The organism is Bellilinea sp. (assembly GCF_053501535.1).
Map to the genome: position 1 here is coordinate 1 of NZ_JBRCOK010000037.1, position 111,265 is coordinate 111,265.

The 111,265-nt window shown below is 50.4% G+C and carries 127 protein-coding genes, 1 tRNA gene and 1 other RNA gene (1 of these 129 cut by a window edge); 94 read left to right on the top strand and 35 right to left on the bottom strand.

The genetic code is table 11. The annotated features are described in order from the left end of the window. From ACWIZX_RS03760 to yabN, 35 genes are all read left to right on the top strand, one after another. The coding region (locus ACWIZX_RS03760) for an EF-Tu C-terminal domain-related protein (protein WP_448334863.1) at positions 1-198 on the top strand (198 nt) is incomplete at its 5' end. A 10-nt stretch (positions 199-208) separates the two neighbouring features. Further along, positions 209-517 (top strand): 30S ribosomal protein S10, encoded by a 309-nt coding sequence (gene rpsJ / locus ACWIZX_RS03765; RefSeq protein ID WP_061915262.1) that lies wholly within the window; start codon positions 209-211, stop codon positions 515-517. A gap of 290 nt (positions 518-807) precedes the next feature. Beyond that, positions 808-1,443 carry a 50S ribosomal protein L3 gene (rplC, locus tag ACWIZX_RS03770; RefSeq protein WP_322793833.1) on the top strand — a complete coding sequence of 212 codons (636 nt, stop codon included), beginning with the start codon at positions 808-810 and terminating at the stop codon, positions 1,441-1,443. Positions 1,444-1,485: 42 nt separating this feature from the next. Next, on the top strand, positions 1,486-2,112 hold the full coding sequence (rplD, locus tag ACWIZX_RS03775) for a 50S ribosomal protein L4 (RefSeq protein WP_448334864.1): 627 nt from the start codon (positions 1,486-1,488) through the stop codon (positions 2,110-2,112). Between the two features lie 13 nt (positions 2,113-2,125). Further along, positions 2,126-2,428 carry a 50S ribosomal protein L23 gene (gene rplW, locus ACWIZX_RS03780; protein WP_322794300.1) on the top strand — a complete coding sequence of 101 codons (303 nt, stop codon included), beginning with the start codon at positions 2,126-2,128 and terminating at the stop codon, positions 2,426-2,428. After that, complete coding sequence (gene rplB / locus ACWIZX_RS03785) at positions 2,428-3,264, top strand: 50S ribosomal protein L2 (RefSeq protein ID WP_322794301.1); 837 nt, start codon at positions 2,428-2,430, stop codon at positions 3,262-3,264. Before rplW ends, rplB begins: the two co-directional genes overlap by 1 nt. Positions 3,265-3,311: 47 nt before the next feature. Next, the gene (gene rpsS, locus ACWIZX_RS03790) at positions 3,312-3,587 is read left to right on the top strand and encodes a 30S ribosomal protein S19 (protein WP_322794302.1); all 276 of its coding nucleotides are present in this window, start codon (positions 3,312-3,314) and stop codon (positions 3,585-3,587) included. A gap of 6 nt (positions 3,588-3,593) precedes the next feature. Continuing rightward, positions 3,594-3,935: a 50S ribosomal protein L22 gene (rplV, locus tag ACWIZX_RS03795; protein WP_322794303.1), complete on the top strand. Its 342-nt coding sequence runs from the start codon at positions 3,594-3,596 to the stop codon at positions 3,933-3,935. Positions 3,936-3,999: 64 nt separating this feature from the next. Beyond that, on the top strand, positions 4,000-4,677 hold the full coding sequence (gene rpsC / locus ACWIZX_RS03800; protein WP_322794304.1) for a 30S ribosomal protein S3: 678 nt from the start codon (positions 4,000-4,002) through the stop codon (positions 4,675-4,677). A gap of 47 nt (positions 4,678-4,724) precedes the next feature. Next, positions 4,725-5,156 carry a 50S ribosomal protein L16 gene (rplP, locus tag ACWIZX_RS03805; protein WP_322794305.1) on the top strand — a complete coding sequence of 144 codons (432 nt, stop codon included), beginning with the start codon at positions 4,725-4,727 and terminating at the stop codon, positions 5,154-5,156. Further along, complete coding sequence (rpmC, locus tag ACWIZX_RS03810; protein WP_322794306.1) at positions 5,153-5,365, top strand: 50S ribosomal protein L29; 213 nt, start codon at positions 5,153-5,155, stop codon at positions 5,363-5,365. The genes rplP and rpmC overlap by 4 nt, the downstream gene beginning before the upstream one ends. Next, positions 5,362-5,643: a 30S ribosomal protein S17 gene (gene rpsQ / locus ACWIZX_RS03815; protein WP_322794307.1), complete on the top strand. Its 282-nt coding sequence runs from the start codon at positions 5,362-5,364 to the stop codon at positions 5,641-5,643. The genes rpmC and rpsQ overlap by 4 nt, the downstream gene beginning before the upstream one ends. A 3-nt stretch (positions 5,644-5,646) precedes the next feature. Continuing rightward, positions 5,647-6,018 carry a 50S ribosomal protein L14 gene (gene rplN / locus ACWIZX_RS03820; RefSeq protein ID WP_061915299.1) on the top strand — a complete coding sequence of 124 codons (372 nt, stop codon included), beginning with the start codon at positions 5,647-5,649 and terminating at the stop codon, positions 6,016-6,018. A gap of 23 nt (positions 6,019-6,041) precedes the next feature. Then, a complete protein-coding gene (rplX, locus tag ACWIZX_RS03825) occupies positions 6,042-6,377 on the top strand; it encodes a 50S ribosomal protein L24 (RefSeq protein WP_416181065.1) in 336 nt (111 codons plus the stop codon). Positions 6,378-6,396: 19 nt separating this feature from the next. Continuing rightward, positions 6,397-6,939 (top strand): 50S ribosomal protein L5, encoded by a 543-nt coding sequence (rplE, locus tag ACWIZX_RS03830; protein WP_448334865.1) that lies wholly within the window; start codon positions 6,397-6,399, stop codon positions 6,937-6,939. 1 nt (position 6,940) lies between these two features. After that, positions 6,941-7,123 carry a type Z 30S ribosomal protein S14 gene (locus tag ACWIZX_RS03835; protein WP_082149015.1) on the top strand — a complete coding sequence of 61 codons (183 nt, stop codon included), beginning with the start codon at positions 6,941-6,943 and terminating at the stop codon, positions 7,121-7,123. 19 nt (positions 7,124-7,142) lie between these two features. Next, positions 7,143-7,556, top strand: coding sequence for a 30S ribosomal protein S8 (gene rpsH / locus ACWIZX_RS03840; protein ID WP_061915305.1), 414 nt, complete (start codon positions 7,143-7,145; stop codon positions 7,554-7,556). 29 nt (positions 7,557-7,585) lie between these two features. Further along, positions 7,586-8,134, top strand: coding sequence for a 50S ribosomal protein L6 (gene rplF, locus ACWIZX_RS03845; protein ID WP_322793879.1), 549 nt, complete (start codon positions 7,586-7,588; stop codon positions 8,132-8,134). Between the two features lie 10 nt (positions 8,135-8,144). Next, positions 8,145-8,510, top strand: a complete 366-nt coding sequence (gene rplR / locus ACWIZX_RS03850; protein ID WP_322793880.1) for a 50S ribosomal protein L18 — start codon at positions 8,145-8,147, stop codon at positions 8,508-8,510. Between the two features lie 38 nt (positions 8,511-8,548). Continuing rightward, complete coding sequence (gene rpsE, locus ACWIZX_RS03855) at positions 8,549-9,073, top strand: 30S ribosomal protein S5 (RefSeq protein WP_322793881.1); 525 nt, start codon at positions 8,549-8,551, stop codon at positions 9,071-9,073. A gap of 19 nt (positions 9,074-9,092) precedes the next feature. After that, positions 9,093-9,275 carry a 50S ribosomal protein L30 gene (gene rpmD / locus ACWIZX_RS03860; protein WP_211261486.1) on the top strand — a complete coding sequence of 61 codons (183 nt, stop codon included), beginning with the start codon at positions 9,093-9,095 and terminating at the stop codon, positions 9,273-9,275. After that, positions 9,272-9,727 carry a 50S ribosomal protein L15 gene (gene rplO / locus ACWIZX_RS03865; protein ID WP_322793882.1) on the top strand — a complete coding sequence of 152 codons (456 nt, stop codon included), beginning with the start codon at positions 9,272-9,274 and terminating at the stop codon, positions 9,725-9,727. The genes rpmD and rplO overlap by 4 nt, the downstream gene beginning before the upstream one ends. 26 nt (positions 9,728-9,753) lie before the next feature. After that, entirely contained in the window at positions 9,754-11,106 is a 1,353-nt protein-coding gene (gene secY, locus ACWIZX_RS03870; RefSeq protein ID WP_322793883.1) for a preprotein translocase subunit SecY, read from the top strand. A gap of 4 nt (positions 11,107-11,110) precedes the next feature. Then, positions 11,111-11,758 carry an adenylate kinase gene (locus tag ACWIZX_RS03875; protein WP_322793884.1) on the top strand — a complete coding sequence of 216 codons (648 nt, stop codon included), beginning with the start codon at positions 11,111-11,113 and terminating at the stop codon, positions 11,756-11,758. A 14-nt stretch (positions 11,759-11,772) separates the two neighbouring features. Next, positions 11,773-12,588, top strand: coding sequence for a type I methionyl aminopeptidase (gene map / locus ACWIZX_RS03880; protein ID WP_448334866.1), 816 nt, complete (start codon positions 11,773-11,775; stop codon positions 12,586-12,588). A 47-nt stretch (positions 12,589-12,635) separates the two neighbouring features. Beyond that, on the top strand, positions 12,636-12,749 hold the full coding sequence (rpmJ, locus tag ACWIZX_RS03885) for a 50S ribosomal protein L36 (protein ID WP_322793886.1): 114 nt from the start codon (positions 12,636-12,638) through the stop codon (positions 12,747-12,749). Positions 12,750-12,755: 6 nt separating this feature from the next. Beyond that, positions 12,756-13,145: a 30S ribosomal protein S13 gene (gene rpsM, locus ACWIZX_RS03890; RefSeq protein ID WP_322793887.1), complete on the top strand. Its 390-nt coding sequence runs from the start codon at positions 12,756-12,758 to the stop codon at positions 13,143-13,145. A 122-nt stretch (positions 13,146-13,267) separates the two neighbouring features. After that, complete coding sequence (gene rpsK, locus ACWIZX_RS03895; protein ID WP_448334867.1) at positions 13,268-13,672, top strand: 30S ribosomal protein S11; 405 nt, start codon at positions 13,268-13,270, stop codon at positions 13,670-13,672. Positions 13,673-13,693: 21 nt separating this feature from the next. Further along, entirely contained in the window at positions 13,694-14,338 is a 645-nt protein-coding gene (gene rpsD, locus ACWIZX_RS03900; RefSeq protein ID WP_448334868.1) for a 30S ribosomal protein S4, read from the top strand. A 55-nt stretch (positions 14,339-14,393) separates the two neighbouring features. Further along, positions 14,394-15,359, top strand: coding sequence for a DNA-directed RNA polymerase subunit alpha (locus tag ACWIZX_RS03905; RefSeq protein ID WP_416181018.1), 966 nt, complete (start codon positions 14,394-14,396; stop codon positions 15,357-15,359). Between the two features lie 6 nt (positions 15,360-15,365). Next, positions 15,366-15,743 (top strand): 50S ribosomal protein L17, encoded by a 378-nt coding sequence (gene rplQ, locus ACWIZX_RS03910; RefSeq protein ID WP_322791927.1) that lies wholly within the window; start codon positions 15,366-15,368, stop codon positions 15,741-15,743. Between the two features lie 29 nt (positions 15,744-15,772). Beyond that, the gene (truA, locus tag ACWIZX_RS03915) at positions 15,773-16,576 is read left to right on the top strand and encodes a tRNA pseudouridine(38-40) synthase TruA (protein WP_448334869.1); all 804 of its coding nucleotides are present in this window, start codon (positions 15,773-15,775) and stop codon (positions 16,574-16,576) included. After that, positions 16,569-16,994, top strand: coding sequence for a 50S ribosomal protein L13 (gene rplM, locus ACWIZX_RS03920; protein ID WP_322791929.1), 426 nt, complete (start codon positions 16,569-16,571; stop codon positions 16,992-16,994). Before truA ends, rplM begins: the two co-directional genes overlap by 8 nt. Positions 16,995-17,009: 15 nt before the next feature. After that, entirely contained in the window at positions 17,010-17,405 is a 396-nt protein-coding gene (rpsI, locus tag ACWIZX_RS03925) for a 30S ribosomal protein S9 (RefSeq protein ID WP_322793057.1), read from the top strand. A 147-nt stretch (positions 17,406-17,552) separates the two neighbouring features. Continuing rightward, complete coding sequence (gene yabN / locus ACWIZX_RS03930) at positions 17,553-19,025, top strand: bifunctional methyltransferase/pyrophosphohydrolase YabN (RefSeq protein WP_448334870.1); 1,473 nt, start codon at positions 17,553-17,555, stop codon at positions 19,023-19,025. Here yabN and ACWIZX_RS03935 read toward each other — a convergent pair whose 3' ends face one another. Then, entirely contained in the window at positions 19,026-19,436 is a 411-nt protein-coding gene (locus ACWIZX_RS03935) for a DUF3887 domain-containing protein (RefSeq protein ID WP_322793058.1), read from the bottom strand. It lies immediately after the preceding gene. A gap of 66 nt (positions 19,437-19,502) precedes the next feature. Next, a complete protein-coding gene (locus ACWIZX_RS03940; RefSeq protein ID WP_448334871.1) occupies positions 19,503-20,879 on the bottom strand; it encodes a tryptophanase in 1,377 nt (458 codons plus the stop codon). Positions 20,880-21,139: 260 nt separating this feature from the next. Between ACWIZX_RS03940 and ACWIZX_RS03945 the strand changes: the two genes are divergently transcribed. From ACWIZX_RS03945 to ACWIZX_RS04020, 16 genes are all read left to right on the top strand, one after another. Continuing rightward, positions 21,140-22,222 carry an SHOCT-like domain-containing protein gene (locus tag ACWIZX_RS03945; RefSeq protein ID WP_448334872.1) on the top strand — a complete coding sequence of 361 codons (1,083 nt, stop codon included), beginning with the start codon at positions 21,140-21,142 and terminating at the stop codon, positions 22,220-22,222. 59 nt (positions 22,223-22,281) lie between these two features. Beyond that, positions 22,282-22,926 carry an SHOCT-like domain-containing protein gene (locus ACWIZX_RS03950; RefSeq protein WP_448334873.1) on the top strand — a complete coding sequence of 215 codons (645 nt, stop codon included), beginning with the start codon at positions 22,282-22,284 and terminating at the stop codon, positions 22,924-22,926. Then, positions 22,923-23,495, top strand: a complete 573-nt coding sequence (locus ACWIZX_RS03955; protein WP_322794051.1) for a hypothetical protein — start codon at positions 22,923-22,925, stop codon at positions 23,493-23,495. The genes ACWIZX_RS03950 and ACWIZX_RS03955 overlap by 4 nt, the downstream gene beginning before the upstream one ends. A gap of 170 nt (positions 23,496-23,665) precedes the next feature. Then, the gene (locus ACWIZX_RS03960; protein ID WP_322794052.1) at positions 23,666-24,022 is read left to right on the top strand and encodes an NADH-quinone oxidoreductase subunit A; all 357 of its coding nucleotides are present in this window, start codon (positions 23,666-23,668) and stop codon (positions 24,020-24,022) included. A gap of 24 nt (positions 24,023-24,046) precedes the next feature. Then, entirely contained in the window at positions 24,047-25,267 is a 1,221-nt protein-coding gene (gene nuoH / locus ACWIZX_RS03965) for an NADH-quinone oxidoreductase subunit NuoH (protein ID WP_448334874.1), read from the top strand. Further along, positions 25,264-25,788, top strand: a complete 525-nt coding sequence (locus ACWIZX_RS03970; protein WP_322794054.1) for an NADH-quinone oxidoreductase subunit J family protein — start codon at positions 25,264-25,266, stop codon at positions 25,786-25,788. Before nuoH ends, ACWIZX_RS03970 begins: the two co-directional genes overlap by 4 nt. Continuing rightward, entirely contained in the window at positions 25,785-26,105 is a 321-nt protein-coding gene (gene nuoK, locus ACWIZX_RS03975; protein ID WP_322794055.1) for an NADH-quinone oxidoreductase subunit NuoK, read from the top strand. The genes ACWIZX_RS03970 and nuoK overlap by 4 nt, the downstream gene beginning before the upstream one ends. 20 nt (positions 26,106-26,125) lie before the next feature. Beyond that, positions 26,126-28,300, top strand: coding sequence for an NADH-quinone oxidoreductase subunit L (gene nuoL, locus ACWIZX_RS03980; RefSeq protein WP_448334875.1), 2,175 nt, complete (start codon positions 26,126-26,128; stop codon positions 28,298-28,300). 17 nt (positions 28,301-28,317) lie between these two features. Continuing rightward, entirely contained in the window at positions 28,318-29,859 is a 1,542-nt protein-coding gene (locus ACWIZX_RS03985; protein WP_448334876.1) for a complex I subunit 4 family protein, read from the top strand. A 10-nt stretch (positions 29,860-29,869) separates the two neighbouring features. Beyond that, on the top strand, positions 29,870-31,345 hold the full coding sequence (locus ACWIZX_RS03990) for a complex I subunit 4 family protein (RefSeq protein WP_448334877.1): 1,476 nt from the start codon (positions 29,870-29,872) through the stop codon (positions 31,343-31,345). After that, complete coding sequence (locus ACWIZX_RS03995; protein ID WP_322794059.1) at positions 31,342-32,808, top strand: NADH-quinone oxidoreductase subunit N; 1,467 nt, start codon at positions 31,342-31,344, stop codon at positions 32,806-32,808. The genes ACWIZX_RS03990 and ACWIZX_RS03995 overlap by 4 nt, the downstream gene beginning before the upstream one ends. Before the next feature lie 34 nt (positions 32,809-32,842). Continuing rightward, positions 32,843-33,157: an AtpZ/AtpI family protein gene (locus tag ACWIZX_RS04000; protein ID WP_322794060.1), complete on the top strand. Its 315-nt coding sequence runs from the start codon at positions 32,843-32,845 to the stop codon at positions 33,155-33,157. Next, positions 33,141-34,112: a F0F1 ATP synthase subunit A gene (locus ACWIZX_RS04005; protein ID WP_322794061.1), complete on the top strand. Its 972-nt coding sequence runs from the start codon at positions 33,141-33,143 to the stop codon at positions 34,110-34,112. The genes ACWIZX_RS04000 and ACWIZX_RS04005 overlap by 17 nt, the downstream gene beginning before the upstream one ends. Positions 34,113-34,152: 40 nt before the next feature. Beyond that, a complete protein-coding gene (gene atpE, locus ACWIZX_RS04010; RefSeq protein WP_322794062.1) occupies positions 34,153-34,389 on the top strand; it encodes an ATP synthase F0 subunit C in 237 nt (78 codons plus the stop codon). Positions 34,390-34,402: 13 nt separating this feature from the next. After that, positions 34,403-35,140, top strand: coding sequence for a F0F1 ATP synthase subunit B (gene atpF / locus ACWIZX_RS04015; protein WP_448334878.1), 738 nt, complete (start codon positions 34,403-34,405; stop codon positions 35,138-35,140). A 67-nt stretch (positions 35,141-35,207) separates the two neighbouring features. Continuing rightward, complete coding sequence (locus ACWIZX_RS04020; RefSeq protein ID WP_448334879.1) at positions 35,208-36,770, top strand: UDP-N-acetylmuramoyl-L-alanyl-D-glutamate--2,6-diaminopimelate ligase; 1,563 nt, start codon at positions 35,208-35,210, stop codon at positions 36,768-36,770. Positions 36,771-36,826: 56 nt separating this feature from the next. On the opposite strand, the gene ACWIZX_RS04025 is transcribed toward ACWIZX_RS04020, so the two are convergent. The 9 genes from ACWIZX_RS04025 to fusA all read right to left on the bottom strand — a co-directional run bounded on the left by ACWIZX_RS04025 (position 36,827) and on the right by fusA (position 46,467). Beyond that, positions 36,827-39,088, bottom strand: coding sequence for a polyribonucleotide nucleotidyltransferase (locus ACWIZX_RS04025; protein ID WP_448334880.1), 2,262 nt, complete (start codon positions 39,086-39,088; stop codon positions 36,827-36,829). A 190-nt stretch (positions 39,089-39,278) separates the two neighbouring features. Continuing rightward, positions 39,279-39,551, bottom strand: a complete 273-nt coding sequence (gene rpsO / locus ACWIZX_RS04030; protein WP_322794091.1) for a 30S ribosomal protein S15 — start codon at positions 39,549-39,551, stop codon at positions 39,279-39,281. A gap of 155 nt (positions 39,552-39,706) precedes the next feature. Then, the gene (locus ACWIZX_RS04035) at positions 39,707-40,519 is read right to left on the bottom strand and encodes a DNA alkylation repair protein (RefSeq protein WP_322794090.1); all 813 of its coding nucleotides are present in this window, start codon (positions 40,517-40,519) and stop codon (positions 39,707-39,709) included. Between the two features lie 7 nt (positions 40,520-40,526). Beyond that, complete coding sequence (gene proS / locus ACWIZX_RS04040) at positions 40,527-41,960, bottom strand: proline--tRNA ligase (RefSeq protein ID WP_448334881.1); 1,434 nt, start codon at positions 41,958-41,960, stop codon at positions 40,527-40,529. Positions 41,961-41,966: 6 nt separating this feature from the next. Then, positions 41,967-42,518, bottom strand: coding sequence for an LOG family protein (locus ACWIZX_RS04045; RefSeq protein WP_448334882.1), 552 nt, complete (start codon positions 42,516-42,518; stop codon positions 41,967-41,969). 15 nt (positions 42,519-42,533) lie between these two features. Then, positions 42,534-42,848 carry a MazG-like family protein gene (locus ACWIZX_RS04050; RefSeq protein ID WP_322794087.1) on the bottom strand — a complete coding sequence of 105 codons (315 nt, stop codon included), beginning with the start codon at positions 42,846-42,848 and terminating at the stop codon, positions 42,534-42,536. Beyond that, positions 42,835-44,058, bottom strand: coding sequence for a hypothetical protein (locus ACWIZX_RS04055; RefSeq protein WP_448334883.1), 1,224 nt, complete (start codon positions 44,056-44,058; stop codon positions 42,835-42,837). The genes ACWIZX_RS04050 and ACWIZX_RS04055 overlap by 14 nt, the downstream gene beginning before the upstream one ends. A gap of 24 nt (positions 44,059-44,082) precedes the next feature. Further along, positions 44,083-44,385 (bottom strand): hypothetical protein, encoded by a 303-nt coding sequence (locus ACWIZX_RS04060; RefSeq protein WP_322794085.1) that lies wholly within the window; start codon positions 44,383-44,385, stop codon positions 44,083-44,085. A 6-nt stretch (positions 44,386-44,391) separates the two neighbouring features. Then, on the bottom strand, positions 44,392-46,467 hold the full coding sequence (gene fusA / locus ACWIZX_RS04065) for an elongation factor G (protein ID WP_448334884.1): 2,076 nt from the start codon (positions 46,465-46,467) through the stop codon (positions 44,392-44,394). Between the two features lie 175 nt (positions 46,468-46,642). Between fusA and ACWIZX_RS04070 the strand changes: the two genes are divergently transcribed. Beyond that, complete coding sequence (locus ACWIZX_RS04070; RefSeq protein WP_322794083.1) at positions 46,643-47,224, top strand: class I SAM-dependent methyltransferase; 582 nt, start codon at positions 46,643-46,645, stop codon at positions 47,222-47,224. Beyond that, positions 47,221-47,823 (top strand): hypothetical protein, encoded by a 603-nt coding sequence (locus tag ACWIZX_RS04075; protein WP_448334885.1) that lies wholly within the window; start codon positions 47,221-47,223, stop codon positions 47,821-47,823. Before ACWIZX_RS04070 ends, ACWIZX_RS04075 begins: the two co-directional genes overlap by 4 nt. A 6-nt stretch (positions 47,824-47,829) precedes the next feature. On the opposite strand, the gene ACWIZX_RS04080 is transcribed toward ACWIZX_RS04075, so the two are convergent. The 5 genes from ACWIZX_RS04080 to recA all read right to left on the bottom strand — a co-directional run bounded on the left by ACWIZX_RS04080 (position 47,830) and on the right by recA (position 53,633). After that, the gene (locus ACWIZX_RS04080) at positions 47,830-48,360 is read right to left on the bottom strand and encodes a GNAT family N-acetyltransferase (protein WP_448334886.1); all 531 of its coding nucleotides are present in this window, start codon (positions 48,358-48,360) and stop codon (positions 47,830-47,832) included. A gap of 1 nt (position 48,361) precedes the next feature. Next, positions 48,362-51,022: a CBS domain-containing protein gene (locus ACWIZX_RS04085; RefSeq protein WP_448334887.1), complete on the bottom strand. Its 2,661-nt coding sequence runs from the start codon at positions 51,020-51,022 to the stop codon at positions 48,362-48,364. A gap of 108 nt (positions 51,023-51,130) precedes the next feature. Next, positions 51,131-52,006, bottom strand: coding sequence for a C39 family peptidase (locus ACWIZX_RS04090; RefSeq protein WP_448334888.1), 876 nt, complete (start codon positions 52,004-52,006; stop codon positions 51,131-51,133). A gap of 12 nt (positions 52,007-52,018) precedes the next feature. After that, entirely contained in the window at positions 52,019-52,507 is a 489-nt protein-coding gene (locus ACWIZX_RS04095; RefSeq protein WP_448334889.1) for an NBR1-Ig-like domain-containing protein, read from the bottom strand. 100 nt (positions 52,508-52,607) lie between these two features. Continuing rightward, positions 52,608-53,633, bottom strand: coding sequence for a recombinase RecA (recA, locus tag ACWIZX_RS04100; protein ID WP_448334931.1), 1,026 nt, complete (start codon positions 53,631-53,633; stop codon positions 52,608-52,610). Positions 53,634-54,247: 614 nt separating this feature from the next. Here recA and glnA point away from each other — a divergent pair. After that, positions 54,248-55,588: a type I glutamate--ammonia ligase gene (gene glnA, locus ACWIZX_RS04105; RefSeq protein WP_448334890.1), complete on the top strand. Its 1,341-nt coding sequence runs from the start codon at positions 54,248-54,250 to the stop codon at positions 55,586-55,588. Positions 55,589-55,590: 2 nt separating this feature from the next. On the opposite strand, the gene ACWIZX_RS04110 is transcribed toward glnA, so the two are convergent. Genes ACWIZX_RS04110 through tgt form a run of 5 tightly spaced genes read right to left on the bottom strand, consistent with a single transcriptional unit; the run spans position 55,591 to position 59,440 of the window. After that, positions 55,591-56,529, bottom strand: coding sequence for an ATP-binding protein (locus ACWIZX_RS04110; protein ID WP_322791273.1), 939 nt, complete (start codon positions 56,527-56,529; stop codon positions 55,591-55,593). Next, positions 56,526-56,726, bottom strand: coding sequence for a MoaD/ThiS family protein (locus ACWIZX_RS04115; RefSeq protein WP_322791274.1), 201 nt, complete (start codon positions 56,724-56,726; stop codon positions 56,526-56,528). Before ACWIZX_RS04115 ends, ACWIZX_RS04110 begins: the two co-directional genes overlap by 4 nt. Positions 56,727-56,779: 53 nt before the next feature. Then, positions 56,780-57,466, bottom strand: coding sequence for a substrate-binding domain-containing protein (locus ACWIZX_RS04120; protein ID WP_448334891.1), 687 nt, complete (start codon positions 57,464-57,466; stop codon positions 56,780-56,782). 31 nt (positions 57,467-57,497) lie between these two features. Next, the gene (gene uppP, locus ACWIZX_RS04125) at positions 57,498-58,322 is read right to left on the bottom strand and encodes an undecaprenyl-diphosphatase UppP (RefSeq protein ID WP_448334892.1); all 825 of its coding nucleotides are present in this window, start codon (positions 58,320-58,322) and stop codon (positions 57,498-57,500) included. After that, positions 58,319-59,440: a tRNA guanosine(34) transglycosylase Tgt gene (tgt, locus tag ACWIZX_RS04130; RefSeq protein ID WP_448334893.1), complete on the bottom strand. Its 1,122-nt coding sequence runs from the start codon at positions 59,438-59,440 to the stop codon at positions 58,319-58,321. Before tgt ends, uppP begins: the two co-directional genes overlap by 4 nt. Before the next feature lie 60 nt (positions 59,441-59,500). Between tgt and alr the strand changes: the two genes are divergently transcribed. Together alr and recJ are read left to right on the top strand one after the other, a co-directional pair. Continuing rightward, on the top strand, positions 59,501-60,688 hold the full coding sequence (gene alr / locus ACWIZX_RS04135; protein WP_322791278.1) for an alanine racemase: 1,188 nt from the start codon (positions 59,501-59,503) through the stop codon (positions 60,686-60,688). Positions 60,689-60,690: 2 nt separating this feature from the next. Continuing rightward, entirely contained in the window at positions 60,691-62,391 is a 1,701-nt protein-coding gene (recJ, locus tag ACWIZX_RS04140; RefSeq protein WP_448334894.1) for a single-stranded-DNA-specific exonuclease RecJ, read from the top strand. A 19-nt stretch (positions 62,392-62,410) separates the two neighbouring features. Here recJ and ACWIZX_RS04145 read toward each other — a convergent pair whose 3' ends face one another. Beyond that, positions 62,411-63,094 (bottom strand): glycosyltransferase family 2 protein, encoded by a 684-nt coding sequence (locus ACWIZX_RS04145; protein WP_322791280.1) that lies wholly within the window; start codon positions 63,092-63,094, stop codon positions 62,411-62,413. A gap of 134 nt (positions 63,095-63,228) precedes the next feature. Here ACWIZX_RS04145 and ACWIZX_RS04150 point away from each other — a divergent pair, with 134 nt between their 5' ends. From ACWIZX_RS04150 to ACWIZX_RS04160, 3 genes are all read left to right on the top strand, one after another. Then, complete coding sequence (locus tag ACWIZX_RS04150) at positions 63,229-64,569, top strand: AAA family ATPase (RefSeq protein WP_448334895.1); 1,341 nt, start codon at positions 63,229-63,231, stop codon at positions 64,567-64,569. Then, a complete protein-coding gene (locus ACWIZX_RS04155; RefSeq protein ID WP_322791282.1) occupies positions 64,566-65,321 on the top strand; it encodes a glycerophosphodiester phosphodiesterase in 756 nt (251 codons plus the stop codon). The genes ACWIZX_RS04150 and ACWIZX_RS04155 overlap by 4 nt, the downstream gene beginning before the upstream one ends. 65 nt (positions 65,322-65,386) lie before the next feature. Beyond that, positions 65,387-68,152: a glycoside hydrolase family 3 protein gene (locus ACWIZX_RS04160; protein WP_448334896.1), complete on the top strand. Its 2,766-nt coding sequence runs from the start codon at positions 65,387-65,389 to the stop codon at positions 68,150-68,152. Here ACWIZX_RS04160 and ACWIZX_RS04165 read toward each other — a convergent pair. Continuing rightward, the gene (locus ACWIZX_RS04165) at positions 68,149-69,102 is read right to left on the bottom strand and encodes a serine/threonine protein kinase (RefSeq protein ID WP_448334897.1); all 954 of its coding nucleotides are present in this window, start codon (positions 69,100-69,102) and stop codon (positions 68,149-68,151) included. The genes ACWIZX_RS04160 and ACWIZX_RS04165 overlap by 4 nt on opposite strands. Positions 69,103-69,293: 191 nt before the next feature. On the opposite strand from ACWIZX_RS04165, the gene ACWIZX_RS04170 reads away from it, so the two are divergent. After that, the gene (locus tag ACWIZX_RS04170) at positions 69,294-69,980 is read left to right on the top strand and encodes an FHA domain-containing protein (RefSeq protein WP_322791285.1); all 687 of its coding nucleotides are present in this window, start codon (positions 69,294-69,296) and stop codon (positions 69,978-69,980) included. A 143-nt stretch (positions 69,981-70,123) separates the two neighbouring features. After that, positions 70,124-70,939: a hypothetical protein gene (locus tag ACWIZX_RS04175; RefSeq protein ID WP_322791286.1), complete on the top strand. Its 816-nt coding sequence runs from the start codon at positions 70,124-70,126 to the stop codon at positions 70,937-70,939. An 11-nt stretch (positions 70,940-70,950) separates the two neighbouring features. Here ACWIZX_RS04175 and ACWIZX_RS04180 read toward each other — a convergent pair whose 3' ends face one another. Continuing rightward, positions 70,951-72,237 (bottom strand): glycosyltransferase, encoded by a 1,287-nt coding sequence (locus ACWIZX_RS04180; RefSeq protein ID WP_448334898.1) that lies wholly within the window; start codon positions 72,235-72,237, stop codon positions 70,951-70,953. Between the two features lie 50 nt (positions 72,238-72,287). Between ACWIZX_RS04180 and ACWIZX_RS04185 the strand changes: the two genes are divergently transcribed. Beyond that, positions 72,288-72,360 (top strand) — tRNA-Thr (locus ACWIZX_RS04185). 209 nt (positions 72,361-72,569) lie between these two features. Here ACWIZX_RS04185 and ACWIZX_RS04190 read toward each other — a convergent pair. After that, positions 72,570-72,770 carry a hypothetical protein gene (locus ACWIZX_RS04190; protein ID WP_448334899.1) on the bottom strand — a complete coding sequence of 67 codons (201 nt, stop codon included), beginning with the start codon at positions 72,768-72,770 and terminating at the stop codon, positions 72,570-72,572. A 334-nt stretch (positions 72,771-73,104) separates the two neighbouring features. On the opposite strand from ACWIZX_RS04190, the gene hisG reads away from it, so the two are divergent. The 10 genes from hisG (at position 73,105) to ACWIZX_RS04240 (ending at position 80,509) form a co-directional block, all read left to right on the top strand. Then, the gene (gene hisG / locus ACWIZX_RS04195; RefSeq protein ID WP_448334900.1) at positions 73,105-74,142 is read left to right on the top strand and encodes an ATP phosphoribosyltransferase; all 1,038 of its coding nucleotides are present in this window, start codon (positions 73,105-73,107) and stop codon (positions 74,140-74,142) included. Further along, positions 74,139-75,275, top strand: a complete 1,137-nt coding sequence (gene hisC, locus ACWIZX_RS04200) for a histidinol-phosphate transaminase (RefSeq protein WP_322791290.1) — start codon at positions 74,139-74,141, stop codon at positions 75,273-75,275. The genes hisG and hisC overlap by 4 nt, the downstream gene beginning before the upstream one ends. After that, positions 75,272-75,886, top strand: a complete 615-nt coding sequence (gene hisB / locus ACWIZX_RS04205; protein WP_322791291.1) for an imidazoleglycerol-phosphate dehydratase HisB — start codon at positions 75,272-75,274, stop codon at positions 75,884-75,886. Before hisC ends, hisB begins: the two co-directional genes overlap by 4 nt. Next, positions 75,879-76,493, top strand: coding sequence for an imidazole glycerol phosphate synthase subunit HisH (gene hisH, locus ACWIZX_RS04210; protein ID WP_322791292.1), 615 nt, complete (start codon positions 75,879-75,881; stop codon positions 76,491-76,493). Before hisB ends, hisH begins: the two co-directional genes overlap by 8 nt. A 17-nt stretch (positions 76,494-76,510) precedes the next feature. Next, a complete protein-coding gene (locus ACWIZX_RS04215) occupies positions 76,511-77,263 on the top strand; it encodes a 1-(5-phosphoribosyl)-5-[(5-phosphoribosylamino)methylideneamino]imidazole-4-carboxamide isomerase (RefSeq protein WP_322791293.1) in 753 nt (250 codons plus the stop codon). After that, on the top strand, positions 77,253-78,044 hold the full coding sequence (gene hisF / locus ACWIZX_RS04220; RefSeq protein WP_322791294.1) for an imidazole glycerol phosphate synthase subunit HisF: 792 nt from the start codon (positions 77,253-77,255) through the stop codon (positions 78,042-78,044). The genes ACWIZX_RS04215 and hisF overlap by 11 nt, the downstream gene beginning before the upstream one ends. Beyond that, positions 78,041-78,379, top strand: a complete 339-nt coding sequence (gene hisI, locus ACWIZX_RS04225; protein ID WP_322791295.1) for a phosphoribosyl-AMP cyclohydrolase — start codon at positions 78,041-78,043, stop codon at positions 78,377-78,379. The genes hisF and hisI overlap by 4 nt, the downstream gene beginning before the upstream one ends. After that, on the top strand, positions 78,379-78,660 hold the full coding sequence (hisE, locus tag ACWIZX_RS04230) for a phosphoribosyl-ATP diphosphatase (protein WP_322791296.1): 282 nt from the start codon (positions 78,379-78,381) through the stop codon (positions 78,658-78,660). Before hisI ends, hisE begins: the two co-directional genes overlap by 1 nt. A 462-nt stretch (positions 78,661-79,122) precedes the next feature. Further along, entirely contained in the window at positions 79,123-79,692 is a 570-nt protein-coding gene (locus ACWIZX_RS04235; protein ID WP_322791297.1) for an SET domain-containing protein, read from the top strand. Between the two features lie 22 nt (positions 79,693-79,714). Then, a complete protein-coding gene (locus tag ACWIZX_RS04240) occupies positions 79,715-80,509 on the top strand; it encodes an SAM hydrolase/SAM-dependent halogenase family protein (protein ID WP_322791298.1) in 795 nt (264 codons plus the stop codon). A gap of 18 nt (positions 80,510-80,527) precedes the next feature. On the opposite strand, the gene ACWIZX_RS04245 is transcribed toward ACWIZX_RS04240, so the two are convergent. The 5 genes from ACWIZX_RS04245 to ACWIZX_RS04265 are packed head-to-tail and all read right to left on the bottom strand — an operon-like array spanning position 80,528 to position 85,504. Then, positions 80,528-81,901: a M20/M25/M40 family metallo-hydrolase gene (locus tag ACWIZX_RS04245; RefSeq protein ID WP_322791299.1), complete on the bottom strand. Its 1,374-nt coding sequence runs from the start codon at positions 81,899-81,901 to the stop codon at positions 80,528-80,530. 26 nt (positions 81,902-81,927) lie between these two features. Beyond that, positions 81,928-82,467 (bottom strand): TVP38/TMEM64 family protein, encoded by a 540-nt coding sequence (locus ACWIZX_RS04250; protein WP_322791300.1) that lies wholly within the window; start codon positions 82,465-82,467, stop codon positions 81,928-81,930. Beyond that, positions 82,464-83,111: a uridine kinase gene (udk, locus tag ACWIZX_RS04255; protein ID WP_448334901.1), complete on the bottom strand. Its 648-nt coding sequence runs from the start codon at positions 83,109-83,111 to the stop codon at positions 82,464-82,466. The genes ACWIZX_RS04250 and udk overlap by 4 nt, the downstream gene beginning before the upstream one ends. A 36-nt stretch (positions 83,112-83,147) precedes the next feature. Next, positions 83,148-83,642, bottom strand: coding sequence for a metallophosphoesterase family protein (locus ACWIZX_RS04260; protein WP_448334902.1), 495 nt, complete (start codon positions 83,640-83,642; stop codon positions 83,148-83,150). A gap of 5 nt (positions 83,643-83,647) precedes the next feature. Next, positions 83,648-85,504, bottom strand: a complete 1,857-nt coding sequence (locus ACWIZX_RS04265) for an HD domain-containing protein (protein ID WP_322791303.1) — start codon at positions 85,502-85,504, stop codon at positions 83,648-83,650. 131 nt (positions 85,505-85,635) lie between these two features. On the opposite strand from ACWIZX_RS04265, the gene ACWIZX_RS04270 reads away from it, so the two are divergent. Continuing rightward, positions 85,636-86,211 carry a hypothetical protein gene (locus ACWIZX_RS04270; protein ID WP_448334903.1) on the top strand — a complete coding sequence of 192 codons (576 nt, stop codon included), beginning with the start codon at positions 85,636-85,638 and terminating at the stop codon, positions 86,209-86,211. Positions 86,212-86,268: 57 nt separating this feature from the next. Here ACWIZX_RS04270 and ACWIZX_RS04275 read toward each other — a convergent pair whose 3' ends face one another. Beyond that, positions 86,269-87,261 carry an aldo/keto reductase gene (locus ACWIZX_RS04275; RefSeq protein ID WP_448334904.1) on the bottom strand — a complete coding sequence of 331 codons (993 nt, stop codon included), beginning with the start codon at positions 87,259-87,261 and terminating at the stop codon, positions 86,269-86,271. A 267-nt stretch (positions 87,262-87,528) separates the two neighbouring features. On the opposite strand from ACWIZX_RS04275, the gene ACWIZX_RS04280 reads away from it, so the two are divergent. The 5 genes from ACWIZX_RS04280 (at position 87,529) to ACWIZX_RS04300 (ending at position 93,221) form a co-directional block, all read left to right on the top strand. Further along, entirely contained in the window at positions 87,529-90,798 is a 3,270-nt protein-coding gene (locus tag ACWIZX_RS04280) for a tetratricopeptide repeat protein (RefSeq protein WP_448334905.1), read from the top strand. Positions 90,799-90,941: 143 nt separating this feature from the next. Then, entirely contained in the window at positions 90,942-91,067 is a 126-nt protein-coding gene (locus ACWIZX_RS04285) for a hypothetical protein (RefSeq protein WP_448334906.1), read from the top strand. A gap of 23 nt (positions 91,068-91,090) precedes the next feature. Continuing rightward, entirely contained in the window at positions 91,091-91,678 is a 588-nt protein-coding gene (locus ACWIZX_RS04290; protein WP_448334907.1) for a DUF5317 domain-containing protein, read from the top strand. Positions 91,679-91,680: 2 nt separating this feature from the next. Continuing rightward, on the top strand, positions 91,681-91,968 hold the full coding sequence (locus ACWIZX_RS04295; protein ID WP_322791309.1) for a hypothetical protein: 288 nt from the start codon (positions 91,681-91,683) through the stop codon (positions 91,966-91,968). Between the two features lie 95 nt (positions 91,969-92,063). Then, a complete protein-coding gene (locus tag ACWIZX_RS04300) occupies positions 92,064-93,221 on the top strand; it encodes an HD-GYP domain-containing protein (protein WP_448334908.1) in 1,158 nt (385 codons plus the stop codon). An 86-nt stretch (positions 93,222-93,307) separates the two neighbouring features. Here the strand turns inward: ACWIZX_RS04300 and ACWIZX_RS04305 are convergent, their stop codons facing one another. Further along, positions 93,308-93,607 carry a hypothetical protein gene (locus tag ACWIZX_RS04305; protein ID WP_448334909.1) on the bottom strand — a complete coding sequence of 100 codons (300 nt, stop codon included), beginning with the start codon at positions 93,605-93,607 and terminating at the stop codon, positions 93,308-93,310. 477 nt (positions 93,608-94,084) lie between these two features. On the opposite strand from ACWIZX_RS04305, the gene ACWIZX_RS04310 reads away from it, so the two are divergent. From ACWIZX_RS04310 to ACWIZX_RS04330, 5 genes are all read left to right on the top strand, one after another. Then, positions 94,085-95,251 (top strand): ABC transporter substrate-binding protein, encoded by a 1,167-nt coding sequence (locus ACWIZX_RS04310; RefSeq protein WP_448334910.1) that lies wholly within the window; start codon positions 94,085-94,087, stop codon positions 95,249-95,251. A 124-nt stretch (positions 95,252-95,375) separates the two neighbouring features. Further along, positions 95,376-96,509, top strand: coding sequence for a branched-chain amino acid ABC transporter permease (locus tag ACWIZX_RS04315; RefSeq protein WP_448334911.1), 1,134 nt, complete (start codon positions 95,376-95,378; stop codon positions 96,507-96,509). A gap of 13 nt (positions 96,510-96,522) precedes the next feature. After that, positions 96,523-97,887: a branched-chain amino acid ABC transporter permease gene (locus tag ACWIZX_RS04320; RefSeq protein ID WP_322791488.1), complete on the top strand. Its 1,365-nt coding sequence runs from the start codon at positions 96,523-96,525 to the stop codon at positions 97,885-97,887. 22 nt (positions 97,888-97,909) lie between these two features. After that, positions 97,910-98,689: an ABC transporter ATP-binding protein gene (locus ACWIZX_RS04325; protein WP_416181005.1), complete on the top strand. Its 780-nt coding sequence runs from the start codon at positions 97,910-97,912 to the stop codon at positions 98,687-98,689. After that, the gene (locus ACWIZX_RS04330) at positions 98,679-99,386 is read left to right on the top strand and encodes an ABC transporter ATP-binding protein (RefSeq protein WP_448334912.1); all 708 of its coding nucleotides are present in this window, start codon (positions 98,679-98,681) and stop codon (positions 99,384-99,386) included. Before ACWIZX_RS04325 ends, ACWIZX_RS04330 begins: the two co-directional genes overlap by 11 nt. A gap of 5 nt (positions 99,387-99,391) precedes the next feature. Here the strand turns inward: ACWIZX_RS04330 and rnpB are convergent. Next, positions 99,392-99,778, bottom strand: an RNA gene (gene rnpB, locus ACWIZX_RS04335) — RNase P RNA component class A. Positions 99,779-99,856: 78 nt separating this feature from the next. Between rnpB and tpiA the strand changes: the two genes are divergently transcribed. The 4 genes from tpiA (at position 99,857) to ACWIZX_RS04355 (ending at position 104,070) form a co-directional block, all read left to right on the top strand. Beyond that, positions 99,857-100,615: a triose-phosphate isomerase gene (tpiA, locus tag ACWIZX_RS04340; RefSeq protein WP_448334913.1), complete on the top strand. Its 759-nt coding sequence runs from the start codon at positions 99,857-99,859 to the stop codon at positions 100,613-100,615. Then, positions 100,612-101,373 (top strand): hypothetical protein, encoded by a 762-nt coding sequence (locus ACWIZX_RS04345; protein ID WP_448334914.1) that lies wholly within the window; start codon positions 100,612-100,614, stop codon positions 101,371-101,373. Before tpiA ends, ACWIZX_RS04345 begins: the two co-directional genes overlap by 4 nt. 89 nt (positions 101,374-101,462) lie before the next feature. Then, entirely contained in the window at positions 101,463-102,452 is a 990-nt protein-coding gene (gene moaA / locus ACWIZX_RS04350; protein ID WP_448334915.1) for a GTP 3',8-cyclase MoaA, read from the top strand. Positions 102,453-102,486: 34 nt separating this feature from the next. Beyond that, positions 102,487-104,070, top strand: coding sequence for a hypothetical protein (locus tag ACWIZX_RS04355; protein WP_448334916.1), 1,584 nt, complete (start codon positions 102,487-102,489; stop codon positions 104,068-104,070). Between the two features lie 132 nt (positions 104,071-104,202). Here ACWIZX_RS04355 and upp read toward each other — a convergent pair whose 3' ends face one another. Next, complete coding sequence (upp, locus tag ACWIZX_RS04360) at positions 104,203-104,829, bottom strand: uracil phosphoribosyltransferase (protein ID WP_322791483.1); 627 nt, start codon at positions 104,827-104,829, stop codon at positions 104,203-104,205. 72 nt (positions 104,830-104,901) lie between these two features. On the opposite strand from upp, the gene ruvB reads away from it, so the two are divergent. The 4 genes from ruvB to ACWIZX_RS04380 are packed head-to-tail and all read left to right on the top strand — an operon-like array spanning position 104,902 to position 108,221. Further along, positions 104,902-105,948, top strand: coding sequence for a Holliday junction branch migration DNA helicase RuvB (ruvB, locus tag ACWIZX_RS04365; RefSeq protein WP_448334917.1), 1,047 nt, complete (start codon positions 104,902-104,904; stop codon positions 105,946-105,948). A gap of 25 nt (positions 105,949-105,973) precedes the next feature. After that, positions 105,974-106,993: a tRNA preQ1(34) S-adenosylmethionine ribosyltransferase-isomerase QueA gene (queA, locus tag ACWIZX_RS04370; RefSeq protein ID WP_322791481.1), complete on the top strand. Its 1,020-nt coding sequence runs from the start codon at positions 105,974-105,976 to the stop codon at positions 106,991-106,993. Positions 106,994-107,011: 18 nt separating this feature from the next. After that, a complete protein-coding gene (locus ACWIZX_RS04375) occupies positions 107,012-107,533 on the top strand; it encodes a peptidylprolyl isomerase (RefSeq protein ID WP_322791480.1) in 522 nt (173 codons plus the stop codon). 7 nt (positions 107,534-107,540) lie between these two features. Continuing rightward, on the top strand, positions 107,541-108,221 hold the full coding sequence (locus ACWIZX_RS04380; protein WP_322791479.1) for a uracil-DNA glycosylase: 681 nt from the start codon (positions 107,541-107,543) through the stop codon (positions 108,219-108,221). On the opposite strand, the gene ACWIZX_RS04385 is transcribed toward ACWIZX_RS04380, so the two are convergent. Beyond that, positions 108,218-108,985, bottom strand: coding sequence for a class I SAM-dependent DNA methyltransferase (locus tag ACWIZX_RS04385; RefSeq protein ID WP_322791478.1), 768 nt, complete (start codon positions 108,983-108,985; stop codon positions 108,218-108,220). The genes ACWIZX_RS04380 and ACWIZX_RS04385 overlap by 4 nt on opposite strands. A gap of 84 nt (positions 108,986-109,069) precedes the next feature. Here ACWIZX_RS04385 and ACWIZX_RS04390 point away from each other — a divergent pair, with 84 nt between their 5' ends. The 3 genes in view from ACWIZX_RS04390 to ACWIZX_RS04400 are tightly spaced (at most 19 nt apart) and all read left to right on the top strand, a layout consistent with a single transcriptional unit that may run on beyond the window. Further along, on the top strand, positions 109,070-109,828 hold the full coding sequence (locus ACWIZX_RS04390) for an alpha/beta hydrolase (RefSeq protein ID WP_448334918.1): 759 nt from the start codon (positions 109,070-109,072) through the stop codon (positions 109,826-109,828). Continuing rightward, on the top strand, positions 109,825-110,793 hold the full coding sequence (locus ACWIZX_RS04395) for an alpha/beta fold hydrolase (RefSeq protein ID WP_448334919.1): 969 nt from the start codon (positions 109,825-109,827) through the stop codon (positions 110,791-110,793). The genes ACWIZX_RS04390 and ACWIZX_RS04395 overlap by 4 nt, the downstream gene beginning before the upstream one ends. A gap of 19 nt (positions 110,794-110,812) precedes the next feature. Continuing rightward, positions 110,813-111,265, top strand: partial view of a peroxiredoxin family protein gene (locus tag ACWIZX_RS04400; RefSeq protein WP_322791475.1) — the 5' portion only. Its footprint extends 30 nt past the window's final position; only the first 453 of its 483 coding nucleotides appear in the window; its start codon is at positions 110,813-110,815; the stop codon falls past the right edge of the window.

Here is a 111,265-nt window from a genome sequence, read left to right on the forward strand (position 1 = left end):
CAGTTCTACATTCGGACGATGGACGTGACCGGCTCGATCAAGCTGCCGGAAGGGGTGGAGATGGTGATGCCGGGCGACAACGTGAACATGGAAGTGGAGCTGATCGTGCCGGTGGCGCTGGAGCAGGGTTCGAAATTCGCCATTCGCGAAGGCGGTTTGACCGTCGGCGCGGGTGTGATTACCAAGATTCTGGACTAGGTGTAGCAAGATGGCAAAGCAACGAATTCGCATTCGTCTGAAGGCATACGACCACCGTGTTTTAGATCAATCCGCCAAGCGGATTGTTGAAACGGCTGAACGGAGCGGTGCGCAGGTAGTTGGACCGGTACCGCTGCCGACCCGCATTGAGCGCTTCACTGTTCGGCGTTCGACCTTCATAGATAAGGACTCCCACGAGCATTTTGAGGTGCGTACACACAACCGTTTGATTGATGTCCTTGACCCGGACTCAAAAACGATTGATATGCTGATGCGACTCAATTTGCCTGCTGGCGTGGATATCGAGATTAAGATTTAGTTATTCGGGGCGGAATTCGGGCAGGTTCTGCCTGCCCGAAAAATACCCCAAAAATGGCAGGATCAACTCTGGTCATTTTGAAAAAGTTCGATTATAATAGAGCGGTTTGGGCGTACAGGCTGAAAACAGCCAACGCTCACAAGGCCGGGTAAGAGTGTCTTTGTAGGCGCAGAACAAAAAACGAGCTGACGCAGCAAGGCACTGACTGCCAGGCGGACCGGGATGATGCAGCCAAGCCCAGGCTGACAGTCCTGAAAAAAACCTTTGAAAGATCAAGGAGAACAAAAGAGATGTTTAAAGGGCTGATCGGGAAGAAAATCGGCATGACCCAGATTTTCGATGATACAGGTGTGGCGGTACCCGTCACCATTATCGAAGCTGGGCCATGCTACGTTACCCAGATAAGACGGCCTGAAAATGACGGCTATTCTGCTGTCCAATTGGGTTATGGGGAAGTTAAGCCGAAGCGTTTAACCGGCGGAGAGCTGGGTCACTTGAAGCGCTCCGGTCTTAATTTGCCTCCATTGCGTTTTCTGCGCGAGTTTCGCGCCAAAAACCCTGACGTCAAGGAAGGGGAAACGGTAACCGTCGAGGCGTTCGCGGTAGGTGAGCGCGTGGACGTGGTTGGTACCAGCAAGGGAAAAGGTTTCCAGGGCGGTGTCAAGCGCTACGGATTCCGCGGTGGTCCGAAGACTCATGGTCAATCGGATCGTCACCGCGCGCCAGGTTCCCGCAGTTCCGGAACGACCCCCGGGCGTGTCTTCAAGGGTTCGCGTGGACCGGGTCATATGGGCAATGAACGTGTGACCGCGCAGCACTTGAAGGTTGTTCTGGTGGATGCCGAGCGTAACTTGATCGGCGTGTGTGGAGCGGTTCCGGGCCCGCGCGGCGGTTTGGTCATCATCAAAGAGGCGCGCAAGCAGTAAGATGCATCGCGACTTTACCTGGACTGACGGAGCGAAGGAACTATGTTAGTAGATGTTTTCAACATGGAGGGCCAAAAGGTCAAGCAGGTGGAATTGCCTGAGGCGATCTTTGCTGCCCCAATCAATGTGGATTTGATGCATCAGGCGTATGTACGCCAGATGGCGAATGCGCGGCTGGGAACTCATGATACCAAAACCCGCAATGAGGTGGCCGGTGGTGGTCGAAAACCATGGCGCCAAAAAGGTACTGGACGGGCGCGGCAGGGTTCCATTCGGGCAGCGCAATGGAAAGGCGGCGGACGTATTCACACTCCGCATCCGCATGCCTACACCCTTTCAATGCCCCGGAAGATGCGTCGGGCAGCCTTGCGTTCAGCGCTTTCGGTTAAAGCTGCTGAATCCTCGATTGTCCTGGTGGATGAACTGGCAGTGTCGGAACCGAAAACCCGCCTGATGGCAAAGGTTTTGAACACGCTGGTGGGAGATGCCAGCGCGCTGGTGGTGATCCCGCAAAAGGATTCCTACGAGAATGTGATCCTTTCGACGGTGAATCTTCCGGAAACTAAAATTTTAATGGCTTCTTATCTTAACATCCGTGACCTATTCAAGTTCGACAAGGTCGTTATGCCGCTGGCGGCGCTGGATGTGATCAAGAGCTATTTGGGATAGGTAGGAGGTTCAAATGACGACGATTTATGAAGTACTCCGCCGCCCGTTGGTGACCGAAAAGACCAATTATCAGGTCAATCGCTTGCACCAGTATGTGTTTGAAGTGGCTGAAAATGCCACCAAATCCATGGTGAAGGATGCGGTCGAGCAGATTTTTGACGTGAAGGTGTTGCGGGTCAATATCATCAATGTACCCGCCAAGCGCACCCGCCGGGCGCGCAGCCGACGCGTTGTGGTGCGTAACCCGGCTTACAAAAAAGCCGTTGTGACCCTGGCGCCCGAAGACAGAATTCCGATCTTTGAAGGGGTTGAATAATGGCGATTAAGATTTATAAACCGGTAACTCCCGGTCTGCGTGGCATGACCGGCTATAGTTTTGAGGAGATCACCCGGACTGTGCCGGAGCGTTCGCTGCTGGTGGTTCGCAAAAAACACTCCGGTCGCAACAATCAGGGACGGGTGACGGTTCGCCACCAGGGTGGCGGTAACCGCCGCTATATCCGTCTGGTGGACTTCAAACGGAACAAGTTGAATGTGCCTGCCAAAGTGGCAGCCATTGAGTATGATCCCAATCGTACCGCGCGCCTTGCGCTGCTGGTCTATGCGGATGGCGAAAAACGCTACATCATTTCCCCGGTGGGGTTGAAGGTTGGCGATACGGTTGTGGCGGGTCCGGGTGTGGATATCCGCCCAGGCAACAGCCTGCCCATCTCTAATATTCCGGTGGGTACGATGATTCACAATATCGAACTCTATCCGGGGCGAGGCGGACAGTTGGTGCGTTCGGCGGGCACTGCAGCACAGCTGCTTGCAAAGGAAGGTGATTTTGCCCAGATCCGCCTGCCTTCCGGTGAGGTGAGGCTGGTGCGTCAGGTGTGTTACGCAACCATTGGACAGGTTGGCAACCTTGACCACGGCAATATCAAACTGGGTAAAGCCGGGCGCAAGCGTCATATGGGGATCCGCCCTGCGGTGCGTGGAACCGCGATGTCGCCGCGCGATCATCCGCATGGTGGTGGTGAAGGTCGTCAGCCAGTGGGTATGCCCGGCCCGAAGAGTCCGTGGGGTAAACCCACTCGTGGTTACAAAACCCGCCGCAACAAGACGACGGATAAATACATTGTTCGCCGCCGCAGTGTGGCCAAACGCTAAGCGGTGTGGTTTGATGGATAGGTAACACCGAGAAAGAGGGACGAGATATGTCACGTTCATTGAAAAAGGGCCCGTTTGTAGCCCCAAAACTACTGAAAAAAATTGAAATGATGAATGCCCGCGGCGAAAAGAAAGTCATTCGTACCTGGAGCAGGGCAAGCGTCATCTTTCCCCAAATGGTGGGGCACACCGTTGCCGTCCATGATGGCCGCCGGCATGTACCGATTTACATCACCGAGAACATGGTGGGGCACCGGCTGGGTGAGTTTGCCCCTACCCGCCATTTTCGCGGGCATGTGGCGGAAAAATCCTCCAAGAGGTAAGTTGCAATGGCAAACGATATTCGAGCCAAGTTAAGTTATTGTCCGGTTTCCGCCCAGAAAGTGCGGCTGGTGATTGACCTGGTGCGCGGGCGCCCGGCAGTAGAAGCGCTGGATACGCTCAAGTTCGTCAACAAAGGCGCAGCGGCACCTGTCCGCAAACTGCTGGCTTCAGCGGTTGCCAACGCGGAAGAAAATTTTGGGATTGATCGCAACAACCTGTTTGTGTATCAAATTGTTGCGGATGAGGCCCCAACGCGCAAATGGCGTCGGTTTGGTGCGCGCGGTCGGTTCAAACCGATCCTCAAACGCGCTTCGCACGTAACCGTTGTTTTACGGGAGCGTGAATAAGATGATTTTCGTCCGGTTTGCCTGAACAGAAAGGGCATCCGGCAAGCAGAAACCAGGAGAAGTTATGGGTCGAAAAGTTCATCCAATTGGATTTCGTCTGGGCGTCCACCAACCGTGGGAAGGTCGCTGGTACGCTGATGGCAGTGAATACACTGAGCAGTTGCATCAGGACTTTGAAATTCGCAAAATGATCTTTGCGGATGCCGATCGGGCAGCGATTTCGAAGGTCGAAATTGAGCGTTTCCCCGGCAAGGTCAAGGTGATTGTTCATACGGCAAAACCCGGCATCCTGATTGGACGCAAAGGTGAAACCGTCAAGAAAATCCGCCAGGATCTGGAAGCCCTGACCAAGAAAAAGATTGATCTGGAAATCAAAGAGATCAAACTGCCTGATTGTGACGCCTATCTGGTTGCGCAGAACATTGCCAGTCAAATTGAACGGCGTGTGGCTTACCGCCGTGCGATGAAGCGTGCCTTGCAGCAAGCAATGCGCCAGGGCGCACAGGGAATCAAAATCGAGGTGGCTGGTCGTTTGAGTGGTGCTGAAATGGCGCGCAGCGTCTGGCTGCGTGAAGGACGAGTGCCTCTGCAAACCATTCGCGCGGATATTGACTTTGCCCGTGCGGAAGCGCTGACAACCTACGGACAGATTGGTGTCAAGGTTTGGATTTACAAGGGTGAAGTCCTGCCCAGTGAAGAGGAAAAAGCGGAAGTCACCGAGGGTGTCTATATCAGCGAGTAATCCTGCGCTGGGTTGAACCCAGACGGAATGAAGAGAGGTAAGCAATTATGTTGATGCCAAAACGTGTCAAATGGCGCAAGCAGCAACGTGGACGCATGAGGGGGAAAGCCCTGCGCGGAGCGGAACTGATCTACGGTGAGTTCGGCCTGCAGGCACTTGAACCCGGTTGGGTCACCGCCCGGCAAATTGAGGCTGCCCGTCGTGCTCTCGTGCGCTCGATGCGCCGCCGAGGAAAAGTGTGGATTCGGATTTTCCCCGATAAACCCTATACCCAGAAACCGCCGGAAACGCGTATGGGTAAAGGTAAAGGTGGGGTTGAGTACTGGGTGGCGGTTGTCCGCCCGGGAAGAATCATGTTCGAGCTGGGCGGTCTTCCCGCTGATGTAGCGGTGCAGGCTTTGCGTCAGGCTTCTTACAAGTTTGCGATCAAGACGAAGGTGGTTGCTCGTCATGAATCGGTGACAGGAGAAGTAGGATGAAAACCGAACAGATTCGCCTGATGTCCACTGAAGAATTGAAAGCCAAACTGGCGGATGCGCGTCAGGAACTGATGAATTTGCGCTTTCAAATTGTTACCGGTCAGCTTACGGATACCAGCCGGCTTAAGCAAACCCGCCGCTTGATTGCGCGCTATATGACCATTCTGCGCGAGCGGGAACTTTCTCAACAGCGGGAAGGTGGAAAATGAACACACGGCGACGTTTAACCGGTGTTGTTACCAGTAATAAAATGCAGAAAACTGTGGTCGTAAAAGTGACCCGCACCTACCAGCATCCGCTTTACAAAAAAGTGGTTCATGCTTCCATGAAGCTGAAAGCACACGACGAATTGGGATGTGAAATTGGAGATGAAGTGCTGGTAGTGGAAAGCAGACCGCTTTCGCGTGATAAACGCTGGGTGGTTCAGTCCATCCTCAAACGCCAGGGGCAGCCGATGCAGGAACTGCCCGCGGAGGAAGGAGCGTAAAGGATGATTCAGCACGAAACCCGATTAAAAGTTGCCGATAACACGGGCGCACGCGAGCTACTGGTCATCCATGTGATGGGTGGCTCAACCCGGCGCTATGGGCGTGTGGGTGATATTGTGGTTGCCACGGTGAAATCCGCTTCACCGCAGGGCTCGGTCAAGAAGAGCGATATTGTCAAAGCAGTGATTGTACGTTGTGCCAAAGAATGGCGCCGCGAAGATGGTTCAACCATCCGCTTTGATGATAATGCGGCGGTCATTCTGGATAACGATGGCCAGAACCCCAAAGGCACCCGTATTTTTGGCCCTGTGGCTCGCGAATTGCGTGAAAAAGGCTTTATGAAGATCGTTTCGCTTGCGCCGGAAGTGATCTAATGCAAGGAAACAGGAGCGAAGCCATGAAGATGAAGATACGTAAAGGGGATACGGTCGAAGTGATTAACGGCCGCTTTGAAGATAAAGGAAAACGCGGCGAAATCATTCGGGTGTTACCCAAGGAAAACCGGGTGGTGGTGCAGGGAGTCAACCTGCGCACCAAACATCAGCGTCAGGTGCAAACTCAGGGGCGCAACATTTCGCCCGGTAAAATCCGCTTTGAGGCACCGATTGATCTTTCCAACGTTATGCTGGTTTGCCCAAAGTGTGGCAAAGCCACGCGGGTAGGAATTTCCCGCGGCGAAGATGGCAAATCATTGCGGGTTTGCAAAAAATGCAATGCCGCCATAGACGAATAAGCCATCGGGGAGCGAGTCAATGAACATATTGAAGGAAAAATATCAAAACGAAGTGGTGCCGGCATTGATGAAGGAACTTGATCTTCACAATGTCATGCAGGTACCGCGTATTACCAAAGTGGTCGTCAACATTGGCCTGGGTGAAGCGCTGGATAATCCGAAAGCGCTGGAAGCCGCCAGCAGCGACCTGGCAAAAATTACCGGCCAGAAACCGGTGATCACCAAGGCGCGCAAGAGCATTGCGGCTTTCAAACTACGCGAAGGGCGCGCCATCGGCACAATGGTTACTTTGCGCGGGGAGCGGATGTGGTCATTCCTCGACCGTTTGATGAACATTGTGCTTCCTCGGGTGCGTGATTTTCGCGGTGTTTCGGCAGAGGCGTTTGATGGACGCGGAAATTACACGCTGGGTTTGCGGGAACAGATCATCTTCCCGGAAATCGAGTACGACAAGGTGGATAAGGTACGCGGAATGGAAATTACCATTGTAACTACAGCACCAACCGATGATCAGGCTGTCAAATTGCTGCAATTGCTTGGGATGCCTTTCAGGAAGGATTAGTATGGCAAAGAAATGTATGATGTATCGTGAACAACGCCGCAAGTACGCCGTTCAGGTGCGTAATCGTTGCAAACGTTGTGGACGCCCGCGAGGTTACCTGCGTCGTTTTGGGCTGTGCCGAATTTGCTTCCGGGAGCTCGCTCTTGAAGGGAAGATCCCCGGCGTAACCAAGTCATCCTGGTAGTTCCAGGCCGGAGGTAGGCATGAGTGTGAATGATCCAATTGCTGATATGTTAACCCGCATGCGCAACGCCATCATGAATGGTCAGGTGGTGGTCGCTATGCCAAGCACCAAACTCAAGGCAGAAATTGCCCGGGTATTGAAGGAAGAGGGTTTCATCGAATCGTATGAAGTTGTGAGCGGTGAAAAACCTCACGAGCAGACTCTGCGCATTCGTTTGAAGTACGTGGGCGAACGCCGCCAACGCCGTCCGGTCATTACCGGATTGGAGCGGGTGAGCCGTCCGGGCCGACGCATTTACACCCGTAAACAGGATATTCCCTGGGTGCTTTCTGGTTTGGGTGTTGCTATTCTCTCCACACCCAAGGGTGTGATGACCGGACAGCGCGCGCGCCAACTCAATGTTGGCGGTGAAATCCTGTGCAAGGTCTGGTAGGCCGGAAAGCGTAAAGGAGGTATATAGACGTGTCTCGTATTGGTCGCTTACCGGTGGTTGTTCCTGCAAATGTTCAGGTGACAGTGGATGGCTCTTCGGTGCACATCAAAGGCCCGAAGGGTGAATTGCAACGCGAATTTTCGCCGGTGATTTCCATTAAATTCGAGAATGGACAAATCGCCGTCAGCCGCTCATCTGAAGAGCCGCAAGTGCGGGCGCTGCATGGAATGACCCGAGCATTAATCCAGAATATGGTAACCGGAGTCAGCGAAGGGTTTACCAAGGTGCTGGAAATTGATGGTGTGGGTTACCGCGCCGAAATGGATGGCCAAAACCTGAAGCTGTTTGTGGGATATTCCCATCCGGTCATTGTTGAACCCCCGGCGGGTATCTCCTTTGATGTGGATACCAAAACACGCCAGATCAAAGTAATGGGATACAACCGGGAGTTGGTGGGGCAGGTTGCTGCCGATATCCGTAAAATTCGACCACCCGAACCCTATCATGGGAAAGGGATTCACTATCTTGGTGAAAAAATCCGCCGAAAAGCCGGCAAAGCCGGTAAAGGCAAGAAATAGGTGAGTGCTCATGGCTAAATTAAGTCGTTCTGAAGCGAGAATTCGCCGCCATCGCCGCGTGCGCAAGCACCTGAGCGGCACGCCGGATCGTCCGCGTCTGGCAGTTTTCCGCAGCCTGGCCGAAACCTATGCACAGGTGATTGATGATGAAGCCGGGCAAACGCTGGCAGCAGCATCCACCATTGATCACGAGTTACGGGGCAAGGTGGAAGGTAAAACCAAAACCGAACAGGCCCGGCTGGTGGGTGAACTGGTTGCCAAGCGCGCCAAAGAAAAGGGCATCACCCGTGTGGTGTTCGACCGGGGCGGTTTTCGTTACATCGGCCGGGTTAAGGCACTGGCCGAAGCTGCCCGTGAGTCTGGCCTGGAGTTCTAGGCTGAACCGAAAGCAATGAAAGAGGCCTGACTATGGAGATGATGGAATACTCAACTTACGAACAACAATACGACGAGCGGGTCATTGAAATTGCCCGCGTGGCAAAAGTTGTCAAAGGCGGCCGCCGCTTCCAGTTTCGGGTGACGGTGGTGGCTGGTGATAATCATGGGAATGTCGGTTTGGGCGTTGGTAAAGCCAATGCCGTGCCGGATGCCATGCGTAAAGCCACCGAACGGGCTCATAAAAACATGCGGCCTGTGCCCATGATCGGGACAACCATCCCGCATGAGGTCATCGGCAAAACATCCGGGGCAAAAGTGCTGCTCAAACCGGCTTCGGCAGGTACGGGCGTTATTGCTGCGGGTGGGGTGCGCGCAGTATTGGAAGCTGCCGGTATTCGGGATATTTTAACCAAATCAATGGGCAGCGCCAATGTGCTGAATGTGGTGAAAGCCACCTTTGATGCACTGAGCCAGCTGAAATCGCCCGAAGAGGAAGCGGCAAAACGCGGTAAACCCGCCAAGGATTTGCTGCCCTTCTGGGAACGGAGGAAGAATGGCTGAGAAAAAGCAATCTCCCAAGATGCTGCGCATCACCTGGGTGAAAAGCGCAATCGGTTATTCGGAGCAACATAAAGCGACCATTCGTGCGCTGGGTCTGCGCCGTCTTAACCAGACGGTGATTCATGAGGATACGCCGACCCTGCGAGGAATGCTGCGGAAAGTCAATCATCTTGTAAAAATCGAAGAGCAGGTAGAGCAATGAAATTGAATGATCTGAAGCCAAACGAAGGCGCCAGAAAAGACCGCAAACGCGTTGGGCGGGGTATTTCCGCCGGTAAAGGTAAAACCAGCGGCCGCGGTACCAAAGGCCAGGGCTCCCGCTCCGGTGAAGGCGGGCATCTGTACCGCCAGGGCGGTAACCTGCCGTTCTACCGCCGTCTGCCGTTCATGCGCGGTGAGGGCTTTACCCCTCCCGTGCAGGTTGAATACAACGAAGTCAACCTCAGTCAACTGGCAGCGAAGTTTGAAGCCAACATGGAAGTTACTCCACAAACGCTGGCGGAGAAGAATTTACTTCACAAGCCCAATAACCCGGTTGTCATTCTTGGCAATGGGGAATTGAATATTCCCCTGAAGGTGCGGGTGCAACGGGTGAGCAAAGGTGCACAGGCCAAAATCGAAGCCGCTGGCGGTTCTGTGGAAATCATCGCCTGAGAGGCTGGAGTTAAGGAGACCAACGCATGAAGCGGTCAGCATGGCGTTATTTATGGAAATCGGAAGATATTCGTAAGAAGCTTTTAATCACTTTGCTGCTGCTGGTGCTTTATCGGCTGGCAGCCAATATTCCCGTGCCGGGAATTGACCGCGAAGTGATTCGAGGCATCGTTCAGGCACCCGGAGCAGCGGGTACGCTGTTTGGCCTGCTGGATCTGCTTTCTGGTGGTACGATTTCACGGTTCTCCATTCTGGCAATGGGGGTTTATCCTTACATCACGGCGCAGATTATTTTGCAACTGCTGGTGCCAATCATTCCGGCGCTGGAGCGGAAGATGAAGGAAAACCCCCGCGAAGGTCAGAAATGGATGGAAAAATGGACGATTATTCTGACCGTGCCGATGGCATTGCTTTCGGCTATTGGTCAAATTAACATCTTCAACTCGCTTGCCGGACAAACGGGTCAAACGGTGTTGAGCTACACCTACGGTTTCACGGGAGCCTCTTTGCTGCCAACCCTGACGACCCTGATCAGCATGATGGCCGGCACGATGCTGGGTATCTGGCTGGGGCAGTTAATCTCCGAATATGGCATTCCCAAGCAGGGTCTTTCGCTCATCATCTTTTCCGGCATCGTGGCAGGCATTCCATCCAACCTGATCAGTCTATGGAGTGACCGTCAAAATGCATGGTGGCTGACTCTGCTGATTCTGGTTGTGCTGGTGCTGGTCATCTTTGCGATTGTCTTCGTGCAACAAGGACGCCGCAATGTGCCGGTGCTGTTCCCCGGACGGCGAGTGGGTAACCGCATGTCCATGCCGGTACGCAGCAATCTGCCGTTGATGATCAACATGGCCGGTATGATCCCGTTGATTTTTGCACAGTCTATCTTGCTCTTTCCGGCAATTGTGGCCAGTTACTTCATCAATTCCCAAACACCGTGGGTAGCCAGCCTTGCCAGCGGTATTTACAATACCTTCAGCGGGCAGGGAGCGTGGTATGCGGTGATGTACTTCTTGATGGTGGTGGCGTTCACCTTTTTCTATACGGATGTTCTCTTTGCTCAACAGAATTACGGTGAAACCCTCAAGCGGCAGGGCGCTCAAATTCCGGGTGTCCTGCGCGGGCCTGCCACCCAAAAGTACCTGACCAAGGTTCAACGGCGAATCACCCTGCCGGGAGCGTTTTTCCTCGGCTTTGTGGCAGTACTTCCCTACATCATGCATGCTTTCTTGCCGGCTTCGGCGCGCAATGCCGGTTTGTTCCTCATTTCGGCGGCCGGCTTGCTGATCGTGGTCGGTGTGGTGCGGGATACCTTCACCATCATCGAAACCGAGCTCAAGTTACACGGTTACGATGAAAATCTAATCAAGGGATAATCGGATGGGACGCTTTATCGTACTCCTCGGCCCTCCCGGCGCGGGAAAAGGCACACAGGCACAGGTTTTGGCAGAAAAAACCGGATTGGCGCACATCTCTTCCGGGGATATCTTCCGTGAAAACCTGAAGAATCAAACCGATTTAGGAAAACTGGCTCAGGTTTACATGAACCGCGGTGAGCTGGTGCCGGATGATGTCACCATTGCAATGATTCGCGAGCGGCTCAGCCGCCCCGACTGCGCCAATGGTGCCATTCTGGATGGTTTTCCGCGAACCCCAGCCCAAGCCGAGGCCTTGAGCGCCATGTTGGACGATCTGGACGGGAAAGTGGTGAGCGTCCCATACATTTCGGTGCCAGCCGAGGTGTTGATTGAACGCTTGAGCGGCCGCTGGACCTGCCGGACGTGCGGCAAGGTATATCACAGCGTGTACAACCCACCAAAAAAAGCCGGAATCTGTGATGATGACGGTGGGGAGTTGTACCAGCGCGAAGATGACCAGCCGGCAACGGTGGAGAAGCGGATCAAAGTTTACTTGGAACAAACCAGCCCGTTGATTGAACATTACCGGCGGGCTGGATTGCTGGTGGAAATTGATGGGACTTTACCGATTGAAGAGGTAACCCGTCAATTGATGGAAGCGATTGCCTAACAGGTGGTAGTACAATGACGTGGGAACGCCAGATCACGATTAAATCTCCTCAGGAATTGGAGATCATGCGCATAGCCGGGCAGATCAATGCCGAAGCCCTGCAAGCAGCGCGTGATGTCGCTCGCCCTGGTGTTTCTACGGCCGATCTGAATGCGGCTGCCGAAGAGGTTTTGAAGAAATACGGAGTTTATTCTCCATTTTTGAACTATCCTGGGCCGTATCCTTATCCTGCCAGCACGACCATCAGTGTCAACGAAGAACTGGTTCACGGCATTCCCAGTCCGCGTCGCAAATTGCGCGAAGGGGATATCGTTTCGGTGGACTGCGGCACGGTATATGAAGGTTTCGTAGCCGATTCGGCGATTACCTTTGCAATTGGTGAGGTTTCACCAGAGGTTCAAAAATTGCTGGAAGTCACCGAGGCGGTACTGTATGTCGGCATTGAAAAACTGGTAGCCGGAAACCGGGTTGGTGATGTTTCTGCGGCAATTCAGCAATATGTGGAAAGTCATGGTTTCCATGTTACCCGTGAATATACCGGTCATGGTGTTGGACGGCAAATGCACGAAGGACCCCAGGTGCCAAATTACGGCACGCCGGGGCGTGGCATGTTGTTGCGGGTGGGCATGACCATTGCTTTGGAACCGATGGTTCTGATTGGCTCACCGGCGACGCGGGTCCTGGATGATCAATGGACGGTAGTTTCGCGCAATGGATTGCCCACTGCTCATTTTGAGCACACGGTAGCGATCACAGAAAATGGTCCACGAATCCTGACTCTTTTGAAAGATGGCAGCAAACCTGGACGAAATGGTAGAAATCAGGTATAATTGAAACTTTGGCTGTTGAAGTAAGGAATGATGAGGAGTAATCAATCATGAGAGTTTCACCATCCATTCGCAAGCGATGCGCAAAGTGCAAGATTGTGCGGCGCAGCGGTAAGTTGTACGTCATTTGTGAAAACCCAAAGCATAAGCAGCGACAGGGGTAATGAGGCATGGCGAGAATTGAAGGTGTTGATCTACCACGCAACAAGCGCGTTGAAGTTGCACTGACCTATATTTATGGGATCGGCCCGACTCGGGCACGCAAGATCCTGGCGGATACAAAAGTCAATCCGGATACGCGGGTCAAAGACCTGAGTGAAACGGATGTAAACCTTTTGCGTGATTACATTGCCCAAAACTATAAAGTAGAAGGCGACCTGCGGCGCGAAGTGCAGATGAATATCAAGCGCCTGATCGAAATCGGGTGCTACCGCGGTCTGCGCCATCGCCGTAACCTGCCAGTTCGTGGGCAGCGAACGCGCACGAACGCCCGTACACGCAAAGGCCCCAAGAAGACTGTGGCGGGACGCGGCCGCCGCCGTGGAGCAACCAAGAAATAATCCGGTTATGGGAAGGGCTGATCTGGGGTACCTTCCCGCCCCCGCGGCTGGTCAGCCTGACCCTAACCGGTTATATCAAAACGCTGTACTCTGAAAGAAATCGAGGTTGATAGCGAGGAAATATGGCACAAAATGTACGATCAGCGCGCCGGTCAAGCGCTCCCCGAAAGGTGAAGCGCACGCTGTCCTCAGCGCAGGTTCATATTTATGCGTCGTTCAATAATACAATTGTGACGGTAACGGATCAGCAGGGCAATGCTGTCTGCTGGGCAAGCGCCGGTTCAGCCGGGTTCAAGGGCTCCCGCAAGAGCACCCCGTTTGCCGCTCGTTTGGCTGCCGAACAGGCTCTCAAAGCGGCTCAGGCAATGGGTGTGCAGGAAGTGGATATCGTAGTCAAAGGACCCGGACCGGGCCGCGAATCGGCGATTCGGGCTGTGCAAGGGATGGGCATCAAGGTGCGCTCCATTGCGGACGTTACACCGGTGCCGCATAACGGCTGCCGGCCTCCCAAGAAACGCCGCGTCTAATTTATACGAGAGAGGGAAGTTATGGCGAGATACATTGGTCCGGTTTGTAAACTATGCCGGCGAGAAGGATTTAAAATGTTTTTGAAGGGTGAGCGCTGCTTTACCCCCAAGTGCGCGTTTGAACGGCGCGGCTTTGCCCCCGGTGAACACGGACGGGCAAATGCCGGTCGGGGCGGCAGTGAGCGGATGTCGGATTATGCCCGGCAGCTGCGCGCCAAGCAGCAAGCCCGCCGCACCTATGGAATTCTGGAACGGCAGTTCCGCCGCTATTTCAATGTTGCCTTGAAAAAACGTGGTCTGACCGGTTTGAACCTGCTGCAAACCCTTGAATTGCGTTTGGACAATGTGGTCTTTCGCATGGGGTTTGCTGAAAACCGCGCGCAGGCTCGCCAGATGGTGACGCATGGCCATTTTCTGGTCAATGGTCGCCGCACGGATGTACCTTCCATGCTGCTCAAACCCGGTGACAAAATTGAAGTGCGTGAAGGTTCCCGAACAAAACCGTTCTTCAAGGAATTACCGGATTATGCGGAAAAGCGCAATTGCGCAATGTGGCTGGAACGGGATGTGCGTAACTTGAGTGGGCGGGTTTTGCGCCTGCCCGAACGGGCTGAAATTGATGGCAATCTCAACGAACAGTTGATCGTTGAGTACTACTCGAGGTAATGCCATTGTCCTGTTTGGCTGATTTTTGTAGCTGTGCATCGGAAAGGGGTGAACCTTGTCTGTAATAACCAATATGGTCAAACCGAAAATCGAGCGTGAACATGAGGCTCGAAATTATGGGAAGTTCGTTATCAGCCCGCTGGAACGCGGCTACGGCGTCACCCTTGGCAATGCACTTCGGCGGGTACTGCTGTCGTCGTTGGAAGGGGCAGCGGTAACTTCAATCCGGATTTCGGATGTGTTGCATGAGTTCAGCGACATCCCCGGCGTTCGCGAAGATGTGATTCAGGTCATGCTGCAGATCAAGCAGCTGCGGTTGGTGCTGCACGACGTGGAAAGTTCCCATCTTCATCTGGATGTGCGTGGGGCAGGTACGGTAACTGCTGCGGATATTCAGGTGCCGGCGGAGGTTGAGATTGTCAATCCAGACCTGTATCTTTTTACAGTGGATGACAGCCGAACCCGTCTGGAAATTGACATGACTGTGGAACGCGGGCGAGGCTACTCGCCGGCGGGTGACCGCAGTGGACGGCTGCCGATTGGGGAACTGCCGGTGGATGCCATTTTCAGCCCAGTACGGCGCGTGAACTTCAATGTGGCTGCTGCCCGGGTAGGACAGAATACCAACTACGAGCGGTTGATTCTGGAAATCTGGACGGACGGTACGATATCTCCGGAGAGCGCGCTGGGAACAGCATCCAAGATTTTGATTGACCATCTGCGGCTGATTTCTGGCATCAGTGAAGAAGTGTTTGCGGCAGTTCCGGAACGCGAAATAAGCGGCAGCCGTTTGACGAGTGAAGCCGCTGAAACCCCCATCGAAAATCTGGACCTCTCGGTGCGGGTGTTCAACTCGCTCAAACGAACCGGCATCACCACCGTGGGTGATGTGCTGGAACTGCTCGAAAAAGGCAGCGAAGCGGTCATGTCCATCCGAAACTTTGGAGAAAAAAGTCTGGATGAATTACGCCAGAAGATGCGGGAAAAAGGGTTCCTGCCAAACGATAACGAGACGGAGTAAGGAATTATGCGCCATAAAGTTGCTGGTTTTAAACTGGGACGGTCAAAGGATCAGCGCAAGGGATTGCGCCGAACTTTGATCAAACAGTTCTTTACTCACGAACGGATGAAAACCACCCGTGCCAAAGCGCTGGCAGTTCGCGGCGAAGCCGAGCGAATGATTACGATTGCGAGGCGAAGCGCCAACGGCAGTGACCTCGAAAAGGTCAATGCCCGCCGACTGGTTGCGGCACGCCTGGGTGACCCGATTGTGGTGAAGAAATTATTTGATGAAATTGCGCCGCGGTACGCCAATCGCAATGGCGGTTATACGCGGATGTTCAAGCTGGGACCGCGGCAGGGTGATGCTGCCGAGATGGTTCTGCTTGAGCTGGTTGAGGATTAAGAACCCGCCGGTCTCATTTCCGGTTCGGGATGGCACGTTACCAGATTATCATCGCCTACGACGGCACACACTTCCAGGGCTTTCAACGGCAGGGAAGCAGCCGGACGGTACAGGCAGAAGTTGAGGCAGCGCTGCGTTCGCTGGGATGGCAGGATGAAAGTATCCTGTACGCCGGGCGCACCGATAGTGGAGTGCATGCCATGGGTCAGGTGATTGCATTTGATCTGAACTGGCACCATACTCCACAGCAATTGTTGAAAGCGCTGAATGCCTCGCTTCCTGAGGATGTGGCAGCACGCAGCGTGCAGGTTGTGCGTAATGATTTTCATCCGCGCTACCATGCGCTCGCCCGCCAGTATCTTTACCGCCTGTACTGCGAGGAGGAACGTGATCCGTTGCGGGAACGCTACATGTGGCGGGTTTGGCCCGAAGTGCAGGCAGAATTGCTGCATCAGGCCGCCAACCGGCTGCTCGGTGAACATGATTTTGCGGCGTTTGGATCACCTCTACGACCAGGAGGCAGCACCATCCGCCGGGTTTACCGGGCAGAATGGCAGCAAACCGCAAAGAAAGAATGGACTTTTCGGATCACGGCGAATGCTTTTCTCTATCGAATGGTGCGCAGGCTGGTGTTTTTGCAAGTCCGGGTTGGGCAGCAACAATTATCCTTAGAACAGTTTGAGGCTGCTCTCCAAATCCCACAGCCCCTTTTACCCGGGTTGGCAAAACCAAATGGTCTGTATCTGGAATGGGTGCAGTACGAGGAGAATGATTTGAAATCTGAAGGGTTAATCAAAACCTTATCTGTCAGTGGAGAAGAGGACTGTGGATAAGACTTACGTCATAAAAGGAACACCTGAATCAAAGTGGGTATTGGTGGATGCCAGAGGTCAAAATTTGGGGCGGCTGGCAACCCAAATTGCCCGCTACCTGCTCGGTAAGCATAAACCCACCTTCACCCCGGGCGTAGCCATGGGTGATTATGTGGTGGTGATCAATGCGCAGCAACTGGATATTGCCGACAAGCGGTTGGATACCAAGTTCTACTACAAGCATTCCAACTACCCTGGTGGATTGAAAGTTGTGGGTATGCGGGATCAATTGAACCGCCATCCTGACCGGGTTATCCGAGCTGCGGTGTGGGGCATGCTGCCACATAACAAACTGGGTCGCAAGTTGATCAAGCGTTTGAAAATTTATGCTGGCAGCGAACATCCGCACGAAGCGCAAAAGCCAGAGCCTGTTGCATAAAGGAGTGGGCAAGATATGTCTGTTCAGTATTACGAAGGTGTTGGGCGTCGCAAAGAAGCTACGGCGCGCGTGCGCATCATGAGCGGGACGGGAAAATTTACCGTCAATCAGAAATCCATCGAGGAATATTTCACCCGCATTGGCGACGTGGAAGCCATCCTCAAGCCTTTTGAGGCAACCCAACAGGAACGTTCGACGTTTGATGTGACGGTTGTGGTCAATGGTGGTGGTGTAACCGGTCAAACCGATGCGGTTCAATTGGGACTGGCGCGTGCGCTGGCAAAGATGAACGCGGACTTTATTCATGAATTGCGCAAGTACGGTTTGCTTACCCGTGATCCGCGTATCAAAGAACGCAAGAAACCGGGTCTCAAACGCGCTCGCAAGGCACCGACCTACACCAAACGCTAAAAATCCAGCTCGTTTTCACTCACCGACCCGACCGGGAAGGTGGGATCCATGCGCAGGGCAGATTTCCTCTACCGGTTTTCCTGAAGCCGGTAGAGGGCTGCTCTGCAATGTTTTCCAATCCATTGCTTCTGGCAAGGAGCCGCCTGTATGCATACACCACAAAGTCAAACCGGCATTGTGATTTTGGGTTTAGGTCCCGGTGAAGATTACCACCTGACCCGTGAAGCCTGGCAGTGGTTGAGCCAGATTGATCGGGTTTATCTGCGCACCAGCCATCATCCCCTTGTTCAAAACTTACCCGAAGGTCTGGAGATTCTCTCCTTCGATCATTTGTACGAAACCAAAGACACTTTTGAGGCAGTGTACGAGGCAATTGTGGAGGAAATTATCGCTCTGGGCAGACAGCCTCAGGGAGTGACCTATGCTGTGCCGGGACACCCGTTCGTCGCGGAAGCTACTGTGCCGGAGATCACCCGCCGCGCTGCTCAACAGGGTATTCCCGTACGGATTATCGAAGGAATGTCATTTCTGGAACCGGTCTTCAGTGCGCTGCAGATGGATCCCTTCCCGAGATTGGCGTTGCTGGATGCTTTAGAAATCGGACGGCTGCATACCCCCGGCTATGCGCCTGATATGCCGGCGTTGATTACCCAAATTTATAATCAGATGACGGCCTCATCGGTGAAACTGGCATTGAATGCGGTCTATCCGGATGAATTCCGGGTCAGGCTGGTTCATGCGGCGGGCACCCGCCATCAAATTGTGGAAGATTTGATGTTGTACGAAATTGATCGCAGCCCTCATTTAGGACTGATGACCGTCTTGTTCGTGCCTGCGCTGGGGGCGGATACATCGCTTGAGGCATTTCAGGAGGTGGTTGCCCGCCTGCGTGCGCCGGATGGTTGCCCGTGGGATCGTGAGCAAACCCACCTGACCCTGCGAAAATATTTGTTGGAAGAATCCTATGAAGCCATAGAAGCGCTGGATAACGAGGACAGCGAGGCGTTGCGAGAGGAATTGGGGGATCTCTTGCTGCAAATTGTTCTTCATGCCCAAATTGCTGCTGAGGATGGTGAATTTACCCTTGCAGAGGTGATTCAGGGTATCCACCGAAAAATTGTCCGCCGTCATCCGCACGTTTTCGGAAAGGTTTTGGTCAGCGGTGTGGAAGGTGTGCTGCGAAACTGGCAGAAATTGAAAGATGAAGAGCGGGCTTTGAACGGGCAGGATCATCCAAAGAGTATATTGGAAGGCGTGCCGTTGAATTTGCCGGCCCTTTCACAGGCTCAGGAAATTCAAAGCCGGGCTGCAAGGGTTGGATTTGATTGGAGTGAAATCCAGCCCGTGTTACAAAAGGTGTTTGAAGAGATCAACGAGGTGCAAACGGCAGACGATGCAACGGAAAGGGAAAAGGAAATCGGCGATTTGCTGTTTGCGGTGGTTAATCTGGCGCGCTGGTATAAGGTGGATGCCGAGAGCGCATTACGGACAGCCAACCGTCGTTTTCGCCAGCGATTTGCTCATATTGAAGAACGTGCCCGTCAGGCTGGCCGGGAACTTACATCCATGAGTCTTGAAGAAATGGACCGTTGGTGGGATGAGGCGAAACGAAAGGGTTGATTATTTTTTGCGCAACTCCGGTGAATCAAACCATAAACCACTGATCAGGTGGGGTTCTTCACGATTGAACACAATGCGCATCGTGACCAGATTGTCCTTTTCGTACTTCAGACGGTAAATGACAATGGTGTATTTTTCATCTTGCAGCACCTGACTGATTTCGTGGGACTGATATTCACCGAGTTTGTCTGTGAGTGTGGTAAGCAGTTTTTCAAAGGCGGCCTCATCCATGCCCTTTTTCATGGTGGTGTCAAAATCCTTTGAAAAGGTCGGATAATCGCGGGTGATCAGTCCGTTGATCAGGTTTTCGCCCATCGGAGCGGCATATTCAAGCACGGCTTCACGTTCCGCGCCTTCCAGGGTAATGGTCTGATTTTGCGGGGCGAGAAGACTGCATGCCGCGAGGATCACAGACAATAGTGATACCCAAATGAGAGAGCTAATTAAAGTTTGACGGGGTTTCATCCTTACTTCCTCCTATATAGGTTCAAAGCGGGCGGTGAAGTGTCGCAGCAACGGAGGGGCGTACACAATTCGGTAGCCGCGCAATTGCTCACTTTTTTCGGACAGCGATTTCAAGGTGTCAACAATGTAATCGAAATGGCTGCGGGTATAGGTACGGCGGGGAATGGCGAGACGAACCAACTCTAATTTTGGATAAATCATTTCTCCGCTGTCGGGGTCGGGGTAAGCAAACATGACCGAACCGATTTCGACACCGCGAATGCCCCCTTCCAGATAGAGCGCGGCAGCCAACGCCTGACCGGGGTATTCAGCATGGGGGATGTGAGGAAGAAACCTTCCCGCATCCAGATAGATGGCATGTCCCCCGGCTGGTTCAATGATGGGGATACCGGCGGTTTTTAACTGGTCGGCAAAGTAGGCGGTTTGCCCAATGCGATATGCCAGATAAGTTTCATCCAAACCTTCCATGAGTCCAACTGCCATAGCATCCAAGTCGCGCCCGGCAAGACCGCCGTAAGTTACAAAACCCTCGCGTAAGATCAACTCATTGCAGATTCGCTGAAAGAGATCATCATCCCGTACAGCCAGAAAGCCGCCAATGTTGACCAGAGCATCCTTTTTGGCGGACATCCATGCGCCATCGGCGAGCGAAAAAATCTCCCGGGCAATTTCCAGTGTCGAGAGGTGGGCGCAGCCGGGTTCGCGCTGCTGGATGAAATAGGCATTCTCGGCGAATCGACAGGCATCTATGAAGAAGGGAATGCCGTATTGATGATAGACCTGAGCAACCTGACGAATGTTTTCCAGTGATACCGGCTGCCCGCCGCCGGCGTTGTTGGTAATGGTAATGCTGCCAAAGGGGATATTTTGTGCGCCGACCCGCTCGATAAACGCGCTCAATTTATGAACATCCATGTTGCCTTTGAAGGGATGGGGGTTGGTGGGGTCAAAGGCTTCGTCAATGACCAGATTGGTTGGCCGGCCACCACGAGCGCGGATATTGCCGTCGGTGGTATCAAAGTGCATGTTGGAGGGCACATACATGCCAGGCCTGACCAGTAACTGGGTGAGAATATTTTCGGCAGCCCGCCCCTGATGGGTAGGAACAAAGTGTTCAAAGCCAAAGATTTTTTGCATGACTTCAGCAAGGCGATAATAAGAACGTGCGCCAGCGTAGGATTCATCTCCGGTCATCATAGCGGCCCATTGCGCCTGACTCATCGTACCCGTGCCGGAATCGGTTAACAGGTCAATAAAAACATCCTCGGCGCGAAGATTGAAGAGGTTGTAGCCGGCAGTCTGCATTGCGTTTTGACGTTCCTGAGGTGAGATGAGCTGGATGGGCTCAACCATTTTGATGCGAAATGGTTCGACCGGATAAGGTTTCATCAAAGAGGTACCTCCACGGATAAAATGGGAATCGGAAATTGGGAAATGGTAATGGTGAGTTTATCACAAAAAACGGCAGTGGATGAGGAATAGGCAGATGATTGCTTTGATAAGTTATAACCATTAACCAAAATAATGTTTGGAATTATTGTGTTTTAGTTCAATAAATAAAAATATTTGTAAATATTATTGATTTTTCTATTGACAAATAATTAAAGTTTGTTATGATTACATCAGACCAGTTCAACGGAGCGTCTGTCATGGCAATACGTACAATTCCTTGTGATACTACCCCAACCCTTCGCCTTCAGGCGGAAGATCATTTGTCGGTGAGCGGCTGGGATCAGCCCCAAATTCAGATTCGCGTTCAGGACGAAGCCAGTTTACATGTTCGGAATGAGAATGGAGGTTGGTGGATTCGCTGTGAAGAGGATACGGTCATTCAGGTACCGCTGGATTCGGTCATCCAGGTGGATTATGTTCACGGCTCGATGTCTGCTGTTAACTTGAAAGGCGCACTTAAGATCGAAAATGTGGGTGGTCATCTCACATTGCGGGATGTTGGGAATGTGCGTTGTGGAAATGTGGGCGGCCATTTGAAAGTATTCAAGATTAACGGCGATTTAGTGGTTACCAACATTGGCGGAAACCTGAAGGGTGGCGAAATAAACGGAACTTTAAAGGCGGAAAATACAGGGGGTTCAATCAAACTTTTGGATATTCGCCGCGCAGAAACTTTACGAGCGGGGGGAAACATCAAGGTAAAATTGCTCGAATTGTCAAGTGACCTGCAGGCATCTGCCGGAGGCAGTATCAAGTTGTGGCTGCCCATCAACAGCAGCTATCAGCTGGATGCCAGCAGCGGCGGCGAACGGATTGTCTTTCAAGAGGGAGGGCAGGCAGTTCGGCAGGTTGCTCACCGTTACCAGGGAATTATCGGTGGGGGTGGTGTAAGGCTTAGACTTGCTGCGGGCGGTTCAATTGCCATTCTGGAGGGGGATTGGGAAGAAGAAAGTGTCGAAGAGGAGATTGGCTTGCGGTTGGAAGGATTAGGAGATCAAATTGCCCGGCGGGTTCAGGAAAAAATGCAGCGAGCGGAAGAACGCTCGCGGATGGCTCAGGAACGTGTTGAACGGGCTGCCAGTCGCAGGACAGGGCGGGGCGAGTTTTTGAACATTGGAGGAATGAATTTCAATTTTGAAAGTCAGCCGGTTACCCCGCGCAAACAGGCGACTGAGGAAGAACGTTTAATCATTTTGAATTTATTGCGGGAAAAGAAAATTACCGCCGAAGAAGCCAATCGCTTGTTGGATGCGCTTGAAGGCAGATTTTCGGATCGGTGAACTTTTTGCATCAGCCGGTAACGATTGGCAACAAGTCTAAAATCCATTGGAGGCTCTGAATGAGCGAAGAACGTTTGGAGTTGCTGCGAAAAATTGAAGCAGGTGAACTTTCACCGGAAGAAGGATTGCGGTTGATCAACGCTCTCGAAAATGGTGCAGTTAATCAGCCGCAAATTGCTTTTGAGGAAACTAATGAGGATGGCGAACCAACCGAAAAAGTGCAAAAAGTGGCTGTAATCGAAACTGCGGGCGAAAGAAGTACCCCGCCCGATTTCCAGCGCTGGCGCAGACTTTCGTGGATCGTGTTTGGTTTGATGGTGTTATTAACCGGCTTGTCGGCGGTTTGGATGATTATGGGATGGATGGCACGTCCATGGGGATGGGGTTTTTGGTTATCCTGGTTTCCCTTCTTGATCGGTGTTGTGGGGATGTGGCTTTCTTACAATTCCCCATGGCTGCATATCCGTATCCGCCAGAGGAAAGGAACAAAACCTGAAAGAATATCCTTGAGCTTTCCTTTGCCAGTTCATGCAGTGGTCTGGTTTATGCGCACATTTGGCAGATGGATGCCGCCTGCAGTAAAAGAGCAAAATCTGGCCGATATGCTCAGCGATGTGGTCAAGAATTTATCCGCGAATGAGCCCATTCACATTCAGGTCAATGATGAAGAGGATGGCGAAGAGGTGGAGGTGTTTATCGGATGAAAAGGCGGATAACCCCATTTGTCCTGCTGGCAGTATCGCTGGTTGTCCTGCTGGTAAGTTTTCTGCCTGCCCCTTTAATGAATACGCAGTTTGGTTTAGATGCAGCGGTGATTAACCCCCAAAATTCGGATCAGACGAAATCGTTTATTGATTTTCAAATTTCGTATCCGCGCTGGGTGAGGTTGGATGAAACGGGATCCGTTAAATTGAGGATAAATATGAATGGGGCTGATTCGGGCGATCTGCAAGGGTGGCAGGCACGCCTGGAGATGAACGGTGTGGTCATCTCTCCGCATGGCGAATCGCGTCAACGAATCGCCCCTGGGAAAGAGACCTTGTTTCGCTGGAACATAAAACCCTATAAATCCAAAGCGGGCAGGGGTACATTGTGGGTTTATTCGGTGCGTGACAATGGACAAAGTCAAGGCGAGGTCAGTTTGATTCTGGCTCATCCTTTTGAAATCCGGATTTGGAATTGGATGGGAGAGGCAGGCTGGATGGCTTTGCGAGTCATTGCGGCAGCTGGGGTCTTGGCTGGGTTGATCTGGTTGTGGGTGAATCGCGAATAGAAGCCCACAGGGGGAACAATCCACCGCAAGTAACCGAACCCGGCAGGAGAATATTTAAACGACCGGTTTCGCTTTACAAGCAGGAACTAACTTGATAAAATGGATGTATTGGGTGGGGATGGGAAAGATTACCACGAATCCCTGGATCTTTAAACCTCGCAGGAGCCTGTATGCTGGGAAACTGGTTGTACATCGGAATTTTTGCGCTGGTAGCCCTGATGATGCCAGCCATAACAATTCTCATCGCTGGAATTCTTGCACCAAAAAGACCAGATCCAATTAAAAATTCAACCTATGAGTGCGGGGTTGAAACGGTAGGCCCAAACTGGACACAAATTAAAATTCAATATTATGTCTTTGCCCTTGTATTTTTAATTTTTGATGTCGAGGCAATCCTGCTCTTCCCTTGGGCACTGGCATATCAGTTTTTGCCCCTGTATGCCATTTTAGAAGGGGTGTTGTTCTTGCTGATTCTGGTGGCGGGATTTTTGTACATCTGGCGAAAAGGGGCACTGGAATGGTTTTAAAACCTTCTTTTGCGGGATAACACAATGGATTTTCTGCGTGATCCAATTGGCTTTGTGATTCAATGGTATGTTTTCTGGCTGGGTGGATTGGGGCTGCCCGCTGTGTGGGTGGAATTGATCGCCCAACTGACCGGTGCGCTGGTGCTGGCTACCGGCGCAATGTTGTTTGTGGTCTTTTTAATCTGGTACGAACGAAAATTGATTGGCCGAATTCAGGACCGGTTTGGACCGAACCGCGTAGGACCGTGGGGAATTTTCCAACCCGTTGCAGATATGCTCAAAATCTTTACCAAAGAGTACATCACCCCCATCGGTGCGGACAAAATCACCTATAACCTTGCCCCAATTCTGGCGGTAGCGGCGGTTTTGTTGTTGTGGAGTGTGCTGCCGCTTTCGGTTACGGTTGTGGGAGCTGATCTGAATGTTGGTTTGTTGTTTTTGATTGCGGTCGGCGGATTGGGGGAGATGAGTTACATTCTCGCTGGCTGGGGTTCGAATAATAAATATGCCCTTTTGGGCGCCTTTCGTCTGGTGGCACAACTGATTTCTTACGAAGTGCCGCTGGTGCTTTCGGCACTGGTGCCGGTGATGCTGGCAGGCACTTTGAGCGTTACCGGAATTGTGCAGGCGCAGGAAGATGTTTGGTTCATTGTGGCGGCGCCAGCTGCTGCGTTGATTTTCTTCATCGCCTCCCTTGCCGAAATTGGACGCTCACCTTTTGATTTAATTGAGGCCGAATCCGAGCTGGTGGCGGGTTACAACATTGAATATTCGGGTTTGAAATTCGGTATGTTTTTTGTGGCGGAGTTTTTACATGCTTTTACGGTGTCTTTAATTTTTGCAACCGTATTTCTCGGTGGCTGGCGCGGACCAGGGGCGGAACAGATTCCCATTTTGGGGTTTGTTTATCTTATGTTGAAAACTTTTGTGGTCTATTTTGTGACTATCCTCTTCAGGGGTACTTTGCCGCGTTTTCGGATTGATCAAATGATGAATCTAAATTGGAAAGTCCTGACACCTCTTTCGCTTGCCTTGATTATGGCGATGGCGGTGGTAGGCGGGTTGACGCGCGGCTTGCCCCTCTTTTGGCAGGTCCTGGCATATCTGCTGGTTAACCTGTTGCTGCTGGCTGTTACCGATCAATTGATGCGTATCAACCAGCGCAAGAGGGCAAGGTTTAACCTTGCAATGGAAATGGGACGAGGAATTTTGACCACATCCACCAAACACGGGACAGGAGAATGAACGGTCTTCAAGTTGTATTTTTGCTTGCGGCGTTGGTTTCATTGTTTTCAGCCGTCATGGTTGTTTCTGCCCGCCGAATGATGCACGCTGCTTTATGGCTGGTGTTGACCTTGATGGGAGTTGCGGTCATTTTTGTGACCTTGCAGTCTTCCTTTTTTGCCGTGGTGCAAATTCTGGTCTATGTCGGCGCCATCGCAATTTTGATTATCTTTTCAGTGATGTTAACCCGGCGGGTTATGGAAGATCATGGCGATCAGATACTTCCCGGCTGGCGGGCGGCAGCGTTGGTTGCTGTGCTGGTTTTTGCAGTTTTGGTGGGTTTTCTGGCACTCTGGCAGGGTTTTACAACCCTGCTGGTGGAGTTGCCATCGGATTCCGATAATTTGCTGGAATTAGGCAAAGCGCTGGTCTCTCCGCAGGGCTATGTTCTGCCTTTTGAACTGGCTTCAGTGCTGCTGGTAGCGGCGTTGATTGGGGCAACTACCATTGCAGTGGACCGAAAGGAGGAGCAGAGCAGATGATTCCAATTGCATGGTATCTGATTTTTTCGGCAGCCTTGTTTTGTATCGGCTTGTTTGGCGCATTGGCGCGTAAAAACGCGGTTGCCATTTTGATGGGTATTGAACTGATGCTCAACGCGGTCAACGTTAATCTGATTGCCTTCTGGCATTATTACGCCCAAATCCACAGCAGGCCGTATGTGCATGGTTTAGCATTCACCACAATGGTGTTTGTGGTGGCCGCAGCTGAGGTGGCCGTGGGGCTGGCGCTGGTCATTTCTGCTTACCGCCGGCGTCAGACACCTGTGGTGGATGAATTGACTTTACTCAAAGGCTGAGCGCAGGAGGCTGAGACTGCATGACTGTTGAAACGCTGGTTGTATTCATTCCGCTAATGCCTCTGCTGGCTTTTTTTGCGATTGTCCTCTTCACCCACCGCAATAATGCGGTGAGCCACTGGCTGGCATTGATCGGGGCGGGTCTGGCGTGGCTGTTGAGCATGGTGGTTTTTGGACGTGCGATTCAAACCGAAGATCTCAGCCAGCACCCATTTGCAGCGGCAATTCAGTGGTTGCCAACCGGCTCAACCGGTTTAGAAATCGGCATTCAAATAGACCCGCTCAGCGCGGTTACGCTGTTCTTTGTTGCCTGGACGGTGCTGATGATCTTCATTTACAGCATCGGCTATCACAACTTCGGACAGCCCAAAGGTGAACATGACCGTCCTGGCTTGCCGCCCCATGGAGCCGAGATCCAAGATGCCCATGGTCATAAGCATCGTGTCCCTTCAATCGAACCGATGTACGCGCGCTTTTTCGCTCTGATCAGCCTGTTTGCGTTTGCCATGTTTCTGCTGGTGGTCACGGATAACCTGCTGACTCTGTATGTTGGCTGGGAGATCATGGGGCTGTGTTCTTATCTGTTGATTGGCTTCTGGTATGGGAAGGAGTCAGCGCGCAATGCGATGATTAAAGCCTTTTTGACAACCCGGGTTGGGGATGTATTCATGCTGCTGGGTCTGGCGGCGCTCTACTCTCTGACCGGCACGCTTAACTATCAGGCCATTCTCAATAATCCAGTGGTTTTGAAGGGATTAGCCAGTGCAAACTCGCCGCTGGCGGGTATCTCGTGGGCTGGTTTGATTGGCATTTTGTTATTCATTGGAACGATTGGAAAATCCGCACAATTTCCGTTGCACATCTGGTTGCCGGATGCGATGGAAGGCCCGACACCAGTTTCGGCGATGATTCATGCGGCAACGATGGTTTCTGCGGGTGTTTATCTGGTTATTCGCTTCTTTCCTCTACTTTCAACCGGTTGGGATGGTCACCATCTGACCCTGCCGATGCTGCTGATGGGCGGGATTGGCGCATTCACCGCCCTGTTTGCCGCTACGATTGCGCTGGCGCAAAACGATATTAAACGCGTGCTGGCTTATTCCACGATTTCTCAATTGGGTTACATGATCGCTGCGCTGGGGGTTGGCGCGTATGTGGCTGCCGCATTTCATCTGATTACCCATGCTTTTTTCAAAGCCCTGTTATTCCTTGGATCAGGCTCGGTCATCCATGGGATGGAGCATGGGGTGCTGCACACCGGCGAAAAAATTGACCCACAAAATATGTTGTTTATGGGGGGACTGCGGCACAAGATGCCGATTACGTTTTGGACATTTCTGGCGGGCGGATTGGCGCTTTCCGGCTTCCCTTTGATTACGGCTGGTTTCTGGTCGAAAGATGAGATTTTGTCCGGCGCCTATGCCAGTGGACAACTGTTGATCTTTTGGGTGTTGGCTTTAGCCGCCCTTTTGACGGCATTTTATACGATGCGCCAGATAACCTTAACGTTTTTAGGCAAACCGCGCAGTCAATCCGCCGAACATGCCCAAGAATCGCGTCCGGTAATGACCGCTCCGCTGGTGGTTTTATCCTTTTTTGCGATCACAGCCGGCTGGGTGGGGATACCCCAGTACTTCCCCCTGATTGGCGGCATATTGCCAAACTGGTTTGAGGAATTTGTGGGGAGTATGTTGCTTTCCCCTGCTGAGAAGGCTCACCACAGTCTGCTGCCTTTGATTACTTCGCTGGTGGTTGCTTTAGGCGGTTTATTGTTGGGCTGGCTGGCCTATCGCAAGGTTTTCCAACCCTTTGATCCGCTGGAAAAGCCTTTGGGAGGGGTGTATACATTGCTTCGAAACAAGTATTATGTGGATGAAATCTACCAATGGGCATTTATCCGCCCGGCGCGCTGGCTGGCAGAAACGCTGACGGATCGCTGGTTGGATCGGACGATCATAGACGGCATTCTGCATTCGCTGGGCAATTTTGGGATGTGGTTGGGAAAAACACTGCGACAGTGGATTGACTTACCCGTTATAAACGGTGCGGGTGATTTAACGGCAAGCGGAACGCGCAATATCGGTACATACTTGCGCTCGCTGCAATCCGGCAGAGTACAGTTGTATGCCACAGTCGGCCTGGGGTTGGTGGCGGCAGTTGCCATCCTGATTTACTTCCTTTGGGTGATCGGCTGATTGGGAGGATGGAAAGGATGGAACCGGTTACCAATCATTTACTGAGCCTGATCTTGTTCACCCCAACCGCTGCGGCAGTGTTCATGTTGCTGCTGCCAAAGGAAAAAATTTCCTTGCTGCGGAATTTTGCCCTTGCCGCCTCGCTCATTCCGTTTATTCTGACGCTAGTGGTGTGGGCGGGGTTTAATCCTCAGCCGACTGCTGCCATGCCCTTCCAGTTTGTAGAAAAAGCGGAATGGTACAGTGCCATTCGGGCTTCCTATCATTTGGGAGTGGATGGCATCTCGCTTCCGATGGTGCTGCTGACAACCCTCCTAACCCCGCTCGCCATTCTGGCTTCCTACAGTATTCAAGAGCGGGTCAAGTCCTATATGATTCTGTTTCTGCTGCTGGAAACCGGCATGCTGGGCGTTTTTCTGGCGCTGGATTTATTACTGTTCTTTGTGTTCTGGGAAGTTGGCCTGGTGCCCATGTATTTTTTAATTGCTCAGTGGGGTAGTAAAAACCGTAATTATGCAGCGTTGAAGTTTGTGTTATATACGATGGGAGGCTCGCTAGGGCTGCTGCTGGCAATTCAATTGATGGGTGTAGCCGTTGGCAGCTTTGATTTGCTGGAACTGTACCAGCGCTGGCCTGGGTTAAATGAATTAAGCATTCCAATTGGGTTGTCCGTTTCAACGGTCAAGGCGATTGCCTTTTGGGCATTTGTGGTGGCGTTTGCGATCAAAGTGCCGGTGTGGCCCTTCCATACCTGGCTGCCAGATGCTCATACCGAAGCGCCAACAGCCGGTTCGATGATACTGGCTGGCGTGCTGCTCAAATTGGGTGCGTATGGCTTTCTGAGGCTGGTATTACCGCTCTTTCCTGCCGAATCGCAGCAATTTGCCGGCGCACTGGCGTTTTTGGGGGTAGCGGCAATTATTTTTGGGGCATTGGGTGCCTGGGCACAAAACGATTTCAAGCGGTTGATTGCTTATTCGTCCATCAATCACATGGGTTTTGTGGTGTTGGGCATTGCTGCGGCGGCTGCCCTGTTGAACACAACTTCCCCGGTTGGTTTGCTGGACAAGACCATTGCCCTGAACGGAGCTGTGCTGCAAATGTTCAATCACGGGCTCAGTGCGGCGGGCATGTTCTTTCTGGTCGGTGTATTGTACGATCGCGCCCATACCCGTGATTTGAACGAATTTGGCGGTTTGTATGCTGTATTACCGGTGTACGGCAGTGTGCTGATCTTTACAGCGATGGCATCCCTGGGTCTGCCGGGTTTGAACGGATTTATTTCAGAATTTTTGGTAGTAAGGGGGGCCTGGCCGGTGTTGACCCTGGCCACTGCGCTGGCGATGATCGGGCTGTTCTTCACCGGGGCTTACATTCTCAAAGCCCTAAAAATGGTACTTCACGGCCCCTTAAATGGGCGCTGGCAGGGTCATTTGACCGACATGACGCGGCGTGAAGTCCTTGTTATGGCGCCGTTGATGATTTTAATGCTGGTATTAGGCGTTTGGCCGGCGTGGCTGTTGGACATGATTAACCGCGCGGTAGCCTTCCTGTTCTGAGAGGTGAGTGATGCAGTTTCCCATTTTGAGCGCTCTGATCTTCACTCCCATTGTTGCCGGGGTTGTCTTGCTGGCTTTACCTGCCGAACAAAAAGATTGGATTCGCCGCGTGGCGCTTGCAGCGGCTGTGCTGATCTTACTGATGGCATTTGGGTTGTACTTTTCCTATGATCCCGGGAAAGGAGGGTATCAGTTCCTTGAAGAGGCTGCCTGGCTTCCCCAATTTGGCATTTCATACAAGCTGGGAATTGACGGCATCAGCCTGCCGCTGGTGTTGCTTTCCGGGCTGGTGATATTTTCCGGTGTGCTCGTTTCGTGGAATGTTGAGGATAGACCGCGGGAGTTTTTCTCCTTCCTCATGTTCTTGGGGGCAAGCGTTTTGGGAGTTTTTTGCGCCCTGGATTTATTTTTATTGTTTTTCTTTTTTGAGCTGGCTGTTTTTCCAAAATACTTAATGATTGTGGTATGGGGATATCCAAAGACCCGTGAATATGGCGGTATGAAGTTAACCCTCTACCTGTTTATTGGATCGGTGATTGCACTGGTGGGTACGCTGGCGGTTTATTTTGGCTCCGGTTTACGCACGTTTGATCTGCTGGCGCTGGAGCAGGCCGGTTTTCCGATTGAATTTCAACGTCTGTGGTTTCCATTTGTTTTTCTTGGGTTTGCTATTCTTGGTGGTATTTTCCCCTTCCACAGTTGGGCGCCGGATGGCCATGTGGCAGCCCCTACCGCTATTTCAATGCTGCTGGCTGGAGTTGAAATGAAGGTTGGTGCTTTTGCAGCTTTGCGGGTGGGAATTCAATTATTACCCGAAGGAGCGCAGTATTGGGCACCGGCGATATTGCTTCTGGCTACAATCAATGTCGTATACGGCGCTTTTATTGCCATGGTTCAAACCGATTTCAAATATGTCATTGGTTTTTCTTCCGTTTCACACATGGGTCTGGTTCTGATTGGTTTTGCGACGCTTAACCGAGATGGTTTATTGGGCGCTGGAATGCAGATGTTTTCGCACGGGGTCATGACGGCGCTCTTTTTTGCCATCGTTGGAATGGTGTATGACCGCGCGCATACGCGTGAAATTGGATCGCTGGGTGGTTTGGTACGAAAAATGCCCTGGGCAGCGGTGGGATTTATCATTGGTGGTTTGGTTTCCATGGGAATGCCGGGCTTTTCCGGTTTTGTTTCGGAAATTCCGGTGTTCATGGGGGCATGGCAGGTTGCTCCGCTGGTTTCGGTGGTTGCCATTCTCGGCATTTTGATTACTGCGGCCTATATTTTTCTGGTCGTCCGCCGTGTATTCTTTGGAGAAATCCCCCCTGAGCTGGATCAAAGTGTGGGGGATGTTTCCGGTAAGGATAAACTTGTGATTGGAATGCTATCGCTGGTGATGATTTTACTGGGATGGTTCCCTTCTCTGTTAACCCGCCTGATTGAACCGGGAGTCCATTCAATTGTGGCGCTGATGGGAGGTGGCTGGTGAACAGTGCCTTTACCCCTGAAATGTGGCGTTCCCTCTTGCCTGAAATTGGTTTATTAATTCTGGCGCTTGTGTTGCTGATTTTCGATCTTATCTGGCTCAAACAACCCCAGCAACGCGGGAAATGGCTGGGTTGGATGACCAGCATGGGTATCCTGGTGATCATGGGAATTGCAGCCGGTTTTTCTGTGCCGCAAGGGGAAGGCAGCCTTGAATGGGGTGGTATGCTGAGGTTTGACGAGGCTGGTTTTGTGTTTCGCATGATTTTTATGAGCGCAGCAGCGTTGACCGCTCTCTTTGCCATTCAGCATGAAGCCTTAAAAAAACGCGGAGAATTCTTTGCGCTTCTGCTGATCAGTACGCTGGGGATGAATTTGATGGCATCAGCCGCCGATTTGATGCTGCTCTTCCTTGCCATTGAGACCACCTCGATCCCGTTGTATGTCATGGCGGGTTTTCTAACCCGGGATGACCGCTCGGTTGAGGCTGGAATTAAATATTTTCTTTTCGGCGCAATCACCTCGGCGGTCATGCTGTACGGTTTCAGCCTGATTTACGGCCTGACCGGCACAACTCAAATTTATGAATTGAAAGCATCTTTTCAGTCGGGAAATTTACCGCCCGGTTTAGCCGGGTTGGTAATCCTGCTGGTTTTGGTTGGTTTCGGCTTCAAAATCTCGGCGGCGCCGTTTCATTTTTGGGCGCCGGATGTGTATCAAGGTGCGCCTACACCGGTTGCCGGCTTTCTCTCCACTGCCAGTAAAGCTGCCGGGTTTGCAGTGCTATTGCGGGTTTTTCAGATTACCTTTGCAGATCAAAACGCTTTGTGGAGTGTGATGATTGGGCTGATTGCCGCTGCCAGTATGTTGATTGGAAATTACCTTGCGCTTGCTCAGCGCAGCATCAAAAGGCTGCTGGCGTATTCTTCCATTGCCCATGCAGGGTACATTCTCATCGGTGTCGCGGCTGATTCGGAATTGGGAACACTGGCAGTGGTTTATTACCTGATGGCGTATCTGGTGACTAATCTGGCCGCTTTTGGGATTGTGAACCTGATTGAAAATCGGGTCGGGACAGATGAAATCAATGCGCTGGCCGGGTTGAACCGTCGTTCGGCAGGTTTGGGGCTTGCCATGCTGGCAGCCATGCTTTCGTTGGGGGGCATTCCACCCTTCGCAGGGTTCTTTGCCAAATTACTGGTATTTGCTGCTGCGGTTGAAAGAGGGATGATTTGGCTGGTGTTGGTAGGGGTTTTCAATGCTGTGGTCGGATTGTATTACTATTTGAATGTTCTCAAGGTGATTTATCTTCAGCCACCCCCTGAAGAAAAGATTGCTGCACCGACCACCACCGCATGGCGGGTTGCCCTATGGGCATGTATGGCGGGTATTTTATTGATTGGCTTCTGGTTTGCGCCATGGTATTCGTGGGCGCAGGCTGCTACAAGCGCAATTTGGGTTTATTGACGCATAATTTTGCATCTGATATAATGTCATCGTCATGAGCCAACCAAACGCCGACGAACCATCACGACGCCAAAAAATTCTCAATTTGACCCTGGCGAGTGTAACGGCGCAGGTGGGATGTATCACACTGGTGATTGTGTTGGCTGCAGTTTTTGCAGGAATCTGGCTGGATAACCGTTTTGAAACCCGTCCGTGGTTTACACTGGGCCTGCTGGTAGTGAGCATTCCTGTTTCACTGGCCATCATGTTTTGGGTCGTCCGTTTGGCGGTTTCAAAAATTAAACCCGGTTCTGGTCAGCCGAGCCATTCCGAAAAGAAGGAGGAAACGGGTCTTGGAAACAACGCGTAAATGGCGCTGGGGTAAAAACCGTTGGATTGTGCTGTTGTTGATTATTTTGAGTGTTTTCGCGATCAATATCGCTGCCCCTGTTCAACCTCATATTCAAGTTGCTCCTGAAAAAATTATTGAAGAACCGTTATTCAACTTAGGCCCGTTGGGTGATTTTTATCTGGTCAATACCCTGCCAACTTTGATTATTGTTGACCTGATCATCATCGCCATCGCCTTTGCGGTTCGGCAGAGCCTGCGCAAAGGTGATCTCGTCCCTCGCGGAATTGCCGGTGCCATGGAAGGTTTGATTGAGGTGTTGTATAACCTGACCGAGTCGGCTGCGGGCAAACATGCACGGCGCATCTTCCCATGGTTTGCCACCATTTTGATTTTGGTACTGGTCGCAAACCTGATGAAAGTGCTACCCGGCATGGAAACGGTTGGGGTGATGCACCATTATGACCACGGGCATCCCATTCAAAATTTATTTGGGAATTTCTACACTTTGCTGCCGGGTGAGGCTGAACACGGGGACGGATACATTTTGACCCCCTTCTTCCGGGCGGTTTCGACAGACTTGAACTTCACACTGGCGCTGGCGTTGATCTCGGTGTTCATGACTCAGGTCATTGGCGTTCAAACACAGGGACTACGCTATTTTACAAAATTCATCAACTTCACCACCATGTTCAAAAAGCCCTTTTTCGGGTTCATGGATTTTCTGGTTGGTTTGCTGGAATTGATTTCTGAATTTGCCAAAATTCTCTCATTTACATTCCGTTTGTTTGGGGTTATGTTTTCGGGTTTTGTGCTGGTGGCATTGGTCATTACACTGGTGCCCATTTTTGTACCATCCATGATTTACATGTTTGAGGTCTTCATGGGCGTCATTCAAGCCTTTGTCTTTGGTATGTTGACAATGGTTTTTATGTCAATGGCGACCCGCGGTCATGGAGAAGAAGAACACCACTAAATTTGAAATCATCCATCACATTTGAGGAGGTCAACAGACAATGGAAGGTGACATCGTTTTAGCAGCAAAATTTATCGGCGCGGGTCTGGCGATGATTGGTGCACTGGGCGCTGGAATTGGGATTGGTTTGAGTGTGCAGGGTGCTTTGCAGGGTATGGCGCGCAATCCGGATGCTTACGGTAATTTGCTTACCAACATGATTTTGGGTATTGCTTTTTCCGAAGCGATTGCGATTTACTGTCTGGTGATCGCGTTCTTAATGCTGTTCGTGCTGTGACGAGGAGGGTGCTTTGGAAAAGCTAGGGCTTAACCTCGGTTCTATTTTGATCCAAATCCTTTCTTTTGGGATTATTTTCATTGTCCTGAAAGAATGGGTTTATAAACCACTCACTAATCAATTGGAAAAGCGTCGTCGGGCGATTGCGCAGGGTCTGGAAGATGCCCGTGTGGCTGCCGAAGCGCGGGCTAACGCAGAGCGTGAATCCAGCCGAATTATTGCAGAAGCCCAACAGAAAGCCGCCGAAATTGTAAGAGAGGCAACCGAACGGGCTGAAGCCGCTGCCAAAGATGTGCGCATGCAGACCAATGCGGAAATTGCCAAAGCACGTGAGCAAGCCATGGCTGAGATCGAACAGGAACGCAACCGGGTGTTGAGTGAGGTGCGCGGTCAAATTGCTGCGCTGGCAATTGCTGCCACCCAAAAATTAATTGGAGCAACCCTGGACGAGCAGCGCCAGCGCGTGCTTTTAGAAGAATTCTTCTCCGGTGTACGCGGCGGAAAAGTGATCGTGTTGCAAGATGAGGCAATCAGTGGTCAGGCGGCCGAAATCACCAGCGCCTTGCCGCTTACCGAGGAAGAACAACAGGCAGTCAAACAGGACGTGCTCAGCAAACTGGGCGGAGCCGCTTCGGTAACCTTCCGGGTTGATCCTTCCATTCTGGGCGGATTGATCATTAAAGTGGGTGATCGGGTAATTGATGGTTCAGTGGCCGGTCAGTTGCAGGGACTGCGTCAGACATTGCTGTAAAATCGGGTTGACTTGATGTTGTTGCCACCTGTGGTATAACCTGTACAGGTGGCTTTTGTTATCCGCGATGAAAAGTCTTGAAAAATTGTTAAAATCTATACCCGTTCCCGTACTGGCGGCTCAACACCTTTCAAAGGTGGAGATAAGCGGGATTGTGCTGGATTCGCGTCAGGTGCAACCGGGTTATTTATTTGTTGCGTTGAGCGGCGGAAACACGGACGGTCACCGCTACATCCCGGCTGCCGTGGAGCGGGGGGCAGCTGCTGTGGTTGGGAGTCGTTCAATCAGTGAGATGCCGTCGGAACTGCCATATGTGCAGGTTGAAAATGCCCGGTACGCGTTGGCATTTCTTTCCGCGGCTTTTTATGACTTTCCTGCCCGCTCAATGACGATGATTGGTGTAACCGGCACGGATGGGAAAACCACCACTTCATCCATCATCTATTCCATTTTGCGCAGCGCTGGCTTACAAGCCGGAATTATCTCAACCGTCAACGCGGTGATTGGGGATGAGGTGATTGACACCGGTTTTCATGTGACGACGCCCGAGGCTCCGGATGTGCAACGCTATCTTGCCAGAATGCGCGATGCCGGCATAACCCATGTTGTATTAGAAGCCACCTCGCATGGATTGGCGCAGGATCGAGTAACGGCGTGTGAGTTTGACATCGGAGTGGTCACGAATATCACCCATGAACATCTGGATTATCATGGATCTTATGAGGCATACCGGGCTGCCAAAGCACGCTTATTCCACCATCTGCAAGAAACTGTTGAAAAGCCGCAAGGAAATCCTCGTCTGGCAGTCCTTAATCGCGATGATGCATCCTTTGAGTACCTCTCGAATTTAATCAATGGTCGAAAATTAACTTATAGTGTCGGGAATCAGGCTGATTTTACGGCGCTCAATCAGAAATACACACCAACCGGCCTGACATTTCAGGTTCGATTTGGTGAAATCAACTCTTTGAACATTCAAAGCCGGTTGATCGGAGAATATAATATATCGAATATCCTGGCGGCTTTGACCGCAACGATTGGCGGTTTGGGTATCCAGCCGGCGGATGCAGCTGCCGGAGTAGAGAAGATGACCCCCGTAGCGGGACGGATGGAACAGATTGATTTAGGTCAGGATTTCATGGCAATTGTGGACTTTGCCCATACGCCGAATGCATTAAAGCGCGCTTTAGACACGGCGCGTCAAATGACCAGCGGGAGAGTGATTGCCGTTTTTGGCTCGGCTGGCCTGCGTGATCGCCTCAAACGGCGGATGATGGCGGAAGTATCCGCAGAAATGGCGGATATCACCATATTGACAGCAGAAGATCCACGCACGGAATCACTGGATGAAATTTTAGAAGAGATGGCCAGGGCAGCCAGTTCACGAGGGGCAGTTGAGGGAGAAAATATGTTTCGCGTAGCCGATAGAGGCGCGGCAATTCGTCTGGGGGTGAAATTGGCGCGTGCGGGCGATCTGGTCATGGCCTTAGGGAAGGGGCACGAGCAGTCCATGTGCTTTGGAGAAATTGAATATCCGTGGGATGACCGAGTGGCCATGCGTGCCGCTTTGGCAGAGCGTTTGGGGTTAGAAGGTCATTCAATGCCGTATTTGCCAACCCAGGATGCCTGAAAAATGAGCCGCCCGCTGAAACGGGCGGGCGGTTGTAAATTGCTTGATTTTGATGATCAGCGTCGGCGCTGACCGCCGCGGTTGTCGAAGCCGCGGTCGCCGCCTCCGCGCCGTTCACCACCCGGTCGTCCGCCACCTGAAGGACGGTTTCCGCCGGAGGGTCGTCCACCTGAAGGGCGTCCGCCACTGCGGCCGTTCCGATCGTTTGCCTGTGCTTCTTCCAGCGACCATCCTTCCAGCACTGCCTGCCGGGAAAGGCGAATCTTGCCGGCTTCGTCAATTCCGGTCACCATGACCGTAATCTCATCGCCAACATCTACCACATCCTGCACACTGGCAACCCGTTCAGAATCGAGTTGGGAGATGTGAACCATGCCATCCACATTGGGCAGGATTTCGACAAAAGCGCCAAAATCGGTCACACGAACCACTTTGCCGGTGTAAATTCTGCCTACCTGCGGGATTTCGATAAGCGACTCAATCCGTTCGCGGGCTGCACTTTCACCTACGCCATCCGTGGCAGCAATGTAAACCGTACCGTCGTCGTCAATATCAATCTTGGTGTTGGTTTCTTCCTGAATAGCGCGAATGATTTTACCGCCCGGCCCAATGATTGCCCCAATTTTGTCCACCGGCACCTGGATGATTGTAATTCGCGGGGCGTGGGGTTTGAGCTGCGGTCGCGGCGCGGGAATCACTTCCAGCATTTTATCCAGAATGAAAAGGCGTGCCTGCCGGGCCTGTTCCAGTGCTTGTGTCATCAACTCGGCGGTAATGCCTTTGATCTTGATGTCCATTTGCAATGCTGTAATCCCATCCCGCGTACCTGCAACCTTGAAGTCCATATCACCGAGGTGGTCTTCCATTCCCTGAATATCGGTCAGGATTTGGAAACGATCACCTTCCTTGATCAAGCCCATTGCGACCCCCGCAACCGGCGCTTTGATCGGGACACCCGTATCCATCAGGGCCAGGGTGGAACCGCAAACGGACGCCATTGAGGTTGACCCGTTCGAGGAAAGCACTTCAGAAACAAGACGCAAGGTGTAGGGAAATTCCTTTTCTGGTGGGATGACCGGCACCAGAGCCCGTTCTGCCAGCGCGCCATGACCGATTTCCCGGCGGGATTGACCGCGCAGCGGTTTGACTTCGCCGGTTGAATAAGGCGGGAAGTTGTAATGGTGCATATACCGCTTGGTTTCAACCGGTGTGAGGTTATCCAACTCCTGGGCTTCTTTGGGGGTTCCCAACGTGGCAAGAGTCAAGACCTGAGTTTCACCACGTGTAAACAAACCAGAACCATGGGCGCGCGGGGAAACATCCACTTCGCACCAGATGGGGCGGATTTCTGTTGGGGTGCGTCCATCCGGTCGAATGCCGCGGTTCAAAATGCGGTTGCGTACAACTTCCTTGAGTACTTGATCATAGGCTTCGGTTACAGTTTTTACGAGGCTTTCGTCCTCGGCGGTAAATTCGGCAACAACTGTATCGCGAAGTTCGTCAAGACTTTCATTGAGTTCGGCTTTGGTGTGAGGGGCATCCAGCCGTGCTTCAATTTCGGCTGCTGCGCGCTGGCGAACCCGTTCAATCAGGCTTTCGTCAATGGTTTCAATGGTCACTTCACGTTTGGGTTTTCCAATTTCTGCTGCCATCTTTTCCTGCACGTCAATGAGGGGCTGCAGCGCGCGATGACCAAACATCAAGGCTTCTACCATGACATCCTCAGGAATGATGTCGGCGCCACACTCGACCATCAGGATGGCTTCACGGGTTCCGGCAATGCGCAGATCAAGATCGGACTGCTCTTTTTGATCAAAAGTGGGATTGACGATGAATTCACCATGGATGCGGCCAACCCGCACAGCGCCAATCGGTCCACCCCATGGGATGTCGGAGATCATCAAAGCGGCTGATGCAGCATTGACGGCAAGAATATCCAGCGGGTTGTCTTTATCGGCGGACAGGGAGAAACAAATCACCTGTACTTCGTTGCGCATGTTTTTCTGAAAGAGCGGGCGCAGCGGACGGTCGATCAGGCGCGAGATGAGAATGGCCTCATCGGATGGTTTGCCTTCTCTGCGGAAGAAAGAACCGGGGATGCGACCACCAGCATACATGCGTTCTTCATAATCAACAGATAGCGGGAAGAAGTCAATACCTTCCCGGACGCCGCCCATGGTTGCAGCGGCAAATACGATTGAATCACCAAGGCGAAGGGTGACAGCGCCACCCGCCTGCCCGGCCAGTTTGCCCGTTTCAATGGTTATGGTACGACCACCGACCTGGGCTGTGTAAATTTTTGCTTCAGGTTTACTCATATTTTTTCCTCTCGTTTTTCCCCCACCCGGTTAGGGACTGAAAGCTGGCGAGGATCAGAATTTCCTCAGCAGGTTTCAATACCCAACCGTGGGGGTGATGTTCAAGTATTAAATTATCGCGGTCGAATTACCGGCTTCAAAAAACGAGTAGATGGTACTTGCCTGCCGCCATCTACTCGTTTTCTTGATTTCAACGGTAGCGCAAGTTCAACCGCTCAACAAGCGCCTGGTACCGCGCCAGATCCTTACGACGCAGGTAAGCCAGTAATCGGCGGCGGCGGCCAACCATTTTAAGCAATCCGCGGCGGGAGGATTCATCGTGCTTGTTGTTGCGCAGATGCTCGGTTAACTGGTTGATCCGTTTGGTCAGAATTGCCACCTGTACTTCCGGCGAACCGGTGTCGCTTTCATGGCGGTGGTATTCGCCGATGATTTCGGCTTTGGCATCTTTTGTCAAAGTCATGACGTCTGCTTTCTCCTTCATTTCGTGATTTATTTGAGCAGGTCTCCATTTTGGCAGCCTTAAAACCGCCAAAAGGTCCAGTCACGATACAAAATTATACCAGAAATTCCGAAAATTGTGGGGCGTGTTGAAGATCTGCCATGGAAGCAGATAGTTCATGGTGATCTTGTCCTGTGCAAAATAGGACGAATCCGTTCCTGAACTTCATCCGGAAAGGCGGGTAAACAGCGCCGAATCAAACGGCGAAGATCATCGGATGCTGCTGAGCCAATCAACTGGCGGATGTAATAGGCCAGCTCGGCTGGCGAACGTTGGGATAATGCCACCAAAACCCGGCTCAATTCGTAGGATAAACCCCTAATCTCGCCCTGAAAGAGGGGAGTGCACAGATTAAACACCTGAGGCAAATCCTCAAATTGCCGGTCTTTCAGAAGGGGTAAGAGGGCCAGCAAAGCCAGCTTTTGGAATTTGGTGGAGTTCTGAGATGCCCATTCCTGAATTTTGGACAGCCAGTGCTGAATGGAGTATCGGCGCAAATTGCTGCTGCCTTGCTCAAAAAGTGCTTCGAGCAACGCCGGATCGTTTTCTGAAGATGCCCAGGTTTCAATGGTTTGTATTACCTGTTCAAATTGCGACGGAGGTAATATCCCCAAAAGATAAATCGCCAGAAGGCGCGGTTCTTCTTTTTCTTCCTGCCTGAGCAAATTCGCTAAGTTTAGCGCAGGGGAAGAATTTTCATTAACCAATCCATACAAGGTCAACTCAATCTTTCGAGTTACTACCGGGGGTACGTGGTAGGCATCTATCGGACGGCTGGCCTCCGGAGCGCTTGCAGCTGCCCGGTACGTATAGTCAGAATATTTTTCGAGCAGGTTTCGCAGCCCAGCCACAAATTCTTCCGGCTGAGTGTATTTCCAGCGCAGCAACTCGATCTGTTTCTGTAGATGAGCCAGGGATACTGCTGGCATTCGTCTTTCAGTAGGCGCGGGCAAAGTAAACTTTGCGCCGGGATGCTTTACCACATACTATGCAGGTTCCGCTTCCTTCCGGCTGGTCGAGCGGCATACAGCGCGTTGTTGCTTTGGTGTCTTCTTTGACTTTGGCTTCGCATTCTGCACTGCCGCACCACCAGGAGTAAGCCCAGCCGTTTTGTACCACTTCTTTTAGCTCGTCATAATTTTTCGGCTCAAAAATATGCTCATCCCGGAATCGGGTGGCGCGTTCCAGTAACGCCGCTTGAATTTCTTCCAACACACTGCCAATCTGGTTCGAGAGTTGATCGAGCGGAAGGGTAGATTTACCGGCCTTGCCGGGCAGGTGGCGGCGGGCGAGGGTCACAACCCCATTGTCCACATCCTTTGGCCCGATTTCGATACGCAGCGGCACGCCTCTCAATTCCCAATCATTGAACTTGAAACCGGGGGTCACTTCGGTGCGCAAATCCACTTTGAAACGCCATCCGGAAAGTTGTTTTTCAACCTGCTCAACGGCAGCGAGGACTTTTGACTGTTCCTGATCGTTTTTGTAAATCGGTACGACAACGATTTGAACCGGCGCTAAACGGGGGGGAAGAATCAATCCCTGATCATCCCCATGGGTCATGATGATGGCGCCAATGAAACGAGTAGAAAGACCCCATGAAGTTGTCCAGCAATACTGGAGGGAATTATTCGGGTCAAGGTATTGAATTTCAAACGCGCGAGCAAAGTTTTGCCCCAAAAAGTGGGAAGTTCCCGCCTGCAATGCGCGGGTATCCCCCATCATCGCTTCAATGGTGTACGAATCCACTGCCCCCGCGAATTTTTCGGTCTCGCTCTTTTTGCCGGGAATTACCGGAACAGCGGCTTCATTGACAGCAAAGTCGGTATAAACATTTAACATGCGCACAGTTTCTTCAACGGCTTCTTCGGCCGTCGCGTGAGCGGTGTGACCTTCCTGCCAGTAGAATTCCAGCGTGCGCAGGAAAAGGCGGGTGCGCATTTCCCAACGAACAACATTTCCCCACTGGTTGATCAGAACGGGCAGGTCGCGGTAGGACTTTATCCATTTTGAATACATATAGCCGATAATGGTTTCGGATGTTGGACGAACGACTAAGGGTTCTTCCAGTTTTTCACCCCCGCCAATGGTTACAACAGCCAGTTCGGGGGAAAATCCTTCAACATGTTGTTTTTCCTTTTCAAGAAAAGACATGGGGATAAACAACGGAAAAGCAGCATTGACATGGCCGGTTGCTTTAAAGCGTTTATCCAGCGCTTGTTGAATGTTTTCCCATAATGCCCAGCCATACGGGCGGACGACCATACAGCCGCGTACCGGGGCGTAATCAGCCATTTCGGCGCGCTGAATGACCTGATTGTACCATTCGGAGTAATTTTCACTGCGGGTGGGTAATTTGTCGGTGCTCATGCAATATCATCCTGAAACTTTGGGTTTTTGATTTACGGCAAAAAGGTAGGCTTGATCAATTTCACTTGCAAATAGAATTTTGTCCCAATCCTGCGGATTGGCTGCTTCAGCCATTTCCTGGCGGATGGTTTCAAAAATATTTTTCCATCCACTGCCCACCAACACCAAAGGGCGAGGTGGAAGGGCTCGAATGACGAGTAAATTCCAATAGAGGGTTGCTTCGGCAAGGGTGCCCACGCCACCGGGTAAGACGATGGCCGCATCGCAGCTGTAGATGAGCCGCTGGATTCTTTCAATCAGGGTTTGGCAGCGCCATTCTTCTTTGATCCATGGATTGGGTCCGTTTTTGCGCCAACGCTCAATTTCTTCACAGGTAACCCCGATAACATGCCCACCGGCTTCGGCTGCTCCGCGCGATACGGCTTCCATAATGCCCATGTAGCCGCCGGTCAAGACGGTGTGACCGCCTTCGGCGATCAAACGACCTAACCGCATCGCGTTCTGATAGGCGGGTTGTCCGGGTTGTGGTTTGGAACTGCCAAATACCGTAATTTTCATGGCTGTGAATGCCCTTTATTTTACCTGATCCTGATCCCACGTGCGCCGGTAATTTTCTCGTAGTTTGCTCAAAATTGCTTCTTCAAGGTCAATTTCAGATAGATGGGCCAGCTGTAAGAGGTATAGGGCTACATCAGCCAGTTCTGAGGCCAGTTGTTCACGGTTGTTGGTGGTTTCACTCCATTGGAAGTGTTCCAACACCTCTGCGGCTTCCAGGCATAGGGAGATGGCAATGTTACGTGGTGCTTGTGGGCGGGGGCTGTTCGCTTCGTACCAGCCCTTTTGTTGAACAAACTGGTGCATGGCAAAGGTAAGTTCACGCAGGTTCATGAGATAGTTCTTTCATTTTACTTTTTGATAATAACCAGAAAAATATTAACCAAGATGTTGAAATAGCCGATGGATACAGAGTGTGTGTTGAAGATAGATTTCCGGGAATTGGCAACGCAAAAGTAATCCACGAAATGACCGAATAAGATGACCAAATTAATACAACGATATGATATTTGTGTTTCATATCTGTCAGGAATTTGCTTCCTAAAAATAAGTTAATGAGAAGTAGTAGTTGATCATTTGATACTGTCCTAGGCATTAACGAAATTGTGAAGATGATTATCAGGTTTAGAAATAAGAGATTCCTGAATTTTTCCTCTTGGAAGATTAAGTTTTGGGACTTGTAAACTGCTAAAAACCAACCAGTAAATACGGCAACAACTCCAATGGATAAACTTGCAAGAATGAATCCCTCAGGGATATTCGTGAAAGATAAGATCGTTTGAGCAAGGTTAGCCGGCTTTGCCTGAACGTATACAGAATATTGCTGGATACGTTGAATCCATAACTCAAACCAGTTGGGCAAGAATAAAATGCTGAGCGATGAAATTGTAACCAGAGAAACTCCAAACGAAATAATCACTGTGAGATATTTCTTATACAGACTAATCAGTAGAGCAAAAAGGAGTACGAGAATGGTCAATTGCGGTTTGCCAATTGTCCAGAAAAGTAAAAAACCAAGAAAAATTTGTCTGGCACGGGTAGGTTGGTTGAAAATGACCTGATCGAAAAAGTATAAAAGAATAAAACAGATCAGATTGCTGAAATTTCCCAGGATAATACCATATACAAAAGGATAAAAAGTCAATCCAAGAAAAGCGAGAATTTTTTTATTTTGAAATGTGTTAACCAGGCAGGTCAAGGCAATAAGAATGTTAAAGCTCATCCAAAGCGGCTGTGAGAGTGAAATATCCAGCCATGCAAATGGGAAAACCCAAAAGAGCATAAAGAAAGGATACGCAAAAGCCAGCTGGTCTTCTTCTGGAGTGGCCAGTCTGCCTAAAATACCGAGTTGGGCTGCCTGAGTAACATCTTGTGAATACGGGTTAATCCGATCGAATAAATACATTCTTGCAGCAGTGTAAAAGGTATAATAATCAGCTCCAAAGATAATATCTCCACTCACCTGCCGAATTCCAACGGCCATCAATATCCAGACGAATAAAAACACAATGACGAATGTTATATAATATTTCCACTGTTTCATTCTTTTTGTGTCCCCCCTCATTCGTTACGGTTTACTAAATAGTGATTGAATTGTCTCCAATGCAGCTCTGGCAGATTCAACCTGCTCTGGGTGCCAGCCGGGATCAGTGGCCATTTTTTGTAAATGGGCAATGACCACCTGTTTTGAAGTCGGGTCAAGGCTTAAAAATGCGGACTGAATCCGGGTGGGATTGCGCGAGAGCAGGTTTTCCCAAAATGATTGAAGCGGATCAAGGTTATCCATCGTGTTAAGACTATCATAAAAAAATAAAAAAGAGGTCTGCCTGAGCCACTTTGAAGGCACAAACAAACCTCTTGTTTCGTTCAAACGTGATTACTCTTCGCGTTTTTCTGCCAGTTCTTTTTGACGGGCAGCAACAATTTCAGCCTGAATATGCGGGGGTACCATCTCGTAACCGGCCAGTTCCATGTTGAAGATGCCGCGTCCGCCAGTGAGGGAGCGCAATTGGGTGGTATAACGCAGCATTTCGGCCAGAGGCACGGTGGCGGTGATGGTGGAACGGCCTTTTTCAGAGTTCATGCCCTGCACACGTGCGCGGCGGGTATTCAAATCGCCCAGGACATCCCCCATGTTTTCTTCGGGGACGATGATTTGAACGTTCATGATTGGCTCGTAAAGCACCGGGCCGGCATCTTTGAAGGCCAGTTTGAAGGCTTCGCGACCGGCGATTTCAAAGGCAACCGGTTTAGAGTCAACTGGATGTTCTTTCCCATCAAAGACGGCAACCAGAACACCGCGGATGGGGTAGCCAGCCAGCACACCTTCCTTCATGACGTTCTGGATACCTTTTTGGATAGAAGCAGCATAAGTTTGGGAGATGGCGCCGCCAAACACTTCCCAGGTGAATTCAAAGTCCTTATCGGCTAAGGGTTCAACCCGCAGATGAACTTCACCAAACTGACCGGCACCGCCAGTTTGCTTTTTATGGCGGTACATAGCGCTGGCTTTGCGGGTAATGGTTTCCTGATAAGGAACCTTGGGTTCGCCAATCAGCAGATTAACCTGGAATTTGGTTTCGGCCCGGCGGATGGCGACATCAATGTGCTGGTCACCCATACCCTGCAAAATGGTTTGGAGGGTTGCCGGTTCGTTGTACCATGAGAGGGTCATATCTTCTTCACACAGACGGGTAAGGGTTGGGCTGATTTTGGTCGAGTCAGCCTGTGTTTTGGGGAAGATGGCGACCCGGTAAAGGGCGTTCGGATATTCCGGGACCGGTAAGGTGAGCGGGTGGGTCTTATCAACCAGTGTATTTCCCGTAATGGTTTCAGAAAGTTTGGGAACTACACCAATATCGCCGCTGTGGATTACTTTTACCGGCAGGTTTTCTTTTCCGCGCGGAATGCTGACAGTGCCAAACCGTTCTTCCACACCTTTGTTTTGGTTCCAGACACGGCTGTCGGAAGTGACCATGCCGGAGTAAACCCGGAAAAAGGTTTGTTTGCCAACAAAGGGATCGGCGGTGGTCTTCCACACGTAAGCTGCCAGAGGTCCCGAATCCGAAGCGGAAATTAACTCTTCCTCACCATTTTTACCCATTGCTTTGACTGGTGGAATTTCCGCAGGGGATGGGAAGAAATCAACAATTGCATCCAGCAGTCGGAAGATGCCGGTTTCGGTGGTTGCAGAAGTGGCAAAAACCGGCACAAAATTGCCCTGTCGGATGACGGCTTTCAAACCGCGAACAACTTCTTCATGGGTGAGTTCGCCGCTTTCGAGATATTTTTCCAACAATTCATCTTCGCCTTCTGCGGCGGCTTCGACAAGGGCAAAACGGGCTTCTTCAGCAGCCGAACGGTATTCATCGGGAATTTCAACTGCCGTTTTGCCATCACCTTTGTACGCTTTCATGCTAATCAAATCAATTACACCCTGAAAGCTGGTTTTTTCACCCCACGGCAGTTGAACTGGAATAAGGCGGGTTTCGGTCAGGTTCTGAATGGATGCCAGAGCCTTCTGGAAGTTGGCATTTTCGCGATCCATTTTGTTGATGACCACAAACCGCGGCAATTGAAAGGTGTTGCAATAATTCCAGGCAATTTCCGTCCCCACTTCGGCGCCGGCAACCGAATCCACTACAATGATGGCGCCATCAGCAACCCGTAAAGCGGAGATTACTTCGCCAATGAAGTCGGTATAACCGGGTGTATCCAGCAGGTTGATTTTAACATCCCGATACTCAACCGGCAGGACACTGGTGTACAATGAAATTCCACGACGAATCTCTTCTTCATCAAAGTCTGAGATGGTGGTGCCGTCTTCAACCCGGCCGAGGCGGGTGGTTGCTCCAGTCAGGTGGAGCATGGCTTCTACCAGCATGGTTTTGCCGGCACTGCTGTGTGAGGCAAGGGCGATATTACGGATAGACTCAGTGGTATATTCCTTCATGAAACAAACCCTTCTGCATTACATGGGATTAACTCGCTTATTTTAAGGTGCAAATGACAAATTGTCAAAGCACCCAGCGTGGTTTTACCTTTTCTTTCCCACAAACCCTGCCTATTATATCAGCAGCTACAAATTCTGGGGTGACCAAATTGCTGAATAAGGCTAAAATCGTTTTATGAAATCATTGCTGAAAAGAATAAAGTATGAATGGCGGTATTCTGTTGGAAAAACGGTTTGGGATACCGGGACATCCCCGCCTGAGTTGCTGGAATATCTTTCGCATCATCCGCCGGGCAGAGCATTGGATTTGGGCTGTGGGAGCGGTACTAATCTCGTTACGATGGCAAAAGCCGGCTGGCAGGTTTGCGGAGTGGACTTTTCCCGGTTTGCCATTGCGCAGGCGCGCAGTAAAATCCGTCAGCATGGATTGAGAGCGGAGTTGTGGGTTGATGACGTTACCAATCTTTACCGCCTTAAGCCGGGCTTTGACCTGATTCTGGATATCGGCTGTTTTCACCAGCTGAATTGGGATGAGCGACAGAAGTATCTTGACAATGTTCAGCGCTTACTGAAGGAAGGTGGAGATTTCCTCCTTTATGCCCATTATCGCAGTTTTCCAGACAGTTCACATGGGATTGATGATGAGGATTTGGAACGGTTGTTGACTTTTCTGCGTCTTATTCGAAGAGCAGAAGGATGGGAAAGACAGAAATTTCCTTCTGTATGGTTGTGGTTTCATAAGGAGCGTTCTCCATGAAGATTAAAATTCCAGCGGGCGGGCTCTGCTTATTATTGTTGGTGCTAATTCTGAGTTCCTGTCAAATCCGTCAATCAATTCAACCTTTTCCAGTGAAGACACTGGATTTAATTTCCGAAAAAGAATTAACGGCAGAAAACCAACCGACAATTCCCGATGCTATAAGCCAGGCACCCTGCGCCTATATGTGGGCAAGCCAACCCTTACCCCAGATAAGCCGGGAATTTGAGAATCTGATCAATCAGGCTGATTTTAAAGATATTCAGGTATTTGCAGAAGCATATGGTGAAAATTGCGTAACTGAGGAAGGCGAAATTGTTCGTTTTGCGGCAATGCAAACTGACATCCACATGGTTGTCCCCGTTCAAAGTCTAAACCATCCAACGGAAATGGGGGATATTGCCGGCCGGCTTTTGGGCGTGATTCTGGAAGTTCCGCTTTCCGCTTTGCCCGGATTGCAGCCGGGTTACATTGGTATTCAATTTTCCAGCAATGAGGGAGAGGTGTTAAATTTATGGTTCAAGCGAGAGAAGGCAGAGCAATTGCTGCAGGCGGGAATTAACGGAGAAAAATTACTGGACGAATTACAAAAAAAGTAAACGGGCTTAATAGAGCCTCTTTTCCATGCGCCAGGCAGGTTCTTCAACCAGCTGACGTACCCCCTTGTCGTCAACATACGACCACACGCCGGGTTCTGCCGCCACAATGTGGAATCCAAGCCGCAGGTATAAACGTAAAGCGTCTAAATTATCTTTGGCGACATTGAGTGTTAAGAATTGAAATCCTCGCCGAATTAAGTCCTGTTCCACATGTTGCACCATGAGGCTGCCTAAACCTTGACCCCGAAAGTCTTTATGGACACGAAACGAGTACAAATAGGCGCGTTTCACCCCATCCGCCAATTCTTTGCGGTTGCAGATTAATTGAATAAACACCTGGGCGATGATCCCTTTTTCCGGCAAATCGGCAACCCATAACACGCAGTAACCCAACTGGGCGCGTTCAAACGCATCAGCATACACTCGTCGAAAATGGCTGAACTCTCCGTCCCATTCCAGAGCAGGTAAATCTTCCTTACGAACGTTTCGGAAGGTTACGGCATCCAACCAATCGCGGGGTAAGACCTGAGCCGTCATATCATTGAATGGTTTGGGTGAAAACCAGTTGATTCAAGAGGGCATTCTCCTGCTCGCGCGTGGTGATTTTTCCATCCAGCCAGGCGGCGCGCAGCGCCCAAAGAATACGGCGATAAACCGGGCCGGGTTCGATCCCCATAGCGTGCAGTGTATAACCGTCAGTCATCGGCTGAACTTTTCGCCATTCGGTAGCGTATCGGTTGAGCAGTTCGCAAATTTCTTTGCCGGGGCAAAGACAAATGATTGCGTAAAGAGCTGGCAGGGGGGCTTCTTCAAGACGGGCAACTACCCGGCTGGGGGATTGACCGACTAAATCCGGCAATTCAGCCATCAGGAGGTTTCCTGAAAGAATAGCGTTTTGAAGGTGATGACTTAACTTTAACCGTTCACAAATTGCACGGCTGCTTTCGGGTGGGAAGGGTATCAACCAGACCATGTAGGCCAGTGCATTCCGAATGGATTGATTCCCCAGCACTTCGGGAAGTTGCCAGGCGGGATCAAGCGGTTCTTTGAGGACGCGCAGCAACGCTTTCGATGCAGATGAATCCCAGTGGAGGTCCGGATGAATCGCTGAAAGAAGATTCAATTCTTCCAAGCGGTTGAGCGCACTGACCGGATTTTCTTCCGCAAGTATCAGGTCAAGCTCGTGGCGCAACCGGTCACCGGAAACCTGTTTCAGCAGGTCGTGGGCTTCATTCATCAACTGAAGTGTGCGGCTTTCAATTCTGAAGTTGAAACGTTGCTCGAAGCGGACAGCGCGCAGCATGCGGGTTGGGTCATCCACAAAGGATAGCGAATGAAGAACGCGAACCAGTTTTTTCTTGATGTCATTCATTCCGCCCCAGAAGTCGTAGAGCGTGGCATAATGACGTCCATCCAGACGCAGGGCAAGCGTGTTAATCGTAAAATCCCGGCGGTGCAAATCGAGTTTGATACTCCCTCGCTCAACGGTTGGCAAAGCGGTCGGATAATTGTAAAACTCGGTGCGGGCGCTGATGAGATCCAGGGAGTCGGGCAAGTCTTCGGCTTTCAGTCCGCCATCGCCTTTTATTTTTTCAATCAGTTCCGAGCGTATAGAGCCGATTTGCCACTTGGCTGTGCCAAAGCGGCTGTGACTGGTTACTTTTCCACCGTATTTCTTTTCCAACGCGCGGGCAAGCGCAATGGCATCTCCTTCAACAACCAGATCGAAATCTATCGAGGGACGTTCCAGAATGAGATCCCGGACAAAACCACCTACCACATAGATTGGCAAGTGGTGGTGGAGGGCTTCTTCAGCAATGGTTTTGATCAGGGCCAGGCGAGCCGGCGGCAGGGCTTTTTCCAGTCGGTCGGCAAAATTTTTTCTCTCTGTTTGAATGGTGTCCTCGCGTCCAATTTGTTTGAGCAAATCGGTGCGGGTAACAATACCAATGATCTGGCGGGTTTCCGGGTCAACCACAGGAATTTGACCCCAGCCGGTGTCTGCCATTAGCTGCTGAAGATGGGGCAGGGGCGTGTCTGGGGTGACAAAGAACTCGCCGGCATCCATGAGACTGATGGCGGGCAGGTTAAGTTTGTGGGCTAAGGCACGGTCCACCGCCCGACGAGTCAGTAATCCGACCACCCGCCCGTCTTTGACAACCGGGTAGCCCTCATATCCGTAGCGCTGCATCCAGCGTGCGGCTTCCTGGGCAGAGGTTTCCGGTTTAAGCACACGCGGATTGCGGGACATGATTTTTCCAACCGTAATGGCTGGTTGAACAATGGAGGGGAGTACCTCAACCAGCCGGTTATATACCTCTTCGAGGTCGGCTGTGGACTGAGCAGCCTTATCGCCGGTGCGAATCAGCGCAGCGGCTGCTTTTTCATGTCCGCGCCCGCCAAACAGGGCAACGGTTTTAGCGACATTGATGCGCTCAGTGGCAGAACGGGCCACAATGCGGATGCCTTCAATGGTATTCACCATTAGAAACAAGGCGTCCGGGTCTAACAAATCACGCAATTTGTGGGCAATACTGGAAATTTCCTCGTTGATGTCGCGGGCATCGGCTCTGGCAATGATGATGTGTTGCCCATGGATGTGCAGGCTTTCGGAATTTTGTAAGAGACGATTGTAAAGTTCGCGTTGCTGCTCGGAGAGGGGTGGATTAAGGTATTCATCTGCCAGGCTTAAACTGGCACCCTGTTCCAGTAGAAAGGCTGCTGCGCGTAAATCGCGCGGGGTGGTGCTGCTATAGGTCAGGCTGCCGGTATCCTCATAAATGCCGAGCAGCAGCAATGTGGCCTGCAAATTATTCAAGGGACCATTATGATCTTGAATATCTTCGATCAGCAGGGTGGTTGTAGCACCAACCCGTTCGATGATGAGCGTCCAATCGGACGGCAGGTCTTCACGGGCTTGATGGTGGTCAATCACATGAACGAGGGTGTCCTCTTTCATCCCTTTAAGGGTGATCAGAGATTGGGTATCCACGAGTGTAACAATGTCAATATCCTCGGGAGGAAGATCACGAGCTTCAATGAAGGGTAGTTCAGCCCCATAGAGGTTCAGAAAAGCGCGCACATTGCGATTTATGCGGCGGGGCAATACTGGTAAGGCACGCTCATTGAGAATATGAGCTGCCAGTAACGCGGCAATGGCGTCAAAATCAGCTTGCTCATGTGTCAGAATAACCTGCATGATTATATTGTAACGGAATTTATAGCGAAAAAAGGGCGTTCTCAGGGCGGATTATGCTGATTGCGCATAAGAAAAGCGGTCATTTCCCAAAAATTTTTCAGAAGAGCCTTATTGACTACGGTAGATGATTGCCATATTGCCTAAGACCATAAAAGATTGAAGAAAGGTATCCCAGGATCGCCAGTAAATTGCCGCTCCATCCAGCAGGGTAACTCCCTGAGGATCATATCCGATGATGATGGCGGTATGCTCGTTTGGCGCAACACTGACGACTTCCCCTGCCTGAGTTGTGTACTGCAGGGCAGAACCGGGCATGGTTCCAAAAATAACCCATACAATGACGGGGCGGCCTGCGGCGATTTCAGTTTTAATTTGGTCAATGGTTAACCCCGCAATATCTTCAGCGGGCAAACCATACGCTCGTAGCAAGGCTGCAACCGGGGCGGCGTGGACACCGTAAGGGTTGGGAGGGATTAAACCCCCCGGGCCGTTGGGATTGCCAACAAAGCCTTTATTGGGGTCATCGGACTGGGGCAGTTGAGATAAAAACTCCAATTCGTTGATTGAAACACCAAAAAAACCAGCCCAATCCACTGCTGAACGGGATTCGCAGGAAAGGTTGAGGGTTTGTGGAAAGCCGCGAATGGCTTCGATTCGTGCGGAGGCCGGAATTTTTACGGTTGGGATGGGTGAAGGTGAAAGGGTCGGTTGGCTTGTGGGGGATGGAATGGGTGTAGGGGTAGAGGTTGGAAGGGGTTGAAAAGGGGTGGGTGTGATCGGATAACCACCGGAACCGAGTTGTAATATTGGGAGTGAGGAGGTTTGCGGGGAATATTCTACGGAGGGTCGGGCAATTGGATTGACCTCAATCAATATAAGTTCGAATCCAATCATGAGGAGGACTGATAAGACCAGAATTGCCCCAATCCACAACAAAATCAGTGGAACAGCACTACCGGCTTGGGTGGATGAGGAGCTTTTCATGAAGGTTATTCTTCAAGGCTCAACCACAATGTCTATAAAAATCGGGTCACCAAAGGGTTGGCCCTGGGGATTATGGGCTTGCCAGGCACTCCGATAGTTGCCCGGCTCGGCAGGTGCCTGAAAAAGGATGCGGATGACCGTACGAGTTCCGCTACGGGCAGGGGTGAGAGCGAGCTGTGAACCGGCGCCCAATTCATCTCCGGCAATTAAGCGCAGAAAATAACCGCTCTCCCAGTTGCAGGTTCCGCTGTTTTCAACTTCCCAGCGCTTATCAATGGATGCACCTGCTTGAATGATGCTTCCATCGGGGATGGTCAGGTCACTGATGAATGTGAGCGAATCAACGCATGGTAAAGTGGGGGTTGGTTGGAATTGTTCTGGGGTTTGGCTGGGTTCATTGCGCAGAGGCGCAGAAGTGGGTGGCAGGAACAGAGGAGCCTGAGTGGCAGGAGCGGGCATTCGCTGGGGGGGTGAAAAAACACAGCCCTGAAGAGCTATCATCAGGACTGTGAGTACCCATGCCAGAATAAATTTTGGAAGGCTTGACGGAATGGAAAATAATCTCCTGTCACACGGCTTTTGATGATCCATCGCGTAGAGGTTAAAGATCGTCTGAAAAGCCCTCATCACCACCATCCGCTGCAAAAGCAAGGGGAATATCACCTCCCAATGCTCGCTGTCGCACGGCGTTTTCAATTTCGAGTGCCAGTTCTGGGTTTTGGCGCAGAAATTCTTTGGCGTTTTCTCGCCCCTGTCCGAGGCGAATATCCCCGTAGGAGAAGAAAGCCCCGCGTTTGGTGATGATGTCCAGTCCTGTGGCAAGATCAAGGATATCACCGACCTTTGAAATGCCCTCGTTGTACATAATGTCAAATTCCGCTGTGCGGAAGGGTGGCGCAACTTTATTTTTGACCACTTTTACCCGAACCCGGTTACCAATGACTTCCGCTCCGACCTTGATGGACTGAATGCGGCGGATATCCAGCCGAACGGAAGCGTAAAATTTCAGGGCAAGACCGCCGGGGGTGGTTTCTGGATTGCCAAACATAACGCCGATTTTCTGCCTCAATTGATTGGTAAATACTACGGCAGTTTTGGTCTGGTTAATCGCGCTGGAGAGTTTGCGTAATGCCTGAGACATTAAGCGGGCCTGCATACCCATTGTGGCATCGCCCATATCTCCTTCGATCTCGTTTCGCGGCACCAATGCGGCAACCGAGTCTATCACAACCAGATCCACCGCGCCGGAACGCACCAGCGTTTCGGTGATTTCCAATGCCTGTTCGCCGGTATCCGGTTGAGAGATGTACAAACTGTCAATATCTACCCCCAGGCGGGCAGCATAAGCCGGATCAAGGGCGTGTTCCATATCTACATACGCAGCGGTGCCCCCCATTCGTTGAGATTCGGCAACCAGATGCAAACAAAGGGTGGTTTTACCGGATGATTCGGGACCAAAGATTTCGGTGACTCTGCCGCGCGGAATACCCCCGACACCCAGAGCAATGTCCAGTGAAAGCGAGCCGGTGGGGATGGCTTCGACCTCCAGATGTTGTGCTTCGCCGAGGCGCATAATCGCGCCATCGCCGTAGCGTTTGAGAATATCACCGAGCGCCTTGTCGAGCATGGCTTTACGGGCATCATCCTGAGAATTGCCACCGCCAGCCGGTAAAGGAGTGGAAGAAGGGGTTTTACGCGCCATGAATGGGTCTCCTGAAGAGTTCGGGTTATTATGATTATATCTGTATCCGCTAAAATACGAGCAATTTTAAGCCCTGTTTGTTGATTTCATTATAGTATATTTGTTCTATTCGTCAAGGATTTAATCAACTTTTTACAAAATACCTCTTGACATTGGTTGATGAAGTTGCTAATATAATACCAGTTTTTGGCAATTTACAACTGAATAACGGAGAAATAGCGGCTGAGTCCTGTCTGAAAGGGACAGGATGACGAGGTGGAGGTTCCTCTCTGCGAAGAGAGCGCTAACCCTGAATTGCAGGGGAAAATCGAAGGATCAGCGGATGCCTCTGGAGCCCGGTCACAGGCTCCTTTCTCCCTTCCAGAAGAAGTGGCTGGCTGAAACCCGGCGGTAACGTTCGAACCAAAGCCAGCACAGTGGCCGGAAAAGCCGATTGGCTTATCTGTTCTATTGATGGAAGGGCAGGCGCTCTAAATTCTGTTAAACAAGGGCATGCCCGGCATGCCCTTTATTCTTTAAACCAAAGGAGGTAATTTTTTATGGACGCCAAAGATTTACTTAAAAAAGTGAAAGAAGATGACATTAAGTTCATTTCTTTCCAATTTATTGATGTGCTGGGATCGGTCAAGTCGGTGGATGCACCGGTTGCACAGCTGGAAGGCGCATTGGAGAACGGTATTTGGTTTGACGGCTCTTCTGTGGAGGGTTTTGCCCGTATTCAGGAATCGGACATGCACTTGCGCATTGACCCCGAAACCTACGCAGTGCTTCCGTGGTCTCCTCCCGAATTAAGGAGAGCAAGAGTGTTCTGTGATATTTTCCACCCGGATGGCACTCCCTTTGCTGGTGACCCGCGTGGCAGTCTGAAACGTGCCCTTCAAAAGTTAAAAGAAGAGCGTGGTTGGACATATAACGTCGGCCCGGAACCGGAATTTTTCCTCTTTCGGCGGAACGGCACCGAAAGCATTCGACCGGTGCCGCATGATGTTGGCGGTTATTTTGACTTTTCTCCCAACGATGAAGCGGTACGGGTACGCACGGAATTGATGGAAGCTCTCAACACAATGGGTTTAGAGGTTGAGGTTGGTCATCATGAAGTAGCCCTTGGTCAGCACGAAATTGATTTTCGCTTTGCAGATGCATTAAAAACTGCCGACAATGTAGTTACTTTGAAATATACGGTTAAGGCCATTGCCGCCCAGCATGGATTGATTGCTTCCTTCATGCCGAAACCCATATTTGGAATTAACGGATCGGGTATGCACTGCCACCAGTCGCTCTTTGACAAAGACGGTAACAATCTCTTCTTTGCCGAAAACGATCCTTTCCATCTTTCACCAATCGCGTATGGCTTTATTGCCGGGCAATTGGCCCACGCCCGTGCGCTTTCGGCAGTGGTTGCGCCAACCGTAAATTCCTACAAGCGTTTGGTGCCCGGATATGAAGCACCTGTCTATATTGGCTGGGCGCAAATCAATCGTTCCGCTTTGATTCGTATTCCGCGCTACACTCCCGGCATGCACAAAGCCACGCGGGCAGAATTGCGCTGCCCGGATCCCTCTTGCAACCCTTATCTGGCGTTTAATGCAATGCTGAAGGCAGCGCTGGATGGGATTGATCGCCAATTAACTCCGCCCGCACCGCTCAATAATGTGAATGTGTATGAGATGGATGCCAGCGAGCGCCATGAAAGAGGGGTGGCTGAATTGCCCGGTTCATTGCGTCAAGCATTGGAGGAATTGGAAAAGGATGAGGTGATTCAAAGCGCCTTTTCGCCCAGTTTGTATGAAGCTTTCATGCGGGCGAAATGGGTCGAATGGGACGAATTTCGAACACAGGTTTCAGATTGGGAGATCGAACGCTTTTTAGAGACGGCCTGATTTTAGCGGTGATCTTCCTCGAAGAGGCGGCAAGTTGCGCATAATCCACCGGTGGAGGTGGGCTGACCGCAGGACGGGCAGGGGCTGAGGATAACCTCCCCCTGTTCGTCTTCAATGGGCTGAATGAAGCCTTGCTGCATGGCATTGAAGAAACCCAGCAGAAAGCGCAATTTTACCCCGGGTTGCTGCTCTTCAAGACGGTTCAACAGTTCTTTGTATTGCAGTTGTTTGCTGCCCTCTGCAAAGGGACATTCGTCTTCGATGTATTCAATACCGCGCACAATGGAATAGGCAGCGGTTTCGCGTTCCGAGAAGCGGATGAAGGGTTTTACTTTGCGGATAAAGCCTTCCTCTGCTTCCAAAACCGGAGATTGCCGCGGAATCTGACGCAGATTCCATGAGAGCAGATTTCCAAACAGGAAAGAAACCTCGTCATCCAGATTATGAGCGGTTGCCAGAACATTAAAGCCCAGTTGACGTGCCATCTGATTCATGGTGTGGCGTTTAATTAAGCCGCACACAGCACAGGGCTTTTGTCGGCCGCGGTGGGTGCGCAGGGCGATGGCAGGTACGGATTCGCCGCGCTGTTCTTCTACCCGGTAAATGTGCAATTTCAGATGACGTTCATCGGCAAATTTTTGGGCAGCCTGCTCGGATTGGTCGGAATAGAGCTTTTCTCCGTCAATACCGAGGTTGATGTAAAAACCTTCGGCATCATAACCCAATTGCCAGAGCACGTCCCACAATGCAAGCGAATCTTTACCGCCAGATACTGCCACCAGAATACGATCCTGCGGGGTGAACATCTGGTACTTCTCGATGAAACGTTGGGTCTGTTCGATGAACCATTGAGGGTAATGGTCCTTGCAGAGTGCAAGGCGGTGCTGACGCATCCGAATCACAGCGCGCTGGTGACACTTATGGCAGCGAATTGTGGTCAAAGTGCACCTCCCGAAATTGCCGAAATGACTTTGACTTCCTCTCCGTTGCGTAAAACGTCGTTATCATTCAGCAATTCACCCTTGCGCACGATGAGGTGACTTTCCGGTGATAACCCCAGTTGCTGGAGCGCTTCGCGCACGGTGAGCGTACCTTCAACCTCTAATTTTTGTTTACGATAAATCAAAATTACCGGCATGATTACCTCCTCAGGGGGTTAATCATTTTAACACAGGCTGGGGAGGTGCTCATCTACCGGATTTGATTTTGAAGGCAAAAGAGCCATTCTTGAAGAAAAGCATCCGATGTGGTTACGGCTGCCAGTACCGGGAATTCGGAGGTGTTCTGATTTCCTTCAATGGTTATCCCTTCAACTGTATCATCCATCCACCGGGTTGTCAAAATGCCGATTGCCAGCGGGTTTTCTGCAATGGCATTGCGTAATTCAAGGGGATGAGGGGCAAACAAACCCAAGGGGGATAAATTTTCTGACGACAAACCGCTCCATCGAAAAAAGTTTTCCATAATCGAGAGATTTGGGGGATAGTACCACACCTCGATTTCAGCAGCGGGCAGATCTTCGGCAATCTCATCCCAGCGGTTAATTTTTCCGCTAAAAATGTCTTGTAATTCGGCAAGACTCAGGCTTGTAACCGGAAGAGTTGGGTTGACAACAATTACAAGATGCTCACTGGTGAGGAGAAAGGTGTTCTGCGAGCCGTTCGTTTCGGATCCCCAGTAAATATGGACGGTTGATTCACCAGTGGTCGAAAGAGGATCGTCGGCGGGAACGATGACCCAATTGCGTTCCGGGATTTGCCGGCTGCACATTTGCATGGCGGACTTTGACCACTCCAATAGCGGGTCGAGCCGAACCTGTACAGAAGGCAAAGGGGTTGAGGTGGGTAATGGGATGGGGTTGGCGCTGCATGCTGTCATCAGCAAAGATGCAACCCACATTAAAAAGTGCTTATAAACCCGCATAGGAAAAAATCAATGTGATGACTGCCAGGGAAAGGCAGTAAACCGCAAAAGGACGCAGTGAGCGGCGGGCAAGAAAGCCCAACAGCCAGTGAATGGCTAAATATCCCACCACTGCTGCGGTGAAAAAGCCGGTCGTCATAACAGGCAGAAAGGCTGTCCAATTGGACAGTCTAAACAAATCAACCAGACCGACTAATCCGGCGGCGGTCATGATGGGTATGGACATCAGAAACGAGAAACGGGCTGCCGCGGGGCGTTCAAGGTGGCGTGCCATGCCGGCGGAAATCGTTGCACCTGAGCGGGAAACGCCCGGAAAGAGCGCAAGGGCCTGCCCGGCTCCAATCCAGATGGCATCCAACCAGCGGATGGATGCAAGGGTGCGGTTGCGTTTCCCAATGCTCTCGGCAATCCACAACAGACCTGCAGTTCCAATCAAAAAAAAGGCGACATTCACCGGGCTTTTGAAGGCGGCTTCAACCAAATCCTTGAGCAAAATGCCGGCAATACCAGCCGGCAGACTGGCAAGCAATAACAACCAGCCTAAACGGGAGGAGGATGAGGTAAACGGCTGACGATTCATCAATCCTTGAATGACATCACTCAGAATGGTCAGCAGGTCGCTGCGGAAATAGACAATTACTGCAACCAGAGTACCAACCTGAACCAGCACATCGAAGGGGAAGATTTGCTCTTCCGGGATTTGCCAACCGAAAAAGAACGGGGTCAGTACCAGGTGAGCCGAACTGGAAATGGGCAAAAATTCGGTGATTCCCTGAATGATGCCGAGTACAAATGCCTGGAAAAAATTCATACCTGTGACTTTTCTGTGAGAGCGTATTGGGTGAGGAATTCCTCTGCAAATTGCTCAAAAGTACCTTCGAGAATTGCCTTGCGGGCATCCTGTACCAGAAAAACTAATGTGGCAATGTTGTGAATGGAGATAAGGGTGGCAGCCAGCATTTCTTTGGCGACAATCAAATGACGCAAATAAGCCCGGCTGAAATGGGTACAGGTATAACAGGAGCAATTTTCATCTATCGGACGGGGATCGCGGGCGTGAACGGCATTCATCAGGTTAATGCGCCCGTGGCGAGTCATTGCAGCTTGATGTCGGGCAAGCCGGGTTGGAAGCACACAATCAAAAATATCTACCCCACGACGGATGCCGTTGATCAGGTCTTCGGGGGAGCCGACCCCCATCAAATAGCGGGGTTTGTCTTCCGGCAGAATATCGTTGACCAACTCCAGCGTGCGGTGCATCTCTTCTTTGGTTTCGCCCACCGAAAGGCCGCCAATGGCGTGACCCGGAAAACCTAAGGAGGAAATGAATCGGGCGGATTGCTCACGCAAGTCCGGAAAAATTCCCCCCTGAACAATGCCAAACAGAGCTTGATCGCGGCGGGTTTGAGCGGAAAGGCAGCCTTCAGCCCACAGGTGCGTGCGGCGAAGTGCCTGTTCGTTGTAGGCGCGGTCATACGGTGGTGCACATTCATCCAATGCCATGATGATATCTGCACCCAGTTGTTCTTGAATCTGAACGGCTTTTTGAGGGGTAAGGCGGTGGATTGAGCCGTCAATATGACTTTTGAAAGTTACCCCATCTTCGTCTATTTTGCGCATTCCCGCCAGTGAAAAGACTTGAAAACCGCCAGAGTCGGTCAAAATCGGAGCATCCCACTGCATGAAATGATGCAGTCCCCCCATTTCGGCTACCAGATCCGCGCCGGGGCGTAAATACAGATGATAGGTGTTCGCTAAAACCAGGCTTACACCGATTTCTTTCAATTGAGCCGGTGTGACGGCTTTAACAGTTCCCTGAGTTCCCACCGGCGCAAAAACGGGTGTCAGCAGTTCGCCGTGCGGGGTGTGAAAAATGCCGGCACGGGCATGGTGATCTTTTCTGGTTAGTTCAAAGTTGAAGTTCGTCATTCCACCAATATCTGAACAGGATATTACAAAGTTCAACGGATTATAGCCGGAATCTGTTATTTGGCAAACCTTCTGTTTGGCTTGCAGGAAAGCAAAGCCCGTTTTATACTTGTCCGCATGAATCACCCTGCCCTCACAACGTGGTTGGAAATTGACCTAAGCGCAATTCAAAATAATTATCGGGAGTTGTGCCGAATCAGCCGGACAAAGGTGGCTGCGGTGGTCAAAGCCAATGCCTATGGGCACGGGTTGATTGAAGTTTCACAGGCGGTGATCAGAGCTGGGGGTGAATGGCTGGCGGTTGCCCGTTTTGAAGAAGCCGCGCGGTTGCGTTCTAACTGGATTTTAGCGCCGGTGCTGGTAATGGGATATACTCCGCCCGAGCATGTTTTGGAAGCCGCGAAGGAAAATATCCGTTTGACCCTGTTTGACCGCCAGACCGCGTTGCAGTACTCGGAATTAACCCATACACGCGGGATGAAGGTGAAGGTGCACCTCAAGGTCAATACCGGCATGAACCGATTGGGTATTTCACCAGAGGAAGTACTGGATTTTACCCGTTGGGCAGCAAGTTTGCCCGGCTTGGAATTGGAGGGCATCTTTACGCACTTTGCGCGTGCCGATGAGCCAGAGGTGGATACAACCGATTGGCAAATCCGAAAGTTTGAAGAAGTTTTAGCCGGTCTGCACTCTGCCGGGCTCAAACCGCCGCTGGTACATGCTTCCAACTCTGCAGCGGTTTTCAATTTTCCGCAGGCAGCTTATGACATGGTGCGTTGCGGCATTGCCCTGTACGGTCTGCATCCGTCCCCCGAAACCATGTTGCCGGGTACTTTCAAGCCGGCGCTGACCCTTAAGGCGCGGATTACCAGTATACGAGATCTGGCAGCCGGCGAAGGGGTTGGGTATAACTATCGCTATCGCACGACGAAAACCGAAAAAATAGCCACGATTTCGATTGGTTATGCGGATGGTTTCCGCCGGGTGATGGGTAATAAGGTGCTTCTTCACAAGAAAGAGACTCGCGTGGTCGGGTCGGTATGTATGGATCAATGCATGATTTCGCTGGATGGATTGGCTGGTGTGCAGGTGGGGGATGAAGTCGTGTTGATCGGAAAACAGGGTTCACTTCAGCGCACGGCTGAAGATGTTGCCAGAGAATGGGGAACGGTCAACTATGAAGTGGTATGCGGCATGGCAGACCGTCTGCCGCGGATATTTTTATATACAGATGAGGGAAAAGGATAATCATGCAAAAAGTTGCATCAAAGCGCTGGAAACTTGCAGAAAAAATTCCTGCCGAGGTCGAACAGGCTTTAAGCTATTATCCTCCTTTCTTTCGTCAGGTTTTGTATAACCGCGGTATTAAAAACACCGATCAGGCAATGGCTTTTCTCAACCCGGGTGAAAATTTTTATGACCCGATGCTGCTGTTGAATATGGATGGGGTGGTGGAACGGCTTTCCTATGCAATTGACCGGAAGGAAGCCATTGCAGTTTATGGGGATTATGATGTGGATGGAGTCAGCGCAACCGCTTTACTGGTGGAAATCATACAGCTGCTTGGTGGGAATGTTACAGCTTATATTCCCAATCGTTTTGATGAAGGTTACGGGTTAAACATCGAAGCGTTAAATTATTTGCGGGAGCAGGGTACACAACTGGTGCTGACCGTGGATTGCGGGATTCGCTCACTGGATGAGGCGGAACATGCCAGGCAAATTGGGCTGGATTTAATTATCAGCGATCACCATCACCCATTGGAGCAAATTCCCGCAGCCCAGTTTGTGATTTGCCCCAAACAAAAAGGTGATCTATACCCGGAGAAAAATCTGGCGGGTGTGGGGGTGGCCTATAAAATTGCTCAGGCATTGGTGCAGCGCTGTTTGAAAGAACTGCCTTATGAAGGATTTGGGCTGGATTTGGTGGCTTTAGGCACGGTAGCGGATGTTGTGCCTTTGACCGGTGAGAATCGGATGCTGGTGCGGGCAGGGTTGAAGGAGTTGAGGCGTGGTTGGCGTGCGGGCCTGCGGTCACTGGCACAGGCGGCCAGATTGACGCCTTCGACTCTGAGCACAGCAGATATTGGCTTTGGTTTAGCCCCGCGATTAAACGCTGCCGGACGGTTGGAATCAGCGCTGGCTTCTTATCAGCTGCTTTTAGAACGAGATGTTCAACAAATTGGGCTCCTGGTGCAGCGTTTGGATGACCAGAATCGTGAAAGACAGAAAATAACCGCTGAAATGCAGCAGCGAGCCGAAGAGCTCATCCAGCAAGAGGAATTTGAAGAAATTTTATTTGCCTTTGATACCAGTTTCAACCCCGGTGTGGTGGGTTTGGTGGCTGGCAAGTTGACCGAAAGTTACTACCGTCCGGCGGTGGTTGGAACCATCAACGGTGAGTACGTGCGGGCTTCCTGCCGCAGTATTCCTGCTTTTCATGTTACCCAGGCGTTGGATGCCTGTGCAGACCTGATGGTGCATCATGGGGGGCATGCGCTGGCGGCGGGCTTTACTATTCATCGAGACCACCTGCCTGAGCTTAAACTACGGCTGGCCAAAATTGCCGCTGATCAATTGGGGGATTTGGATTTACGTCCCGTGTTGCGGGCAGATGTGGAGTTGCCGCTGGGCGAACTGCATCCCGAATTTTTGAAGTATTTGCATCTATTGGAGCCAACCGGAATGGATAATCCGGAGGTTTACTTTGTTTCGCGCAATGTCAGGACTCTCAACCCTCGGGCGATTGGGGCTGATGGCAAGCACCTGAAATTTCTGGTTACCGATGGATGGATAACCTATGATGCGGTTGCTTTCCGGCAGGGGCACTGGATGGAATCCGGTTTACCAAAAGAGGTGGATATCCTCTACCGTTTTGAGCTGAACACCTACAACGGCCGCGAGAATTTGCAGCTCAATGTGGTGGATATCAAACCGGCTGGCAGCGACTGAATTGTGTTTTTGGGGATGATCAATCCACGAAGCGATATTTGATTAATGCCCACAATGCCTCAAAGGCATCCCACAGTTTGATTTTCTTGCCTTCCGAGTAATCCCGCGGATTGAAGGCAATCGGCACTTCGTAGATGCGGATTTTGCGCTTGAGGATTTTGGCGGTGAACTCCGGTTCAAACTCAAACCGGCGGGCATGAAGCGGAATATCCTTAATCACATCCCGCTTGAAGACTTTGTAACCGGTTTCCATATCACTGAGAATGTTGTTATACAGGATGTTGGTGAACGTGGTCAGCAGTTTATTGGCAACCATGTTCCAAAATAAAATTGGACGCCTGGCAGCGCCTAAAAAACGCGAACCGTATACTACCTCTGCGATACCGTCGCGGATCGGTTGCAAAAGATTGGGGTATTCCCGCGGGTCGTATTCCAAATCGGCATCCTGGATGATGATCACATCCCCGCTGGCATTCTGAATACCGGTTCTGACGGCTGCGCCTTTTCCCATATTATTTTCGTGGAAAATCGTGCGGATTTGTCCCTGCTGTTGCAGTTCACTTAAAATTTCTCTGGTTCCGTCCTTGGAGCCGTCATCCACAACCAGAATTTCATCAGCCAGTCCTGTTGCCTGAACGCGTTTGATGATCTCGGAGATTGTATTTCGTTCGTTATATGCTGGTATGATGACAGAAATTTTCATGGCGGGAATTATAAAGGATGAACAGCAAATCAACAAGGCATGGCGTGCTATAATTTGGATGTCGTTATGAGAATTTCCATGATATTAAATTTCAAAAATGAAATGGTTATGCATACGATCTCTGGAGGGGTAGGATGACCAAAATGACTCGCCCGCCCACTTCTGCAGCCACACCAGTAGCCACCGGTCCATTTGTGCCACCGCCAATTAACACGATTGAAGATACCGGTTTAAATCCATTGTGGCTTCAGGACCTGGCGCTGAAAATTTTTTACTTTCAGGGATACATGAGCGGCTTCAAGCTGGCAGAAGAAATTGCCCTGCCGTTTACGGGTGTGCTCAGCCTGATTCTGGATGCGCTTAAGCGCGAAAAATTAATTGAGGTGCGTTCTTCACAAACCGGAGTAGGGGAAGGCGCCTACATTTATGCCATCACGGGAGCGGGTATTGCACGGGCGAGAGAGGCTATCGAACGTTCGCAATATGCCGGTCCGGCGCCTGTACCGTTGGAGATGTACAACGATGCAATTCGACGGCAAAGCCGCGGCAGGCTGCAGGTGACGAACCGGGTGATGCGGCAGGTGCTTTCCCATGTGGTTCTTTCCGAAGATACTTACCAGCGATTGGGACCGGCGGTCAATTCGGGAATGTCCATTTTCCTGTATGGTCCGCCGGGGAATGGGAAAACTACCATAGCGCGCGCGATTGGAAACCTGATTCAGGCTCAGAAAATGTACATCCCTTACGCAATTTACGTGGATGGTCAGGTGATTACCCTGTATGATTCGGTCAACCACCAACTGGCGGGGGAAGAAGATGCCTCCGTGCAAGCTACGGGTGGGATGCGTTCCACGGTGCGTCGTGATCCGCGCTGGGTTCAAATCCGGCGGCCGTTCATCGTCACCGGCGGTGAATTAACCATGGCGGGTCTTGATCTGGTCTTTGATGACACCCTGAAATACTATGAAGCTCCCTTCCAGATTAAGGCAAACGGCGGGATTTTACTGATTGATGACTTCGGCCGGCAACAGGTGCGGCCTCGTGACTTGCTTAACCGCTGGATTGTGCCGCTTGAAAACCGGATTGATTACATGAGTCTGCACACCGGCAGGAAATTTGAAGTGCCGTTTGATGTGCTGGTGATCTTTTCAACCAATCTGCCGCCCAAAGAGCTGGTAGATGAAGCCTTTTTGCGCCGCCTGCGCCATAAAATTGAGATTACCGATCCGACTTACGAGGAGTACCGCGAAATTTTTAAGCGGGTTGCGGCTCAAAAAGGAGTTGCTTATAACGATCAAGGGCTGGCCTACCTGTTGCAGGAGTACTACATCAAGGCAAACCGCAAGTTGCGTGCTTCGCATCCACGGGATTTGTGCGACCAGATTCTGGATATTTCGCGCTACCTTGGAATGGAACCAGAAATGACCAAAGAATTGATTGACCGGGCAGTTAAATCCTACTTTGTGGAATTATGAATCGACTCTTTGAACTACCCAAACCAGTCATTTTTGCTCACCGCGGCGCATCAGCTTATGCTCCCGAAAATACAATGGCAGCCTTTCGCCTCGCTGCGCAGCAAGGGGTGGAGGCCATTGAGTTGGATGCCAAACTTTCAGCGGATGGTGAAGTTATCGTAATCCACGATACCACAGTTGACCGTACTACCAATGCAAAAGGAGAAGTGCGGAAGTTCAGCGTGCGGGAATTTCAACAAATGGATGCCGGCAGCCATTTTTCTGAGGAATTTCGAGGCGAGCCTGTACCCACCCTAAGACAGGTATTTGAGGAATTGGGTAAAAAACTATTCATTAATGTTGAACTGACGAACTATGCGACCCCGCGCGATCAACTTCCAGAGAAGGTAGCAACGCTGGTTAAAGAATATCAACTCGAAGAATGGGTTTTGTTCTCGTCTTTCAATCCATTTAATCTGATACGGGTCCGGCGGGAGCTGCCGGATTGTCCGGTGGGCATTCTGGCATTGGAAGGAACTGCTGGATGGCTGGCACGTTCATTCATCGGTAGATGGTTTGCACCTCAGATTATCCACCCCAATTTAAAGGATGCCAGCGCGGGTTTTATCCAAAAAGAACACCAGCGAAATCGGCGTGTTCATGTCTGGACGGTGAACGAACCGCAGGATATTGAACGGCTATTTCAGGATAGGGTTGATGGGATTTTTACCGATGATCCCCTTACCGCCCAGAAAATTCGAAATCAAATGTGAGCATGCAAAAGTTCTTCCCGTCCATCCGGAAATGTTTGAATATCCTTGTATTCCTTGTGTTTATCATGGCACAGGCTGCTTTGGGCACGCGGCAGAATTTCGTTGCTCACGCGGCGTTTGAGCCGCAAAGCGAATTGGATACCCGCGTCAGGCTGATCATGGATCAAATGTCGCCGGAACAAAAGGTCGGCCAGTTGTTTTTGGTGACTTTCAAAGGCACCGATGCGCGGCGCGATTCACCAGTTTACAAACTTATCGTTGATTATAAAGTGGGAGGTGTTGTTCTGCGGGCCGACAATGATAATTTTGAAGTGGCGGGTAATACCGTGCCAAAAGCGGCTGAGCTGATCCGCGCTTTACAAAATCATGTTTGGGACGCTTCGCAAACTCAAGACCGTAGCGCCGGTTCCCAAACACTCCCCTATATTCCCCTGTTCATTGGCATTTCACAAGAAGGAGATCTCTACCCCAATGACCAAATTTTCAGTGGCATGACATCCCTGCCCAGTTTGATGGCTATTGGGGCGACCTGGAATCCTTCCATGGCTGAAGCCGTTGGTAATGTTATGGGAAAGGAACTGCGGGCGATTGGATTTAATTTATATTTGGGGCCTTCCCTGGATGTGTTAGAAGTCACGGCGACCTCAGCCAACACCCTTGGCGTTCGAACATTTGGGGGTGATCCTTTTTGGGTGGGGGAAATGGGCAAAGCTTACGTGCGCGGCCTGCACCAGGGCAGCCGCGATCAAATGGCAGTAATAGCCAAGCACTTTCCCGGAAGAGGGGCCTCTGACCGTTTGCCGGAGGAGGAAGTAGCAACCGTTCGCAAGTCACTGGACGCGCTCCGTCAAATTGAACTGGCACCGTTTTTTGCTTCCATGCAGGCAGATATGGAGAGCAAAGCCCGCGTTGATGGGGTGATGGTTTCGCACATCCGCTATCAGGGTTTGCAGGAAAATATCCGCGAAATTACACCACCAGTCAGCCTGGACGCAGAGGCGATGCGCCAGGTGTTAACGCTGGAGCCGGCAGCGACATGGTATCAACAAGGGGGGGTTATTGTCAGTGATAATTTAGGCAGTAATGCAGTGAGGCGGTTCTATGATCCTACCGGCCAAACCTTTGATGCCCGGGCGGTTGCCAGAAACGCCTTCCTTGCCGGAAACGATCTGCTTTATTTGAACAATTTCATCGAACCTACGGACCCGGATAGCGCTACCACCATCATGCGGGTTGTGGATTCGTTCGCACAAAAATACCGCGAAGATCCTGCCTTCGCCGAACGAGTGGATCAATCGGTGGAACGTATTTTGAAATTGAAATTGCGTCTGTTTGGCGAGTTTCGCGTGGACAGGGTCCTTCCGCCAGCCAGCCAGCTGGCGGAGGTAGGTCGTTCACAATCGGTAGCGCTGGAAGTTGCCCGTAAGGCAGCAACGCTGCTCAGCCCTTCAGCCGCGGAATTAAATATCCGTCTGCCGCGCCCGCCGGAAAGCCGCGATCAGATCATCTTTTTCACCGATGTCGTCAATGCCCGTCAGTGCAGCACATGCGGAGATCAGTGGATTTTGTCGGTTGACAGCCTGAAAAATGCCGTAATCCGTTTGTACGGCCCAGCGGCGGGTGGGTCGATCATTCAGGGATACCTGTTTTCTTATTCTTTTCTCGATCTCAACACTTATTTGAATAATCCGGAGGGTTTAGCCGCGCTGGGGGTTAATCTGGCAGATGCTGAATGGGTGGTTTTCGCGTTGACGGGGGATATCTCCACGCGTCCAGAATCGCAAGCCTTGAGGCGATTATTGAATGAGCGCCCCGATTTGATTGTCAATAAAAAGGTGATTGTTTTTGCCTTTGGGGCGCCTTATTTACTGGATGCCACCGATATCGCCAAATTAACTGCCTATTACGGTTTGTACAGTAAAATACCGGCATTTGTGGATACGGCAGCCCGAATTCTGTTTCAGGAGCAAAGCGCTAACGGGGCTTCTCCAGTTTCCATTCCTGGTATCGGTTACGATATTATTCGGGTTACTTCACCCAACCCGCTTCAGGTCATTCCGCTATATTTTGATTTTCCGCCTCCCACTGAAAATGTGGAAGCTACAACGACCACCACACCTCAACCAACCCAAATCCCAGAGTTTAAGGTGGGGGATGTGGTGCCGTTTCGAACGGGGGTGATCATTGATCAAAACGGCAATCCAGTACCGGATGGCACCATCGTCCGTTTTATGATCAATACATTGGGCGAGAGCGGTGCAACTCAACAAATTGAAACCGTGACAACCGGAGGAATTGCCAGAGCAAGCTACCGCATAACTCTCCCGGCAACCATTGAAATTCGTGTAGTCAGCGAACCGGCAATGACTTCCCAGATCATTACCATCAACACCCAAAACGGCGAAGCCAATATTTCCACCGATGTTCCCACTCCACAGCCCACCTCAACACCAACACCGACCATTACGCCAACGATCCAACCTACTGAGGATGTGGAGGAGATTACTGAGGTAACGGTTGATTATGGGTTTAGCGATTGGATCATTATGCTGCTGATGGTTGGGGGAGGCGGCGCAGGAATTGCCTTCATTGGGCAGCGGCGGGTTTCATTGCGTTGGGGCTTCCGTTGGGGAATGATGGCAGTCATTGGGGGAATTGTGGCATATCTTTATCTGGTCAGCGGTTGGTTTGTGCCATTAGCGCCGTTTGAACAGGCTGGCCGATGGGGAGTGGTCATCACCAGTCTGGTCGGCTTGTTAAGTGGCTGGGGGATTGGGTGGTTGTGGCAGATGCGTTTACAAAAAGCCCAGCCACCAAACCGAAAAAATTAACGCAGCAAGGTCATCAAAAGACTGAGAACCATGAGGAAGGCGGTAATGGCAATGAGACTTTGCTCCAGCGGATAATTGATGAAACTCCACGGTGATGTGGTTTGTGTTTTGAGCAGTGGGAAGGTATGTCGGTCTCCCAGCAGGCTTTTACGGAAAACCTCTACTGACTCGGGGCGCTCATCCGGATGAAGACCCATTGCCCATAAAATACAGCGTTCCGTTCGCAGGGAGATATCGGGATTGATTTGGCGGGGTGGAATCAACCGGCTGGGGTCGAGGAAGCGTTCGCGGGCATCCGCAGGGGGTTCATTGGTCAAGAGGTGGTAGAGAGTTGCACCAAAGGCGTAGATATCGCTGCGCACATCGGTATGCCCGCTATCCCCGCCATATTGTTCAAGCGGAGTGTAGAGTGCGGTTCCCTGTCCTTGAAGAACGGTAATGGTCACTTCCCCTGGGGCAAGTACCTTAACCAGCCCAAAGTCCACCAGTTTTAACAACCCGCTGGGTGTCACTTTTAAGTTGGACGGTTTGATATCGCGGTGCAGGATGGGCGGGTTTTGACTGTGAAGGTAGGAAAGTGCGCTGGCCAGCTGGTCAGCCCAATTGAGAACTTCGGCTTCAGAAAGGAAACGGTTTTGTTGTTTGGCTTCCAGCATGAGGGTGCGCAGATCTCGGCCGGGGATGAAATCCATGACAAGATAATCGCGCGAACCGGTGGAAAAAAAGTCGGAAACTTTGGGTAAATTGGGATGATCCAATCTTGCCAGAACAGTGGCTTCGCGGAAAAACTGTTCGCGAGCCTCTTGCAATAAATCAGGAGGTAGCGAACGGTCGTGTTCAACTTCTTTGAGGGCGCACTGACGCCCTTCCAGGCGCAGATCATCTGCAAGGTAAATGCTGCCCATACCGCCTTGCCCGATAATACGGACAATGCGATAACGACCCCGCAAGACTTCTCCAGATTTTAGAGGCAAGGGCATTGGTCCAATCCCTGTTTGATGGGATTAGGCAATCTGGCTTCATTTTCGGCGCGTAACCAGAATGCCTGAAAATTACTTTTACACAAAGTGTCGATTCTTTGATATATTATACCTTACTGGGTGAGGCAATCATTCCCAATCCTGTACTTTGGAGACGGGCAGTGGATTCACATCTCGTTGATCAACCAATACTGATTGCACAGAGTGGACCGCTGAACGGAAAGCGGTGGGATATTTTTGATGGAATGACGATTGGGCGTGAAAAGGATTGTGATCTGGTCATTCCGGACCGGCAGGTTTCACGCTATCATGCCCGCTTTGAAGTGCGTGCAGATCGAACCATTCTTCACGATCTTTCCAGCAAAAATGGAACGTACCGAAATGGCAAACGAGTTGAAGAACCGGTTGTTCTTCAAGATGGTGATGTGGTTCAAATTGCACTGGTTCAGTATTTTGTATACCTTAGTTCCGATTCAACCTTGCCGTTGGGAACTGAATTTGAATTACCCATTGAAGAAGTGAAACATGAATTCAATAAACGGTTGGTTTTGGATAAACTTTCGCGGCGGGTATGGGTCAATGGAGAGGAACTTTTACCACCGCTTTCGGTTCCCCAATTTCGACTTTTGGAAGCGTTATATGACAACGAAGGAAAAGTTGTTTCAAGACAGGATCTGGTCTTGGCAGTATGGGGGGATGAGGAAGCCGTAGGTGTTTCAGAACAGGCTTTAGATGCGCTGGTGAGACGGTTAAGAGATCGTTTGGCGGTGTTAGACCCCAATCACGCTTATCTGATCACGGTGCGCGGGTACGGATTGCGGCTGGACAATCCTCCGTCTGCGCTTTGATAGATTTGGGACCTGATAAACTACCCTAAAAAAACTGAAAACAAATTGTAAGTTTGAACAATTGATTGTGAACCGGCTTTGGTTTAGTATTAATTCAAGAAATTTCTGCAATTCGATGTTTGTTTTAAGGCGGGAAGATCACTATGTTGAAACGCCTCCAGTCCGTACAAGATTCATCCCCCACAAAAGATTCAACCCTTTATTCGTTCAGGCAATCGGTCGCTGTTTCAGGTTACGAAAGCGGCCTGAATGAAACCAAGCCGGTAGAAGGCCGTTTCTATAAAGTGTTTAAGTTGAATATTCCCGCTCTATTTGAACAGAACTGGTTTGGGCCAAGGTTGTGGAAAAGCAAGTTGTATGACGGTATTTTGCCGGCCCTGGTGATGATTTTGCTGACCCTGTTGTTCAATCTTCTTTTTATACCGGTCAAAATTGTTTTCGGTACACCGGGATTACTAATCTATACATTGATTATTCTCGCCGGGGGGGTTTACACATTAGGCAAATGTGTGCAATTGCGCTTTGATGAAATTACACGCGCCTGGTATGGAGTGATTTCCGGTCTTTTGTTGTGGTTTGCGGTCAATACTTCCGGGCGTTTGGGGGAAATTACCGTTTCAATGGAAGTTGAGGCTATGATTCTGCTTTTGGCTGTTCTGGTCGTTACAACCTTGTGGAAAACCGTCTTTCCATTGGGGTTGAGGTTTCTGGCTTTTGTGTTTCTGGTTGATTGGACGCTGCGATTCTGGTTGGGTATTCACGCTTTTCTGGCTGAAAGTTTTGAGTTTTTCCAGTGGAGTTATTATCTGACCGGATTTATTTCGCTTTCTGGCTTGATCTTTTTCCTGATGTGGATGTTCTTAAAAGCCGAAAGTCGGGTTCATCATCTGTGGGCTGCGGTGGGGATTTGGTTCTGTACATTGATGGTGATGATTGTATTTTTCCGAATGCCGCTTTAAGATTCACTGGCTTATATCGGAGAATAGAAGCGTGTAGTTCCGCGTTCTCCTCCGGGTGGTAGATTCAACACTTCCAGATAAACCGACTTGATTTCGCTGGCGATTCGTTCCCAGGAGTAGGATTGTGCCAGCAGGTTTGCCTGTTCTCCCAACCGATCCCGCAGTTCGGGGTTGAGGATGAGTTCCTTCAGGCGGTTGCCGAGAATTTCCGGCTCACCATCGGGGATGACGAAACCGGTTATGCCATCCTGAACCAGGAAGGCCAACCCCCCCACCTGGGAAGCCACTACCGGTGTACCGCACGCCATTGCTTCCAGAGCAACCATGCCAAACGATTCATAATGTGAAGGAACAACAACGACATCGGCAGCGGAGTAGTAATAGGGCAACGATTCCTGGTCGCGTTTGCCGAGGAACAGGACGAAATCACGCAAACCCAAGCTTTTGACGAGATTTTGTAAGCGGGCCATTTCAGCGTTGACGCTGAGCTCACTCTCCTCCGGATCGCCACCAACAATTACCAGAGAATGTGGACAGCAAAGCAGTTCGGAGGCTTGCTGCATCCAGGCAACGGCGCGGATGAGCGTTTCCAACCCTTTGAGTGGTTCAATTCGCCCCACAAACAAGATCATCCGGTTTTTGATGGGGACACCGATGACCTCACGTGCCTCATCGCGCGGAATGGGATAAAAGCGGCTCAAATCCACACCGGGAGGAATCACGCGCAGTTTTTTAGAATTGGCTCCATATAGAAATTCCAGTTGAGATTGCTCTGCCGGTGTGGCAGCGATAATACGGTCAGCGGTTTGTAAAATTCTCCGTTCTCCTTCCAGCCGGTAATCCCCTTCGACTTCTTCTGGTGAACGGGCGATCCGGTTTTTCATAAGAACGAGAGTATGGAACATATGGATGATGGGTGTGTTCCACTCGGCTTTGAGCTTTTCTGCTGCGATTCCGGACATCCAGTAATGGCTGTGAATGACATCATATTGCAATCCCTTTGTACGGGTAAAATTGAGGATGCCTTGAACAAAATCCGGCAGATAACTGGCAAGTTCCTTTTTGGGGAGAGGGATTTCCGGTCCGGCGGGAATGTGAACAACCCGATTACCGTAACCCAGGTTATGCAAAACATGCGGAACGTGTTCATCCTGGGAACGGGTAAAGACATCCACATGGATGCCGGCTTTCCCTAAAAATCGAGTCAATTCAGCCACATACACATTCATTCCGCCGGTATCTTTACCGCCCAGGGTAGCCAAAGGGCAGGTGTGGTAGGAGATCATGGCAACGTTCATTGGAAAAATCCTTGCCCGAAAAATCTGTGTGCTGGTATAATTCGAACCACGCCACCGTAGCTCAGACGGTAGAGCAGGCGTTTCGTAAACGTCTGGTCAAGGGTTCGAGTCCCTTCGGTGGCTCTTTTGATTCTACTCTACTATAAAGTAACCAACAGGGTTTGAGTTGTAGAACCTTAAAGGCAAGCAGTATTTGACTGTACCGGTGAGGAGACCGTTGCGTGTTTTTTTTTGAAAGGCAACGGATTAATGAAATCCAAACCTTAAATGGATGCCAAAATCACAGGCGGGTCATTAAACCTCAACCTCTGAAGGCGTGAATCAGGGTCAACTTAAAAGCCAATGCGCAACCAATCGGTTCCGGTAATGACCGAAAGTGCCAGCAGGAAAAACAAAATCAGCAGAAACACACCGCAACCACAGCCAAGGCAGGAACCACTTCCAAACCCAATTCTGGATTGCAACCAGTTAAACAGGCGGTCCAGGAGGAACAATTTCAATAAACCAGATAAGCAGCCGGGGCGATTGTCCACTTGTTTTTTCCTTTCTCACTTCTCTCACTTCACACTCCTTTTACGAAAAGTGGGGAAAAAAGTTGCTGAATGAGAAATTTGTTATGATCAACAAAATTGTATAAACCTTCTTAATATCAAATGTGGAAATTGCTTGACAATTGCAGACTCCTGTCATTAAAATAAAACCATGAAACCTGACATGACATCTCCCAATTCACTGCATCATCATCATTTCGCCATATACCTCCGCTGTCCGATTCGGTGAGTGGTTGAGTCAGGTTTTGCGTCATCCAGCCAACCCCCGCCAATCGGCGGGGGTTTTTATTTATGAATTTTGTGAGGCAGGTATTTTATGACAACTTTCCGTATCTCTCTCCCCTCTAAAGGACGTCTATCTGAAGACGCGCTGACTTTTCTGGAATCTTGCGGTCTACAAGTATATAAGCCAAATCCACGCCAGTATGAAGCCGTATTACCGGATTTGCCGGATTTGAAAGTTCTCTTTCAAAGACCGGGCGATATTGTGGCCAGCGTGGCGGATGGTAGTGTTGATTTTGGGATTACCGGCCTGGATATGGTGATGGAAAAGAACCCCGAGCCGACCTCCATACTGATTTTGCATGAGGCATTGGGTTTTGGGGGCTGCACCTTGAGTCTGGCTATCCCGGAAAGCTGGGAGGGGGTGACAACGATGGAAGGACTGCAAACCTACACCCGCCGGTTAGGACGTCCGCTGCGGGTTGCGACCAAGTTTTCGCGCCTGACCGGAAAATTCTTAAGCAGGTATGCAATTCCTTTTACACTGATTTCAGCCGAAGGCACTCTCGAAACGGCTCCGGCGATTGGATATGCCGATGTGATCAGTGATCTGGTGGCTTCCGGGCAAACGCTGCGGGATAATCGCCTGAAGGTGATTGAAGGGGGGCAAATTCTAAACTCTCAGGCAGTGCTGATTGCGAATTTTTACCGATTGAAGGCCAGTGAAGCAGCCCAATCGCTTGCCCGCAATTTGCTGGAATTGATTGAAGCTCATTTACGAGGCAGTACCAATTACTCGGTGTTTGCCAATATGCGCGGCACCTCTGCCCAGGCTGTGGCTCAGCGCATTTTTGACCACAGCACATTACATGGTTTACAAGGGCCGACCATCTCACCGGTTTTCACACCTCACGGCAATGGAGACTGGTATGCCGTGCATGTGGTCGTCGAAAAGAATGATATTTACCGGGCGGTGAACGAACTGCGCGCGGTTGGCGGGAGCGGCGTGGTGGTTGTGCCAGTCACCTATATTTTTGATGAAGAACCCCCGCGTTGCCTGAAGATGACGCAGGCACTGCGTCTTGATCAACCGCCGGAATTATCTGATCTTGAAGGGGGCTTAATAAAATGAAACAGCCGCTCATCAAAGACTTACAAGAGCAGGTCAGTCGTCGGTTTGAGCAAATTCCTGCCTATGTGCCGATTGAACCGTTTGAGGTGATTGCAGAACGGGTGGGCAGAAGCCCCGAGCAAATAATTAAACTGGATGCCAACGAAAATCCTTACGGCCTTGCGCCTCAAGCGAAAAAGGCGCTGGCTGATCTGCGCTGGGGCAACATATATCCGGACCCTGAAAGCCGGGCTCTCCGCCAGGCTATTGCTGCCTATATGGGTGTACCCGTTGAACATATTGTGGCGGGGGCAGGCGCGGATGAATTAATTGATTTGATTTTACGTGTGATTTTACGCCCGAACGACTCGGTGCTGGTTGCACCGCCAACTTTTGGGATGTATGCCTTTGACGCGCGTATCAATGGCGGACAGGCGCTGGAAATCCCTCGTAACCGTGATTTCAGCCTGAATCTCGAAGAGATGAGGCGAGTGGTAAGGGATAATAAACCATCTGCCATTTTGCTGGCATCGCCGAACAACCCGGATGGTGGAATGTTGACCCCGCTGGAACTGGAAGAAATTTTAGGATGGGGTATCCTGGTCGTACTGGATGAGGCCTACATTGAATTCAGTGATGGCGGACAGCTAGGCGAGCAGGCTTCTCAAATTCATCAACCACTGAAGCGTGATAATTTAGTCGTTCTGCGGACGTTTAGCAAATGGGCCGGCCTGGCAGGACTGCGGGTGGGTTTTGGTGTGTTTCCACAGTGGATGTTGCCGGTTTTATGGAAAGTGAAACAGCCTTATAACGTCAGTGTTGCTGCAAGCGCTGCAGCAATTGCCTCACTGCAAGACTTAACTTGCCTGATCGAACGCGTGCAAAAAATCCGTTCGGAGCGGGTGCGTTTATATCAATTACTTGCTCAAATTGACTGGCTGGAGCCGATCCCCTCGCAGGCAAATTTTATTCTCTGCCGCGTGAAAGGACGTTCTGCAAAGGCGGTGAAAGCGGAGTTGATGAAAAAAGGCATCTTTGTGCGTTATTTTGACACACCCTTGTTGCAAAATTTTATCCGTGTCAGCATTGGATTGCCCCAGCATCATGATGTCCTGTTTCAAGCTTTGAAAGAAATGGAGGAAGAGCACTTATGACCACGGTGGAAACAAAAGGCCGTTTCGTTTCCCTCAGCCGCCAGACCCGCGAAACTTCAATCAATTTGCAATTGAATCTGGATGGAACGGGACAATTCCAGATTCAAAGCGGCATTGGGTTTCTTAATCACATGCTGGCTCAGGTGGCTTTTCATGGCTTATTTGATCTACAGTTGGAGGCTCAGGGTGATCTGGAGGTGGATTTTCACCATACTGTTGAAGACTGCGGTTTGGTAATCGGTGAAGCGTTTGACCGTGCCCTGGGTGACCGAAAAGGGTTGGTGCGCATGGCGGTACAATACGCACCGATGGATGACAGTCTGGCGCGAGTGATTGTAGATTTCTCGGGCCGGCCATACAGTGTCATCCGCGCCCGCTGGGCTGCTGATCAAATTGGCGGCGTCCCGACCAGTCTGTGGGAGCATTTTCTTGAATCGTTTGCACTCCGTTCCCGCTGCAACCTGCACGTAAAGGTACTGTATGGTAAAGATGGTCATCACCAGCTGGAAGCTGTGTTCAAAGCGCTGGGAAGAGCGCTTTGCGCAGCCAGTCGGCTGGATCCGCGCCGCATGGGAGAAATACCTTCCACAAAGGGAGCGTTGAATGTCTGATCAGGTGGTGGTGGTGGATGCCGGCACCGGCAACTTGCGTTCGGTGGTCGGTGCATTGACCAAAATTGGCGCATCAGTCAGGGTGACCTCGCTGGCTGAGGAAGTTTTGAAGGCAGAACGAATCGTTTTGCCGGGGGTTGGGGCATTTGGAGAATTCATGCAGGGAATTAACCAGAATCACTTGCAAGACGCCCTTAAGGAATTCATCCGGCGCGGCCGTCCGCTGCTGGGAATTTGTGTGGGTATGCAGGCCTTGATGGAGGTGAGCGAGGAGTTGGGGCGTTTTGAAGGGCTTGGCATTCTGCCGGGAGCTGTGGTGCGTTTTGAGGAATCTCCATCCTTCAAGGTGCCCCATACCGGCTGGAATCAGGTGTGGTTTTCACGCCAATCATTGCTGACCAAAGGGCTTTCTTCCGGTTTTTATGCGTATTTCAATCACAGTTATTATTGTGTACCTCAGAAGGTATCGCAAATTCTGGCTTTCACGGATTATGTGGTGGATTTTGCCAGCATCGTTGGAGAGGGAGCATTGTTTGGAGTACAGTTTCATCCCGAAAAAAGTCAGCAGGTTGGTGAACGCCTGTTATCGAATTTTCTGTCTATCTGATTGGTTGGGGTTTGAACATGGAAGATTTCACAATATTTCCAGCGATTGATTTGCGCGGTGGAAAGGTGGTGCGCCTGGAAGAGGGTGACCCTTCCCGCCAAACCGTATTCAGTAATGATCCGGCCGAGGTAGCTGATCGTTTTTTAAAGGCTGGGGCGCGTTGGCTGCATGTCATTAATCTGGACGGAGCTTTTGGTGATACACAACAGGCGAGGCAGAACGAAAGGGCGATTGCCCGCATATTGGAAATAACCTCTTCACTTGAGGCGCACATTCAGGTGGGTGGAGGACTGCGTACGATTGGGGCAATTCGGGATTTGTTAGATTTGGGAGTCCAGCGAGTGATTCTGGGTACACTGGCCGTTGAACAGCCCCAAGCAGTGGCAGATGCAATCCGCCAATGGGGAGCGGATCGAATCGCGGTGAGTGTGGATTTGCGGGCGGGAATAATGCAAACTCATGGCTGGCAGAAAAGCGCGCTTCTGCCGCTTGAAGAGTGGCTTCAAGGACTGGCGGATGAAGGTTTGCGCTGGGTGATGATTACAGATGTCGAACGGGATGGAATGTTGAGCGGTGCAAATCCTCAGATGGCTGATTGGCTGAAGGCGGATTCAAGACTTCGACTGGTACTGGCTGGCGGAGTGAGCCGCAAGGCGGATATTCAGGCAGCCAGAACCGCCGGCCTGGCCGGGGTGATTATTGGGAGAGCCTTGTACACGGGTGAATTGAATTTATCTGAATTGCTGCGGGAGGTATCCGATGCTGGCTAAACGTATCATCCCCTGTTTGGATATCAAAGACGGCAGGGTGGTGAAAGGAATCAACTTCATCTCCTTGCGCGATGCCGGCGACCCAATCCGGCAGGCCGCTATTTATGACGCGTTGGGCGCAGATGAACTCGTCTTTCTGGATATTCAAGCAACCCCTGCGGGACGCACAACGGTGGTGGATCTGGTGGCGCGTGTTGCTGAAGAAATCCGAATGCCGCTTACGGTGGGGGGCGGCGTGCGCAGTGTTGAGGATATGCGCCGTTTACTGCTGGCCGGCGCGGATAAAATCAGCATTAATTCTGCAGCGGTGCGCAACCCACAAATCCTACGCGAAGGAGCCGACCGTTTTGGCAGTCAGTGTATTGTTCTGGCTGTGGATGTAAGGCGGCGTATGGGGGGTGAGGGAGTCTCGGCAGGCTGGGAAGTGATTGTAGACGGCGGCAGAACACCAACCGGGCTGGACGCGCTGGAGTGGGCACAGCAAGCCGTGGGTTTGGGGGCAGGCGAAATCCTCTTAACCAGTATGGACCGGGATGGGACACGCGCTGGTTATGACATTGAACTGACCCGCACCTTTAGTCAGAACCTGCCGGTGCCGATTATTGCCTCCGGTGGGGCAGGTGAGATGGAACATTTTGCTGAAATTCTGAGTGCAGGCGGGGCGGATGCTGCTCTGGCTGCCACACTGTTCCACGATGGGGTGATTCAAATTCCCGATCTTAAGGCGTATCTGTTTCAAAAGGGTATTCCTGTACGTCTATTGGAGAAAGGAGAAGGATGATGAACCAGGCTGATGAATTGCAATTCGATGAGAAGGGGTTGCTGCCTGCGATTATCCAGGATGCCTTCAGTCAACAGGTGTTGATGCTGGGCTGGATGAGCCGCGAGTCCTACGAGCTGACCCGCAGCACAGGACTGGTGCATTTCTGGTCGCGCAGTCGTCAGCGTTTATGGAAAAAGGGTGAAACATCCGGAAATTTTATGCAGGTGGTGGAAATCATTGCCGATTGTGATCGGGATGCGTTATTGGTAAGGGTGTTGCGAAAAGGGCCGGCCTGTCATACCGGCATGATTACCTGTTTTCATAATCCGGTTGACAAGGAGGATGGAAAATAATGTTGTTTTTAGATGAATTGAGAGAAGTCATAGAAGATCGGCGCAAGAATCCCCGTGTGGGATCTTACACCAGTCAATTATTTGCCAGTGGTGAAGATGAAATTTATAAAAAGATCGGCGAAGAGGCAATTGAAGTCATTCTGGCCGGCAAGGGGCAGGGTAACCGGCGGATCGTAGAGGAAGTCAGTGATTTGCTCTATCATCTGCTGGTGATGTTAACGCTGAAAGGAATCTCACTGGGAGAAATTGAGGCTGAATTACGCCGCCGACATGGTGGATAAGGAAAAAATATTCCCCATCAAAATTAAATTGAAAAGGAAAAAGTCTTCCATTCGAGCAAATTACGATTATAATTAGGTCAATCCATTGCCCGGTTACAGGCAGACTACATCAGTTTGCACTGACCCGAAAGTTGCCCTGGCAAGGCATGCGTCTGTCCGTTACGCACCTTAAAAATGCTGTAACGAAAAAATCCGGCAGCCAAACGGCGGCTGGATGATTTTTGGCACCGCTTTTCCGGCAAGCGGAACTGCGGAGCCAATTTTTTTGCCTCGACATTGCGCCGCAGATCAGAGTGATCACAGCACTTGCGGTAAGGCGGTCGTTATGGCGTGTTTTTGTGGACGAACCAATGGTTTGTCCGGGACAGGCTCATGGTGAATAACCATGGCAATTTAACCAAAGACCGGGCGTCTCCGGCGAGGTTAACAGTTGAATATATTTTTCTACTTCAAAGGAGAAAAATGGAGATTCAAACATTTTCATATTGCTCTCCAAAATTGGAGTTGCGTCCCTGTCCTGAAAAGGGGGGATTTGGTCTATTTGCAATCGAGCCGATCAGCGCGGGTGAGTTATTAGCCATGTGGGGCGGGCAAGTTGTTACCGGTGAGCAGTTGCAGTACCTGCCGGTTGACCGTCAGACTCATGGGATTCAAATTCATGAAGACCTGTATCTGGTTCCAGTTACCCATGGTGAACCTGCTGATTACTTCAATCATTCCTGCAATCCGAATTGCGGGTTGGACTCGCCGATTTCGCTGGTGGCGATGCGGGACATTGAGGTAGGCGAAGAGGCTTGCTTTGATTATGCGATGAGCGATTCGTCGGATTACGATGAATTTGAGTGCCACTGCGGCTCACCCACCTGCCGTAAAACCATCACCGGTCGAGACTGGATGATTCCTGAGTTGCAGGAGCGGTATGCTGGTTATTTTTCACCGTATCTCCAGCGACGAATTGAAAAACTGCGTGAAGAAATTCGTCTCAAGGGCAACGGCAGTAAATCCATCAAAAAGACCAACGGAAAAAAATAATTCTTAACCTGAAGGGTTGAGTTTGGCAGTCATTTCGCTCTTAACCGATTTCGGTGATCGGGATGCGTTTGTGGGAATCATGAAAGGGGTGATCTGGAAGATTGCCCCTCAGGTTCAAATTGCCGACCTGACGCATTGGATCGAACCGCAAAATGTAATGCACGGCGCGTTGATACTCGGTCAGTCGTATGCTTACTTTCCGGAAGGCAGCGTGCATGTGGCGGTGGTAGATCCGGGAGTTGGCACCCAACGCAAAGCAATTGCCGCGCGCATCGGCAAGTTTTTCTTTGTTGCTCCGGATAATGGCTTGCTCACCCTGCCTTTGGAACAGTCTGAAAGGCTGGGAGAACCAATTCACGTGGTGGAATTGAACGAACCGCGCTTTTGGCTGCCGGAGGTGAGTAAGTCATTTCATGGGCGGGATATCTTTGCACCCTGTGCTGCCCATCTGGCAACGGGAGTGCCGCTGGATGAAATGGGAAGTCGGCTGGATTCCAGCGCATTGGTGCGTGTAGTCATTCCAAAACCGCAACCGATCAAAGGCGGTTGGCAGGCGCAGATTCTGATGGTGGATGTTTTCGGAAACTTAATCAGCAATCTGACGATGGATGACTTGGGCGGTCAAGCAATCCGCAGTGTACGGATTGCCGGGGTATCCATTGAACAATTCACCCGTACCTTCGGTGAGGCGCCTCCTGGTTCTTTAATCAGCATGTTTGATAGCTCTGGTTATTTGAGCATTTGTGTGGTCAATGGGAATGCCCAAAAGCAGTTGAATGTGCGGATTGGCGAACCTCTGGAAGTGATTACAGGTTAGTGGATAGCCACACTAAATTCAATCCTGTGTTGTTTCCAGCCCAAACTGAACCAGGATGCGGGCGATGTGCTTGGCGCCTTTCAGGTATAAATCCAGGCGGATATTTTCGTTCGGGGCGTGAGCCTGTGAACCGGGATGCCCGATACCTGCGGTAACAATAGGGACGTGCAGCATTTCCATGAAAAGATGGTTGGGGCCGGAACCACCACTCATCGGGATGATTTGCATGGGTCGGCCGTATACCTCAGCGGCTGATTCGACCACCATCTTGACAAAGGGATGGTCAACATCGGTGCGGGCTGGAGCCTCACCGCCCAGATAGGTAATTTGGACATCGCTAAAACCGTGATTGTCCAGATGCTGGCGCAGTTGGTGCAGTACATCTTCAGGCGTCTGATCGGGAACCAGCCGAAAATCCACCTTGGCGCTGGCCCGTGCCGGCAGTACCGTCTTTGAACCGGGACCTTGATAACCGGAAGTTAAACCGCAGATGGTACAGGTGGGCAACATGCTTTCTGCAACCCTCAATTCCACTCCCCCGGTCATGCCTTTCAAGAACTCTTTGATCCCGTAGCGGTTGCGATATTCGTCGGCGGTTTCAGGCATTAATTCAAATAATTCAAGGTCGCGTTTGGAGGGTGGGCGGACTTTATCGTAAAAGCCGGCCAGGAGGATGGTTTCATCAGGCGATTTGAGGGTATTCAATGCCCAAACCAGCCGCCAGGCGGCATTTGGGAAAATTGAACCACCCAGACCGGAATGAACATCCTGATTGGCGGTTTCAACCCGGAGTTCAACATAGCACAACCCCCGTAAACCGAGGTACTGTACTGGCACATCGCGGTGATCCACTCCACCAAACTCCCAGATGCAGGCGTCTGCCTGTAAGTTTGAAGCATGCGCTTCCATGAATGGTTTGAGATTTGGGCTACCGATCTCTTCCTCTCCCTCGACGACGAAGCGGATGTTGCAGGGCAGCTCGCCATACTCGGCAAGGATGGCATCTATTGCAAACAAGCGGCTGAGCAGATGTCCCTTGTCGTCGCTGACGCCGCGCGCAAATAACTTTCCATCCCGCAGCGTGGGCTGAAAGGGAGGCGATTCCCATAATTCCAGGGGTTCGGGCGGTTGCACATCGTAATGATTGTAGAATAAGAGGGTGCGCGGTGATTTGCCCGCCCGAAATGCGGTGACCACCGGCGCGCCAGCGGTGGGGATGATGTGGGTTTCAAACCCCCGTTTTTTGAGCATTTTTTCCACCATGCGGGCGGTATCTTCAATTCCCCAGTTTTGTGCTGATACACTGGGCTGCTCGCAAAATCGGCTCAGTTCGGCGATACTTTCCTCGAGATGTTCTTCCAGATAGCGGTCAATGCTGGTGAGGGTCATCATGCTGCCTCCGTTGGATTGATGGAATGCTAAAACGGGAAAAGGTTCAGGATAAAGGAACCACCGTAGGAAAAAATAAGCATTTTCAATACCTTGCCAATCCATGAAAAAAGCAAAAACTGCCACAATGGCATTTTGAGGATCCCGGCAGTGATTCCGGCTACATCAAAAATGGGATTTGGAACGAACGAAAGCACCAGAATGGTAATGGGACCGTATTTGCGCATCCATCGTTCAAATTTTTCACTCCATTCGGTCTTTTCGACAATTCCCTGCCCGCTAAAACCTGCCAGATACCCGGAAAGTTCCCCCAGGGCTGCGCCACTGCCAGCGGCAACTGCCACCCAAAAGGGATTGAACACCGCCCCCATGGCTGAGGTGAATAAAACACCCGGCAGCGGTAAAATCAACGTTGCGTTTGCCAGCAAAGATACCAGAAAAATTCCGGGATAGCCAAAAGACTCCAGCTCGCGGACTTTTTCACGGTTAATGTAAAGGAAAATGGTCAAACCCACCACAAAAACCAGGGCAAGGATGCGGGCAATTTTGAGGCGGGTTTCTTTATTCATTCGGGGTTGTGTTCTTTATTTTCCAAAAGGGTTTCGATGCGGGAGATGACCATATCCAGTGCTACTGTATTAAAACCCCCTTCGGGAATAATCACATCGGCGTAGCGTTTGGAAGGCTCCACAAAATCCATATGCATTGGGCGGACGGTGTTGAGGTACTGTCTAATAACCGACTCGGTGGTACGCCCACGTTCGCGGATATCCCGTTCCAGCCGGCGGATGAAGCGCAAATCTGGATCGGTATCCACAAAGATTTTGACATCAAACAATTCTCTGAGTGCAGGTTCGGCAAAAATGAGAATGCCCTCTACCAGAATTACCCGCTGGGGCTCTATATGAATGGTGCGACTGGTGCGGGTGTGGGTGGTAAAGTCATAAACCGGCAATTCAATCGGTTCCCAGTTTTTCAGTTTTCTAATGTGTTCAATCATCAAGGACGTTTCCAGCGAATTGGGATGGTCGAAATTGACCTGTTCACGCTGGGCGGGGGGAAGGTCTTTCAAATCGCGGTAGTAAGCATCGTGAGGGAGATACGCAATCCGGTGGGAACCGACCCGCTTCAGGATTTCGGTTGCAACGGTGGTTTTCCCGGAGCCGGAACCTCCGGCAATGGCAATAACGAGAGGGGAAATTGCAGGTTTCATCTAACCAGATTATAGTCGAAAACCCTCGAGGGCGGGTTAATCCAACAAAACAAATCGCAGTTGCCGGCTGTGAGTGTCCAAAATGCAAAAAGAACGCTCTTCTTTGCGTAAACCACCTAGCGCGCCGGGGTTGATCAGACGGGTATTGCCATGCAGGGTATCTTCGCGGCGGTGTGTATGACCGTGAAAAAGCAGGTCGAATTGCTGACTGTTGAGCAAGGTTTGAAACTGAGAAAAGATGTGACCGTGGGTAACTGCGATACGCAATCCGTCAATTTCGCCCTGAAAGACTGACCCCGCATAGGAATCGGGATTCATTTTCAATAAGGCTTCGCGCATCTCCCCGCTGGTAAAATCGCCATTTCCGAAAGTGAGAATAACCCGAAAAGCCGAGAGGGACGAAAGAGTTTCGGTGGTGGTTACGTCTCCACAGTGGATGATGGTATGAATATCCTCGTCTTCGATCATCTGCAGGGCTTTATACAGGTTCGTCAGGTGATTATGGGTATCGGAAATAATGGCAATTTTCATGAATCTCAGGCAACCTCCAGAGAAGCAATCTCAATATCCGCGTTGAGAAAAGCCAGCCGCAGGGCTTCTTGCTTTTGGGGGGAGAGGTTTTTAATGACCAGCCGTAAGTAAAAACCGCCATCCGGCTGGGTGTCATTGACAGAACGGAGGATGTTACCGCCAGCCTGTGAAACCAGATGGGCAAGACGCGCCAGCACTCCCGGACGATTGGCGTTCCTGGTTCCGCTGATTGAAAATGTCGTCCAGTTCAGGTTTTGTTGGGAAATGCCGGCGTTGATTAAAGCATCAGCAAAATCCAGTTCGCGAATAGCACCCGATCCAACCGAGGCATACAGATCTTCCAGGCTGGAGGCTGCCAGTGTTTCCAACAATATCACAAAGCGCACCGGTTCGAGTGTCTGAACATCCTCAAGGGCAAGGATGCCATGCTGAGCCAGAATTGGTTTGATGATTTGCCGCCCTTTTTCCGCACTCTTTTTTAATGCTTCGGTGACCAGCACAGAGCGGAGCAGGCGGGCGGTGGAATTGTTGGCATAAGCCAGCCATTCTTCAGTGGGAGGCTGGCGAGTGCCATCGGTAATCACTTCAATAACATCTCCAGAATGAACGCGATCCGAAAGACGCACAAGGGCGCCGTTCACTTTGACGGCGCTGATTTTATCGAGCAAAAATTCCTGTTGAATGGAAGCAACCGCATCCAGAACGGTTGAACCTTCGGGGAGGAAACGTGTGCCGCCGGTGGGAGTTAAAATTTCTACCGGGCGGTAGTGGCTGATGTCTTTGCCTTGTTGGATGGCGTACACTACACCCCAATGGTTTTCCCCTTCCATATCCCGAGTGGCAATGGCTACCTCTACTGCCCCTAAATCCGGCAGCCAGGCTGTGATTTGTAAGGCGCGGTACCCATTCTGCGGACAGGCGATGTAATCGTCGAAACGGTTTTGGTCGAGATAGGGTCCCAAGAAGCGGTTGACACGCGGCAATAATTGATAACAGGCGGATTCATCATCTTCATCCACAACCATGCGAAAACTAACGATGTCGTTCACATCGCGAAACGAATTCATGGAAGTTTTGCGGGCGCGCGCCATTCGGCGCAGTTTCTGCCATGACTGCCAGTAGCCGTTGACAGTAATTTCAATTGAACCGCTCAAACCGCTTTTTTCCATGATACCGCCGAGTTGTTCCATCATGGGATTGATGAAGTTCAGGTCAAGGCGGGGATCGGCATCAATAGTAGATTTGACAAAGGTATAAGTTTCCGGTTCAGCGTAAGGAAAGGCGAGATCTTCGATCCAGCGCCGCCAGCGGTAACAGTTAAGCACCCCTGCCAGTTTGCCGTAAGCACGGATGGCTTCAGTGGCTTTCAGTTGCCGTTTGTGGGCGGGCATGTGGTGCAGGGTGAGCAGGTTGTGGCTTTTGTCCGCCAGTTTGACCAGGAACACGCCCGGATCACGGTATTGGGCAATTTTGCGCAGGGTTTCCATTTCCCGCGAGCGTCCATCGCGCGGGGCGCTGATTTTGGTAACTCCATCTACAATATAGGCAATTTCTTCTCCCAGTCGGCCCGGAAAGTGCCGTTTAATCTGTTCCAGGCTCTCTCCCTGATCTTCCACACTGTCATGCAGTAATGCGGCAATCGTCCAGGCTTCATTGGCTACCAGTTTATCTACAAAGGCGGCCACCCAGGCACAATGCGTTTCAAAATAAGGCTCACCGCTCAATCGCAGTTGACCGGCGTGCAGTTCTTTACCCCAGCGGTAGGCTTCGGCGATGGCGGGTGTGCGCGGGATAAAAGCGCCGGGGTTGAACTCATCATCCAGACGGGGGCGAATTTCGTGAACCGGTTTGATATTGACCATGGGATTCCATTTCCTGCCGATAAGCACCAACTTTAATTGAAAATTTATTTTAAGCGCATTCCGTAAAAAGTGACTAAAATTGGGGTGTGGTCAATTCCAATCGTAAACCTGCCTTGAGGAGTAGTCAATTGATGAAAAAGTTGCCCCTTGTACTCTTGATCTTCAGTATCGTTCTAATTGCCTGTACTGGTCAGAAAGCAACCCCTGAGCCGATTAAGGTTGAATTACCTGAGGGCGTGGTAGATTCGTTGAGCCGTAACCTGAAAGTGGAAGCCGGTCAGATTGAATTCAATAAAATTACTCAGTTAGATTATTCGAACACCTGTCTTGGCATCCCGGCCGTAGATGAGCAATGTGCCGAAATGCTGATTCGGGGCTATCAGGGAATCATCTCGCTGGATGGTGCTCAGTACGAGTTTCGCAGTGATCAAACGGGGGAACGCATGCGAATCGTCCCCATCGCGCTGAAGGCGGCTCAATCGGTCCTGGCCAATCGGTTGAATGTTGAACCCGAATTTGTGCGCTGGGTTTCCATTGAAAAAGTGGACTGGCCGGACAGTTGCCTTGGTTTGGAACAACCGGGGATGAACTGCAACATGGTCATTACCCCCGGTTTTCGCATTTTGCTTGAATCGGGTGGGATTGTTTTCGTCTTCCGCACCGATCTCACAGGTAAACAAACTGTGCTGGAAATGTTTAGTGATTGATCTATTAAGTCTTTCCACTCTTCTCCCTGATTATTCAGAAAGAAAGGCGGGGTTGTCTTACCGTGAACTGTATTGATGGGGAGTTCTTTCTTCATTGCGGTCTGTAGCGGGAGGTGGTTCAGGGGTAAGCGCAGAAATTTCAGCGCGCAATTCCGGGGTCATTTCAATTTCCAGGCATTGGAGAAGTTGTTTTAACTGTTCGGAGTTGCGTGCGCCGATGATTGGAGCCGTAACGGCCGGGTGACTGGCTACCCATGCAACCGCCAGCGGAGCCGGTTCAAAGCCGTGTGAACGAGCCAATTCGCTGAACCGTTCAGCAAGTGTGTATAGCAAAGGGTCGCCGTAACGGGTTTGATACATTTTGTTTTCAACAAGGCGGCCGCTGGGCGGTTTTTTATTCACGCCGTATTTACCGCTTAACAGCCCGCCGCCCAGAGGGCTGTAAGGGATAACGGCCAGCTGTTCGGCTTGTGCCATCGGTAAAATTTCAACCTCTGCCTGTCGTTTGGCAAGGTTGTACATCGGTTGAATCACTTCAATGCCGGCCCAGCCATGTTGGTGAGAAATGGCCAGCGCTTTCATGATTTGCCACGCGGCGAAATTGCTGACCGCAGGATATAAGATCTTTCCCTGCTGAACGAGATCATCCAGCGCGCGTAAAGTTTGTTCTAAATCAGTGAGGTCGTCAAAATGATGGATGAAGTAAACATCAATCCAATCGGTATTCAATCGTTTCAGAGATGCTTCAACAGAACGCAGAATGTGACGACGGGATGCCCCGCGGGCGTTAATATCTTCGCCGGTTGGAAAATAGACTTTGCTGGTGATGATCACCTCATCACGGTGACCGTGAATCAATTGCCCTAGAATTTCTTCGGATCTGCCGCCAGCGTATACATTTGCACAATCAAAGAAGTTGATGCCGGCATCCCGACAAAGTTGGTACAGCTGAGCGGAAGTATGCGGGTCTGCATCACCTCCAAAGGACATTGTACCAAAACACAGTGATGAAACCTGTACGCCTGTTTTGCCTAAGACTGTATATCTCATAGTTCATTCCTGAGGATGAAATTACATAGAGGAGTGTGATAATGAATACATATTGTGAATTGCCGGTCTTTTCAGGTAATCATACCATCATCCGAAATTCACAGATATGACGAATGGTGGTATTCTTTGAATGAATTTTTTGTTATGATAATACCGATTCCAGTATCAAAAAAGAGAATAGATTCTTTTAATCCAGTGCGGTCAAGGGTAGAGAGGCAGTTTCTTTGACCCATCGCCGGCAGATAGTTTTCTTTTTTTGAAATCATCATGGTAGAGCTTTCCATACCGGTAATCCGAACCAAGGTCATTCTTCCACGCCGACGAGCGGATATTCTTACGCGGCAACGGTTGATTTCCACTCTGGATGATCTGAGTGATAATCGCCTGATCATTATTGCCGCACCTGCCGGATATGGGAAGACATCCCTCCTGGTTGATTTTGCTCATCAGACCCCAATGCCGGTTGGCTGGCTCTCTCTTGATGCAATGGATGCCGAGCCACAGCGATTTGTTGCCGGCTTTATTGCTGCTCTTCAAGAAGTTTTTCCAAAATTTGGAAAAACCAGCATTCCGGCAATTAACGGTATGCCTCAGGAGCGTCTGAATCTGGAATCGCTGGTTTCTCTGATTGTTAACGATATTTACGAAACCATTGACGAGCACTTTGTTTTGGTGATTGATGACTACCATCTGGTTGAGAATATTCAGGAAATCAATTATTTCATTAACCGTTTCCTGCTTTTGGCGGATGAAAACTGCCATGTGATGATTTCCTCGAGACGGTTGCTCCCGCTGGCTGATATGCCGTTATTAGTAGCCCGCTCCCTGGTTGGCGGCATCAGCTTTGAGGAACTGGCTTTTCAGCCCGAAGAAATCCAGAATTTATACTTGCAAAATTTTGGCATCTCGCTTTCGGAGCAACAGATTGAAGAACTTTCCCGACTGACAGAAGGATGGATTACGGGGTTGATTCTCTCTACACAGGTTGAAAATGGTCAGGTTAAAACTCGTTTTCAGCCGAAAAAAGTTGCTGGTGTAAGCATTTATGATTATCTTGCCCAACAGGTTTTGGATCAACAAAGGGATGAGCTGAAAAAGTTTCTGTACCGGACTTCCCTCTTCGAGGAATTTAATTCGCAAATTTGTGAAGAAGTGCTTGGAAAAGGCTTGAAGGTTCAAGCCAACTGGCAAATTTTGATGGAGGAAGTTCAAAGAAATAACCTGTTTGTCCTTCCAGTAATCGAAGAAGACCGTATCTGGCTGCGGTATCATCATCTCTTTCGTGATTTTCTCCAAAATCGCTTATTCAAAGAATTCCCTGATGAAGCCCGGCGGATTCTTGACCGACTTTCAGAATATTACCAGGAGGTAGGAGAGTGGGAGCGGGCCTATCACATCTACGACCGGGTGGGAAACAAGGCAGCCAAAGCCCGCCTGATTGAACGAGCCGGTGCGATTCTGGTTTCCAAAGGCAGAATTCTGACCCTGCAAAGCTGGATGGAAGATCTGCCCTCCCTGTATATCGAGCGTTCCCCATTGTTGCTGTCCATTCAAGGGGCAGTGCGGGTGATGCTTGGAGATATTCGTGGCGGAATTGAAGCCTTTGACCTCGCGTTGGGGCTTTGCGGTGAGGATGAGAGCACTCTGGTTGCTCATACATTAATCCGGCGTTCTGGCGCGTTCCGTATGCAGGGTGAATATCGTCGTGCACTGGAAGATGCGGATAAAGCCCTTCAAGTCTTAAGTCATCTTCCAGAGGAAAAGCAATTGTTTGCAAGCGCCCTGCATGCCAAAGGAACGGTATTGCACTATTTGGGAAAAATCAATGAATCGTTGACATGGCTTATTCAGGCCAGAGATATCTTCTTTGATTTAGGTGATGAAGAATCGGCTGCCAAAGTTGCCATGGAAATTGCCATGGTCTATCGTTACCTCGGAAATCTGGAACACGCCGAGAAGATCTACAAAGATACCTTATTGTTTTACCAGAACAGTGGTAACGTTATCTGGCAGGCCAATTTATTGAATAACCTGGGCGTTTTGCATTCTCTGGCAGGATTGTACGAAATCGCCATAGAGGAATTGGAAAAAGCCATACAGTATGCCAGAATGGGAGGATACAGCCGCCTGGAAGCGTATGCATTGACCAGCCTTGGGGATTTGTTCAAGGACGTGGGTGCTTTTGTAGAGGCCGAACAGGCTTATCAAAAAGCCTCGGCATTAATCCAGCAAATCGAAGACCAGTTCCTTCGGTTTTACCTCACGCTGGCAAAGAGCGATTTGCTGCTCGCAAAAGAACAGATTCCCGAAGCGGAAAAAACCTTGCTTTCCGCGTGGCAAACGGCAATGGAGGCGGGTTCACTCTATGAAGAAGCTCTGTGTAAATGGGTATCCGGGAAAATTGCGATAGCCAAAGGGGAGTTTGACATCGCCCGTGACAGTCTCACAGAAGCGGAAAACTATTTCTCAATTGAAAGGCATCATGTGGAAGCCATCCGCTGCCGAATGTTGTTGCTGGTGGTACATGCCCGCGTGGGTAATGAATTGGAGCTGAAGAAACGCATGGAGGAATTGCTGCCGGTAGTGCGGGATGTCAAATTCCATCATTTAATCGGATGCAGTGGTGAACCCCTGGAGCGGATTTTCCAGGGAGACAACGTTTTTTCAGAGGAACTGCGCGTATTATCTGCACCCTATCTGAAGGTGATTCGGCAGCACAACCGCCAGCTACCCAATGTTCGTAAACAACTCAGACAACAATCTCAAGAAGTGCCCGTTTCTCCACCGGAATTGACCATTCTGACTTTTGGAAGGATTCAAGTTTCGCTTGGCGATCACATCATCAGTGGGATGGAGTGGCGTTCTCAAACAGCGCGGGATTTAATGCTGCTTTTAATGCTGCACCCCGAAGGTTTGACCAAGGAACAGATTGGGTTAATTTTCTGGCCGGATATCAGTCCGGCGGAGTTAAAGATTCGATTTAAGAATACCATCTATCGTTTGCGCCACGCAGCCGGGAAAGATGTGGTGGTCTTTGAGGACGACCTTTATTACTTTAACCGCGCAATAGATTACGAAGCCGATTTCGAAACCTTCAATCGCGAAATTCAACTGGCCGGGCTTGCCCGAAAAGCGGAACATGAAATCACCCATTATCGGAGAGCCGTTGAATTGTACAAAGGCGATTTTTTACCGGAAATCAATGAGGAGTGGGTGTTGGGTGAAAGAGAACGTTTGCATCAAAAATTCATGACCGCGCTTAAGCGGTTGGTTGACTTGTATTTGCAAACCTCTCAACCGGTAGAAGCCCTGGTGTTTGCAAATAAATATCTTCAATTTGACGCCGTGAATGAAGAAGTTCATCAAATGATCATGCGCTGTTACGCCAGCATGGGTAATGTGAGAATGGTGGTCAAGCAATATCAGAAATTGAGTTCCCTGCTGGAAAAAGAATTGGGCAGTCAACCCAGCCCGCAAACAGTATCTCTTTACGATTTGCTGACCCGCAATCGCCGCAAAACCGAAGCCGATATCTGAACACATCTTAATAAAATGTTAACCATTCGTTAACATTAAAACACCCAAAAACAGCCTCAAAACCGGTTTACGGAAGCCTCTTTGGAAGCCTACCCCTGATTAAACTGAATTTATCCAAACACAAGAAAAAAGGAGAGGCTGAAATGAAAAAGATCAATTCGCGTGTCGTGTGGTTTGTTTTGACGGTTGCCTTGTTCGTTTTGGGTTCGGGTGCACCGGAAGCTGGCGGCGGCATCATCAACAAAATCATCACTTTCCCGGGTTGGTAATCCTGCGCTAAATTTCTGCTTGAATGATACTCCTTGCAGCGGTCATTGCAGGCCTGACCCTTGGGCTTATTCGAGCAAAAGTCGGCAACCGCCCTTACCGTCCCTTCTCCATGCGCTGGGGTTGGATGGTTCTGGTGGCGCTCATCATCCAGTGGCTTGCTTTTGGGTTTCCCCTCACAAGAGCCATTTACCCGGATGAGGCAGCAAGTATCAGTTTAGTCCTTTCACAATTTATTTTGCTCATTTTTGCATGGTTCAATCGGAAGATTCCCGGTTTCTGGCTGCTGATCACCGGTCTGGTGCTCAATCTATTGGTCATCAGCCTGAACGGCGGCTTTATGCCCATCAGCCCGGAAACTACCCACTGGTTGCGGGGTGACCCTATTTCAGCCGGGTGGGAAGTCGGTGAGCGGTTAGGAACGGGAAAAGATGTTGTGCTCCCGGTTGAACAAACCAAACTCGAATTTCTTTCCGACCGTTTCCGAACACCCGATAACCCGTATTACCGGGTTGCCTTCAGCGCAGGGGATGTATTGATTGCATTTGGAGCATTCTGGTTGTTGTGGTCAGTTGGCGGGCGGTCAGAGCAAAATTCGAGAAAGGAGACTTAGCGATGACACCTACACTTATGGAAACAAGAAAAAGCAATTATCGGGATGTTTCAGAAGAATACGGCCGCATCCTCACCGCAGCGGTAATCAGTGCTCAATTCCGGCAATTACTGCTAAGCAATCCAGCCAAAGCGCTGGCAGCAGGGTTTGGCGGTGAGGCTTTTCAGCTTAGCAGTGAAGACCGTTCTCGTTTGGTTGCCATTCGGGCCACCTCATTGGCAGATTTTGCCTCCCAGTTGAGCGGTTACAACGCAAACCGCTCGGTTCAATCGGCGGTGTGTGGAGATTAAAGGTCGATTCACATTAAAAAGGTATGGGGATATCGGAAATCGTTTCCCTGCCCGTACATCGAAGCCTGCGCTTCAGCTCACAAGGAATGGACTCCATGATTACAGGGAATCTTTACTTTGGCGGTGATTTCTTCAACCGCCTCGCAAAATTAAAAACCCCTCTCGTAACAGAGGTTTGGGGTGAGACGGGCGATCTGGCTGCACAATGGCTGCAGGTTGAAGGATCGTCCAGTTTGCTATTTGAAATTGTGGTCAAAGCAGTTGAATTGCTGGAAGTTAAGCATTGTCAGGTGCTGGTTTTATGTGCAGATGGCACTTTCCACCGACAGGCATATTATCAGGCTCAAACCTTGTTAAGCCGCTCCAACGGCGTTTTACGCAATTATCAACGACTCAATCATTTTCTTCAAAGAGTAGCCCTCAGTGATGGGCCTGTGCTGATTGGTTATCGAGATACATATTTAGGGGCAGAAGAACGTCGTTTGTTAAAACTTCAGTCCAATGAAAATCTGGTGCTCATTCCAATGAGGTTGGAAAGCGAACCGGTCGGTATTTTCGGTCTCTCATTTGACCGGTTCCATTCCATTGAACAGCGCTTACCGTTGGCGATGATGTTCTCCGAACAGGCCGCCCAAGCCATTCAGCGGGAAGGTTTGGCACTGACGGAAGAAGAATCAGCAGTTGAAATTGTGCTGGCCTTAGCCAAGGCTCTTGAGTCCAGAGATCTTTCCACCGGTTCGCATTGTCGTAGAGTAACCCGTACTGCCGAGCAGGTAGCCCTGCGCATGGGGTGTACCTTCCGGGAGATCCAGGATATTCGAAGGGCTGCCTTGCTTCATGACATCGGCAAGATTGGAATTCCGGATCAAATCTTACATAAACCCGGTCCACTCTCCGAGCGTGAATGGGCGATTATGCGTCAGCACCCCGAAATTGGGGCGCGCATCTTGAGGCTGGTGCATGGCTTAACTGAGGTTGCCAGACTGGTGTTGGCACATCATGAACATTACGATGGCTCCGGGTATCCCTATGGTTTGAGCGGGGATGCTATCCCTTTGGGCGCGCGTATTCTCACGGTGGTGGATGCCTTTAGCGCAATGACCACTGACCGCATCTATCGGCCGGCTCTATCCTACCGTGATGCAATAGCAGAATTAAAACGATGTGCAGGTACCGATTTTGATCCGCGGGTTGTGGATGTTTTCCTTGAAATGTTGAATGCAGATTCGGATGGGATGGAAGATGTAGGGTGAAGTCATCCCAATCTTAAGCCGGGTGCCCCGTGCGAAGTGTACAGCGCGACGGGGCACCCAATTTTAATTGATCTTCAGGATCTGCCTTACCCGCTAGAAGCGGCGCGCCGATTAATCAGGCTGATACGGACTTCAGGCAGGTCGGTGTAAAGCAAATACAGGGCTGAAAGAAAAATGCTCAGCAGAGTTAAAAAAACATATGAGGTGTTTAAGCGCACCGAGCCGTCAACAAGAATTGAGGCACGTGGCATGAGCAGCATCAGGCGACTGATGATATTGAAGCCATGAGCAAAGGAAATCAGATACCACGGCCACAGCTGAACTGCCCCACGAAATACCAGTTGAATGGAAGCTACTAACGCCAGAATGGCAAGAAGAAAGGGCAACCACCATTCCTGTGTGGTAGGCGAGTAAGATTCAGGAGGTAACAGTAAAATTGGAAAAAACTGGATAATTAACAAAATAATGACAACCTTCGGTTGGGCTAGTTTTTTCCGCAACATAATTGAATTGCTCCCGATTTGGAATTGAAATAAATGGGAATGACTTACAGGACAATATTACAATTGGTGAGTGTAATTGTCAAGCAATACTGTTGGAAAATGGAGGTAAGTAAACACTTGACAATTTGAGCATGTTTCTCTATTATATGCACTATGCAATTTCAAGCAATATCGAAATTGCTGGTTTTGATTAATTCCCTCTTTTTTTATCGTGAATATGCGAGATTTTGCCTTTCGGGAAGGAGGTGGTATTGTTCTACATAAAAAGGGATTATCAAAGGCGTGGATTGAATTTCATGCCTGACGGGGGATAAAACTTGAATATGTTCATCAATCATTTGCCAATATATGGAGGAGAAAATGCGTTCCGTAAAATTTTTTAGTTTGTTAATTGTGGCTGCCCTGATCCTCTCAGCCTGTGCGCAGGGAGGCAGCACGGGCGGCCAGCAGAAAGAGCTGAAGGTGGCTATTCTGGCTCCGTTATCCGGCCCAGTGCCGACTTTTGGGGTATCCACCCGTGATGGGGCTTTGATGGCGATTGATGAATGGAATGCTAAAGGCGGGGTATTGGGGATGAAGATTGTCCCAATCGTTGAGGACAGCCAGTGTACACCCGACCCTGCCGTCAATGCCGCCAACAAAGTAATTGATCAGGATGGGGTCAAGTTCATCATCGGCGAGGTATGCTCCAAAGCGTCCATTCCGGTATCCGAGATCGCCAATTCCAAGGGCGTTATTCAAATCAGCCCAACTTCCACAAACGCGCAAGTCACCGTGGATGCCAACGGCAATGTGAAACCCTACATCTTCCGTGCCTGCTTCATTGATCCTTTCCAGGGTTATGTGGGCGCCAAATTTGCTATTGATAAATTGGGTGCCAAGACCGCCTTCGTGATGCTGGATCAGGCCAACGACTATGTTAAGGGTCTGGCAACCGAGTTTTCCAAGAATTTTGAGATGATGGGTGGTAAGGTGGTTGGAACTGAGTCCTACACTGCCACTGACACCGACTTCTCGGTCATTCTTGGTAAGATTGCGGATGCTAAACCGGATGTTGTTTACCTGCCTGACTATTACAACATTGTCAACTTGGTCACCAAACAAGCCAAGGAAAAAGGGATCAACGTGCCCTTCGTCGGTGGTGATGGTTGGGATTCGCCTGACCTGGATCTGAACTCTGCTGCAGGCGGCTTCTTCACCAATCACTATTCACCGGATGACCCGCGCCCCGAGGTAGTCAATTTCCTGAAAGCCTACGGCGATAAGTACAAAGATGAAAGCGGTAATCCCAAAGTTCCAGATGCTTTAGCAGCGCTGGCTTATGATGCTGCCAATGTATTGCTGCAGGCGATCAACGATGCGGGTACGACCGATACGGCCAAAGTAAAGGAAACCCTGGAGAAAATTACCTACAAAGGTGTTTCCGGTACCATCACTTTTGATGCCAACCATAACCCGATCAAATCGGCTGCATTACTGGCGGTCAAACCCGACGGGGTTAAATTCGAAACCATTGTTAACCCCTAGTAATCCAAGTGTCTAACCGAACCATGGAGGGCAGCCTCGAGTTGCCCTCCATCTTTGGTTTGATCCTGTTCCCATTGTTTTTATTGCAAGAAACAGGCATTCCCGATTTGGAGGTGCTCGACCGATGCAACAGTTGAGCGGTTCATCTCAAGCAGCAATTCCTGCGCCAACCAGAAAGAAACGACCACCCCTTGCCTGGGTTGGTCAAGCATTTTTTAGTATCCTCGGTATTGTTGTTGCAGTGATTTTGATCAGCAACCTGATCCGCCAGCCAACCCTGTTTGCGCAATTTTTTATCAGCGGGTTGCAATTGGGTTTTGTGTACGCCATGATCGCTTTGGGTTACACGATGGTTTATGGAATTGTCAAACTGATTAATTTTGCCCACGGCGATGTCTTTATGGTAGGTGCTTTTGTATCCTATTTTGCGGTTGCCCGTTTTCGGCTTCATCAATGGCCCCTGGCAGCATTTCCCCAAATTTCACCCGGGCTGGGTGTTGTAATTGGTTCAATTACGGTTATTTTGCTTTCTATGGTAATCTGTTCTGCCTTAGCGGTGACCATTGAACGGGTTGCCTACAAACCCTTGCGAGATGCGCCGCGTATTGCGGCTTTAATCACAGCAATTGGGGTTTCATTTTTCCTAGAATATTTTGGAGCTTTGAATTTTGTTTTTTCACCCCGTTTCATTCCTTATGAACGACCATTTGAAGTTGTGGCGTGGTATATCAAAGATGGGATTCATCTGATCAGACCAGGGGAAGCGCCGCCTGATGGAGCGATTACCTTCTCAAATATTTTAGTGATTATCATGCTGGCTTCAATTCTTGTGCAAATCTTTTTGCAATTTTTGGTTCGGCGCACAAAAATCGGTATTGCCATGCGAGCTTCCTCATACGATAAACCGGCTGCACGGCTGATGGGCATCAACGTTGATTCGGTAATTTCATTTACCTTTGCCATTGGCGCTGCATTTGCCGGTTTGGGTGGTGTCCTGTATGCGATTGCATACAGTTCAATCTGGACTCAGCTGGGAATTTTACCCGGTTTGAAAGCTTTTGTTGCAGCAGTGTTGGGGGGAATTGGGAGTATCCCCGGTGCATTTGTCGGCGCTTTAATCATGGGGCAGGCGGAAGCGATGACGATGGGGTATATCTCCACCCCGATGCGCGATGCGGTTGCCTTCACCATCTTGATTATTGTGCTCCTCATTCGACCAACCGGTATTTTTGGCGAACCGGAAAAAGAAAAGGTATAAAAGGAGAGCCCTAATGGAACTTGGATTTCTCCTCGGTTCAATTTTCAAAATTTTTGCAATTCTGGCTTATTTGTATGGTTTATTGTGGGTGTTGGCGCGACCTAACCGCTGGGTCAAGTTGATTGGGGTGGTGGTCGCTTTTGGCGTGGTGCAACTGGCATTGACGGATTTTGGCGGCTTTCAGGTACTGACCAATTTCGATAGCGGCCTGCTCTTTCAGGCCTGCGCCATGACCATGGTTGCGTTGGGCTTGAATTTAATCTACGGCTTCAATGGACAATTCAGTCTTGGGCAGTGGGGTTTCTATGGAATTGGCGCTTACACCGCTGCGGATATTACCTATCGCTGGGTCAATGGAGATGCAAGAGGTTTGCTGGTAGTGGGTTTTGGTACCATCCTTGGTGGATTGGCGTTGATTTACATTGGACGCTGGTTAAAACGGTTCCGGGGTGTGCCGGTTCTTTCATCTTTTACACTCTATCTTATCGGCGCCATTCTGGCAGGAACTGTGGCGGTATACATTGGGAATGCCTTGAATCCGCTGTTTGAGCCGTTGCTTGGAACCAACCTGAACCCGGGCGTTCTCAATTCACCCCTGGCTCTGCAAATTGTGTTCTTCCTTGCGGTTGTGTTTGCCGGTATTTTCGCGGCGGAAGTGAGCTTTTTGTTTGGTTTACCGGTACTGACGTTGGGCTCAGATTACTTTGGGATTGCGACACTCGGATTTACCATTGTGGTCAATGTTTTGATGATTAACTCGGATACGATCTTGCCCTTCCCCGAAATGAAAGGCGGGCGCGGCATGGTCGGAATTCCGAAACTGACCACCTGGTTCTGGGCGTTTTTCTTTATGATGGCGGTCATTGTCATAATGCGCAACCTGATCCAGTCCAGTACCGGGCGGGCAATCATCTCGGTTCGTGAAGATGAAGTGGCTGCCAAAGCAATGGGAATTGATATTGCCGGGTCGAAGTTAATGGCATTTGTGATTGGCAGTTTCTTTGCCGGCATTGGCGGGGCTGTGTATGCCCACTTCATCGGTTTCCTCAGTCCCGGCACATTCGGCTTCCTCCAATCTTTCAACCCGTTGATTATCATTGTCTTTGGCGGTTTAGGCAGCATGACCGGAACGATAGCAGCCTCATTTGGCTGGATTTTCTTCCTGGAGGGCTTGTTGCGGGTTCTGCTCAGCCAAATGGGCACTGAAGCGCCAACCTGGCGGTTTGTTCTTTATCCCATCACACTTTTGTTGTTGATGCTCATTCGTCCCCAGGGTCTATTGGGGAATATTGAATGGGGCTTTCTCAAACAAAAGACCGTCCTGCCGCGGGCGCAGACAGTAGTGGAAAAACCTGAAGTGGTTGCCAGCGAAGCATGAGGAGACCGTAATAATGTCAACCATGTCAACCATCCTCGAAATCAGTGATTTGACGAAATTCTTTGGCGGGTTGGGCGCCGTCCGCAATTTTGACCTGACCCTTAAAAAAGGTGATTTGAATGGGTTAATTGGCCCAAACGGCGCCGGTAAGACGACCGTTTTCAACCTGATTACAGGCATTTACGAACCAACTGCCGGCGATATTGTGTTCAATAATACTTCGATTGTCGGGTTAGAGCCGTTTGAAATTACTCGTCTCGGAATCGCACGGACTTTTCAAAATATTCGCTTATTTTCCAACCTGACTGTCCTGGATAACGTTCGAATAGCCTATCATCCGCATACCAAATATGGCATAGCAGATGGCATCCTTCACAATCATAAGTATGATGTTCATGAAAGAGAATTAACCGAAAAGGCACAAGAATTTTTGGCGATTTTTGGTTTGGAAAATCTGCAAAACGAAATTGCCAAAAATCTGCCTTACGGTCAACAACGGCGGGTAGAGATTGCCCGTGCGCTGGCCTGCGAACCGCGGTTACTGCTGCTGGATGAACCGGCGGCCGGCATGAACCCGCGCGAAATTCTGGAATTGATGGACTTGATCCACTTCATCCATGATCGTTTCGATCTGACCATTTTGCTGATCGAGCATCAAATGCGTGTCGTAATGGGAATTTGTAAGTACATCACGGTAATGGATTTTGGTCAGGTGATTGCGCGCGGTACGCCAAAAGAGATTCAGGAGAATGAACGGGTGATTGAGGCTTATTTGGGAAAAGGAGCCGGTCATGCTGCTTGAAGTTCAAGACTTAAATGTATTCTATGGGGCAATTCATGCTTTACAGGGTGTATCCTTCCATGTGGAGGAAGGTGAAATTGTGACCCTGATTGGTGCCAATGGTGCTGGAAAATCCACCACGCTGCGCACCATTTCTGGTTTGCTGCGCTCCCGCACGGGGCATATCAAGTTCAAAGGGCAGGATATTTCCATGCTTCCGGCCGACCAGATTGTACGGCTGGGAATCAGTCATGTGCCTGAAGGACGAAAAATCTTTGCGCCGTTAACAGTCAAAGAAAACCTGTTAATGGGAGCCTATACCCGCAAAGACCCCAATGAAATTGAACGTTCGATGCAACGTGTTTTTACCAGTTTTCCGCGGTTGAAGGAGCGTTTGAATCAGTTGGGAGGCACACTCTCCGGAGGCGAACAGCAGATGCTGGCAACCGGACGCGGTTTGATGAGCCGTCCGACATTGCTGATGATGGATGAACCCTCGATGGGATTAAGCCCCATTCTGGTTGAAGAAATTTTCAACATTATCAAGGACATCAACTCGCAAGGAACCAGCATTTTACTGGTGGAGCAAAACGCTCAAATGGCGCTTTCAATTTCTCATCGGGCGTATGTCTTGGAAACCGGGCGGATTGTTCTTTCGGGAACTGCCAGGGAAATTGCTGAAAATCCACGAGTGAAAGAGGCCTATTTAGGCGTATAAAGCAGATACCGGGCTGGCCTGTAAGCCGCATTCTGTCCATCCGCAGGGTATCCCTGATGGGACGGCTGCAGATGGGGTGATCATCTCTCTGGACCGGCTGTTACCAGACGGTTCTATGCAGCCTACCCGGAACTCAAACGGGACGAGCAGCCCCTCGTTCCTGCTTGGCTTTGCTCCCGGCGGGGGTTGCCTGGCAGCCGCATTACTGCGGACTCCGGTGGTCTCTTACACCACCTTTTCACCCTTGCTGCCCAAAACAGGCAGCGGTTTGTTTCTGTGGCCCGATCCAGCGGGTTACCCCGCTCCGGGTGTTACCCGGCGCCGTGCTCTGTGGAGTGCGGACTTTCCTCAGCAGTACAAAGATGCACTGCCGCGATCACCCGGCCAGCCCGGTTAATTAGAATATACCCTAAGAAATGCCAAACGTAAAGTATAATCTACACAAGCCAAATATTTTTTCGGAGGGAACCATGCGTACACCATTAATCGCGGGAAACTGGAAGATGAATAAAACTGTGGAACAGGCCCGTGCCCTGGTAGCCGAGATGCTGCCCGGGCTGCAGACCGTTTCGACAGTTGAGCGGGTGCTGTGTCCGCCATTTACAGCGCTGATGCCAATTTCCGCTATGCTGGTGGGAACAGAGATTGGCCTTGGAGCGCAAAACATGTACTGGGAGGCTCAGGGGGCTTTTACCGGTGAGGTTTCACCGGCGATGATCAAGGAGTTTTGCCAGTATGTGATTATCGGACATTCTGAACGGCGTACCTATTTTGGGGAAACCGATCAGACGGTCAACAAGAAAGTGCATGCCGCTCTGTCAAATCAATTAATTCCGATTGTTTGTGTTGGAGAAACGCTGGAAGAAAACGAAGCCGGCCGCACAGCGGAAGTGGTTGCCCGCCAGGTTTGTGATGGTTTGAAGGATGTACCCAAAGATCAGGCCACAAAACTGGTAATTGCATACGAACCGGTTTGGGCGATTGGCACGGGTAGGGCAGCCAGCGGGGAGGTGGCTAATCGTGTGCTGGCGGAAATCATTCGACCGGCACTGGCTGGTTTATTTGATACCCCAACTGCTCAACAAATTCGGATTTTGTATGGCGGGTCAGTTACGGCTGGGAACGCACAGGAATTTTTTGGTCAGCCTGAAATAGACGGTGCACTGGTCGGCGGTGCGAGCCTGAAAGCCGCTGAATTCGTCAACATCGTCGCTGCCGCTGCAAAGTGAGTTGGCTTCAACCCTATAGCGGGCTGATCCTTTTTATCCTTAGCCTGCTGTTTTTTCTCGTGGTGCAGCGCAGGCTGCACCGCGAGATTCAGGGGGTGTTTCTGCTGCTGACACGCAGTCCGGCGCTGGCTTTAGGATTATTTGCATTGTTGTTTTTTCCCGGTGTTTTGATTCATGAAACCAGTCACTGGATTACGGCTAAACTTGTGGGAGTGCGTACCGGAAAATTTTCGCTCATTCCCCAATTGCAGCCGGATGGAACTTTGCGGTTGGGATATGTGGAAGCGGCCCCTGCCGACGTTTTCCGCGAGACATTAATTGGAGCAGCGCCTTTTATCAGCGGTGTGCTCACGGTTGGCTGGATTGCTGTTTTCCCTTTGGATATTTTTCGGTTTGGTCAAATTCAAACGGGAGTAAGATTGAACGAGCTTTGGGGTGGATTGGCTGATATGGTAAAAATGCCAGATTTTTGGTTATGGTTTTATCTAGCTTTTACGATCAGTTCCACCATGCTGCCTTCGGCATCCGACCGGCGTGCGTGGCTGCCGAGCACGCTGATTATCGGGATCATTCTTATAATTTTCTTGATTGCCGGAGTTGGAGAATGGTTGCTGGTTTTGGTTGATCCAATCAACCGAGTTTTAGGTGCCGTTGCTCTTGTGTTTGGGTTTTCTCTGGTATTGCACTTATTCCTGATTCTGCCATTCTGGCTCTTACGGAAATTGTTAAGTAAAGCGACTGGATTAGAGGTAATTTGACAAACATCATCCATTATCAAGGAGTAAGGTTAGGTGAAAAAATGCTATCTTTTGAGTAGAATGGTGGATGAGATAAGGAGAATACCCCCTTGCTAATCGATTCCTTCGGCAGACAAATTACCTATTTGCGAATTTCTGTAACCGATCGGTGCAATTTTCGCTGCGTCTATTGCATGCCGCCGCAAGGTGTACCTTATGTTCCGCACGAACGTATCATGCGCTATGAGGAAATTGCGGCATTGGTGGCGGTGGCTGCCCGGTTGGGTATTCGGAAAGTGCGCATCACCGGCGGTGAGCCTCTGGTACGGGCCGACTTGCCCAGACTGGTTCAGATGATTTCTGCTATTGAGGGAATTGAGGATATCAGTCTCACTACTAACGGTATTTTGCTGGAAAAATATGCCGGCGCGCTTGCCCAAGCGGGTTTAAAGCGCGTGAATGTCAGTCTGGATACATTGAATGCTGAAAAATTTGCCAGGATCACCCGCGGAGGAAATCTGGAGAATGTCTTGAGGGGGATTGCTGCGGCGGAGGTGTGTGGGTTAACGCCGATCAAAATCAACACGGTCATCATGCGCGGGATTAACGATGATGAGTTGGTTGATCTGGCAAAATTGACCCTGAAACATACCTGGAATTTGCGCTTTATTGAATTGATGCCGATTGAAAATCAGCAGTCATGGGGCGAAGGGTTTCCCCCGCCAGAGCAAATTTTTATGCCCGTCAGTGAGGTCATGGCTTTGTTGCAACCTTTGGGTTTAGAGCCAGCCATTTTGGAAAACGATTCCGGACCGGCAAGACCTTATCGGCTGAAAGGGGGCATGGGGACGGTTGGTTTTATTTCACCATTAACCGAGCAGCACTTTTGCCAGCGCTGCAATCGCATCCGCCTGACGGCAGACGGCCATTTACGCCCTTGCTTGATGAGCGACCTGGAAATTCCGGTTTTACCGGCTCTGCGAGCTGGAAAACCAATTGAATCTCTGTTGGAGGAAGCGCTACAAAAGAAACCAGCTGGACATCAACTGGCCAGCCACATAAGCCCAAATGGAAGGTGTATGATTCAGATTGGGGGCTAATCCTTAAAAAAGTAAATTACAAATTCCTTGTCTTATGAATATTTACGAATTTATTAAACAACCTAAAAAACTTAGTCTTTTAATATTTGTCATATTAGTTTCATTGACAATGATTGTTGGGACTTATGCCCGGATAAAATTCTATCGAGATTTTCGATCCTTATGGGTAGATGAATCTTGTGTAGCCTTAAATATCATTGAAAGAAATTACGCCCAACTCCTCCAGCCTTTAGATTACGAGCAGGGAGCTCCTATTGGATTTCTTTTGGTTGTAAAGTTTATTACTGACTTATTTAATAATTATGATGAGAACACTCTTCGGTTATTTTCTCTAATTTCTTCATTGTTGTCTCTTTATTTATTCATTTTTTTAAGTCACAAGCTGTTAGGAAAAACATATGCTCTTTTTAGCTCTTGGATGTTTTCTGTTCATCCAGGTCTTATACGATTTTCCTCGGAAGTCAAACAATATTCATCTGATGTTTTGGTTTTCTTGATTATTGCAGCCGTTGGAATCGCTTTTTTTGAAGGCAACAAATCATGGAGGAAATCATTACTATTGTGTGTGACGGGTCTAGTCGCAATTTTATTCTCTCATCCAGCAATATTTATGCTGGCATCTATTGGGGTTCTTTGGGTTTATGAGGAATTAAAACACAACAATTTTATAATGAATTTACCAAAAATAATCCTTTGCGGATTGAGCTGGGTTGGTCTAGCGCTGGCTCTTTACATCCTCAATTATTCTAATTTAACCCAAAATTCATATCTTAAGGAATTTTGGGAATTTGGATTTCCGCTTACGAAGGACGGTTTGGATTTTCTTTATTGGGTTATAGAGCAGCCTTATTGGATTTTTAATCTGCGAAGCGAAAATCTTTACTGGGGTGCAGCGGCGTTGCTATTATTAATTGGCATTTTTAGTTCAATTTATGATAAGGAAAAAAATTTTTATATTTTCCTTTTACCTATTATTTTTACTTTATTGGCAGCGTTTCTTAGCATATATCCTTTTGCTGATCGGATGATTCTTTTCCTTGTACCTTCTGCAATTCTATTTGTTGGTTACGGCTTAAAGCAATTAACCGGTATGTTTGAAGACAAAAAGAAAATTCCGTTAGTTGTGATTTCATTGTTGCTTATATCCGCAATTCCTATGATTTGGTTGGTTTTACCTCAGGAAAGGATAGTTAAGAGAGAAGAATTGAGTCAAGTAATGAAATTTGTCTTACGTGAAATGAAAGAAGACGATTATTTTTATGCTTACTATGGAGGAAGATGTAATTTTTTGTACTATTCGCTGCGATTCAACCTACCTGAAGAACGATACCAAATTGGAAGTCCTGAAGTTCAAAATATTAATAAAACCGAATCTTGGAAAGACTATTTTTTGCAAGATGTACAAAAAATGTCAAAAAAGGGGAGAGTGTGGTTTATTTTTTCGCATTATACCTACCTTGATCTTGAAAGCGCAGTTGATATATTGGAGAAAAACGGAACACTGGTTTCAGAAATAAATTTCCAACGGGGAGCCTCCGCATACTTGATGGAATTTCCAGGGGCTGTCTGGAAAGAACGATCAGGCAGCCCTTTTGGGATGGAAAAAGAGGTCAAATAGACCGGTTTTGACCAGCGAAATAAAATGGGGCTGTCCAAAAAGTAAGGGGACAGCCCCTGGAAGCATAGAACAATGATTTATGTATGATCATTGTTCTAAACAAAAAATGATGTTTATATAGAGATACGGCGTCTACCCGGTACCAAATTGACGGTCGCCGGCATCTCCCAAACCCGGAACGATGTAACCAATTTCGTTGAGATGGTCGTCCACCGCTGCAAGATGAATGGGGACATCCGGGTGATGTTGCTGCATGTTCTGGATGCCTTCCGGCGCGCCAATCAATCCGACAAATTTGATGCGTCTGACTCCCCATTGCTTGAGAATATCCACGGTAGCAACGGCTGAACCGCCGGTGGCAAGCATTGGATCGAGGATCAGGCACACAGATACCCGCGGTTCGGTGGGTAATTTGTTGTAATACTGGACAGGTTTAAGGGTTTTCTCATCTCGGTAGATGCCAATATGCCAGACTTCAGCAGAGGGCATCATTTCCCAGATCCCTTCAACCATTCCCAGACCAGCGCGCAGAATGGGTACCAATCCAATCTTTTCCAGCAACTCTGCACCGGGAGCAGTACCTAATGGGGTTTGTACTTGCACAGGCTGGATTTGCAAATCGGCGGTGGCTTCGTAGGCAAGCAGGATGGTGATTTCGCGGACCAATTCACGAAATTTTTTCGGTTCGGTTTGGGTTGAGCGAAGTTTAGCAAGTTTGTGGGCTACCAGCGGATGTTGGGAGATGAAGACCTGGGACATATCTGCTCCTTGGAGAAGATTTTTCCCATTATAAACCCATTCGACCAAACGAAAGAGGGTATAATCGTTGCCATGAACGATTCTTCAAGCCGATTGGTACAACCCGAAGCCCGACCGGATGACCGGCTGGATCAAGCCATGCGACCGCGACATTTGAACGAAGTGATCGGTCAGGATCAGGTCAAGGAAAATTTATCTATTTTGATCAGTGCAGCCCGCAAACGGAGCGAACCATTAGATCACGTTCTTTTCTACGGGCCGCCCGGGCTGGGAAAAACGACACTTGCGCATGTGCTGGCAAACGAGATGGGTGTCAATATCAAAATCACGGCCGGACCCGCAGTTGAACGAGCGGGCGATCTGGCAGCCATTCTCACCAATTTGCATGCCGGGGACATTCTGTTTATTGATGAGATTCACCGCCTGGGAAAGACGGTTGAGGAAGTCCTTTACCCTGCAATGGAGGATTTTGCTCTGGATATCGTGATCGGCAAGGGGCCTTCAGCGCGATCCATTCGCTTAAAACTGCCGCGTTTTTCGGTGATTGGTGCAACCACACGGTTAGCGTTGGTCAGTGCGCCGCTGCGGGCCCGCTTTGGAGCAGTTTACCGGCTGGATTATTATGAACTGGAAGCAATGTGCGTGATTGTGCAGCGGGCAGCCCAAATTCTAAAAGTGCCGGCTGAAGCGGCTGGGGTAGAGGAAATTGCCCGGCGGGCGCGAGGTACCCCGCGGGTGGCTCTGCGTTTATTACGGCGAGTGCGGGATTTTGCGCAGGTTCGGGCAGATGGTGCCATCAGCCGGGAGGTGGCACAAGAAGCGTTGAATTTACTGAATGTTGACCCGCTGGGTTTGGACGATGTAGACCGGCGGGTGTTAAGCACCATCATCGAAAAATATGGCGGCGGGCCGGTGGGACTGAACACGATTGCTGCTTCAATTGGTGAAGAACCCGATACCATTATGGATGTGGTTGAACCCTATTTGCTGCAATTGGGATTTTTAGACCGCACCCCACAGGGTAGAGTGGCAACCCGTTTGGCCTACGAACATATGGGGATCCCCTATCCGGGAGAGCAGCGTCAGCCCACCCTGTTTGATGCTTCAACAGCAGAATAACCTAAAAATTGAGTTTCATCGAACCATGCGTACCAGCGACTTTGATTATCATCTACCGCCCGAACGGATTGCACAGCATCCGATTGAGCCGCGTCATAATGCCCGCCTGCTGGTACTGAACCGCCAGAGCGGCGAAATGGAGCATCGCCATTTTTATGAACTGCCGGAATATTTGAATGATAGAGATGTGCTGGTCATTAATCAAACACGGGTGATTCCTGCACGAATTTATGGAATCAAACCCACTGGCGGAAAAGTTGAAATTCTTCTCCTTAGACGCGAAAGCGAAAGGGTGTGGGAGGCGTTGATCGGCGGTAAAAAAGTAGGGGCGGGAACCGTGATCCAGCTGGTGGATGGCCCGCGAGCCGTGATTGAAGCCGTGCTGGATGGGGCACGTCGCCTGGTTCGATTTGAGATGGAGATTGAACCTTACCTTGAAAAAAAGGGGCAGGTGCCTTTGCCGCCTTATATTCATGAAAAACTCGAAAATCCGGAACGTTATCAGACGGTTTTTGCGCGGCTGCCCGGGTCTGCCGCCGCACCAACCGCCGGTTTGCACTTTACGCCGGAACTGATCGGTCGCCTTGAACAAAAGGGAGTCCGGTTTGCCAGAATTACGCTGCATGTAGGGCTGGATACCTTTGCGCCGGTCAACGAAGAAGACCCGCGCGAGCATGCCATCCACAGTGAGTGGTGTGAACTGGATGAGGAGGCCGCGAGGTTGATCAACTCTGCTCGCGCAGAAGGCGGGCGGGTTGTTGCAGTGGGAACCACTTCGGTGCGGACTTTGGAAAGCGCAGCTTTGAACGCCTCGGCGGGGCAGGTGGTTGCACCTTTTAGCGGGAGAACGCGTTTGTTCATTCTGCCTGGATACTCATTCAGAGCGGTGGACGCAATGATTACTAATTTTCATTTGCCGCGCTCAACCTTGCTCATGCTGGTTTCGGCTTTTGCTGGCAGAGAACGGATTTTGAATGCATATCAGGAAGCTGTGCGACTTGAGTACCGTTTTTATTCCTTCGGTGATGCCATGTTGATTGTATAATCAAGAAAAGGAGAAATCATGACCAAAAAGAATTTGCAATGGAGTCAACCTCCCGCAACGCAGATAGACCCAAAGAAGCGCTACACAGCAACATTTGTGACTGAAAAGGGAGATATTGTTGTTCGCCTTCATGCCGATAAGGTGCCAAAAACAGTCAACAACTTTGTTTTCCTTGCCCGACAAGGCTTTTACGATGACACTATCTTCCATCGCGTGATTGCCGATTTCATGGCCCAGGGTGGCGACCCTACCGGTAGCGGCAGAGGTGGACCGGGTTATCGCTTCGAAGATGAATTTCATCCCTCCCTGAAGCACGACAAACCCGGCATTCTTTCGATGGCGAATGCCGGCCCAAATACCAACGGTTCTCAATTTTTTATCACCCATGTGCCGACCCCCTGGCTGGATAATCGTCACGCCGTGTTTGGTGAGGTGATTTCAGGAATGGATGTTCTGCTTTCTATACCTGAACGTGACCCGATTAAGGTTAACAGCCCGGCGGTGAAATTGAAAACTGTTATTATCAGCGAAGAGGATTAGGACTTCATTGTCATCGCAGCAACTGTTTTGGGAGCGGCTAAATGATCAAATCATTACCTGTCGGCGCTGTCCGCGTCTGGTTGAATGGCGGCAGCAGGTAGCGCGGGAGCGCCGACGCGCCTTTGCGGATTGGGACTATTGGGGGAAGCCGGTACCGGGTTTTGGGGATATTGAAGCGCGGGTGTTAATTGTGGGTTTGGCGCCGGGCGCCCATGGCTCGAACCGCACCGGTCGCATGTTTACGGGCGATTCCTCTGGAGATTTTCTTTATCAGGCTTTACACGAAGCGGGTTTTGCCAGCCAGCCACAGGCCGTACACCGGGAGGATGGACTGGAGCTGCAGGATGTTTTCATCAGCGCAATATGTCGCTGCGCTCCGCCGGATAACCGTCCACTGATGGAGGAAATTCTCAATTGCCAGCCTTACCTGGTTGAAGAAATTCGATTGCTGACGAGGCTGGAGGGCATTGTTGCTTTGGGGCGGATCGCCTTTGAACGTGTTCAGAAAATCATCCGACCGCAAAACCGGTTGTTGCCGTTTCGGCATGGGGCGTTTTACCGTCCTGCGGATGATCTGCCGTGGTTGTTGGCTTCGTATCATCCCAGCCGGCAAAATACTCAAACTGGCAGGCTTACGCGAGCAATGTTTGCGGGTATTTGGCAGCAGGTGAGGGATGAACTTGGCTAAGCAGGTTTTTGGGCAATAAACCAGACCCGCCCCGATGAGGGTAACGCCGGACTTTGTTCGGTAAGATTCCCAAGCCGAGCCAGTACCTGAAAACCGGCTTTTTCCAATGCAGATTGAATGAGGTCCATTGGGTATGCTCTCTGGGTATGAATCTCTTCCCAGCGGTTCCATTGGTTTTTCTGGTCATCGCGAACGAAGAGGATTATTCGCAAAGAGGCTTCGCTTTTCTCGTAGTCACAGGAGGGGATATGAATTTCCAGAAGATCATCTGTTTCCTGAGAAATGTAAACGGGGTGCTGCTGCCAGCGCACAAAAAGCCCATAAAGGGTATTCATGTCGAACAGGAAGCCGCCGTTGGGTTTGAGCGCGCGAAAAACGCGCCTGAAAGTATTTTCTAGATCGGCCAATTCCAGCAAGTAGTTCAAACTATCGAACCAGCAAGTAACCAGATCAAACTCATTCTCGAAGGAAAGATTGCGCATGTCATCCTGGATCAGCCTGAAAGATTTGCCAGTGTTTTTTAGGCGGGCTTCAGCGAAGCGCAGCATGTTCGAAGATTGATCCAGGCCGGTTACTTGCCAACCATTGAGAAGCATTCCTTCCAGAAAGGTGCCTTCACCGCACGCAAGGTCGAGCAACTTACCAGATCTTGGCAGGGCATATTTTTCTAACAGGGACGGCAGCAAATTAAAAACCCATTTTGAAAATTCCGGGTAAGAACCCCGACGATATACCTCGGCAAATTGTTGGTAAATTTCGCTCATTTGAATATTCCTTATTCACCGTTTGTAAAACCTTTGTACAATTATATCTTGTTCCACAACTCAGGGTGGTTTAGAATGGGTATTATGAACAGACGAAAAATTTTATTGCTTCTCCCACTCGCCATAATTCTTGTTGTTTTTGGTGGATTTTCGGTTTGGGCTTATACCCCTTTAGGTCCGATGCCAGAGGCAAGTGCTGCGTTGATCAGCGACGAACAGGTTGTGACCCAATCCCAAGGGGATTGGTGGGAATTCTTGCCAACAGCAGGTCAGGTAACTACCGGTTTTATTATTTACCCCGGCGGGCGGGTGGATTGGCGATCGTACGCCCCGCTGGCAAGAAAGATAGCCAGTGCCGGATTTCTGGTAGCGCTGGTACCCATGCCTTTCAATCTAGCGGTTTTTGCTCCACAAAAAGCAAGTGAGGTGATCGCTTCTCATCCGGAAATTCAACGATGGGCAGTTGGCGGGCATTCGTTAGGCGGCGCCATGGCGGCCAATTTTGTATATCAGAATCCTGATCAAGTGCAAGGATTGGTTTTGTGGGCTTCATACCCGGCGGAAAATAATCCACTAAAAAATTTACCCATTCGGGTGATTTCGATTTACGGGAGTGAAGATGGACTGGCAACAACGGATGTGGTTGAAGCCTCGCGCAGCCTTTTACCGGACGATACGCACTGGGTGCAAATTGCGGGTGGTAATCATGCGCAATTTGGCTGGTATGGAAATCAACCGGGAGACGGCCAGGCCTTGATCAGCCGCGAAGATCAGCAACTGGTCATTGTCGCAGAAACGGCCAAGTTTTTGGCGCAATTATCTCTCAACGGGGTGGAAAAATGAAACCTTTCCGGATTATTGGATTGTTTTTACTGGTGGTCTTACTGGTGATTACCATCGGGCCGCTGGTCATTCCTATTCCACCTTTGCCGGATCCTGTTCCGGTAACGGCGCTAATGGATGATGACAGCCGTTTTATTGAGGTCAATGGGATTGATGTGCATTACAAACAATATGGGAGTGGCGAACCAGTGATGATTTTACTGCACGGATTTGGGGCAAGCACCTTTTCCTGGCGTGAAGTGATGCAGCCCCTGGCAAAAGCCGGTACCGTAATTGCTTTTGACCGTCCGGCTTTTGGCCTAACGGAGCGCCCCATGCCCGGTGAATGGGAAGGAGAATCGCCTTATACCCTTACCTCGCAAATCCAATTGTTGATTGGGTTGATGGATCAGTTCGGCGTTGAACAGGCGGTGTTGATCGGCAATTCAGCTGGCGGCACCGTTGCTGTTGCTGCAGCGCTGGCACATCCTGAACGGGTGAGCGCGCTGGTGCTGGTGGATGCAGCGATTTATGCGGGTGGTGGCGCACCGGCGTGGATTCGCCCGTTGCTGCGTACACCCCAGTTTGACCGGCTGGGACCTTGGTTTGCACGTTCAATTGCCGGCGAACAGGGAGATGCTTTTTTACGGGCTGCCTGGCATGATCCCTCCAAAATTACGGATGATATCGTTGAGGGTTATCGCAAACCCTTGAAACTGGCGAATTGGGATCGAGCCTTATGGGAGCTAACGAAAGCCAGCGGTGAATCGCGTCTGGCAGAGCGCCTTGATCAACTCAAGATGCCGGTTCTGGTTGTAACCGGGGATGATGATCGCATTGTCCCAACTGCCGAAAGTCTGCGGCTTGCCAATGAGATACCCGGGGCAAAACTGGCTGTTTTTCCCAATTGTGGACATGTCCCGCAGGAGGAATGCCCCGAACCATTTTTGAAGGCAGTTTTGGACTTTTTGGCTGAAATCAAATAATCATCGGAGGTGGCTTAAGATGCCCAAGCAATTAAAAATCAATATCCCTGCTCCAGATTTTGAAGCTGTAGATACGCATGGGAATACAATTCGGTTATCAGACTATCGTGGGAAAAAGGTGGTCGTTCTGGTTTTCAACCGTGGGTTCATGTGACCATACTGCGTGAAGCATATGGCGCAGTTGCGTCAGGATTACGATGAGTTTAGCCGAAGAGGTGCTGAGATTATTGCATTAGGACCGGATGGGCCGCGTGCTTATCAGCGTTTTTGGGAATTGGAAAACATGCCCTTTGTTGGGGTGCCTGATATCAAGTCGAAGATTGCGGATAAGTACTACCAGGAGGTCAACTTGCTCAAACTCGGCAGGATGCCGGCGGTGTTTGTGATTGATAAAAACGGAATGATTCGCTATAAACATTACGCCTCGTCCATGTCGGATATTCCGGATAATAACGAAATCCTAAAGGTCATT

Coding starts and splice junctions, on each gene's coding strand:
- ruvB (WP_448334917.1), top strand. CDS start 104,902: ATGAACGATTCTTCAAGCCGATTGGTACAACCCGAAGCCCGACCGGAT.
- ACWIZX_RS03950 (WP_448334873.1), top strand. CDS start 22,282: ATGAGCGAAGAACGTTTGGAGTTGCTGCGAAAAATTGAAGCAGGTGAA.
- ACWIZX_RS04115 (WP_322791274.1), bottom strand. CDS start 56,726: ATGCCGGTAATTTTGATTTATCGTAAACAAAAATTAGAGGTTGAAGGT.
- ACWIZX_RS03985 (WP_448334876.1), top strand. CDS start 28,318: ATGGAACCGGTTACCAATCATTTACTGAGCCTGATCTTGTTCACCCCA.
- recJ (WP_448334894.1), top strand. CDS start 60,691: ATGCAAAAAGTTGCATCAAAGCGCTGGAAACTTGCAGAAAAAATTCCT.
- hisC (WP_322791290.1), top strand. CDS start 74,139: ATGAAACAGCCGCTCATCAAAGACTTACAAGAGCAGGTCAGTCGTCGG.
- rpsC (WP_322794304.1), top strand. CDS start 4,000: ATGGGTCGAAAAGTTCATCCAATTGGATTTCGTCTGGGCGTCCACCAA.
- rpsJ (WP_061915262.1), top strand. CDS start 209: ATGGCAAAGCAACGAATTCGCATTCGTCTGAAGGCATACGACCACCGT.
- secY (WP_322793883.1), top strand. CDS start 9,754: ATGAAGCGGTCAGCATGGCGTTATTTATGGAAATCGGAAGATATTCGT.
- proS (WP_448334881.1), bottom strand. CDS start 41,960: ATGAGCACCGACAAATTACCCACCCGCAGTGAAAATTACTCCGAATGG.
- ACWIZX_RS03990 (WP_448334877.1), top strand. CDS start 29,870: ATGCAGTTTCCCATTTTGAGCGCTCTGATCTTCACTCCCATTGTTGCC.
- ACWIZX_RS04270 (WP_448334903.1), top strand. CDS start 85,636: ATGAAAAAGTTGCCCCTTGTACTCTTGATCTTCAGTATCGTTCTAATT.
- nuoH (WP_448334874.1), top strand. CDS start 24,047: ATGGATTTTCTGCGTGATCCAATTGGCTTTGTGATTCAATGGTATGTT.
- rpmD (WP_211261486.1), top strand. CDS start 9,093: ATGCTGCGCATCACCTGGGTGAAAAGCGCAATCGGTTATTCGGAGCAA.
- ACWIZX_RS03945 (WP_448334872.1), top strand. CDS start 21,140: ATGGCAATACGTACAATTCCTTGTGATACTACCCCAACCCTTCGCCTT.
- rpsI (WP_322793057.1), top strand. CDS start 17,010: ATGTCTGTTCAGTATTACGAAGGTGTTGGGCGTCGCAAAGAAGCTACG.
- ACWIZX_RS04095 (WP_448334889.1), bottom strand. CDS start 52,507: ATGATAGCTCTTCAGGGCTGTGTTTTTTCACCCCCCCAGCGAATGCCC.
- recA (WP_448334931.1), bottom strand. CDS start 53,633: ATGCTCGACAAGGCGCTCGGTGATATTCTCAAACGCTACGGCGATGGC.
- ACWIZX_RS04050 (WP_322794087.1), bottom strand. CDS start 42,848: ATGAACCTGCGTGAACTTACCTTTGCCATGCACCAGTTTGTTCAACAA.
- ACWIZX_RS04330 (WP_448334912.1), top strand. CDS start 98,679: ATGCTGCTTGAAGTTCAAGACTTAAATGTATTCTATGGGGCAATTCAT.
- rplC (WP_322793833.1), top strand. CDS start 808: ATGTTTAAAGGGCTGATCGGGAAGAAAATCGGCATGACCCAGATTTTC.
- ACWIZX_RS04020 (WP_448334879.1), top strand. CDS start 35,208: ATGAAAAGTCTTGAAAAATTGTTAAAATCTATACCCGTTCCCGTACTG.
- rplX (WP_416181065.1), top strand. CDS start 6,042: ATGAAGATGAAGATACGTAAAGGGGATACGGTCGAAGTGATTAACGGC.
- nuoK (WP_322794055.1), top strand. CDS start 25,785: ATGATTCCAATTGCATGGTATCTGATTTTTTCGGCAGCCTTGTTTTGT.
- rpsM (WP_322793887.1), top strand. CDS start 12,756: ATGGCGAGAATTGAAGGTGTTGATCTACCACGCAACAAGCGCGTTGAA.
- ACWIZX_RS04390 (WP_448334918.1), top strand. CDS start 109,070: ATGAACAGACGAAAAATTTTATTGCTTCTCCCACTCGCCATAATTCTT.
- ACWIZX_RS04235 (WP_322791297.1), top strand. CDS start 79,123: ATGGAGATTCAAACATTTTCATATTGCTCTCCAAAATTGGAGTTGCGT.
- hisH (WP_322791292.1), top strand. CDS start 75,879: ATGTCTGATCAGGTGGTGGTGGTGGATGCCGGCACCGGCAACTTGCGT.
- ACWIZX_RS03970 (WP_322794054.1), top strand. CDS start 25,264: ATGAACGGTCTTCAAGTTGTATTTTTGCTTGCGGCGTTGGTTTCATTG.
- rpsQ (WP_322794307.1), top strand. CDS start 5,362: ATGAACACACGGCGACGTTTAACCGGTGTTGTTACCAGTAATAAAATG.
- rplV (WP_322794303.1), top strand. CDS start 3,594: ATGGCAAACGATATTCGAGCCAAGTTAAGTTATTGTCCGGTTTCCGCC.
- uppP (WP_448334892.1), bottom strand. CDS start 58,322: ATGAATTTTTTCCAGGCATTTGTACTCGGCATCATTCAGGGAATCACC.
- ACWIZX_RS04000 (WP_322794060.1), top strand. CDS start 32,843: ATGAGCCAACCAAACGCCGACGAACCATCACGACGCCAAAAAATTCTC.
- ACWIZX_RS03955 (WP_322794051.1), top strand. CDS start 22,923: ATGAAAAGGCGGATAACCCCATTTGTCCTGCTGGCAGTATCGCTGGTT.
- ACWIZX_RS04025 (WP_448334880.1), bottom strand. CDS start 39,088: ATGAGTAAACCTGAAGCAAAAATTTACACAGCCCAGGTCGGTGGTCGT.
- nuoL (WP_448334875.1), top strand. CDS start 26,126: ATGACTGTTGAAACGCTGGTTGTATTCATTCCGCTAATGCCTCTGCTG.
- upp (WP_322791483.1), bottom strand. CDS start 104,829: ATGTCCCAGGTCTTCATCTCCCAACATCCGCTGGTAGCCCACAAACTT.
- ACWIZX_RS04215 (WP_322791293.1), top strand. CDS start 76,511: ATGGAAGATTTCACAATATTTCCAGCGATTGATTTGCGCGGTGGAAAG.
- udk (WP_448334901.1), bottom strand. CDS start 83,111: ATGAAACCTGCAATTTCCCCTCTCGTTATTGCCATTGCCGGAGGTTCC.
- ACWIZX_RS04085 (WP_448334887.1), bottom strand. CDS start 51,022: ATGCAGGTTATTCTGACACATGAGCAAGCTGATTTTGACGCCATTGCC.
- truA (WP_448334869.1), top strand. CDS start 15,773: ATGGCACGTTACCAGATTATCATCGCCTACGACGGCACACACTTCCAG.
- rplQ (WP_322791927.1), top strand. CDS start 15,366: ATGCGCCATAAAGTTGCTGGTTTTAAACTGGGACGGTCAAAGGATCAG.
- ACWIZX_RS04275 (WP_448334904.1), bottom strand. CDS start 87,261: ATGAGATATACAGTCTTAGGCAAAACAGGCGTACAGGTTTCATCACTG.
- rplN (WP_061915299.1), top strand. CDS start 5,647: ATGATTCAGCACGAAACCCGATTAAAAGTTGCCGATAACACGGGCGCA.
- ACWIZX_RS04090 (WP_448334888.1), bottom strand. CDS start 52,006: ATGAAAAGCTCCTCATCCACCCAAGCCGGTAGTGCTGTTCCACTGATT.
- ACWIZX_RS04265 (WP_322791303.1), bottom strand. CDS start 85,504: ATGGTCAATATCAAACCGGTTCACGAAATTCGCCCCCGTCTGGATGAT.
- rplW (WP_322794300.1), top strand. CDS start 2,126: ATGACGACGATTTATGAAGTACTCCGCCGCCCGTTGGTGACCGAAAAG.
- map (WP_448334866.1), top strand. CDS start 11,773: ATGACGTGGGAACGCCAGATCACGATTAAATCTCCTCAGGAATTGGAG.
- ACWIZX_RS04260 (WP_448334902.1), bottom strand. CDS start 83,642: ATGAAAATTGCCATTATTTCCGATACCCATAATCACCTGACGAACCTG.
- rplP (WP_322794305.1), top strand. CDS start 4,725: ATGTTGATGCCAAAACGTGTCAAATGGCGCAAGCAGCAACGTGGACGC.
- ACWIZX_RS04355 (WP_448334916.1), top strand. CDS start 102,487: ATGAATATTTACGAATTTATTAAACAACCTAAAAAACTTAGTCTTTTA.
- ACWIZX_RS03940 (WP_448334871.1), bottom strand. CDS start 20,879: ATGAAACCTTATCCGGTCGAACCATTTCGCATCAAAATGGTTGAGCCC.
- ACWIZX_RS04290 (WP_448334907.1), top strand. CDS start 91,091: ATGATACTCCTTGCAGCGGTCATTGCAGGCCTGACCCTTGGGCTTATT.
- ACWIZX_RS04300 (WP_448334908.1), top strand. CDS start 92,064: ATGATTACAGGGAATCTTTACTTTGGCGGTGATTTCTTCAACCGCCTC.
- rpsH (WP_061915305.1), top strand. CDS start 7,143: ATGAGTGTGAATGATCCAATTGCTGATATGTTAACCCGCATGCGCAAC.
- queA (WP_322791481.1), top strand. CDS start 105,974: ATGCGTACCAGCGACTTTGATTATCATCTACCGCCCGAACGGATTGCA.
- ACWIZX_RS04155 (WP_322791282.1), top strand. CDS start 64,566: ATGAATCGACTCTTTGAACTACCCAAACCAGTCATTTTTGCTCACCGC.
- rpmC (WP_322794306.1), top strand. CDS start 5,153: ATGAAAACCGAACAGATTCGCCTGATGTCCACTGAAGAATTGAAAGCC.
- ACWIZX_RS04325 (WP_416181005.1), top strand. CDS start 97,910: ATGTCAACCATCCTCGAAATCAGTGATTTGACGAAATTCTTTGGCGGG.
- hisE (WP_322791296.1), top strand. CDS start 78,379: ATGTTGTTTTTAGATGAATTGAGAGAAGTCATAGAAGATCGGCGCAAG.
- ACWIZX_RS04250 (WP_322791300.1), bottom strand. CDS start 82,467: ATGAATAAAGAAACCCGCCTCAAAATTGCCCGCATCCTTGCCCTGGTT.
- fusA (WP_448334884.1), bottom strand. CDS start 46,467: ATGAAGGAATATACCACTGAGTCTATCCGTAATATCGCCCTTGCCTCA.
- rplD (WP_448334864.1), top strand. CDS start 1,486: ATGTTAGTAGATGTTTTCAACATGGAGGGCCAAAAGGTCAAGCAGGTG.
- ACWIZX_RS04385 (WP_322791478.1), bottom strand. CDS start 108,985: ATGAGCGAAATTTACCAACAATTTGCCGAGGTATATCGTCGGGGTTCT.
- hisB (WP_322791291.1), top strand. CDS start 75,272: ATGACCACGGTGGAAACAAAAGGCCGTTTCGTTTCCCTCAGCCGCCAG.
- ACWIZX_RS04150 (WP_448334895.1), top strand. CDS start 63,229: ATGACCAAAATGACTCGCCCGCCCACTTCTGCAGCCACACCAGTAGCC.
- ACWIZX_RS04375 (WP_322791480.1), top strand. CDS start 107,012: ATGACCAAAAAGAATTTGCAATGGAGTCAACCTCCCGCAACGCAGATA.
- ACWIZX_RS04280 (WP_448334905.1), top strand. CDS start 87,529: ATGGTAGAGCTTTCCATACCGGTAATCCGAACCAAGGTCATTCTTCCA.
- ACWIZX_RS04035 (WP_322794090.1), bottom strand. CDS start 40,519: ATGCCAGCAGTATCCCTGGCTCATCTACAGAAACAGATCGAGTTGCTG.
- ACWIZX_RS04145 (WP_322791280.1), bottom strand. CDS start 63,094: ATGAAAATTTCTGTCATCATACCAGCATATAACGAACGAAATACAATC.
- ACWIZX_RS04175 (WP_322791286.1), top strand. CDS start 70,124: ATGTTGAAACGCCTCCAGTCCGTACAAGATTCATCCCCCACAAAAGAT.
- ACWIZX_RS04285 (WP_448334906.1), top strand. CDS start 90,942: ATGAAAAAGATCAATTCGCGTGTCGTGTGGTTTGTTTTGACGGTTGCC.
- rpsS (WP_322794302.1), top strand. CDS start 3,312: ATGTCACGTTCATTGAAAAAGGGCCCGTTTGTAGCCCCAAAACTACTG.
- rplO (WP_322793882.1), top strand. CDS start 9,272: ATGAAATTGAATGATCTGAAGCCAAACGAAGGCGCCAGAAAAGACCGC.
- rplE (WP_448334865.1), top strand. CDS start 6,397: ATGAACATATTGAAGGAAAAATATCAAAACGAAGTGGTGCCGGCATTG.
- ACWIZX_RS04295 (WP_322791309.1), top strand. CDS start 91,681: ATGACACCTACACTTATGGAAACAAGAAAAAGCAATTATCGGGATGTT.
- tgt (WP_448334893.1), bottom strand. CDS start 59,440: ATGACGAACTTCAACTTTGAACTAACCAGAAAAGATCACCATGCCCGT.
- rpsO (WP_322794091.1), bottom strand. CDS start 39,551: ATGACTTTGACAAAAGATGCCAAAGCCGAAATCATCGGCGAATACCAC.
- tpiA (WP_448334913.1), top strand. CDS start 99,857: ATGCGTACACCATTAATCGCGGGAAACTGGAAGATGAATAAAACTGTG.
- rpsK (WP_448334867.1), top strand. CDS start 13,268: ATGGCACAAAATGTACGATCAGCGCGCCGGTCAAGCGCTCCCCGAAAG.
- rpsE (WP_322793881.1), top strand. CDS start 8,549: ATGATGGAATACTCAACTTACGAACAACAATACGACGAGCGGGTCATT.
- ACWIZX_RS04055 (WP_448334883.1), bottom strand. CDS start 44,058: ATGAAACAGTGGAAATATTATATAACATTCGTCATTGTGTTTTTATTC.
- rplB (WP_322794301.1), top strand. CDS start 2,428: ATGGCGATTAAGATTTATAAACCGGTAACTCCCGGTCTGCGTGGCATG.
- rpmJ (WP_322793886.1), top strand. CDS start 12,636: ATGAGAGTTTCACCATCCATTCGCAAGCGATGCGCAAAGTGCAAGATT.
- glnA (WP_448334890.1), top strand. CDS start 54,248: ATGGACGCCAAAGATTTACTTAAAAAAGTGAAAGAAGATGACATTAAG.
- ACWIZX_RS03835 (WP_082149015.1), top strand. CDS start 6,941: ATGGCAAAGAAATGTATGATGTATCGTGAACAACGCCGCAAGTACGCC.
- ACWIZX_RS04315 (WP_448334911.1), top strand. CDS start 95,376: ATGCAACAGTTGAGCGGTTCATCTCAAGCAGCAATTCCTGCGCCAACC.
- rplR (WP_322793880.1), top strand. CDS start 8,145: ATGGCTAAATTAAGTCGTTCTGAAGCGAGAATTCGCCGCCATCGCCGC.
- yabN (WP_448334870.1), top strand. CDS start 17,553: ATGCATACACCACAAAGTCAAACCGGCATTGTGATTTTGGGTTTAGGT.
- ACWIZX_RS04310 (WP_448334910.1), top strand. CDS start 94,085: ATGCGTTCCGTAAAATTTTTTAGTTTGTTAATTGTGGCTGCCCTGATC.
- hisF (WP_322791294.1), top strand. CDS start 77,253: ATGCTGGCTAAACGTATCATCCCCTGTTTGGATATCAAAGACGGCAGG.
- ACWIZX_RS04080 (WP_448334886.1), bottom strand. CDS start 48,360: ATGACGGCTCAGGTCTTACCCCGCGATTGGTTGGATGCCGTAACCTTC.
- ACWIZX_RS04395 (WP_448334919.1), top strand. CDS start 109,825: ATGAAACCTTTCCGGATTATTGGATTGTTTTTACTGGTGGTCTTACTG.
- atpE (WP_322794062.1), top strand. CDS start 34,153: ATGGAAGGTGACATCGTTTTAGCAGCAAAATTTATCGGCGCGGGTCTG.
- ACWIZX_RS03875 (WP_322793884.1), top strand. CDS start 11,111: ATGGGACGCTTTATCGTACTCCTCGGCCCTCCCGGCGCGGGAAAAGGC.
- ACWIZX_RS04070 (WP_322794083.1), top strand. CDS start 46,643: ATGAAATCATTGCTGAAAAGAATAAAGTATGAATGGCGGTATTCTGTT.
- hisI (WP_322791295.1), top strand. CDS start 78,041: ATGATGAACCAGGCTGATGAATTGCAATTCGATGAGAAGGGGTTGCTG.
- ACWIZX_RS04180 (WP_448334898.1), bottom strand. CDS start 72,237: ATGAACGTTGCCATGATCTCCTACCACACCTGCCCTTTGGCTACCCTG.
- hisG (WP_448334900.1), top strand. CDS start 73,105: ATGACAACTTTCCGTATCTCTCTCCCCTCTAAAGGACGTCTATCTGAA.
- ACWIZX_RS03960 (WP_322794052.1), top strand. CDS start 23,666: ATGCTGGGAAACTGGTTGTACATCGGAATTTTTGCGCTGGTAGCCCTG.
- ACWIZX_RS04075 (WP_448334885.1), top strand. CDS start 47,221: ATGAAGATTAAAATTCCAGCGGGCGGGCTCTGCTTATTATTGTTGGTG.
- rpsD (WP_448334868.1), top strand. CDS start 13,694: ATGGCGAGATACATTGGTCCGGTTTGTAAACTATGCCGGCGAGAAGGA.
- ACWIZX_RS04320 (WP_322791488.1), top strand. CDS start 96,523: ATGGAACTTGGATTTCTCCTCGGTTCAATTTTCAAAATTTTTGCAATT.
- ACWIZX_RS04160 (WP_448334896.1), top strand. CDS start 65,387: ATGGCACAGGCTGCTTTGGGCACGCGGCAGAATTTCGTTGCTCACGCG.
- ACWIZX_RS04045 (WP_448334882.1), bottom strand. CDS start 42,518: ATGAAAATTACGGTATTTGGCAGTTCCAAACCACAACCCGGACAACCC.
- ACWIZX_RS04120 (WP_448334891.1), bottom strand. CDS start 57,466: ATGACAGCATGCAGCGCCAACCCCATCCCATTACCCACCTCAACCCCT.
- ACWIZX_RS04245 (WP_322791299.1), bottom strand. CDS start 81,901: ATGATGACCCTCACCAGCATTGACCGCTATCTGGAAGAACATCTCGAG.